The 115,343-nt window shown below is 63.5% G+C and carries 95 protein-coding genes and 4 pseudogenes (1 of these 99 running past the window's edge); 51 read left to right on the top strand and 48 right to left on the bottom strand.

Annotated elements, in window-relative coordinates:
- Positions 1 to 49, top strand: partial view of an Lrp/AsnC family transcriptional regulator gene (locus IVA87_RS17265; RefSeq protein ID WP_247334386.1) — the 3' end only. Its footprint begins 197 nt before the window's first position; the window shows 49 of its 246 coding nt (coding positions 198–246); the start codon falls outside the window, past its left edge; its stop codon occupies positions 47 to 49.
- Positions 50 to 195: 146 nt separating this feature from the next.
- Here the strand turns inward: IVA87_RS17265 and IVA87_RS17260 are convergent, their stop codons facing one another.
- Positions 196 to 1,122 (bottom strand): cytochrome c, encoded by a 927-nt coding sequence (locus IVA87_RS17260; protein WP_247334384.1) that lies wholly within the window; start codon positions 1,120 to 1,122, stop codon positions 196 to 198.
- A gap of 155 nt (positions 1,123 to 1,277) precedes the next feature.
- On the opposite strand from IVA87_RS17260, the gene IVA87_RS17255 reads away from it, so the two are divergent.
- Positions 1,278 to 1,694, top strand: coding sequence for a CHRD domain-containing protein (locus IVA87_RS17255; protein WP_247334382.1), 417 nt, complete (start codon positions 1,278 to 1,280; stop codon positions 1,692 to 1,694).
- Positions 1,695 to 1,766: 72 nt separating this feature from the next.
- On the opposite strand, the gene IVA87_RS17250 is transcribed toward IVA87_RS17255, so the two are convergent.
- The 8 genes from IVA87_RS17250 to IVA87_RS17215 all read right to left on the bottom strand — a co-directional run bounded on the left by IVA87_RS17250 (position 1,767) and on the right by IVA87_RS17215 (position 12,795).
- A complete protein-coding gene (locus IVA87_RS17250; RefSeq protein WP_247334380.1) occupies positions 1,767 to 3,050 on the bottom strand; it encodes a cystathionine gamma-synthase family protein in 1,284 nt (427 codons plus the stop codon).
- A gap of 248 nt (positions 3,051 to 3,298) precedes the next feature.
- Positions 3,299 to 3,745, bottom strand: coding sequence for a cytochrome c (locus IVA87_RS17245; RefSeq protein ID WP_247334378.1), 447 nt, complete (start codon positions 3,743 to 3,745; stop codon positions 3,299 to 3,301).
- Positions 3,746 to 3,831: 86 nt separating this feature from the next.
- Positions 3,832 to 6,141 carry a xanthine dehydrogenase family protein molybdopterin-binding subunit gene (locus IVA87_RS17240; RefSeq protein ID WP_247334376.1) on the bottom strand — a complete coding sequence of 770 codons (2,310 nt, stop codon included), beginning with the start codon at positions 6,139 to 6,141 and terminating at the stop codon, positions 3,832 to 3,834.
- A gap of 81 nt (positions 6,142 to 6,222) precedes the next feature.
- Positions 6,223 to 7,752, bottom strand: coding sequence for a murein biosynthesis integral membrane protein MurJ (gene murJ, locus IVA87_RS17235; protein WP_247334375.1), 1,530 nt, complete (start codon positions 7,750 to 7,752; stop codon positions 6,223 to 6,225).
- A 245-nt stretch (positions 7,753 to 7,997) separates the two neighbouring features.
- Positions 7,998 to 9,149: a DegT/DnrJ/EryC1/StrS family aminotransferase gene (locus IVA87_RS17230; protein WP_247334374.1), complete on the bottom strand. Its 1,152-nt coding sequence runs from the start codon at positions 9,147 to 9,149 to the stop codon at positions 7,998 to 8,000.
- A gap of 49 nt (positions 9,150 to 9,198) precedes the next feature.
- Positions 9,199 to 10,203: a Gfo/Idh/MocA family oxidoreductase gene (locus IVA87_RS17225; protein ID WP_247334373.1), complete on the bottom strand. Its 1,005-nt coding sequence runs from the start codon at positions 10,201 to 10,203 to the stop codon at positions 9,199 to 9,201.
- A gap of 182 nt (positions 10,204 to 10,385) precedes the next feature.
- On the bottom strand, positions 10,386 to 11,798 hold the full coding sequence (locus IVA87_RS17220; RefSeq protein ID WP_247334372.1) for a mannose-1-phosphate guanylyltransferase/mannose-6-phosphate isomerase: 1,413 nt from the start codon (positions 11,796 to 11,798) through the stop codon (positions 10,386 to 10,388).
- 7 nt (positions 11,799 to 11,805) lie between these two features.
- Positions 11,806 to 12,795, bottom strand: a complete 990-nt coding sequence (locus IVA87_RS17215; RefSeq protein ID WP_247334371.1) for an NAD-dependent epimerase — start codon at positions 12,793 to 12,795, stop codon at positions 11,806 to 11,808.
- A gap of 222 nt (positions 12,796 to 13,017) precedes the next feature.
- Here IVA87_RS17215 and IVA87_RS17210 point away from each other — a divergent pair, with 222 nt between their 5' ends.
- Positions 13,018 to 13,977 carry a lysylphosphatidylglycerol synthase transmembrane domain-containing protein gene (locus tag IVA87_RS17210; RefSeq protein WP_247334370.1) on the top strand — a complete coding sequence of 320 codons (960 nt, stop codon included), beginning with the start codon at positions 13,018 to 13,020 and terminating at the stop codon, positions 13,975 to 13,977.
- Positions 13,974 to 14,993 carry a glycosyltransferase family 4 protein gene (locus tag IVA87_RS17205; protein WP_247334369.1) on the top strand — a complete coding sequence of 340 codons (1,020 nt, stop codon included), beginning with the start codon at positions 13,974 to 13,976 and terminating at the stop codon, positions 14,991 to 14,993. Before IVA87_RS17210 ends, IVA87_RS17205 begins: the two co-directional genes overlap by 4 nt.
- On the opposite strand, the gene IVA87_RS17200 is transcribed toward IVA87_RS17205, so the two are convergent.
- From IVA87_RS17200 to rfaD, 5 genes are all read right to left on the bottom strand, one after another.
- Complete coding sequence (locus IVA87_RS17200) at positions 14,981 to 15,928, bottom strand: NAD-dependent epimerase/dehydratase family protein (protein WP_247334368.1); 948 nt, start codon at positions 15,926 to 15,928, stop codon at positions 14,981 to 14,983. The two genes, IVA87_RS17205 and IVA87_RS17200, sit on opposite strands and share 13 nt — an antisense overlap.
- Before the next feature lie 49 nt (positions 15,929 to 15,977).
- Positions 15,978 to 17,891, bottom strand: coding sequence for an SDR family NAD(P)-dependent oxidoreductase (locus IVA87_RS17195; RefSeq protein ID WP_247334367.1), 1,914 nt, complete (start codon positions 17,889 to 17,891; stop codon positions 15,978 to 15,980).
- Between the two features lie 100 nt (positions 17,892 to 17,991).
- Positions 17,992 to 19,278: an O-antigen ligase family protein gene (locus IVA87_RS17190; RefSeq protein ID WP_247334365.1), complete on the bottom strand. Its 1,287-nt coding sequence runs from the start codon at positions 19,276 to 19,278 to the stop codon at positions 17,992 to 17,994.
- Complete coding sequence (gene rfaE1 / locus IVA87_RS17185; RefSeq protein WP_247334363.1) at positions 19,275 to 20,759, bottom strand: D-glycero-beta-D-manno-heptose-7-phosphate kinase; 1,485 nt, start codon at positions 20,757 to 20,759, stop codon at positions 19,275 to 19,277. Before rfaE1 ends, IVA87_RS17190 begins: the two co-directional genes overlap by 4 nt.
- Before the next feature lie 28 nt (positions 20,760 to 20,787).
- Positions 20,788 to 21,768 carry an ADP-glyceromanno-heptose 6-epimerase gene (gene rfaD / locus IVA87_RS17180; RefSeq protein WP_247334361.1) on the bottom strand — a complete coding sequence of 327 codons (981 nt, stop codon included), beginning with the start codon at positions 21,766 to 21,768 and terminating at the stop codon, positions 20,788 to 20,790.
- A gap of 157 nt (positions 21,769 to 21,925) precedes the next feature.
- Here rfaD and waaF point away from each other — a divergent pair, with 157 nt between their 5' ends.
- Entirely contained in the window at positions 21,926 to 22,996 is a 1,071-nt protein-coding gene (gene waaF / locus IVA87_RS17175) for a lipopolysaccharide heptosyltransferase II (RefSeq protein WP_247334359.1), read from the top strand.
- A 179-nt stretch (positions 22,997 to 23,175) separates the two neighbouring features.
- On the opposite strand, the gene IVA87_RS17170 is transcribed toward waaF, so the two are convergent.
- Entirely contained in the window at positions 23,176 to 24,213 is a 1,038-nt protein-coding gene (locus tag IVA87_RS17170; RefSeq protein ID WP_247334357.1) for a glycosyltransferase family 4 protein, read from the bottom strand.
- A gap of 126 nt (positions 24,214 to 24,339) precedes the next feature.
- Between IVA87_RS17170 and galE the strand changes: the two genes are divergently transcribed.
- From galE to IVA87_RS17155, 3 genes are all read left to right on the top strand, one after another.
- On the top strand, positions 24,340 to 25,353 hold the full coding sequence (gene galE, locus IVA87_RS17165; RefSeq protein WP_247334355.1) for a UDP-glucose 4-epimerase GalE: 1,014 nt from the start codon (positions 24,340 to 24,342) through the stop codon (positions 25,351 to 25,353).
- Positions 25,354 to 25,471: 118 nt separating this feature from the next.
- Entirely contained in the window at positions 25,472 to 27,274 is a 1,803-nt protein-coding gene (locus IVA87_RS17160; protein ID WP_247334353.1) for an ABC transporter ATP-binding protein, read from the top strand.
- Between the two features lie 38 nt (positions 27,275 to 27,312).
- Positions 27,313 to 28,014, top strand: coding sequence for a fumarylacetoacetate hydrolase family protein (locus tag IVA87_RS17155; protein WP_247334352.1), 702 nt, complete (start codon positions 27,313 to 27,315; stop codon positions 28,012 to 28,014).
- Between the two features lie 61 nt (positions 28,015 to 28,075).
- On the opposite strand, the gene IVA87_RS17150 is transcribed toward IVA87_RS17155, so the two are convergent.
- The 9 genes and pseudogenes from IVA87_RS17150 to IVA87_RS17110 all read right to left on the bottom strand — a co-directional run bounded on the left by IVA87_RS17150 (position 28,076) and on the right by IVA87_RS17110 (position 37,688).
- Positions 28,076 to 29,416 carry an MFS transporter gene (locus IVA87_RS17150; protein ID WP_247334351.1) on the bottom strand — a complete coding sequence of 447 codons (1,341 nt, stop codon included), beginning with the start codon at positions 29,414 to 29,416 and terminating at the stop codon, positions 28,076 to 28,078.
- Positions 29,417 to 29,581: 165 nt separating this feature from the next.
- Positions 29,582 to 30,040 carry a nuclear transport factor 2 family protein gene (locus IVA87_RS17145; protein WP_247334350.1) on the bottom strand — a complete coding sequence of 153 codons (459 nt, stop codon included), beginning with the start codon at positions 30,038 to 30,040 and terminating at the stop codon, positions 29,582 to 29,584.
- A gap of 13 nt (positions 30,041 to 30,053) precedes the next feature.
- Positions 30,054 to 30,983 carry an aspartyl/asparaginyl beta-hydroxylase domain-containing protein gene (locus IVA87_RS17140; RefSeq protein WP_247334349.1) on the bottom strand — a complete coding sequence of 310 codons (930 nt, stop codon included), beginning with the start codon at positions 30,981 to 30,983 and terminating at the stop codon, positions 30,054 to 30,056.
- Positions 30,984 to 31,111: 128 nt separating this feature from the next.
- Complete coding sequence (locus IVA87_RS17135) at positions 31,112 to 31,267, bottom strand: hypothetical protein (protein ID WP_007612486.1); 156 nt, start codon at positions 31,265 to 31,267, stop codon at positions 31,112 to 31,114.
- 159 nt (positions 31,268 to 31,426) lie between these two features.
- A pseudogene (locus IVA87_RS17130) lies at positions 31,427 to 32,893 on the bottom strand (NAD(P)/FAD-dependent oxidoreductase).
- 50 nt (positions 32,894 to 32,943) lie between these two features.
- Positions 32,944 to 33,360, bottom strand: coding sequence for a nuclear transport factor 2 family protein (locus tag IVA87_RS17125; protein ID WP_247334348.1), 417 nt, complete (start codon positions 33,358 to 33,360; stop codon positions 32,944 to 32,946).
- Between the two features lie 165 nt (positions 33,361 to 33,525).
- The gene (ahcY, locus tag IVA87_RS17120; protein WP_247278753.1) at positions 33,526 to 34,947 is read right to left on the bottom strand and encodes an adenosylhomocysteinase; all 1,422 of its coding nucleotides are present in this window, start codon (positions 34,945 to 34,947) and stop codon (positions 33,526 to 33,528) included.
- Between the two features lie 128 nt (positions 34,948 to 35,075).
- Complete coding sequence (metK, locus tag IVA87_RS17115) at positions 35,076 to 36,272, bottom strand: methionine adenosyltransferase (protein ID WP_247278754.1); 1,197 nt, start codon at positions 36,270 to 36,272, stop codon at positions 35,076 to 35,078.
- 60 nt (positions 36,273 to 36,332) lie between these two features.
- Positions 36,333 to 37,688, bottom strand: coding sequence for a hypothetical protein (locus IVA87_RS17110; protein WP_247278755.1), 1,356 nt, complete (start codon positions 37,686 to 37,688; stop codon positions 36,333 to 36,335).
- A gap of 183 nt (positions 37,689 to 37,871) precedes the next feature.
- On the opposite strand from IVA87_RS17110, the pseudogene IVA87_RS17105 reads away from it, so the two are divergent.
- Positions 37,872 to 38,338: pseudogene (locus IVA87_RS17105) on the top strand (tetratricopeptide repeat protein); the annotation flags it as partial.
- Between the two features lie 230 nt (positions 38,339 to 38,568).
- Here the strand turns inward: IVA87_RS17105 and IVA87_RS17100 are convergent.
- The 6 genes from IVA87_RS17100 to IVA87_RS17075 form a co-directional block, all read right to left on the bottom strand.
- Positions 38,569 to 39,687, bottom strand: coding sequence for a cobalamin-independent methionine synthase II family protein (locus IVA87_RS17100; RefSeq protein WP_247334347.1), 1,119 nt, complete (start codon positions 39,685 to 39,687; stop codon positions 38,569 to 38,571).
- An 80-nt stretch (positions 39,688 to 39,767) separates the two neighbouring features.
- The gene (locus IVA87_RS17095) at positions 39,768 to 40,484 is read right to left on the bottom strand and encodes an ABC transporter ATP-binding protein (protein ID WP_247334346.1); all 717 of its coding nucleotides are present in this window, start codon (positions 40,482 to 40,484) and stop codon (positions 39,768 to 39,770) included.
- Positions 40,477 to 41,232 (bottom strand): ABC transporter ATP-binding protein, encoded by a 756-nt coding sequence (locus IVA87_RS17090; RefSeq protein ID WP_247334345.1) that lies wholly within the window; start codon positions 41,230 to 41,232, stop codon positions 40,477 to 40,479. Before IVA87_RS17090 ends, IVA87_RS17095 begins: the two co-directional genes overlap by 8 nt.
- Positions 41,229 to 42,257, bottom strand: a complete 1,029-nt coding sequence (locus IVA87_RS17085) for a branched-chain amino acid ABC transporter permease (protein WP_247334344.1) — start codon at positions 42,255 to 42,257, stop codon at positions 41,229 to 41,231. Before IVA87_RS17085 ends, IVA87_RS17090 begins: the two co-directional genes overlap by 4 nt.
- A gap of 8 nt (positions 42,258 to 42,265) precedes the next feature.
- Positions 42,266 to 43,135, bottom strand: coding sequence for a branched-chain amino acid ABC transporter permease (locus tag IVA87_RS17080; protein WP_247334343.1), 870 nt, complete (start codon positions 43,133 to 43,135; stop codon positions 42,266 to 42,268).
- Between the two features lie 240 nt (positions 43,136 to 43,375).
- On the bottom strand, positions 43,376 to 44,554 hold the full coding sequence (locus IVA87_RS17075; RefSeq protein ID WP_247334342.1) for an ABC transporter substrate-binding protein: 1,179 nt from the start codon (positions 44,552 to 44,554) through the stop codon (positions 43,376 to 43,378).
- Between the two features lie 516 nt (positions 44,555 to 45,070).
- Between IVA87_RS17075 and IVA87_RS17070 the strand changes: the two genes are divergently transcribed.
- On the top strand, positions 45,071 to 45,355 hold the full coding sequence (locus IVA87_RS17070) for a hypothetical protein (protein WP_247334341.1): 285 nt from the start codon (positions 45,071 to 45,073) through the stop codon (positions 45,353 to 45,355).
- 111 nt (positions 45,356 to 45,466) lie between these two features.
- Here IVA87_RS17070 and purU read toward each other — a convergent pair whose 3' ends face one another.
- Positions 45,467 to 46,330 (bottom strand): formyltetrahydrofolate deformylase, encoded by an 864-nt coding sequence (gene purU / locus IVA87_RS17065; protein ID WP_247334340.1) that lies wholly within the window; start codon positions 46,328 to 46,330, stop codon positions 45,467 to 45,469.
- Positions 46,331 to 46,475: 145 nt separating this feature from the next.
- On the opposite strand from purU, the gene IVA87_RS17060 reads away from it, so the two are divergent.
- Both IVA87_RS17060 and IVA87_RS17055 read left to right on the top strand, forming a co-directional pair.
- Positions 46,476 to 47,315, top strand: a complete 840-nt coding sequence (locus IVA87_RS17060) for a uroporphyrinogen-III synthase (RefSeq protein ID WP_247334339.1) — start codon at positions 46,476 to 46,478, stop codon at positions 47,313 to 47,315.
- A 177-nt stretch (positions 47,316 to 47,492) separates the two neighbouring features.
- On the top strand, positions 47,493 to 48,755 hold the full coding sequence (locus IVA87_RS17055) for an MFS transporter (protein ID WP_247334338.1): 1,263 nt from the start codon (positions 47,493 to 47,495) through the stop codon (positions 48,753 to 48,755).
- Here IVA87_RS17055 and IVA87_RS17050 read toward each other — a convergent pair.
- The gene (locus IVA87_RS17050; RefSeq protein WP_247334337.1) at positions 48,752 to 49,426 is read right to left on the bottom strand and encodes a Crp/Fnr family transcriptional regulator; all 675 of its coding nucleotides are present in this window, start codon (positions 49,424 to 49,426) and stop codon (positions 48,752 to 48,754) included. The two genes, IVA87_RS17055 and IVA87_RS17050, sit on opposite strands and share 4 nt — an antisense overlap.
- Positions 49,427 to 49,762: 336 nt before the next feature.
- On the opposite strand from IVA87_RS17050, the gene IVA87_RS17045 reads away from it, so the two are divergent.
- The 6 genes from IVA87_RS17045 to IVA87_RS17020 all read left to right on the top strand — a co-directional run bounded on the left by IVA87_RS17045 (position 49,763) and on the right by IVA87_RS17020 (position 56,908).
- Positions 49,763 to 50,584, top strand: coding sequence for an ABC transporter ATP-binding protein (locus tag IVA87_RS17045; RefSeq protein WP_247334335.1), 822 nt, complete (start codon positions 49,763 to 49,765; stop codon positions 50,582 to 50,584).
- On the top strand, positions 50,581 to 52,512 hold the full coding sequence (locus tag IVA87_RS17040; protein WP_247334334.1) for a long-chain fatty acid--CoA ligase: 1,932 nt from the start codon (positions 50,581 to 50,583) through the stop codon (positions 52,510 to 52,512). Before IVA87_RS17045 ends, IVA87_RS17040 begins: the two co-directional genes overlap by 4 nt.
- Positions 52,513 to 52,630: 118 nt before the next feature.
- Positions 52,631 to 53,524, top strand: a complete 894-nt coding sequence (locus IVA87_RS17035) for a branched-chain amino acid ABC transporter permease (protein WP_247278769.1) — start codon at positions 52,631 to 52,633, stop codon at positions 53,522 to 53,524.
- A gap of 3 nt (positions 53,525 to 53,527) precedes the next feature.
- Positions 53,528 to 54,601, top strand: a complete 1,074-nt coding sequence (locus tag IVA87_RS17030; RefSeq protein ID WP_247334333.1) for a branched-chain amino acid ABC transporter permease — start codon at positions 53,528 to 53,530, stop codon at positions 54,599 to 54,601.
- Between the two features lie 42 nt (positions 54,602 to 54,643).
- Entirely contained in the window at positions 54,644 to 55,927 is a 1,284-nt protein-coding gene (locus tag IVA87_RS17025; RefSeq protein WP_247334332.1) for an ABC transporter substrate-binding protein, read from the top strand.
- A gap of 141 nt (positions 55,928 to 56,068) precedes the next feature.
- Positions 56,069 to 56,908 carry an ABC transporter ATP-binding protein gene (locus IVA87_RS17020; protein WP_247334331.1) on the top strand — a complete coding sequence of 280 codons (840 nt, stop codon included), beginning with the start codon at positions 56,069 to 56,071 and terminating at the stop codon, positions 56,906 to 56,908.
- Here IVA87_RS17020 and IVA87_RS17015 read toward each other — a convergent pair.
- Positions 56,905 to 58,056 carry an AGE family epimerase/isomerase gene (locus IVA87_RS17015; protein ID WP_247334330.1) on the bottom strand — a complete coding sequence of 384 codons (1,152 nt, stop codon included), beginning with the start codon at positions 58,054 to 58,056 and terminating at the stop codon, positions 56,905 to 56,907. The two genes, IVA87_RS17020 and IVA87_RS17015, sit on opposite strands and share 4 nt — an antisense overlap.
- An 89-nt stretch (positions 58,057 to 58,145) precedes the next feature.
- On the opposite strand from IVA87_RS17015, the gene IVA87_RS17010 reads away from it, so the two are divergent.
- The 8 genes from IVA87_RS17010 to IVA87_RS16975 all read left to right on the top strand — a co-directional run bounded on the left by IVA87_RS17010 (position 58,146) and on the right by IVA87_RS16975 (position 66,972).
- Complete coding sequence (locus IVA87_RS17010) at positions 58,146 to 59,369, top strand: AMP-binding protein (protein WP_247334329.1); 1,224 nt, start codon at positions 58,146 to 58,148, stop codon at positions 59,367 to 59,369.
- 382 nt (positions 59,370 to 59,751) lie between these two features.
- Positions 59,752 to 61,128, top strand: coding sequence for a CBS domain-containing protein (locus tag IVA87_RS17005; protein ID WP_247334328.1), 1,377 nt, complete (start codon positions 59,752 to 59,754; stop codon positions 61,126 to 61,128).
- 22 nt (positions 61,129 to 61,150) lie between these two features.
- Positions 61,151 to 63,070, top strand: a complete 1,920-nt coding sequence (locus IVA87_RS17000) for an N-acetylneuraminate synthase family protein (protein ID WP_247334327.1) — start codon at positions 61,151 to 61,153, stop codon at positions 63,068 to 63,070.
- Positions 63,070 to 63,759, top strand: a complete 690-nt coding sequence (locus tag IVA87_RS16995) for an acylneuraminate cytidylyltransferase family protein (RefSeq protein WP_247334326.1) — start codon at positions 63,070 to 63,072, stop codon at positions 63,757 to 63,759. The genes IVA87_RS17000 and IVA87_RS16995 overlap by 1 nt, the downstream gene beginning before the upstream one ends.
- Positions 63,752 to 64,516, top strand: a complete 765-nt coding sequence (locus tag IVA87_RS16990; RefSeq protein WP_247334325.1) for an SDR family oxidoreductase — start codon at positions 63,752 to 63,754, stop codon at positions 64,514 to 64,516. Before IVA87_RS16995 ends, IVA87_RS16990 begins: the two co-directional genes overlap by 8 nt.
- Positions 64,513 to 65,361 carry a sugar phosphate isomerase/epimerase family protein gene (locus IVA87_RS16985; RefSeq protein WP_247334324.1) on the top strand — a complete coding sequence of 283 codons (849 nt, stop codon included), beginning with the start codon at positions 64,513 to 64,515 and terminating at the stop codon, positions 65,359 to 65,361. Before IVA87_RS16990 ends, IVA87_RS16985 begins: the two co-directional genes overlap by 4 nt.
- Positions 65,358 to 66,119: an SDR family NAD(P)-dependent oxidoreductase gene (locus IVA87_RS16980; protein WP_247334323.1), complete on the top strand. Its 762-nt coding sequence runs from the start codon at positions 65,358 to 65,360 to the stop codon at positions 66,117 to 66,119. Before IVA87_RS16985 ends, IVA87_RS16980 begins: the two co-directional genes overlap by 4 nt.
- A 13-nt stretch (positions 66,120 to 66,132) precedes the next feature.
- Positions 66,133 to 66,972 carry an SDR family oxidoreductase gene (locus IVA87_RS16975; RefSeq protein WP_247334322.1) on the top strand — a complete coding sequence of 280 codons (840 nt, stop codon included), beginning with the start codon at positions 66,133 to 66,135 and terminating at the stop codon, positions 66,970 to 66,972.
- Between the two features lie 65 nt (positions 66,973 to 67,037).
- On the opposite strand, the gene IVA87_RS16970 is transcribed toward IVA87_RS16975, so the two are convergent.
- The gene (locus tag IVA87_RS16970; RefSeq protein ID WP_247334321.1) at positions 67,038 to 67,913 is read right to left on the bottom strand and encodes a hypothetical protein; all 876 of its coding nucleotides are present in this window, start codon (positions 67,911 to 67,913) and stop codon (positions 67,038 to 67,040) included.
- Positions 67,914 to 67,969: 56 nt separating this feature from the next.
- Positions 67,970 to 68,710 (bottom strand): hypothetical protein, encoded by a 741-nt coding sequence (locus IVA87_RS16965; RefSeq protein WP_247334320.1) that lies wholly within the window; start codon positions 68,708 to 68,710, stop codon positions 67,970 to 67,972.
- A 381-nt stretch (positions 68,711 to 69,091) separates the two neighbouring features.
- On the opposite strand from IVA87_RS16965, the gene IVA87_RS16960 reads away from it, so the two are divergent.
- Complete coding sequence (locus IVA87_RS16960; RefSeq protein ID WP_247334319.1) at positions 69,092 to 69,925, top strand: class I SAM-dependent methyltransferase; 834 nt, start codon at positions 69,092 to 69,094, stop codon at positions 69,923 to 69,925.
- A gap of 31 nt (positions 69,926 to 69,956) precedes the next feature.
- On the opposite strand, the gene IVA87_RS16955 is transcribed toward IVA87_RS16960, so the two are convergent.
- Together IVA87_RS16955 and IVA87_RS16950 are read right to left on the bottom strand one after the other, a co-directional pair.
- Positions 69,957 to 71,363 (bottom strand): DUF6418 domain-containing protein, encoded by a 1,407-nt coding sequence (locus IVA87_RS16955; RefSeq protein ID WP_247334318.1) that lies wholly within the window; start codon positions 71,361 to 71,363, stop codon positions 69,957 to 69,959.
- 9 nt (positions 71,364 to 71,372) lie between these two features.
- Positions 71,373 to 72,242, bottom strand: coding sequence for a hypothetical protein (locus IVA87_RS16950; RefSeq protein WP_247334317.1), 870 nt, complete (start codon positions 72,240 to 72,242; stop codon positions 71,373 to 71,375).
- Between the two features lie 453 nt (positions 72,243 to 72,695).
- Here IVA87_RS16950 and IVA87_RS16945 point away from each other — a divergent pair, with 453 nt between their 5' ends.
- The 5 genes from IVA87_RS16945 to neuB all read left to right on the top strand — a co-directional run bounded on the left by IVA87_RS16945 (position 72,696) and on the right by neuB (position 78,482).
- Entirely contained in the window at positions 72,696 to 73,898 is a 1,203-nt protein-coding gene (locus tag IVA87_RS16945) for an HAD-IIIA family hydrolase (protein WP_247334316.1), read from the top strand.
- Between the two features lie 122 nt (positions 73,899 to 74,020).
- On the top strand, positions 74,021 to 75,040 hold the full coding sequence (locus IVA87_RS16940; protein WP_247334315.1) for an NAD-dependent 4,6-dehydratase LegB: 1,020 nt from the start codon (positions 74,021 to 74,023) through the stop codon (positions 75,038 to 75,040).
- A 19-nt stretch (positions 75,041 to 75,059) separates the two neighbouring features.
- Entirely contained in the window at positions 75,060 to 76,244 is a 1,185-nt protein-coding gene (locus IVA87_RS16935) for a LegC family aminotransferase (protein ID WP_247334314.1), read from the top strand.
- Entirely contained in the window at positions 76,237 to 77,415 is a 1,179-nt protein-coding gene (gene neuC / locus IVA87_RS16930; protein WP_247334313.1) for a UDP-N-acetylglucosamine 2-epimerase, read from the top strand. The genes IVA87_RS16935 and neuC overlap by 8 nt, the downstream gene beginning before the upstream one ends.
- Positions 77,412 to 78,482, top strand: a complete 1,071-nt coding sequence (gene neuB / locus IVA87_RS16925) for an N-acetylneuraminate synthase (RefSeq protein ID WP_247334311.1) — start codon at positions 77,412 to 77,414, stop codon at positions 78,480 to 78,482. The genes neuC and neuB overlap by 4 nt, the downstream gene beginning before the upstream one ends.
- On the opposite strand, the gene IVA87_RS16920 is transcribed toward neuB, so the two are convergent.
- Positions 78,479 to 79,090 carry an acetyltransferase gene (locus IVA87_RS16920; protein ID WP_247334309.1) on the bottom strand — a complete coding sequence of 204 codons (612 nt, stop codon included), beginning with the start codon at positions 79,088 to 79,090 and terminating at the stop codon, positions 78,479 to 78,481. The genes neuB and IVA87_RS16920 overlap by 4 nt on opposite strands.
- A gap of 199 nt (positions 79,091 to 79,289) precedes the next feature.
- Between IVA87_RS16920 and IVA87_RS16915 the strand changes: the two genes are divergently transcribed.
- The 10 genes from IVA87_RS16915 (at position 79,290) to IVA87_RS16870 (ending at position 91,476) form a co-directional block, all read left to right on the top strand.
- Positions 79,290 to 80,339, top strand: a complete 1,050-nt coding sequence (locus IVA87_RS16915) for a nucleotidyltransferase family protein (protein WP_247334307.1) — start codon at positions 79,290 to 79,292, stop codon at positions 80,337 to 80,339.
- Complete coding sequence (locus tag IVA87_RS16910) at positions 80,336 to 81,244, top strand: Gfo/Idh/MocA family oxidoreductase (protein ID WP_247334305.1); 909 nt, start codon at positions 80,336 to 80,338, stop codon at positions 81,242 to 81,244. Before IVA87_RS16915 ends, IVA87_RS16910 begins: the two co-directional genes overlap by 4 nt.
- Complete coding sequence (locus tag IVA87_RS16905) at positions 81,241 to 81,942, top strand: acylneuraminate cytidylyltransferase family protein (protein ID WP_247334302.1); 702 nt, start codon at positions 81,241 to 81,243, stop codon at positions 81,940 to 81,942. Before IVA87_RS16910 ends, IVA87_RS16905 begins: the two co-directional genes overlap by 4 nt.
- 13 nt (positions 81,943 to 81,955) lie before the next feature.
- Positions 81,956 to 82,777, top strand: a complete 822-nt coding sequence (locus IVA87_RS16900; RefSeq protein WP_247334301.1) for an SDR family oxidoreductase — start codon at positions 81,956 to 81,958, stop codon at positions 82,775 to 82,777.
- A gap of 10 nt (positions 82,778 to 82,787) precedes the next feature.
- A complete protein-coding gene (locus IVA87_RS16895) occupies positions 82,788 to 84,302 on the top strand; it encodes a hypothetical protein (RefSeq protein WP_247334300.1) in 1,515 nt (504 codons plus the stop codon).
- Between the two features lie 67 nt (positions 84,303 to 84,369).
- Positions 84,370 to 85,758, top strand: a complete 1,389-nt coding sequence (locus IVA87_RS16890) for a surface carbohydrate biosynthesis protein (RefSeq protein ID WP_247334299.1) — start codon at positions 84,370 to 84,372, stop codon at positions 85,756 to 85,758.
- 4 nt (positions 85,759 to 85,762) lie between these two features.
- A complete protein-coding gene (locus IVA87_RS16885) occupies positions 85,763 to 87,163 on the top strand; it encodes a capsule biosynthesis protein (protein ID WP_247334298.1) in 1,401 nt (466 codons plus the stop codon).
- An 11-nt stretch (positions 87,164 to 87,174) separates the two neighbouring features.
- Complete coding sequence (locus tag IVA87_RS16880) at positions 87,175 to 87,924, top strand: glycosyltransferase family 2 protein (protein ID WP_247334297.1); 750 nt, start codon at positions 87,175 to 87,177, stop codon at positions 87,922 to 87,924.
- A 196-nt stretch (positions 87,925 to 88,120) separates the two neighbouring features.
- Positions 88,121 to 89,083: a UDP-glucuronic acid decarboxylase family protein gene (locus IVA87_RS16875; RefSeq protein WP_247334296.1), complete on the top strand. Its 963-nt coding sequence runs from the start codon at positions 88,121 to 88,123 to the stop codon at positions 89,081 to 89,083.
- Positions 89,084 to 90,369: 1,286 nt separating this feature from the next.
- Complete coding sequence (locus IVA87_RS16870) at positions 90,370 to 91,476, top strand: acyltransferase (protein WP_247334295.1); 1,107 nt, start codon at positions 90,370 to 90,372, stop codon at positions 91,474 to 91,476.
- Positions 91,477 to 91,560: 84 nt separating this feature from the next.
- Here IVA87_RS16870 and IVA87_RS16865 read toward each other — a convergent pair whose 3' ends face one another.
- Entirely contained in the window at positions 91,561 to 94,302 is a 2,742-nt protein-coding gene (locus IVA87_RS16865) for a M10 family metallopeptidase C-terminal domain-containing protein (RefSeq protein ID WP_247334294.1), read from the bottom strand.
- Positions 94,303 to 94,501: 199 nt separating this feature from the next.
- Here IVA87_RS16865 and IVA87_RS16860 point away from each other — a divergent pair, with 199 nt between their 5' ends.
- Complete coding sequence (locus IVA87_RS16860; RefSeq protein ID WP_247334292.1) at positions 94,502 to 94,804, top strand: hypothetical protein; 303 nt, start codon at positions 94,502 to 94,504, stop codon at positions 94,802 to 94,804.
- A gap of 132 nt (positions 94,805 to 94,936) precedes the next feature.
- Positions 94,937 to 96,130, top strand: coding sequence for a CoA transferase (locus IVA87_RS16855; protein ID WP_247334290.1), 1,194 nt, complete (start codon positions 94,937 to 94,939; stop codon positions 96,128 to 96,130).
- Positions 96,131 to 96,215: 85 nt separating this feature from the next.
- On the opposite strand, the gene IVA87_RS16850 is transcribed toward IVA87_RS16855, so the two are convergent.
- From IVA87_RS16850 to IVA87_RS16825, 6 genes are all read right to left on the bottom strand, one after another.
- Positions 96,216 to 97,739, bottom strand: coding sequence for a tripartite tricarboxylate transporter permease (locus tag IVA87_RS16850; RefSeq protein WP_247334288.1), 1,524 nt, complete (start codon positions 97,737 to 97,739; stop codon positions 96,216 to 96,218).
- A gap of 11 nt (positions 97,740 to 97,750) precedes the next feature.
- On the bottom strand, positions 97,751 to 98,293 hold the full coding sequence (locus IVA87_RS16845; protein WP_247334286.1) for a tripartite tricarboxylate transporter TctB family protein: 543 nt from the start codon (positions 98,291 to 98,293) through the stop codon (positions 97,751 to 97,753).
- Between the two features lie 178 nt (positions 98,294 to 98,471).
- Positions 98,472 to 99,467, bottom strand: a complete 996-nt coding sequence (locus IVA87_RS16840) for a tripartite tricarboxylate transporter substrate-binding protein (protein ID WP_247334284.1) — start codon at positions 99,465 to 99,467, stop codon at positions 98,472 to 98,474.
- Between the two features lie 133 nt (positions 99,468 to 99,600).
- Positions 99,601 to 100,395 (bottom strand): enoyl-CoA hydratase/isomerase family protein, encoded by a 795-nt coding sequence (locus IVA87_RS16835; RefSeq protein WP_247334282.1) that lies wholly within the window; start codon positions 100,393 to 100,395, stop codon positions 99,601 to 99,603.
- 30 nt (positions 100,396 to 100,425) lie between these two features.
- Positions 100,426 to 101,625, bottom strand: coding sequence for an aminotransferase class V-fold PLP-dependent enzyme (locus IVA87_RS16830; protein ID WP_247334281.1), 1,200 nt, complete (start codon positions 101,623 to 101,625; stop codon positions 100,426 to 100,428).
- Positions 101,626 to 101,766: 141 nt separating this feature from the next.
- Positions 101,767 to 102,969 carry an alanine--glyoxylate aminotransferase family protein gene (locus tag IVA87_RS16825; protein WP_247334280.1) on the bottom strand — a complete coding sequence of 401 codons (1,203 nt, stop codon included), beginning with the start codon at positions 102,967 to 102,969 and terminating at the stop codon, positions 101,767 to 101,769.
- A 134-nt stretch (positions 102,970 to 103,103) separates the two neighbouring features.
- On the opposite strand from IVA87_RS16825, the gene IVA87_RS16820 reads away from it, so the two are divergent.
- The 3 genes from IVA87_RS16820 to IVA87_RS16810 all read left to right on the top strand — a co-directional run bounded on the left by IVA87_RS16820 (position 103,104) and on the right by IVA87_RS16810 (position 107,344).
- A complete protein-coding gene (locus IVA87_RS16820; RefSeq protein WP_247334279.1) occupies positions 103,104 to 103,841 on the top strand; it encodes a GntR family transcriptional regulator in 738 nt (245 codons plus the stop codon).
- Positions 103,842 to 103,947: 106 nt separating this feature from the next.
- Positions 103,948 to 106,923, top strand: a complete 2,976-nt coding sequence (locus tag IVA87_RS16815; RefSeq protein WP_247334278.1) for an FAD-binding and (Fe-S)-binding domain-containing protein — start codon at positions 103,948 to 103,950, stop codon at positions 106,921 to 106,923.
- Positions 106,916 to 107,344 (top strand): heme-binding protein, encoded by a 429-nt coding sequence (locus IVA87_RS16810; protein ID WP_247334277.1) that lies wholly within the window; start codon positions 106,916 to 106,918, stop codon positions 107,342 to 107,344. The genes IVA87_RS16815 and IVA87_RS16810 overlap by 8 nt, the downstream gene beginning before the upstream one ends.
- Before the next feature lie 763 nt (positions 107,345 to 108,107).
- Here the strand turns inward: IVA87_RS16810 and IVA87_RS16800 are convergent.
- Positions 108,108 to 109,664 (bottom strand): ISL3 family transposase, encoded by a 1,557-nt coding sequence (locus IVA87_RS16800; RefSeq protein WP_247334276.1) that lies wholly within the window; start codon positions 109,662 to 109,664, stop codon positions 108,108 to 108,110.
- A gap of 253 nt (positions 109,665 to 109,917) precedes the next feature.
- Positions 109,918 to 110,478 (bottom strand): annotated as a pseudogene (locus tag IVA87_RS16795) (LysR substrate-binding domain-containing protein); the annotation flags it as partial.
- Here IVA87_RS16795 and IVA87_RS16790 point away from each other — a divergent pair.
- A pseudogene (locus IVA87_RS16790) lies at positions 110,389 to 111,111 on the top strand (aldo/keto reductase); the annotation flags it as partial. The pseudogenes IVA87_RS16795 and IVA87_RS16790 overlap by 90 nt on opposite strands.
- A gap of 453 nt (positions 111,112 to 111,564) precedes the next feature.
- Here the strand turns inward: IVA87_RS16790 and IVA87_RS16785 are convergent.
- Complete coding sequence (locus IVA87_RS16785) at positions 111,565 to 112,482, bottom strand: LysR family transcriptional regulator (protein ID WP_247334275.1); 918 nt, start codon at positions 112,480 to 112,482, stop codon at positions 111,565 to 111,567.
- Between the two features lie 127 nt (positions 112,483 to 112,609).
- On the opposite strand from IVA87_RS16785, the gene IVA87_RS16780 reads away from it, so the two are divergent.
- The 3 genes from IVA87_RS16780 to IVA87_RS16770 all read left to right on the top strand — a co-directional run.
- A complete protein-coding gene (locus tag IVA87_RS16780; RefSeq protein ID WP_247334512.1) occupies positions 112,610 to 113,347 on the top strand; it encodes a glucose 1-dehydrogenase in 738 nt (245 codons plus the stop codon).
- Between the two features lie 22 nt (positions 113,348 to 113,369).
- The gene (locus IVA87_RS16775; RefSeq protein WP_247334274.1) at positions 113,370 to 114,530 is read left to right on the top strand and encodes a Cmx/CmrA family chloramphenicol efflux MFS transporter; all 1,161 of its coding nucleotides are present in this window, start codon (positions 113,370 to 113,372) and stop codon (positions 114,528 to 114,530) included.
- Between the two features lie 153 nt (positions 114,531 to 114,683).
- Positions 114,684 to 115,343, top strand: a 660-nt coding sequence (locus IVA87_RS16770; protein WP_247334272.1) for a glutathione S-transferase family protein, incomplete at its 3' end; no start/stop codon positions are given.

Below are 115,343 nucleotides of genomic sequence, written 5' to 3'. Positions count from 1 at the left end.
CCAGGACACCCTCACCATCATCACCTTCAAGGCGTTCGGCACCGGCTAACGGGCGTCATCGATGCGGGATGAGTTTGGTTATATCGATGCGAGCCAACGGTTCACCTCTCCCGAAGGGAGAGGTCGGATCGCATCGATAGATGCGATCCGGGTGAGGGGTTACAGTCTCACGATCGAGCTAGCCTTCATCACGCACTAGCTGCCCTGCTTGCGCTTGGGCGGGGTCGGGCCGTCCACCGGCGGCAGCGATTTGACGTAGTCCGCCATTGCCGCGAGATCCGCGTCCGGCAGTTGCGAGGTGTTCTTGATCACGCGCGTCATTGCGCCGCCGACGCTGTCGCCATCGGGCAGTTCGCCAGTCTTGAGGAAATAGGCGATGTCCTTCGCGCTCCACTCGCCAAGGCGCTTCTGGGTGATGTTGGGGACCCAGCCCTCGCCTTCCGGATTGGGCCCGCCGGCAAACCGCTCGCTCGCGATGATGCCGCCAAGCGCGTTGCGCGGGCTGTGGCATTCGGCGCAATGGCCCAAACTGTTCACGAGATAGGCGCCGCGATTCCATGCCGGCGACTTCGCGCCGTCGGCGACGAACGGCTTGCCGTCCAGAAACAAGAATTTCCAGATGCCGACATTGCGCCGGATGTTGAAGGGAAAACTGACGTCATGGTCGCGCACCTTGCCCGCAACAGGCGGTAGCGTTTTCAGATAGGCAAAGAGGTCGAGCACATCCTCACGCTTGGCGTGCCGATAGGACGTATACGGAAACGCCGGAAAATAGTGCTGCCCAGCCGGCGAGACCCCGTGCATCACCGCGTTAACGAAATCGGCGTCGGTCCATTTGCCGACGCCGTCATTGGGATCGGGCGAAATGTTCGGCGCGTGAAACGTTCCGAACGGCGACTTGATCGCGACGCCCCCACCGAGCCTGAGACGATCAGGCTGACCGGGAACGGCATGGCAGGACGCGCAGCCGCCGGCGTTGAACATCACCTCGCCATTGGCAAGATCAGGCGCGTGCGGCGGCGTGGTGCCCGCGGCTGCCACTACGGGCGCGCTGAGCCACCAATAGACGCCACCTGCGGCAAGCGCGGCAAGCAGCGCCACGAGAATTGTTCGTTGCAACATGCACGTCCATTCGTTCTTGCGGCGAACCTACGACCGATCTCCACGCGGCTCCAGCCACGAAGAATTTAGCCCCGCCCCCGCCGGAGACGGGAATAAACTGAAACGTCGGCTGTTGGAAGTTTAGCAGCCCAAACGGGTTCAGCAGGGAGAATGTCATGAACAAGACCGTCATTGCCATGTCAGTGCTCGCGGCCGCTGCTTTTGCAGGGCCGGCCAGCGCCGAAAAGCTGAAAGCAACGCTCGACGCCAAGTCCGAGGTGCCGGCAACGACCAGCAGCGGCACCGGAACGGCCGATCTGGACTACGATGCGGCCAGCAAGAAATTGTCCTGGACTGTCACCTATTCCGGGCTCTCTGGCCCTGCCACAGCCGCTCATTTTCATGGCCCCGCCGAAGCGGGCAAGAACGCCGGCGTTGCGGTCGCGATCCCGAATGCGACATCGAGCCCGGTCAAGGGCGAAGCGACGCTCACCGAGGCGCAGGCCGCCGATCTGCTCGGCGGCAAGTATTACATCAACATCCACACCGCGGCGAACCCGGGCGGCGAGATCCGCGGCCAAGTGACGAAGTAAGCCCAAACGCTGCGTCGTCGCGGAAGGGCCGGGCGCAGGAGGGGCGCCCGGCCTGTTCGATTCTCGCCACGCTCAAGCCGCGTTCAGTGCCTGCGTGAGATCTGCGATCAGGTCCGACGGATGTTCGATGCCGATCGACAGCCGGATCGTGGAATCGAGGACACCGATTTTCCGGCGGATGTCGGCGGGAACGCCGGAATGGGTCATCGTCGCGGGCAGGCTGGCAAGCGATTCCGTTCCGCCGAGGCTCACCGCGAGCTTGAAGATCTGGAGCGCGTCGAGAAATTTGACCGCCGCGTCCTTGCCGCCGACGATGTCGAACGAGAACGTGGAGCCGGCCCCCGAGCACTGCTGCGAGAACACGCGTCCAGCCGGCGATGTATCCTCGTGGTGACCGAGATAATGGACCTTCGCCACCTTGGCGTGATCGCGCAAAAAGTCGGCCACGAGGCGCGCATTCGCATCGGCCTTCTCCATGCGCAGGCTCAGCGTCTCCAGCGACCGGTTGATCATCCAGCAGGAATGCGGATCGAGCTGGGTGCCGATGGCGCCGCGCAGCGCCTTGATGCCCTTCATGATTGCTTTGGAGCCGAGCGCGGCGCCCGCGATCAGGTCGGAATGACCGCCGACATATTTCGTGAGCGAGTACAAGGAAATGTCAGCACCATGCTCGATCGGCCGCTGAAACACCGGTCCGAGCAGCGTGTTGTCGCAGGCGATGATCGGTGTGTGGCCCTGGCTTTTCCCGATGGCCTCGGCGACACGGCGCATCATCGCAATGTCGACCAGCCCGTTGGTCGGATTGGCGGGAGTTTCGATCAGAATCATCGACACCCGGCCCTTGCTCATGGCCTCCGCCGAGGCCTCGCTGACCGCAGCTTCGTCAACGCCATCGGCGAAGCCGACGGCGCCGATCGACAGACGCGCAAGCGTATTCGTCAGCAAGGTTTCCGTCCCACCATAGAGCGGCTGCGAGTGCAGAATGACGTCGCCTGGGCGGACGAAGGCAAGGATCGTCGTCGCGATCGCCGCCATGCCGGATGAGAACAGGGCGCAGCTCTCGGTGCGTTCGTAGATCGAGAGCCGGTCCTCGACGATCTCGCTGTTGGGATGATTGAAGCGCGAATAGACCAGGCCCGCGCCCATCCCTTCCGGCGGCTCGCGCCGGCCGGCGACGAAATCGAAGAAGTCCTGGCCGTCATCGGCCGTCTTGAAGACGAAGGTCGAGGTCAGGAACACCGGCGGCTTGATGGCGCCTTCCGACAGTTGCGGATCATAGCCATAGGTCAGCATCAAGGTTTCCGGATGCAGCATATGGTTGCCGATGTGCGTCTTCGACGGGAACGGTTTTGCCATGGCCTGTCTCGCTGTTGCTTCAGTTCCTCGCCGGGCGTTGGAACCCTGATGTCATGAGGCAGTCAGGCGCGAGATGCGCCAGCATGCAACAGCTCACATCAATGCCGCCGCGGCTGGAGCAAAGATAACCGCTCTCACGGCGATCCGTCAGGCCTTGCGGACGGGATTTCGCGCTGGGCCGTGCGCCAACGCAAAAAAGGCGGCTGCTTGCCAACCGCCCTTTTCCCGTACCCCGGATGATGTTGGCGTCAGCCGTTCTTCACGCGGTAGGTCTCGTGGCAGCCGCCGCATTCCTTGCCGATTGCAGGCATCGTCGCCTTGAGCGAGTCGAGGTCCTTGATCTTGGCCTTGGCCTCGCCGACGAGCTTGGCAAAGCTCGCGACCTTGGCGTCGAAGCCGGCCTTGTCCTCCCAGACCTTCGGCGAGATGCTGTAGTCTCCGTCGAGCTTCACACCCTTGGCGCTAGCCGGAAACAGGTTCGGCAGCTTCTTGGCGGTATCCCCGAACTGCGCCAGCGCGCTGTTCACCGTAGCCTGATCATAGGGCTTCTCGCCCTTGACCATCGCCGACATCGCGCCGGCGTTCTTGCCGTTGGCTTTCATGAGGGTTTGGACTTCCTTGGGGGAGTCCTGCTGCGCCCAAACCGCGCCCATACCGAACAGGAACGCGCCCCCGACAACCAACACTCGCTTCATTCGCAAAGTCCTTTTTCCATGATGCAGGATCGTGCCGACCCTCCTGAGGCCAACACCGCTCGGCAGGGTTCATTCCATCGCGTGAATCACAGGCTGTGGCGCCGGTGGTGCTCGTTAATCGCGATCCACACCCGCTCGGGCGTTGCCGGCATGTCGATATGGTCGATCTTGTATTCGCGCCAGAGCGCATCGACGATGGCGTTGACGACGGCCGGACAAGAGCCGATCGCGCCGGCCTCGCCGGCCCCCTTGACGCCCAGCGGGTTGGTCTTGCAGGGGACGTTGTTGGTCTCGAACACGAAGGCCGGCCCGTCCGCCGCGCGCGGCAGCGCGTAGTCCATGAAGGTCGCGGTGATCAGCTGACCGTCGCCCGCACCATAGACCACCTGCTCCATCAAGGCCTGGCCGATGCCCTGCATGGCGCCGCCATGCACCTGCCCCGCCAAGAGCAGCGGATTGAGCGTCTTGCCGAAATCGTCGACGATCACATAGTTGACGATTCTGATGATGCCGGTGGCCGGATCGATCTCGACCTCCGCCAGATGCGTGCCGTTGGGATAGGTGCCGTCCGCGCTGGCGAAGGTCGCGCTGCCGTTCAGCTTCGACGGATCGGCGCCGGGTCGCTTGGCGAGGTCGGCGAAGGAGATTGAGCGGTCGGTGCCGGCGATCCGGATCACGCCGTCGGTAATCTCGAGATCGCCCGCGCTCGCTTCCAGCGCCTGCGCTGCGAACTCCTTCAGCTTCTTGCCCAGCTCGCCCGCAGCACGCTCCACGCAGACGCCGCCGGTGGGTATCGAGGCTGAACCGCCGGTGCCGAGACCCGTCGCGATCTCGTCGGTGTCGCCCTGGCGGATGTGCACACGCTCCGGCGGCAGGCCGAACTGTTCGGCGACGATCTGCGCATAGGCCGTCTGATGGCCCTGCCCGCTCGATTGGGTGCCGATCAGGACGGTGACGTCGCCATTGGGATCGAGGCGAACATTGGCGGTCTCTTCGCCCATCACGCCGCAGATCTCGACATAGCTGGCAAGGCCGATGCCGCGGATCAGCCCCTGCTTCTTGGCCGCCTTGGCGCGCTTTCCGAACTCCTTCCATTCCGCGATCTCCATCGCGCGCTTGAGATGCGCGGCGAAGTCGCCGGAATCGTAGACCTTGCCGGTGGCGGTCTTGTAAGGCAGCGCTTTCGGCGGGATGAAATTCTTGCGACGGATGGCGTCCGGCGTCATGTCAAGCTTTCGCGCGCAAGCGTCGACGAGGCGTTCGATGACATAGGCCGCCTCCGGCCGCCCGGCGCCGCGATAGGCATCGACCGGCACGCTGTGGGTGAAGATGGTGCGCACCCGGCAGTGGAAGGCCTGGATGTCGTAGAGGCCAGGCAGCATGCCGGCCCCGCCATGCGGGATGTAGGGCCCGAAGGTCGACAGATACGCGCCCATGTCGCCCATCAGGTCGCAATCCATCGCAAGGAACTTGCCGTCCTCGGCCAGCGCCATCTTCGCGGTGGTGACGTTGTCGCGGCCCTGCGCGTCGCCCATGAAATGCTCGGTGCGGTCGGCCGCCCACTTCACCGCCTTCTTCAGCTGTCGCGCGGCGACTGCCATCAGGGCGTATTCCCGATAGGGAAACAGTTTTGTGCCGAAGCCGCCGCCGACGTCGGGGCAGATCACCCGCATCTTATCGGTGGGGATATTGAGCACGTTCTGGCAGAGGATGTCGCGCAGGCGATGGCTGCCCTGGCTGCCGACGGTGAGCGTCAGATGGTCGCGCTTGGCGTCGTATTCGCACACGGCCGCGCGCGTCTCCATGAAGCTCGCGACCACGCGCGGATTGACGATGGAGATTTCGGCGACTGCATGCGCCTTGGCGAAGGCGGCTTCGGTCGCTTTCTTGTCGCCGATCGAAACGTCGAACAGCACGTTGCCGGGCTTGTCCGGCCAAACCTGTGGGGCTCCGGGCTTCACGGCGTTCACGACACCGGTCACCGCCGGCAGCGGGCTCCATTTGACTTCGATCGCCTCGATCGCGTCGCGGGCCTGGTCGATGGTCTCGGCGACGACAAAGGCGACGGCATCGCCGACATGGCGCACCTCATCCTTGGCCAGGATCGGGTAAGGCGGGCCGGTGAAGGGATCGGTCTCGAGGTTGAACAGGCAGGGCAGATTGCCGAGATCTGCAACGTCATCTGCGGTCAGGATGAGCGCGACGCCCGGCAAGCCGCGGGCGCGGCTCACGTCGATCGTGTATTTGGCATGCGCATGCGGCGAGCGCAGCATCAAGCAGCGGAGCGCGGCCTGCGGCGCGTAATCGTCGGTGTAGCGGCCCTTGCCGCGGATGAGTGCGTCATCCTCCTTGCGCAGCACGCTTTGGCCAACGCCGAACTTGATGGGAGCCGCCATTTTATCTTCCCGTTCTCATGGTTGTTTTGCCGGCATATTGCCGTGGAAAAACTGGCAAGGCAAACGGCTTGGCGATAAAAACTAATTGCGCACCAGCGACACCAGCCACCTGCGGCCAAACAACGCGAGGATCGCGATCGCGTAGACGATTGCGCCCCCGACGGCCAACAGGACCAGCGTCAATTCGTCCCGGAACGCCTGCGTGGAGGGAAAAGTCGTCGCGCTGAAGCGCGCGATCAACCAAAAGGCAGCGGCCAGAATGAGGCCGGTCAGCAGGAATTTGGCGACCGACAATAGCCAGGCGCGGTCCAGCACGAGAAAGCCTCGCCGCACGGCGAAGAACAGCACCAGCAGCAAATTGGTCCAGACCCCGACGGCTGTCGCGAGCGCGAGGCCAATCTGGGCGAGCGATCCCATCAGGACGACCTTCAGGGCGACATTGACCGCGATGCCGGTCAGCGAGGCCCGGACCGGCGTTGCCGTATCCTTGCGCGCATAGAAGGTCGCGACCGCGCTGCGGATCAGCACGAAGGGGATCAGGCCGATCGCGTAGGCGGCGAGCGTTGCACCTGCCGCGGCCGCATCGGCCTTCGAGAACGCCCCGCGGGCGAACAGCGCGCGCATGATCGCGTCAGGCACGGTGATGAAGGCCGCGACGAACGGCACTGAGAACAGCAGCGTGAAGTCGAAGGCACGGCGTTGCGCCTTCATCGCACCGTCGTGGTCGTTGGCGGTGATCCGCCGCGACATCTCTGGTAACAGCACCGTGCCGATGGCGATGCCGATCACACCGATCGGCAGCTGGTTGAGGCGGTCGGCGTAATAGAGCGCCGACAGCGCGCCTGCGGGCAGGAACGTCGCGATGATGGTGTCCGCGAACAGCGCGACTTGCGTGCCCATCGAGCCCAGCGTCGCCGGGCCTAGCGCTTTGAAGAAGCCACGGACGTCTTCATCGAGCCTGAGCGGTGCGAAGCGCGGCAGGCCGCCGTGGCGGGCCAGATCGCCGGCGAGCAGGACATATTGCAGGAAGCCGGAGATCAGCACGCCCCACGCCGCCGCGTGCCCTGCGGTCGGAAACCAGGCGGCGACCGCCAACGTCATCATCATCGAGATGTTGAGAAAGATCGACGCCGCCGCGGCGCTGGCAAAGCGCTGCATCACGTTGAGCATGCCTCCATAGAGCGTCACCAGCGTGATCAGCAGGAGATAGGGAAAGGTGATTCGGGTCAGTTCGATCGCGAGCTTGCGCTGCTCGGCATCCTCGGAAAATCCCGGTGCAAGTATGCTCATGGCTTGCGGCATGAACAGCCAGGCGACGATCAGCAGCACGATTTGCGAGGCCAGCAGCAGCGTGAAGATGCGGTCGGCAAACAGTCGCGCCGCCCCCTCCCCGCGCTCGCCGTGAACGTGGGCATAGGCCGGCACCCAGGCCGCATTGAAGGCGCCCTCGGCGAAGATCGCACGGAAATGATTGGGCAGCCGCAGCGCCACGAAGAAGGCGTCGGCCACGGGGCCCGCGCCGAGAATCGCCGCGAGCATGATGTCGCGGGCAAACCCCGTCACCCGCGAGAGCAGCGTGTAACCGCCAACCGTGAAGATGCGTCCGAGCATGCGGACCGTTCTAGAGGCTTATCGGGCGGAGGTCGATTGCATCTTGCGATGTGCATCACTGCGCTCTCTCCCCTTGTGGGAGAGGGCTGCTCCGCGGGTAGACACAAGCTCATTGGGATGAGGGGTTTCTCTCCCAGGTTTCGTTGCGGAGAGAGCCCCCTCACCCGTCTCGCCGCTTACGCGGCGAGCCACCCTCTCCCACAAGGGCCCACAAGGGAAAGGGAACGAAGAGCTAAACCCAGAACTCAGCCCGCCAGCGCACCGCGCACGGCGGCGATGACCCGCTCTTGGTCCGCTTCCGTCAAATAAGCGTGCATCGGCAGGCTGATGACGGCCTGCGACAGGCTCTCGCAAGCGGGCAGGCCGCCTTCTGCGACCGGGTAGTGCCTGTAGGCGGTCTGCTGATGCATCGACTTGCCGTAATAGATCGCGGTCGGCACGCCTTGGGCCTTCAGCGCGGCGGCAAAACCGTCGCGGTTGGTGCCCTCAGGCAGGCGGACGGTGTACTGCGCCCACACCGATGTGCTGCCGGGGCTAAGGCGCGGCACGGTGACGACATTGGACAGGCCATGCGCGTAGCGTTCCGCAACCCTGTTGCGGGCAGCGATCTCGTCGTCGAAAATCTTCAGTTTCTCGATCAGGATCGCGGCCTGCATGGTGTCGAGCCGGCCGGTCAGGCCGAGGCGGACGTTGTCGTATTTGTCGACGCCCTGCCCGTGCACGCGGACGCTGCGCAGCGTCGCGGCAAGCTCGTCGTCATCGGTGAAGACCGCGCCGCCGTCGCCGAAACAGCCGAGCGGTTTGGCCGGAAAGAAGCTCGTCGCGGTGGCGAGCGCGAGCGTACCAAGCTTGCGGCCTTTGTAGCTCGCGCCGAACGCTTGCGCGGCGTCGTCGAGCACGAACAGCCCTTCGGCCTTGGCGATTTCGGCGACGGAATCGTGATCGGCAGGCTGGCCGAACAGGTCGACCGGAATGACCGCGACGGGCTTGAGCCCCGCCTTGCGCGCAGTCACGATGCCGCGCTTCAGCGATTCCGGGCTCATGTTGAAGGTCGCCTCGTCGACGTCGACATAGACCGGCGTCGCGCCTGTCCGCGCCACCGGCGACGCCGTCGCGATGAAGGTGAAGGACGGACACAACACGGCATCGCCGGGCCCGACATTCTTCGCCATCATCACCATCAGGATCGCGTCGGTCCCGCTGGCGCAGCCGATCACGTGCTTGGCGCCGCAATAGGCGGCAAGCTGCTTCTCGAGCTCGAAGACCTCAGGGCCGTTGACGAACTGGCAATGGTCGAGAACCCGCTTCACGGCGGCATCGAGCGAGGCGCCGAGCCGGCGGCGCTGCGCGCCGACATCGATGAAGGGAATGGGATCGGAACGCAGATGCTGGTTCATGGCGCTTTGCTGGTTTTCTCGCGAAGTTGAGAAGTCGAGATGGATAGAATTAGCCGGCGACGCGGCGCGGGGCCTTGCGGGCAGGCGCCGTGGCCGCGGGCCGCGATGGCGTCTCCAGGCACCGCGTCGCGATCTCGAGGCTGGCGACGCCTTCATCGCCGGTCACCGCCGGCGTCTCGCCGTTAGCCACTGCCTTCAAGAACGCGATCAACTCGGCGCGGAGCGGCTCGTCATGGCCGACCGGCAGATGCCGCATCGAATAGCTGCCGTCAGGCTTGAAGCCGAAGCATTCGGTGACCTGGCGCGTCAACAGATCACCCATCACGTATTTGCCGCGCGTCGCAACCGTGACGCTGCGCGCCTTGAACGGCGTCAGCCAGTTGGTGTTGATGTGGGCGAGCACGCCGCTCTCCGTGCGGAACTGCAACAGCGCAATGTCCTCGCGCTCGGCGACCGCGCTCGACAGCTGCGGCTGCACCTCAACGATGTCGGACTCGGTGAACCAGCGGATCAAATCGATGTCGTGCACGGCAAGGTCGATGACGACGCCGACATTGGACATGCGCGGCGGGAACGGGCCGACGCGGGTAATCGCGATCGACAGGATGTCCTCGCCCGCGATCGCCTGCTTGACCGCGGCAACCGCCGGATTGAAGCGCTCGACATGACCGATCATCAGCGTGACGCCGGCCTTTTGCGCAGCGGCGACGATCTCACGGCCCTCTTCGACCGTCGATGCGATCGGCTTCTCGACAAGCACGTGGATGTTCTTGGCGATGCAGGCGAGCGCGATCTCGTGATGCAGATGGGTCGGCGCCGCGATGGTGACGGCATCGGGGCCTTCGGCGAGGAGCTGGTCGAGCGTCTCGAAGCCCGGGCAGCTCGCAAGCTCGATGGTGCGCGTCCGGTGCACCGGCGAAGGATCGACGATGCCGACCAGACTGACGCCGGGAAGGCCGCTAAGCACGCGCGCGTGGTTACTGCCCATCACGCCTGCGCCAATGACGCCGACACGCAGGCCGGCCTTTGCCGGTGCAGATCCTTTGGAACTCATTGATAGAACCCCGATTCAACCCAAATCCCCGGCGCCGCTTCTAGCACGGGCGCCACATTTGTGGCGAACGCCGCGCTAGCCAGCCGGACACGATTTGATTCAAAAAATTACACGTTCCCCGGGTCTTGAGCCGGAGCAGATGCGCTCTTTCGACCCGGGCCGCGTGATTCGGAGCTTGCTGGTTACGACCTTTGATAGTCGTCTTCAATCCGGATGATGTCGTCTTCCCCGAGATAGCTTCCAGTCTGGACCTCGATCAGCTCCAGCATGATTTTACCGGGGTTCTCCATCCGGTGAACGGCGCCCATCGGAATGTAGATCGACTCGTTCTCGTGCACCGCTTTCACGGTGTCGTTGACCGTCACCTGTGCCGTGCCCCGCACCACGATCCAGTGCTCGGCACGATGGTGATGCTTCTGCAGCGACAGGCGGCCGCCCGGCTTCACCACGATGCGCTTGACCTGGTGGCGCGCGCCGTTGTCCACGGACTGGTAGCTGCCCCAGGGCCGGTGCACCTTGAGATGCTCCTCGGTGACCTTCGGCGCGACCGCCTTCAGCTTGGCCACGAGACGCTTCAAGCCGTTGGCGTCCTTCTGGCGCGAGACCAGCACCGCGTCCGCAGTCGCGACCACCACGAGATCGTCGACGCCTTCGAGCGCGACCAGCGCGGAATCCGTCGTGACGTTGCAGTTGCGGGAATCTTCGAACACCGCGGTGCCGTGCGCGGCGTTGCCTTGCGCGTCCTTCTCCGACAACTCCCACACCGCGAGCCAGGAGCCGACATCGGACCAGCCGCAGGACACCGGCACGACTGCTGCACGCGAGGTCTTTTCCATCACCGCATAGTCGATAGAGATCGCCTTCGCCGCGCCGAAGGCCGCGGGCTCCAGCGTCACGAAGCCGAGATCGCGGCCGGCATTGGTGACGGCGCTCGTAACCGCCTCGATGCTCGCCGCATCGACCCTGCGATATTCGTCGAGCAGCACGCCGGCCGGGAACATGAAGTTGCCGCTGTTCCAGAGATAGCCGGAATTGACGTAGTCCGATGCCTTCACCGCATCCGGCTTCTCGACGAAGCGCGCGACCGCATGCACCTCGCCCGATATCACCTCGCCCGGGTTGATATAGCCGTATTCGGTCGCCGGCCGCTCCGGCTTGACGCCGAACGTGACGATGCGCCCGGCATTCGCAGCCGCAAGGCCTTCGTGGCAGGCGGCGACGAAAGCAGCATTGTCCCGCACCACGTGGTCGGCGGCGAGCGCGAGCACGATCGCCTCGTTAGCGCGGCTCTGCGCGAACACCGCACCCGCAGCGATCGCAGGTCCAGAATCGCGCCGCATCGGCTCGAGGATCACGTCGGCCTCGATCCCGATCTCGGTGAGCTGCTCCAGCACCATGAAGCGATAGGCCGCATTGGTGATGACGATCGGCCGGTCGAACAGCGAGGGATCGGAGACGCGCAGCAGCGTGTCCTGGAAGGTCGAGCGGGCGCCAAACAGCGGCAGGAATTGCTTGGGCCGCACCTCGCGCGAAGCTGGCCACAGCCGCGTGCCGGCACCGCCGCACATGATCAGGGGGATTATGCGTTTGTCCATCGTCATCTCAAACCTTGAAATAGTCCCGATACCAGGTGACAAAGTTACGGACCCCAAGCTCGATCGGCGTTGATGGCGCAAAGCCGGTGTCGCGCATCAGATCCTCGACATCCGCGAACGTTTCCAGCACATCTCCCGGCTGCATCGGCAGCAATTCTTTGATCGCCGTCCGGCCCAGCTCCCGCTCCAGAAGACCGACGACGTGCATCAGTTCCTCCGGATGGTGATTGCCGACATTGTAGAGCTTTGACGGCGCATTTGCGGCAGCCGGATCGTCCGCAGGCACAAGATCGATCAGCCTGGATACTACACGCGTTACATCATCAATATAGGTGAAGTCGCGGCGCATCCTGCCATGGTTAAAAAGCCGGATCGGCCTGCCCGCCATAATGGCATCTACAAAGAGAAACATGGCCATGTCGGGCCGTCCCCACGGCCCGTACATGGTAAAGAAGCGCAGGCCCGTGACCGGCAGCCGGTAGAGATGGCTGTAGGACTGCGCCATCACTTCGTTCGCCTTCTTGGTCGCGGCGTAGAAGCTCACGGGATGGTCAGTGCGGTCCTGCACGGCGAATGGCATTTTTGTGTTGGCGCCATAAACGGAGGATGACGATGCGTAGACGAGGTGACGACAGCCATTGTTGCGGCAGCCCTCGAGCACATTGAGAAAGCCCTGCAGATTGGAATCGGCGTAAGCATGCGGCTGCTCGATCGAGTAGCGCACGCCGGCCTGGGCCGCGAGATGCACGACCTTGGCAAATTGATGTTGCGCAAACAGCGCCGCGATCATGTCACGATCGGCGAGGTCGGCCTCGACGAAGGAGAAACCGGGCTCCTTCTTGAGCAGTGCAAGGCGCGCTCGCTTCAGCGCCGGATCGTAATAGCTGTTGAGATTGTCGAGCCCGACGACGGACCGGCCTTCGGTCAAAAGCTGGCGGGCAACGTGAAAGCCGATGAAGCCGGCAGCGCCCGTGACCAAAATCGCCTGATCCGTCATCCTGTTCCCCAGGGATCCCTTGCCCGCAAAGCCTGTTTAGCCGCCGCATCGTGGAGGTCGCAATAGGCCTGCCGCTCCTCATGGAGGCCTTTCAAACGCCGCTGCACAGCGCGTTACACACGGCTATTGCAAGATCGGCGCCAAAACCATACCAAAGCGGCCGAATTCGGCGCCTCGCGTCGGGTTGCCTCCAATCTTCGCAAACCTGTTCATGCGGGCGAGATGCGCCGAATCCTGTTTTCTGCGGCCAAGATCCTAATTTCCGCGGCGCTGCTCTATCTGGCGCTCCGCAAGGTGGACCTGTCCGAACTGTTCTCGCGCTTCACGGTGTCCAGCCTGTTCTGGATCGGCGTGGCGATCGCGGTCACGTTCCTGCAAATCTTCGTCGGCGTGCTGCGCTGGCGCGAGATCAGCGCCGCGTGCGGCGCGCCGCTCGAGCTCGGCCGCGCCATGCGTTACAACGTGATCGGTGCCTTCTTCAACCAGACCCTGCCGTCGGCGATCGGCGGCGATGCGGTCCGGCTGTGGCTGGTCGCGCGCGCCGGCGCCGGCTGGCGCGCGGCGACCTACTCGATCTTCGTCGATCGCGCGATCGGCTTGATCGCGCTCGCGGTGCTCATCGTCGCGAGCCTGCCTTGGAGCTATACCCTCATCACCGATCCGCACGGGCGCTCGGCGCTGCTGCTCATCGATTTCGCGGCCCTGGCGGGTGGCCTCGGTTTCCTGATCTTCGGCGCGTTGAAATGGCGGTGGCTGAAGACCTGGTGGGCAACGCATCACATCCACGCCTGTGCCGTGATCGCCAATCGCGTGATCTTTAGCGGCAGCCGCGGACCGATCATCGCGGTGCTGTCGGTCCTCGTTCACGTGCTTGCCGTCGTCGTCGCCTGGTGCGTCGTGCAGGCGATCGCCGCGCCAATCAGCTTCGGCCAGATATTCCTGCTCGTCCCGCCGGTGATGCTGATCACCATGATGCCGATCTCAATCGCGGGCTGGGGCGTGCGTGAAGCCACGATGAGCCTCGCCTTCGGCTTCGCCGGACTCGCCGCAAACGAAGGTGTCAACGTCTCGCTGCTGTTCGGCGCCGTATTCTTCATCGTCGGCGCGATCGGCGGCCTGGTCTGGATCCTCAGTGCGGAGAAGGCCGCGCAAGGGTCGGTCCCGATCGGAGTGCCCGAGTGAGCTCGGCCGCCGACGCCCTCGCCGCCGTGCCGTCGCTGCTTGCCGTCGCAATCGCGGCGCTGGTGTCGGCGCTCATCACCTGGACCAGCCGTCCCCTGCTCCAGCGCTACGCGCTGGCACGGCCGAACGCGCGGTCCTCGCATCGCATTCCGACCCCGCAGGGTGCGGGCATCGCCGTGATCGCGGCGACGCTCATCGTCGCCTCGCTCTTTGCGAGCGTCGCGAACGTCGCGATCCCGCCGGCACTGGTCGGTGCGACGGTCTTGATCGCGCTGGTCGGATTCGCCGACGACATCGTGTCGCTGCCAGTGTTGTTGCGGCTCGTCCTGCAGGCCGCGGCCGTCGGTGCCGTGGTGTTCACTGCGCCCGAGACTGCGCGCATCGTTCCGGCGCTGCCGCTTGCGCTGGAGCGCGGCCTCATCCTGCTCGCAGGGGTCTGGTTCGTGAACCTCGTCAACTTCATGGACGGGCTCGACCTGATGACGGCCGCGGAAGTGGTGCCGGTCACTGCGGCGCTGCTGCTGCTGGGATGGCTGGGCGAGCTGCCATGGCCGGCCGCGCTGGTCGCGGCGACGCTGTGCGGCGGTATGCTCGGCTTTGCACCGTTCAACCGTCCGGTGGCAAAAGTCTTCCTGGGCGATGTCGGCAGCTTGCCGATCGGCCTTTTGCTTGGCTGGTGCCTGCTCGAGCTCGCTTTTCGCGGGCAGATGGCCGCGGCACTGCTGCTGCCGGCCTATTATCTCGCCGATTCCACCATCACGCTGTTTCGACGGATCGCGCGGCGTGAGCCGTTCTGGTCGGCGCACCGCACGCATTTCTACCAGCGCGCCACCGACAACGGTTTCATGGTCCCGCGGGTGATCGGCGAGGTCTTCCTGCTCAACCTCGTGCTCGCCGGGCTCGCCATCCTCACCATCCGTGCCGCCACGCTGGCGGTCACCACGAGCGCACTTGTGGCCGGCGCGCTCGCGGTCGGATTCGTGCTGTACCGCTTCTCGCGGTCTCAGGGCTCCTGATCCGACACCGCCAGACGCAAGCCCTCCTCGAGGGTGACCTGCGGCTGCCAGCCGGTTGCGATCGCCTTCGAGATGTCGAGCTCGAGCGAGCCGATCAGGCCGTCATGCATATCCTGACGGCCGGTCACGCGCAGGGCCGCGCTGAGCAGGTTTGGCGGTATGCCGAACAGCCGAGGGCGCTTGCCGGAGGCTCTCGCCAGGCACGCGATGAATTCGGGCGTCGAGACCCTTTCCCTGTCGGCCAGCAGGAAGATCTCGAAATTGCTCGTGGGGTCGGGATGGTCGAGCCGGTGCAGGATGAACGACGACAGGTTTTGCACGCATAGAAAGTTGCGGCGGTTGCGGATCCCCGCAAAGGGCAGCGGCAGCCCCAGCCTGACCGCGCGCGCCAGCAGCGGGAAATTGCCCTTGGCGTGTGCGCCGTAGATCAGCGGCGGCCTGATCACCGAGATTTTCATGTCGCTGTCCCGCGCCAGCGTCCTCAAGCCCGCCTCGGCCTCGGCCTTGGACGCGCCGTAGAGACCACGCGGCGTCGGGACATCGCGCTCGCTGAACGGGGCACGGCCCTCGTTGCTGCGGCCGTGCACCAGAACAGTGCTGATGAAGATGAAATGGCGTACGCCGGCCGTCGCTGCGCAGCGCGCCAAGTGCAGTGTGCCCTCGACATTGACCTTGCGGTAGAGCTCGACCGCGCGCTCGTCGTTCTTGTAATGCACACGCGCGGCGAGATGGATGACGGCGTCGACGCCGTCAAGCGCGGCCCGCCAGTCGGTTTCGGGGCCGATCGATTCGATCACGACCTCGTCGCCGGCCCCTTCCGGGCTGCGCACCGCGCGGCGGACCGACCAGCCCTCACGCGTCAATGCACGCACGACATGACGGCCGATGAAGCCACTCGCTCCCGTCACCAGCGCGACCGGCTTTGTCTCGCTCATCATTGCTCCGACAGAACAGCGTTGCGCAACCATCCGTCGACCGGCACGATCAGGCCGCGGTCGACCCGAATTCGGGAACCGCATCCTTCAGGATGGTCCTGATGGTGGCGCGATCGTCGCGCGCGATCGCCTGCTCTAGCGACGCAATCCATTTGCGCAGCGTCTGCATCGGCGGTTCGTTCGGCTGCGCCGCCATAATGCCGGCAACGCCAATCTCGCGGGTCGGCTCCTCGGAGGCGAATAGGATCTCGTACAGCCGCTCGCCCGGCCGCATGCCCGTGAACACGATGTCGATGTCGTAGCCGGGCTCAAGGCCCGAGAGGCGGATCATGCGCTCAGCGAGCTCGACAATCTTCACCGGCTGTCCCATGTTGAGGACGTAGACCGAGACATCCGGCCGCGTCTGTCCGAGTGCGTGCGTCGCCGCCGTGATGACGAGATCGCAAGCCTCCCGGATGGTCATGAAATAGCGGACCATGTCGGGATGGGTGACGGTGACGGGGCCGCCGGCCTCGATCTGGGCTTTGAACTTCGGCACCACCGAGCCGTTCGAAGCCAGCACATTGCCGAACCGCACCGAGATCAGCCGCATCGGCGGCCTGGCGCCGCCGCTCGCTACTGCCAGATCATGGTCGAGCGCCTGGCAATACATCTCGGCGAAGCGCTTGGTCAGGCCGAGCATCGATACCGGCTCGATCGCCTTGTCGGTCGAGATCATCACCATCGCTTCGGCGCCTGCGGCAAGCGCGGCATCGGCGACGTTGATCGAGCCGAAGATGTTGGTCTTGACTCCCTCGCTCCAGTCGCGCTCGAGGATCGGCACGTGCTTGAGGGCCGCGGCGTGAAACACGATGTCCGGCTTGAACTCGGCCATGAGGCGTATGATGCGCTCGCGGTCGCGGATGTCGGCAATCCGCCCTTCGATCGCAGCGCCGGAGCCGTGCGCGGCGAGCGTCTCCGTGACGGCGTAGAGTGCCGGCTCGGAATTCTCCAGAATCAGCACGCGTGCAGCACCGAAGGTGACCACGCGCTCGCATATCTCGGATCCGATCGAGCCGCCGCCGCCGGTGACGATCACCGCCTTGCCCTTGATCAGCGCTTCCAGGCGCGCATAGTCGATCTTCTCGCTCGGCCGCAACAAGAGATCCTCGACCGCGACCGCAGTGAGCCGTGGCGCCTCGCCGCTCTCCAGCGAGGGCATGCGGCTCACGATCACGCCTAACTTGCGTGCCCGCATCAGGACCGATTCGGGATGGGCTTCCGGCTCGAACGCCGACGACGTCATCACGATGCGGGCGATCGGCTTGTCGCGCTTGGAAAAGTCCGCGATGACGTCCTCGAAATCGTCGATGCCGCCCAGCACCGGCACGTTGCGGATGAGCTGGCCCAGATCGGCGCGCGAGGGCGACAATATGCCGACCGGCCAGATCCGCTTAATCGCCCCGCTCTCGATGCCGCGCAACAGCACCTCGGCATCCGCAGTCCGGCCGATCAGCAGCGTCGGCGCGGCGTCCTCGGTGCGCGCATGACGCCGCACCCGCGTATAGCGGAAGTAGCGGTAGGTCATGCGCAACGCGCTGAGGAAGCCGATCTCGAGAAACCAGTAGAGGACGATGGTCACCTTGCCGACGAAGAAGCTGCCGCGGACGTTGGGCGCGACGAAGATGTAGTCCAGCACCAGCAGAGCGAGCGTCAGCACGGTCGCGGCGCGGATGATGTTCAGCGCATCCGGCAGCGAGATGAAGCGCCACTTCGTCGTGGTCAGGTTGAAAAGGAAGAACACGACCACGGCCAAGCCGAGGAAGTAGGGTAGGATGTGGAACAGGAGCGGCAGGCGCGCGAAGAAGTCGTCACCACCCTCGAATCGCAGATAGAAGGCGGCAAAAAGTGCCGCCGTGGTCGCAAGCACGTCGTGCAGCGCGATCAGGAAATTGCGCGAGGTGAGATGCGAAAGACGCGTCATCCGCCGGCCGATGAAACCCAGTTAGGTGCAACCTGACGGCGCTGATAGCCCATCTCGGCAAGACATGCCAGTCAGAGCGTAGCAACCGCGCGCCGGCCGTTCAGGAACCGCAGTCCCCCGCCTTCGCATCCGCCTGTCGTGCCCGGATCACCATCCCGCCGGCAACGCCGACGCCGATGACGTACATCCAGCCCTCGTGGAAGTCGAACAGATGGGAGTTGAACAGCGAGGTGAAGACGTTCTGCACCACCACCAGCAGCCCGATCCAGTCGGCAAGCCCCTCGCCGCGAAACAACAGCAGATGCAGGATCCAGATCGCATAGAGAACGGCGATGCCGACAGCGCCCCATTGCACGGCGACGTTCAGCGTCTGGTTATGGGGATTGCCGATCACTTCGGCGGATGCCTGGTACTGACCGCGGGGCGTCGCGACCCGCTGGAACAATCCGCGCGTCGAGCCTGTGCCGTGGCCGAAGATCGGCGCCTCCGCGAAGAAGCCGAGCGATTTCCGCCAGAACTCGAGCCGCATGCCCATCGAGGTCGGCTCGCCCCTTTCCACATAGCCGGTGTAATCCCTGGCGAACCTCTCGGCGGTCTGCCGCAAATGCGGCGAAGCCTGCCAGGCCAGAACGGCGCCGGCGAGCAGAACGGCGGCAACGATCGCTATGCTGCGGCCTTTGAGGTGAAGCAGCGCGAACACGCCGAACAGAATCGGAATGGTGACGAGCGCGGTGCGCGATACCACTACGAAGACCATGTTGACGAAGAAACTGAGTGCGAGCGCGGTGAGTAGCCCGGCGAGCCAGTAGCACTTCTGGCGCAGCAGCATCACGATTGGATAGGCGAGCGCGACCGCGCATAGCGTGAATTCCTGGCTCTGGTCGATGTAGTTTTTGACGAAGATGCCGCGTTCGGGCGGGTCGGTCTTGAGCGCGAGGTTGGGATAGAAGGCGACCAGCCACGACATCACCGACAACAGCGCGCAGGACACCAGGAACGCGACGATCACCCAATGCCCGCGCCGCGAGCGCTCGAAATGGTAGAGCAGGACGGGCAGCACGAGCAGCTTGACGGTTGGGTTGACCGCATATAGGCGCGCGCCCCAGGACGCGTCCGACCACAGCGTCCCCGCCAGCGCGAGAACGACCAGCGCAATCGGCGCAACGCAGATGGGACGCTTCAGCGACTGCAGGAATGCGCGGACGTCGAGAAACGGCACCATGCACAGCAGCATGAGGGCATTGAATATCCCCGCGAGCGATGTCGACCAGGGCAGCGAAGCCGCGGTCAGCACCGCGAATATGTCGACCGTCTCGCACCAGGCCGCCGGGCTGCGCAGGCGCCTCAAGAGCATATGGCTCGTCGTCTCGCGGGCGAGCGCCGTCACTTGCTCCCTCCCCGCGCGCGATGCACCAGCGCGGTGGTGCTGAAGCCCTGGAGGATGTCGACCAGCACGACCGTCCCGCCCGTGGCCTCGACGATCTCGTGGCCGACCACCTGCTCGCGGGTATAGTCGCCGCCCTTCACCAGCACAGCCGGCTTGATCTTGGTGATCAGCTCGATCGGCGTGTCCTCCTCGAAGATGACGACGAGATCGACGGCCTCGAGCGCGGCCAGCACCTCGGCACGCGCGCGCTCGTCCTGGACCGGACGATCGGCGCCCTTCAGCCGCCGCACCGACGCGTCGCTGTTGAGACCCACGATCAGGCGGTCACAGGCGGCCCGCGCCGCGGTCAGCACCTTGACGTGGCCGGGGTGGAGGATGTCGAAACAGCCATTGGTGAAGCCGACCCGCTGGCCCTGCCTCGCCCATTCGGCGAGTTGCGCGTCCAGCGCGTCCGGCTCGAGCACGATCTTCACCTCGGCGGCGAGATAGGCGTGGGGCAGGATCTTTCGTCGCAGCTCGGCCGCGCTCACGGTGGCGGTGCCCTGCTTGCCGACGGCGACGGCGGCGGCGGCATTGGCCATGCGCAGCGCCGTGTCCCAGTCCGCGCCCGCTGCGAGCGACACCGCAAGCGCCGCGGCGACGGTGTCGCCGGCACCGGAGACGTCGCGCACCTTCACCGGGAACGCCGGAACATGGACCGCCTCGCCGCTGCGCGGCACCAGCGTCATGCCGTGCTCGCCCAGCGTGACCAGGATCGCCTCGCAATCGGCGAGCCGCATCACGTCCTCGCCGGCATCGGCGATGCTCTGCGTGCTGTCGGCGCGGCTCCGCGTCGCCTCCGAAAACTCCCTGCGGTTGGGCGTGAGCAGCGTGGCGCCACGATAAATCGCCCAGTTCAGGCTCTTGGGGTCGACGATGACGGGCTTGCCGAGCTTTCGCGCGGCGTCGATGGTGTGGCGGATCACGCGTGCGGTCAGCACGCCCTTGGCGTAGTCGGACAGCAGCACGACGTCGGCGCGCGCGATCTGCGGCAGGATCGCCTCGATCAGCTTCGTCTCGGTCGCATCGGAGGCAGGCCCCGCCTGCTCCCAATCGGCACGCAGCATGTGCGTGGAAAAATGCTCGGAAACAAAGCGGACTTTTCGCGTGGTCGGGCGCGAGGCGTCGCTCACCAGAACGCTGTCGATGCCGGCGTACTCCGCCAGCGCCGAGGCGAGCCGCCTGCCCGCATCGTCCTCGCCGATGAGCCCGACGAAGATGCAGCGCGCGCCGAGGGAGGCGACGTTGCGCGCGACATTGCCGGCGCCGCCGATATGGATCTCGCTGCGCTGTGCCGAGATCACCGGCGCGGGCGCTTCCGGCGAGATTCGCGACACCTCGCCATAGACGAACTCGTCCAGCATGATGTCGCCGATGCACAGCACCGTGCGGCCGCTGATGGCTTGTGCGAGAGCATCGAAATCGAGGATGGGTGTCGGCATGATCTTTGGGCCTCAGGTCCTTGGGGCCTCAGCGGAAGCGGTCGGGCCGGTCGAGATAATCCCCGACATAGGCCTTGACCGCGTCCTCAAGCGTCGTGAAGCCACCGTTATAGCCGGCGCGGTGGAGACGATCGACCTTGCTCTGGGTGAAGTATTGATAGCTGCCCCGGATCGCCTCGGGCATGTCGATGTATTCGATGTTGGGGCTTTTGCCGAGGGCTGCATAGGCTGCCAACATCAGGTCCTTGAAACTGCGCGCCTTGCCGGTCCCGACGTTGAAGAGGCCGGAGACCGACGGCGTCGCCAGCAGCCACATGACGACGCGCACGACGTCGTCGACATAGATGAAGTCGCGGCGCTGGTCGCCGTCGGCAATGCCTTCGCGATGCGACTTGAATAATTGCACGACGCGGCCCGCTTTCACCTCATCGAAGCGGCGCGCCAGCACGCTCATCATCGAGCCCTTGTGGTATTCGTTGGGGCCGAACACGTTGAAGAATTTCAGGCCCGCCCATTGCGGCGGGAGCCGGTCGCCCCTCGCTACGCGCTCGGCAACAGCGAGGTCGAACAGGTGCTTGCTCCAGCCGTACAGATTCATCGGCCGCAGCTTTTTCAGCGCCGGCAGCGAGGAATCGTCGTCAAAGCCATCCGCGCCATCGCCATAGGTCGCGGCCGATGAGGCATAGATGAACGGCACCGCATTGGCCGTGCACCAGTCCAACAGGCGCATCGAGAGCCGGAAATTGGTCTCGATCACGAGATCGCCGTCGGTCGCGGTGGTCTCGGAAATCGCACCAAGATGGATCATTGCGTCGAGCTTGCGGCCCTTCAGCCAGCCCTCCAGTTCGGCCGGCGGGACGATATCCACAAGCTGCCGCTTGGCGAGATTGCGCCATTTGCCGTCAGAGCCGAGGAGATCGCAGACCACGACGTCGCTGCGGCCGGCCTGGTTCAGCGCGGCGACGACGTTCGATCCGATAAAACCGGCCCCGCCGGTCACCAGCAACATTCCACCTACCTGCCCGATTTTCTGAATGCCCGGTCCTGCCGTAGCGCATGATCTGCCAAAGTGTAAGCGGTTTTGGGATCGTTCCTCAGCCGGCTTTACCTGCTGGCTGGGAGCGGCTAACCGAGCGCCCTTATCAGCTCGCCCGATTGTATTAAGAATGAATCAGAATTCGCAACTTGGTGAACTTGCAGACCGGGACGACACGCGCCCGATCCTGATCATTCCCTACATGTGGATCGGCGATTTCGTCCGGAATCACACCGTCGTGCGGGTTCTAAATCAGCGATGGCCAAACCGGCCGGTCGATCTCCTGACCACCTCGCTGTGCGCCCCGCTGGTCGATTACATGCCCGGCGTGCGTGCTGGCGTCGTTTGGGACCTGCCGCGCGGCCGGCTCGCAATTGGCCGCCAGCTCAGCCTGGCAAAACGCCTGCGCGAGCGGAACTACGGCACCGCCTTGGTGCTGCCCCGGACCTGGAAGGCGGCCATCGCGCCCGCGCTGGCGGGCATTCCCGAACGGGTCGGCTTCGTCGGCGAGTTCCGGTTCGGCCTGCTCAACCGCTGGCGCTGGGGCGAGAAGAAGCTGCCGCGCTTCATCGACAAGAACGCCGCCCTCGCCCAGCCCGATGGCGCGCGACTGCCTCCGGAATGGCCGGTGCCGCAATTGCGGGTCCCGGCCGAGGAGATCGCCCGCTGGCGGCAGGCCAATGGCCTCGGCGCCGGCGCAGCCGTAGCGCTGGCCCCCGGCTCGGTCGGTGTGTCCAAACGCTGGACCTACTATCCCGAGACCGCCCGTTTGCTGGTCGAGCGCGGCCTGGAGGTCTGGGTGGTCGGCGGCCCCGCCGAGAAAGGCCTCGCCCAGGAGATCGTCGCGGCCGGCGGCGCGGGGGTGCGAGACCTCACCGGCAACGATCTGCGCAACGGCGTGCTGGCCATGGCCGCCGCCGGCGTCGCGATCTCCAACGATTCCGGCCTGATGCACATCGCAGCCGCCCTGGGCACGCCCACCATGGGCATCTTCGGGCCAACCGACCCCTATCTCTGGGCCCCACTGAACGGCCTTGCCGCCACCGTGGTTCAGAACAAGAGCGTGCTGTCCTGTCAGCCCTGCCAGAGCACGATCTGCAAGATGAACGACCACCGCTGCATGCGCGACATCGCGGCGGGCGAGGTGGTCGCGATTGCGCAGCGGGTGCTGAGTGAAGCCGAAGCGCGGGCGACGACGTGAGCGATCCGGCCATTGCCGATGATGACATCCTGCCAGTGTTTTTGCCAGACAAGTCAAACACGATTCGAAAAATCCGCAAAACATCGCGCCGGCGGCCAACCCGTTGATTTTGCTACTCCCGGCTACTGTGCATGGGGTTGTTTTCGCGCTTTTTGTTTGGCGTCGTGAAAAAAACCGGTTCAGAGCAGCGGCCGATAGATCTCGCCGATCCGCGCCGCCTCCGCATCCAGGCTGAACTTTGCGAGCACCCGCGCCCGCCCGCGCGCGCCCATCGCGGTCGCGGCGTCCACATCTCGCATCAACGGCTCCAGCGCGGCGACCAGCGCATCGACATCGCCCGGCGGCACCAGCACGCCGGTCACGCCATCCTCGACCACGAGTTCGGCCGCGCCGGCGCGTGCGGCGACGAGGGCGCTGCCGGCCGCCATCGCTTCGATCAGCGTCAGGCCAAAACCTTCGTTGCGTGAGGTGAAGGCGTAGATCGTCAAGCGTTGATACCAGCGCTGCACCGCTTCGATCGGCAATTCGCCTGTGATGACGATGCGCGATTGCAGGCCGGCTGTCTCGATGCGCTGCTTCAGGTCGTTGGCAAAGCGCGTCTGCTCGGGCGTGACCTGGCCGACGATCACAGCGGAGAAATCCGGATGGCGCGGCAGCAGCCGGCACATCGCATCGACGAATACGTCGGTGCCCTTCTGGGCGCGCACGCGGCCGAAGCAGCCGATTGCGTAGCGGCCGGGCAGCGCGGCTTCGGCGAAGGCCGCGGCGCGATCTGTCGGCGGTGCGTAGACGTCGGTGTCGACACCATGCGGGATCACGGTTGCCTTCACTTTCAGGAAGGATGCCGAGATGTCGCTCGTTGCGATGATCGCATCCATGCGCCGGATCAGCCAGCGCGTGATCCAGCTGTGATGCCGCTGCGCCGCCGAAGTGAACACGAGCTTCAGGGGCCAGCCGAGCGCGCGCAACGCGACGCCGGCGATCATCTCGTTGTTGCGCCGCGCATGCCAGATCAGCGGCGCCTTGCGCCGCCATAGCTTCAGAAAATCCGCAGCGCTCAGGCGGCCGATCCCCGCCGGCGCATCGGAGCCGAACCAGGCCGCGCGAAATAGCCTTGCGAGCCGCGGCGCCACCATCCGATTGGTCGCGGTGACCCCGGAATAGCGCCTGTGCAGATTTGGCACGATCACTTCGAGATCGCCGGGGAAATTCGCCACGTCATGCTCCGTTTCGAAAGATCCCTATACGCAACATTAAGCATAGTGACCAGTTCAGCCGCGCCGATACCCCCTCTTCACCACGCGGGCGGTAGTTTTAGGCGTTGATCGAAGACGGGTGAGATCATGACTGTGCTAGTCACCGGCGGCGCCGGCTATATCGGAAGTCACACGGTCCTGGCGCTGGCGGAAGCCGGCGAGGACGTCGTCGTGATCGACGATCTCTCCACGGGTTTTTCCACCTATCTGCCGGAAGGCGTGCCGCTGTTCATCGGCGATGCCGGCGACGAGAACCTGCTCGAAGGCGTGATCGCGCAGCACGACATCGAGAGCATCATCCATTTCGCGGGCTCGGTCGTCGTGCCGGATTCGATGCGCGATCCGCTCGGCTATTATCGCAACAACTTCATGACCTCGCGCAATCTGCTCAACGTCGCGGTCAAGCGCGGCATCAGCCGCTTCATCTTCTCCTCGACCGCCGCCGTCTACGGCGATCCTGACCAGGTGCCGGTGCCCGAGCATGCGCCGACGCGACCGCTGTCGCCTTACGGCTCGTCGAAGCTGATGACCGAAATCATGCTGCATGACGTCGCTGCCGCCTACGGCATGCAATATGTGACCTTGCGCTACTTCAACGTCGCCGGCGCCGATCCGCAGGCGCGCATCGGCCTTGCCACCGCCGGCGCCACGCATCTGCTCAAGATCGCAGTTGAAGCCGCGACCGGCCAGCGCGCCAAGATCGACGTGTTCGGCACGGACTATCCAACCCCGGACGGCAGCTGCATCCGCGATTTCATCCACGTGACCGACCTCTCGCAGGCGCATCGCTCGGCGCTGGCCTATTTGCGCAATGGCGGCGCCTCGACGACGCTCAATTGCGGCTATGGCCGTGGCTATTCGGTGCTGGAGACCATCGACGCGGTGCGGCGGGTTTCGGGCCGCAGCTTCGCCGTGCAATACGCCGCGCGCCGGCCTGGCGACATCATGACCATGGTCGCCGACACCAGCCGCATCCGCGGCCTGCTCGACTGGCACCCACAGTATGATGACCTCGAGACCATCGCCGCGCACGCTCTGGCATGGGAGGACAAGCTGTTCCGCGAGCGCCATGGCGAGCTCCGCCACGCCGTCTCGGCCTAGAATCAACCCGAGCGCAAGCCCTTAATTGGGCTTGAAAAACTGTAGCCGAGCGGGCACAGAGGCCCATCGATCCCTGACGCACGGGCAGGCTTTGTCCCGCGCCGTCAATGGACACCGGATGGCCCAGTTCCCAAAGAAAATCACTGACGACCCCTATGCAGCAGCGGTGTTGATTCGCCGCCTGGTCTTGGAACAAGGGGTCGTTTACTGGAGGCGCTACCTCGTCGCCTTCGCGCTGATGGCGCTCGCCGCCGGCGCGACCGCAGGCGCGACCTACGTGCTCGGCCAGGTCATCAATCAGGCCTATGTCGACAAGAACATTCCAGGCATCGCGATGTTTTCGGCCATCACGGTGGTGCTGCTGTTCATCAAGGGCGTCGCGACCTACGGCCACATGGTGATCTTGACCAAGATCTCCAACGCCATCCTCGCTACCAACCAGCGTCAGCTCTTCGCCAAGCTGATGCGCGAAAGCGTCGGCTTCTTCTCCGAGCGGCATTCGTCCGAATTTCTGGCGCGGCTGACCGCCGGCGCCAAGTCCATCACCGACGTGCTCAACATGCTGGTCAACGCCGTCGGGCGTGACCTATTGATGCTGCTTGCTATGATCGGCGTGATGGTATGGCAGGACCCGATGATGTCGTTCATCGGCCTCGTCGCGGTGCCACCTGCGATGCTGGTGCTGCGCAAGCTGGTCAAGCGCATCAAGGGTCTCGCGCATAACCAGTTCACCGGCACCGCCGATATCATGGAAACCATGCAGGAATCGCTGCAGGGCATCCGCACCGTGAAGGCGTTCACGCTCGAAGACACCATGCAGAAGCGCATCGACGAGAACATCGCGATCGTCGAGCGCAATGCCAACAAGATGGCCCGCGTCGCCAACCGCTCCAATCCGCTGATGGAGATGCTAGGCGGATTCGCCGTTGCCGGCTGCCTGCTCTATGGCGGCTACAGCGTGGTCGCGCTCAATGCGACGCCCGGCGCGTTCTTCTCTTTCATGACGGCATTCCTGATGGCGACCGAGCCGGCCAAGCGGCTGGCGCGGCTCAACATCGACCTGAACAGCCAGTTGGTCGGCGCGCGCATGCTGCTCGAGGTCGTCGACAGTCCGGCGAGCGAGCAGTCCGATGACGACAAGCCGGCGCTGAAGCTGTCAGATGCCCGCATCGAGCTGCGCGACGTGAGCTTCTCCTATCGCTCAGGCGAGAGCGTGCTCAACCGCATGAGCTTCGTCGCCGAGCCGGGCAAGGTCACCGCGCTGGTCGGCCCGTCCGGCGGCGGCAAGTCGACCGTGCTGGCGCTGCTCTTGCGCTTCCACGAGGTGACGCAAGGCGAGATCGTGATCGACGGGCAGTCGATCTCGTCAGTGTCGCGAAAATCACTCCGAGCCCAGACCGCCTATGTCGGCCAGGACGTCTATCTGTTCCGCGACACCATCCGCAGCAATATCGCCTTCGGAAGGCCGGGCGCGAGCGAACAGGAAATCATCGAGGCCGCAAAAGCGGCCTGCGCACATGATTTCATCATGGGTTTCCCGCTCGGCTACGACACGCCCGTCGGCGAGCACGGCACGCAGCTGTCGGGCGGCCAGCGCCAGCGCATCGCGGTGGCGCGTGCGTTGATCAAGAACGCGCCGATCATCCTCTTGGACGAAGCCACCGCCGCGCTCGATTCGGAGTCCGAGCGGCAAGTGCAGGAGGCGATCGAGCATCTCTGCCAGAACCGCACCACCATCGTGATCGCGCACCGCCTGCACACCATCATGCACGCAGACCGCATCCTGGTGGTCGAGGGCGGCGAGATCGTCGAGCACGGCCGGCACGACGATCTGCTGCGCCGCGGCGGGCGCTATGCGTCGTTCTTCCGCCTGCAGCATCACCATTCCGGCGCTCTGGCGCCGATCAGCGCAACCGCATAGAGTTCCTTGTCAACCTCAAGAGCCGCGAGACCCGCTCCATGAACGCCGCCTCCTACGTGATTCCGCTTCCGCCCCAGGCTTCGCTTCCCGTCGTCGGTGAGAGCGGCCGCTATCCGGTGCGCCGCATCTGGTGTGTCGGTCGCAATTATCTCGAGCACATCCGCGAGATGGGCAATGACGAGCGCGCCCCGCCGTTCTTCTTCGCCAAGCACGCCGACATGCTGGTGCCTGATGGCGCCACCATTGCCTATCCGCCCCTGACCAAGGATCTGCATCACGAGGTCGAGCTGGTCGTCGCGATGAAGAGCGGTGGGCTGAACATCCCTGCCGACAAGGCGCTCGACCACGTCTACGGCTACGCAGTCGGCATCGACCTCACCCGCCGCGACCTCCAGATCGCCTCGCGCAAGAAGGAGCGGCCGTGGGAGATCGGCAAGTCGTTCGACGGCTCCGCCCCGTGCTCCGCGATTCAGCCGGCATCGAAGATCGGCCACCCCGCCAAGGGCAAGATCTGGCTCACGGTCAACGGCAAGGAAGCGCAGAAGGGCGACCTCACCGAGTTGATCTGGAACGTGCCCGAAATCATCTGGCAGCTCTCGCAGCAGGTGAAGCTCGCCGCCGGCGACATCATCATGACGGGCACGCCGGCCGGCGTGTCGCAGCTCCAGGTAGGCGACAAGCTCGAATGCGGCGTCGACGGCATCGGCACGTTGAAGGTCGCGATCGGCCAGCCAGAATAGGCTGAGCTCAAATCAAGGAAAACGCAAAGCCCCGGACGTCGCGTCCGGGGCTTTTACGCGCTCAAGTTCGCCGCTCATGCGCGCCGGCCACGTTGATGTCCTTCCCGGTGTAATCGGTCATCATCGCGGTCGCGGCCAGCGTCACGACAGCGCAAATCGCGATGTAGATTGCGATCGCGGTCGCCGAGTGGAACGTGCCGAACAGCCAGGTTGCGATCAGCGGCGCCGGGCCGCCGGCAATCACGGATGCGAGTTGATAGCCAAGCGACGAGCCGCTGTAGCGCAGGCGTCCGGTAAAGCTCTCGGCGATCAAGGCGGCTTGCGGGCCGTACTGCATGTCGTGCGGAATCAGCGACAGGATGATCGCGAGGAAGATGATGGTTGCCGATCCGGTGTTGAGCATCGCGAAATAGACGAAGCCGAAGATGCCCGTCACGGCAGCGCCGATCATGTACATGTTCTTGCGGCCGATCTGATCGGAGATATGTCCGCACAGCGGGATCGAGACGAACGACAGCACCGAGGCCGAGAGCACCGCGGTCAGCAGGAAGTCGCGCGAGACATGCAAGGTGCCGATGCCATAGGAAAAGACGAAGGCTGTGAAGATGTAGAACGGCGCCTGCTCCGACATGCGCGCAAAGGCGGACAGCAGAATCTCCTTCGGATACTCCCGGATCACGGTCAGCATCGGCGTGCGGTCCACCTGACGTTCGGCCACGAGCTTTGAGAACACCGGCGTTTCGAGGATGCCGAGCCGGATATAAAGGCCGACGCCGACCAGGATGATGCTGAGCGCGAATGGAATGCGCCAGCCCCACGCCAGGAACTGATCGCCCGCCATCTGGCTGAACGCCAGCACGGCGAGATTAGCGAGGAACAGACCGCAGGGCACGCCGAATTGCGGCCATGACGCGATCAATCCTCGGGATCGGTCGCTGCGGGCCCATTCCATCGACATCAGCACCGAGCCGCCCCACTCGCCGCCAACGCCGACGCCCTGAATGAATCGCAGCACGGTCAGGATCACGGCGCCCCAGATGCCGATGCTCGCATAGGTCGGCACCACGGCCACCGCGGCGGTCGCCAGTCCCATCAAGAGCAGCGTCGCGATCAGCGTCGACTTGCGGCCGATGCGGTCGCCATAGTGACCAAAGATTGCCGCGCCGATCGGGCGCGCGATGAAGCCGACTGCGTAGATCGCAAACGCCTCCAGCGTGCCAACCCAGGGGTCGGACTGCGGAAAGAACAGCTTTGCGAAAACCAGACCGGTGACGGTGCTGTAGAGAAAGAAATCATACCATTCGATCGCGGTCCCTACCGTGGACGCGATCACCGCGCGACGAAGCTGGCGCTGATGCTCGGATGGAGTAAGTCGGGTGGCGTCAAGGCCGAGTGTTGCCATGGGAGCGTTTCCTCCGGACAGCCCCCCGGTTGCGTATTTTTCACCGGTTGTTCCTTGAGGAACAAACGAGATCAGGTTCCAAGGGTTCCGGCCGAGGTGGAACGAGAGTGTAAAACTTTAGTCGGCCAATAAAGCCGCGGCGCACGCTGCCGGATGGCTTTGGCGCTACCAAGCCTTCACGGGCCGATTGGCGTGGCTTGCCTGCGGCACACCGCGATTGAGCGACATGTGGGAATGCACGCACAGCCACGTTTCGCCATTCCTGGCAAACACCATCGTGGCCCGGCCGGGGCGTGGAAACGGGCTGCCATCGGGATGATAGCCCGTGCTTGCCCATGGCGCGATCACAGTCGCCATCGTGCCATCGGCGGATGCCAGGATCGAGGTCTGATCGAGCACGAAATGAAAATCGGTCGTCTTGGGCCAGACGTTATTCCACTGCGTCGAGACCCACTGATCAAGACCAGGGATGACGTCGTTATGCGTGCCGAAGGCAAGCACGTCCGGATGGAAGAGCGGCCGCGCCGAAGCGTAATCAACCTCCCGGACATAGCCGGCAAAACTTTCCAGCCAGTGGCGGAAGAACTGCACGATGTCCGTATTCGCGACCGGCAAGGGGCTCATCGCGACGCCCTGATCACCGCAGAGCCGACAGCACGATGAGGCCGAGGATCAGCGCGGTCAGCGAATATTTCAGCGCGTAGTAGACGTTGCGGTTCCATTCCTTGACCTTGCGGCTGGCGAGATGGATCTCGTAGAGCTTGCCGAACACCTTGTTGAGCACGCCGACATTCTCGCCGTCGACGTTCTGGGTCGCCGACGCCTTGACGATGTGGTGGCTGACCCAGCGGTTGATGGCGGTCATGAAGCCGAACTTCATCGGCCGCTCGACGTCGCAGAACAGGATAATGCGGTTGACGTCGGTCGCATTCTCCGCGCTGTGGATGAAGGTCTCGTCGAACATGAAGGCTTCGCCGTCGCGCCAGACGCATTCGACACCGTCGACCAGGATGCGGCACTTGTTCGAGTTCGGCGTGACGAGGCCGAGGTGATAGCGCAGCGAGCCCGCGAACGGATCGCGATGGGCGCCGAGCTTGCCGCCCGGCGGCAGCATCGCGAACATCGCGCCGTGCACGCTCGGGATCGAGTTGAGCAGCTCCACCGTCTTCGGGCAGAGCGTGCGCGCCGACGGCAGGAAATCGTCGTACCATTTCAGGTAGAACCGCTTCCAGCCGCTCTTGAAGAAAGAGTAGAAGCCCCAGTCGTTGTTGTTGGCGGCCGCGCGAATAAAACCTTCGTCGAACAGGCGCACCGCCTCGTCGCGGATGATCTCCCAGTTCTCGCTCAGCAGCTTCAGCTCGGGAAACTGATCGACCGAGATCACCGGCTTGTTGGGTACGGCCGAGCCGACATACATCAACACATTGTAGGGCGCGAGATAGGTCGAGTGGTCGCCGAGCTGGCGCGCGAAGCGCAGCCGCTGCTTGCCGCGGAAGTGGACGTAAATCGTCGAGACGACCAGCACATAAAGGATAACAAGTTGCGGCGCAAAAAGCTGTTTCAGCATATCCCCGTTCCCCAGTGACCCAGCCGGCGACGTCATCTATCCCGACCCGACCGGGGCGGCAAGATATTCACCGCTGGGTTGCACTCACACTGGCGCGAGCGGGAGCATGGAACCTGACGGAGACGCAGTCACGCCCGCGATAGCGCCTGGAGCCCTTTGAAGGTCAGGCGTTTGGGGTCGGTGACGCCGGCGAGATAGAGACGGCGGATGAAGGCGATGACGGCGTCGCGGTCGCAATCGGTCAGCGCGACGACGGCGTCGACCGCAATTCTCTGGGCTTCCATTGGGCTCACCTCGGCCTTGCGAGTAACCCCGGCCGAGACAGGCTAGGACTCAATCGGTTAAGCCGGCGTTAACCGTGCGGTCTGCGCCAGGCTCAACCCGGCGGCGATCGCGCCACCGCGCTCACCTCGAAAGGGACACCCGCCGCAGCACCGGCAGGGTCAGGAATATCGCATCACGCCGTCGTCGATCCGCCCGAAGCGCAGCGAGACGATGTCGAGTGCGTAGTTCTGATACAGCCGCCACGGCCGCTTCGAGCCTTGCTTCGGCATCCTGGCGATCGAGCGCTGCACATAACCCGAACTGAAGTCGAGCGACGGCTGGGCGCTGATCGTGGCATCGTCATTGTGCGGCATGCACTGACGGAAATTGTGCCGGTCCATGTAGTTGATGAGCCGGCAGACATATTCGCAGGTGAGATCGCATTTCAGCGTCCACGACGCGTTAGTGTAACCGAACGCCGAGGCCATGTTCGGCACGTCGGCATACATCATGCCCCTGTAAGTCAGCGTGTTGGCGAAATCGACGGCGCGGCCGTCGACGCTGATCTCGAGCCCGCCGACGACCTGGAGCACCAAGCCAGTCGCCGTCACGATGATGTCGGCTGCAAGTTCGCGGCCGTCCTTCAGGCGGATGCCATCGCGCGTGAAGGTATCGATCTCATTGGTGACGACCGAGGCGCGCTGCTCGCGGATCGCCTTGAACAAGTCGCCGTTCGGCACGAGGCACAGCCGCTGGTCCCAGGGATTGTAGCGCGGCGTGAAATGGGTCGCGACATCGTAGTCGGGCCCCAGCGCGTTTCTGACGCCCTTGAGGATGAGGTCCTTCACTTTGGCCGGCCGGCGCCGGCTGAGCTGGAAGAAAAACGTCCCCCACATCACATTGCGCCAGCGGATCAGGTGATAAGCGAGCCGCGCCGGCAAATTACGACGCAGCTTGTTGGCGAAGGCATCGTGCGCGGGACGCGACACCACATAGGTCGGCGAGCGCTGCAGCATGGTGACCTGCGCCGCCCTCTTGGCGAGCTCCGGCACCAGCGTCACCGCCGTCGCGCCCGAGCCTATCACGACGACGCGCTTGCCCGAATAGTCGATGTCCTCAGTCCATTTCTGCGGATGCACGATGCGGCCCTGAAAATCCGCCGTGCCATTGAACTCCGGGGTGTAGCCCGCTTCGTATTTGTAATAGCCCGAGCACATGAACAGGAAATTGCAGGTGAAGCGCACGAACTCGGTTGCGCCCTCGCCTGTTGTGCGCTCGGCCTCGACGGTCCAGCGCGCCTCCGGCGTCGACCACGATGCGCGCTTGACGCGATGACGGAAGCGGATGTGCTTCTCGATGCCGTTCTCGGCGGCCGTCTCGCGCACATAGTTCAGGATTTGCGGCCCGTCGGCGATCGCCTTGGGATCGGTTCACGGCTTGAACGAATAGCCGAGCGTGAACATGTCGCTGTCGGATCGGATGCCGGGATAGCGGAACAGGTCCCAGGTGCCGCCGATGCAGTCGCGTCCCTCCAGGATGACGTAGCTCTTCGTCGGGCACTTGGTCTGCAAATGATAGCCCGCGCCAATGCCGGACAGGCCGGCACCGACGATCAGCACGTCGAAATGTTCTTTGGCTTCGGCCACGGCGGTTCTCCCCGCTCAGAGGATGGCAGCGCCGCGGCAAATTGCAACCGTCAGGCCGCAGCAGCGGCCACGCAGGCGGTATCGAAGAACTCGTGGTACTCGACCGCCTTGCCGTCCTTGAAGCGCCAGAAATCGACCTTCGGCGTCTGCGCGACCTTTCCGGTCTTCTTGTTCGTCCATGCGCATTCGCCGCGCGCAACGACGGCATCGCCCTGCGCAACGTATTCGTTCATCGTGTAGTACTGCATGCTCCAGTCAGCAAGCAGGCCGTCGAAATAGCCGCGCAGCTCGGTCCGGTCGTCATAACGCCTGGCGAAAGGTACCGGCTCGGCTCCCCGGGGAATCGAATCGAACTTGATCTGCGGGCCGATGACGTTGTCGAACCAATAGTCGACGCTTTGGCCCTTGCTGTCGTTCCACTGGCGATAGGCTTCCTTCAAGAGCTGAACGTTGGCTTCGCTGGACATCGCATTTCCTCCATATGCATTTTGACAATGAACATCGGAAAAAAGGCCGCCCGCTGCAAAAAGTGGCGGACTTGTTGCGGCTCTACCTGCGAGCGTATCACAGAGGCGACCACAAAAAATAGGCCCCGGATCGCTCCGGGGCCCTGGTGTCGCAATCACGTCAGATCAGTACCGGTAGTGGTCCGACTTGTACGGTCCTTCCGGCTTCACGCCGATGTAGTCGGCCTGGTCCTTGCGCAGCTCGGTGAGCTTGACGCCGATCTTGGCGAGGTGCAGGCGCGCGACCTTCTCGTCGAGCGTCTTGGGCAGCACGTAGACCTTCTTCTCGTACTTGCCGTCCTTGTTGTTGGCGAACAGCTCGATCTGCGCCAGCGTCTGGTTGGTGAACGACGCCGACATCACGAAGGACGGATGGCCCATCGCATTGCCGAGGTTCACGAGGCGGCCCTCCGACAGCAGGATGATGCGGTGCTTGTCGGGGAATTCGATCTCGTCGACCTGCGGCTTGATGTTGGTCCATTTCAGGTTACGCAGCGACGCGATCTGGATCTCGTTGTCGAAGTGGCCGATGTTGCAGACGATGGCGCGATCCTTCATCGCGCGCATATGCTCGATGGTGATGATGTCCTTGTTGCCGGTGGCGGTGACGAAGATGTCGGCGCGGGGCGCGGCGTCTTCCATGGTCACGACCTCGTAGCCTTCCATCGCGGCCTGCAGCGCGCAGATCGGATCGACTTCGGAAACCATCACGCGGCAGCCGGCCTGGCGGAGCGAAGCGGCCGAGCCCTTGCCGACGTCGCCGAAGCCCGCAACCATGGCGACCTTGCCCGACAGCATCACGTCGGTGCCGCGACGGATGCCGTCGACCAGTGATTCACGGCAGCCATACAGGTTGTCGAACTTCGACTTGGTGACGCTGTCGTTGACGTTGATCGCCGGGAACAGCAGCGTGCCCTTGTTGGCCATCTCGTAGAGGCGATGCACGCCCGTCGTCGTCTCTTCCGAGACGCCCTTGATATTCTTGGCGATCTCGCCAAAGTAGCCCTTGGGCTTTTCCTTCAGCAGGCGCTTGACCAGCGCATAGAAGATCTCCTCTTCCTCCGAAGCAGGCTTGTCGAGGAAGGCGGTGTCGCCGTTCTCGGCGCGGACGCCGGCATGCACCAGCATGGTGGCGTCGCCGCCGTCATCGAGGATCATGTTGGGCGTGCCGCCGCCATGCCAGTCGAACAATTTTGCGGTGTAGTCCCAGTACTCGGTCAGCGTCTCGCCCTTGACGGCGAAGACGGGAATGCCGGCGGCCGCGATCGCGGCGGCGGCGTGGTCCTGGGTCGAATAGATGTTGCAGGAGACCCAGCGGATGTCGGCGCCGAGCGCGGCCAGCGTCTCGATCAGCACCGCGGTCTGGATCGTCATGTGCAAGGAGCCTGCGATGCGCGCGCCCTTGAGCGGCTGCTTCGGGCCGTACTCCTCGCGGGTGGCCATCAGGCCGGGCATCTCGGTCTCGGCGAGCGAGATTTCCTTGCGGCCGAAATCGGCCAGCGAAATGTCCTTGACGATGTAATCGGTGAAGCCGGGCTTCGCGTTCATTGCGGGTGTCCTGTTTGTTGAACTCGTCCTTCCGGGTCGCCCAAAGAGGCGGACCCGGCATCTCGATGTGATGGATAAGGTTCCCGGCTTCGCTCGCGTTGCGGGCGCGCCCAGGATGAGGCGTAAAACTAGAGCGCGCGCTTGAGCGGCTCGACGAGGTCGGTCTTCTCCCAGGAGAAGCCGCCCTCATTGTCGGGCGTGCGGCCGAAATGCCCGTAGGCCGAGGTGCGCGCGTAGATCGGGCGGTTGAGGTCGAGATGGCTGCGGATGCCGCGCGGCGTGAGATCCATCGCTTTAGCGACGGCCTTCTCGAGCTGGTCCTCCGATACCTTACCGGTGCCGTGGGTGTCGATGTAGATCGACAGCGGACGTGCCACGCCGATGGCATAGGCGAGCTGGAGCGTGCAGCGGTCGGCAAGACCGGCGGCAACGACGTTCTTGGCGACATAGCGCGCGGCATAGGCCGCGGAGCGGTCGACCTTGGTCGGATCCTTGCCGGAGAACGCGCCGCCGCCATGCGGGGCCGCGCCGCCATAGGTGTCGACGATGATCTTGCGGCCGGTCAGGCCGGAGTCGCCGTCGGGGCCGCCGATGTAGAACTTGCCGGTCGGGTTGATGTGCCAGATCGTCTTCGGCGTGATCCAGTCCTTCGGCAGCGCCTCGCGCACATAGGGCTCGACGATGTCGCGCACCTGCTTGGAGGTGAGATCCTCGACCAGATGCTGGTGCGACACCACGATCTCGCGCACGCCGACCGGCTTGCCGTTCTCGTATTGCACGGTGACCTGGCTCTTGGAATCCGGGCCCAGCACCTTCTCGCGGCCGGAGTGGCGCGCTTCGGAGATGAGGCGGAGGATCTTGTGGGCGTAGAAGATCGGCGCCGGCATCAGGTCGGGCGTCTCGTTGGTGGCGTAGCCGAACATGATGCCCTGGTCGCCCGCGCCTTCTTCCTTGACCTCGCCCGGCTGCAGCGCGTCGACGCCCTGCGCGATGTCGGCCGATTGCGGATGCAAGAGGATCTCGATGTCGCAGGTCTTCCAGTGGAAGCCGTCCTGCTCGTAGCCGATGTCCTTGATCGCGCCGCGGACGACGCTCTCGATCTGCTCGTTTGTCACCGACTTCGGACCGCGGGTCTCGCCGGCGATCACCACCTTGTTGGTGGTGGCCAGCGTCTCGCAGGCGGCGCGAATCTGCCAGGGGTCGATGCCCGCCTTCGGCCCTTCACGATAGAACAGGTCGACAATCTCATCGGAGATCCGGTCGCAGACCTTGTCCGGATGACCCTCGGACACGGACTCACTGGTGAAGAGATAGGACGCGCGCATCAGTAACCCCTTGTTCCGCCATTAGCCGGCGGGCGTTTGCGATGTTTACTTTTGATGATGTCAATCACGCCGACGCGAGATGACGTAGGATTCGTCGAGAAACCAGAGCCCATTGTACTTTCGCAGCACGTCCCTGGCGGCATCCAGAGTGCGGCCGTTTTGAGTCATTTCAGTCAACCGGTCGTCCTCAATCTGAGCGACATACACCGCCGCATTCCACGCTGCAAAGGCCGTCGAGGTGCCGATGGTGCCGGTGACCTCGTTGGGCAGCGCTTCCATATCATACCTGAAGATCGAACGGTTATCCGCGTAGGCATTAAAATTTAAGTCGCGGCCCACTGATCCAAGTTCATACTTCACTGCACGCAGTAGCTCATGACGGCTGACTGAGAAAGGATTTTCTCCAGGCCAGATCGCCTGGATCATTTCCATGCCCGGATCCTGGCCGTGGGAGTGAATTCCGATCAGCCGGCCGCCAGGCCGGAGCGCCCGCGCCAGCGGTGCAATGATCCGCTTGGCCCTGAAATTGACCGAGGACAGGGCCCGGTAGGGCTGAGATGCGATGACGAGGTCGAAATTGGCCTCGGCCTGTCCCGGCCGCGGGATGGTCGAATCCAACAGGAACCTATGGTCCTCGCGATAGAGCACGAGGACGACGGGTCGCTCATAGAGCGGCATAGCCGTGCGCGGGCTAATCGCAGCGCGCCAATTCTGCTCCAAAAATGGCCTCAGCTCCGCGATCTGCTGCTCGAACTCGCCCGATGAGGCGCCGCGGAGCGGCACTTCGTGCCAGACGGTGGCCGCCGCCGCCGCAGGCGATGCCGGCGTGAGCCAGGGCGCCTCGGCGTAGAACATGTTGGTGAAGACGAACACCGACGCCGGATGCTCGAAAATGCGGTCCGGCACCTTCTCCAGCGTCAGGCGCAGGTCCTCGAGGCTGAGCTCCTTGCCCGCGACATAGAACGGCATGTGCGGAAAGCGCTGGTGCGTTGCGCGCAGCACCCGCGCCAGCACCGTGCCGTCGCCGACGCCGGCGTCGAACAGGCGCAGCGCCGGCGGGCGCGGGTGGATGGAGCTTAGCTCCAGGGCAACCCTGTCCGCGATCACCCGCTTCTCGCTGCAGGTGTGGACGAACAGCAGGTATTTCTGGCGGTTCTCGAAGAAACGGAAATTGCCGCGCGGGTCGCGTTTTTCCGGTGGCACCTGAAGTCCCCGCGGCGGCGGCACGCCGCCGGCCATCGATGCGGCCATATAGGCCTGGATCCGCTCCAGCGTGTCGATGGTGATGCGCTTGCCCTCGCGCAGGCGGTGCACCAGCTTCCCATCGTTCACCGCGCGGCGGCCGAAGGTCGATTCTGCCATATCCGCCTTGCGGCAGAACTCGGTGATCTGGCTCAGGATTTCGTCGTTCTTCATCAGTGGGAAAGCGTTGGGCAGACGGGGTGGGTCACACACCCTAGCAAATTCTGCCCACTTGGGGAATAGCAGATCGAGCCGCCTCGGTTTGCCGTGTGCGCCAGGGCAAAAGCCGTGAGCCCCTGCGCCCGGCTGGACAACAAACAAGCGCTCCCTCTCTCACGAGACCATCGCCGTGCGCCCCTGCTCGTCGCGCTCTGCCTGCTCACACTTGCGCCGTGGTCCGTGCCCGCCTTGGGGCAGGCGCGCAATCAGCTCGGTCACTCTGCACGAGCGAGACGACGCCGGCAGACCAGATGGTCGACGCCGCACCAGGATCATCGCGCTGAAAGTGTTCAGGGCGAGACTTCTGGCGTACGGCCGCGTGAACAAGAAGGGCGACTAGGTCAAGTTCGTCGCCGACGCCACGGAAGCGATCGGCTCCAGCCGCCTGGCGGTCTACAGCTTGCGGGGATCGGCCTATTACGACAAAGGCAAGTACGAGATCGCGATCACGGATTTCGGGGACGCGCTGAAGCACGGCCCGCCCAGCGGCATCATCTTTCACAATCGCGGCAGGCAATGCCTGGCGCGGCAAGCGTGACTATGCCAAGGCCATTGCCGATTACGACAGGTCAATCAGGGTCGACCCGAAGTCGGCGTTCTCGTTCGGGCCGAGGTGGTCTCGATCACGAAGAACAAGCAGGTGCCGTCGTCGAATTCCTCGTCTGCTGGTCGAGGTCGACCTGGCGGCGAAGTGACGACGCGCTATCGCCCAACTCAGCTGTCATCGCCCGGCCTTGACCGGGCGATCCAGTATTGCAGAGATAGCCAGAGATACGGAGAAGCCGCGGCGTACTGAATTCCCCGCCTTCGGGGAATGACAGCGGAGCTAATGGGGTTACTGGCCCCACACTTCCTTGGCGATCTCGACCGCAAGGCTGAGCTTGGCCCATTGCTCTTCCTCGGAGAGGATGTTGCCCTCCTCGGTCGAGGCGAAGCCGCATTGCGGCGACAGCGCGAGCTGCTCCAGCGGGGCGAACTTGGCGGCTTCTTCCAGGCGGCGCTTGATGTCGTCCTTCTTCTCGAGCTCGCCGAACTTCGAGGTGATGACACCGACCACGACGACCTTGTTGCCCTTGGGCAGGAAGCGCAGCGGCTCGAAGCCGCCGGCGCGGTCACTGTCGTATTCGAGGAAATAGCCGTCGTAATTGGTACCAGCGAGCATGGTCTCGGCAACCGGCTCGTAGCCGCCCGAAGAGATCCAGGTCGAGCGGAAATTGCCGCGGCAGACATGCGTCGTCACCACCATGTCGGCGGGCTTCTCGGCCAGCGCGTAGTTGATGATGCGAGCATAGATCTGCTGGAGGCCGTCCGGATTGTCGCCGCGCTCGCGCGCCTTCTGCAACTCGTCCTGCGAGCAGAGATAGGCCCAGACGGTATCGTCGAACTGGAGATAGCGGCAGCCGGCGTCGTAGAACGCCTTCACCGCCTTGCGGTAGGTCTTGCCGAGGTCCTCGTAGAAGGCGTCGAGATCGGGATAGACCTCCTTGGAGATCGACTTGCGGCCGCCGCGGAAATGCAGCACTGCCGGCGACGGGATCGTCATCTTGGCGGTGACGTGGGCCTGGTCGGCATACTTCTTCAGGAAGCGGAAATGATCCAGCATCGGGTGGTTGTCGGGGAAGTCGAGCCTGCCGACCACACGAACCGCATCATGGCGCGTCTCCACGCCCGCAAACTGGATGCCGGTGTCGGGGTGGAACAGTTCGCAGCCGGTGAGCTTGGCCAGGAAGTCGAAATGCCACCAGGAGCGGCGGAATTCGCCGTCGGTCGCGAGCTTGAGCCCGATCGAAGCCTGCTTGTGCACGACCTTCTCGATCTCCATGTCCTCGATCTTGCGCAGATCGTCGGCCGAGATCTCGCCCTTCTCGAGACGGCTGCGCGCTTCCTTGATCTTGGCCGGACGCAGAAGGCTGCCGACCTCGTCGGCGCGGAAGGGGGCTTTGGTTCGCTGCATTTGTTACTCCCGGGATATTTTCTATCGCGTTTTCAAGCGAAGTGGCTACCGGTTCACGTTAAGAAAACGCGTCGGACAAGTTAGTGGGCCGCCGCCCCGGCGACGCCGAGGTGACGCTCCAGGACCGAGGGGTCGGCCTTCAGCGCGGCGCTCGGGGCGTCGTGGACGATCGTTCCGCGCTCCAATATCACAACGCGGTCGGCCAGCCCCAGAATCTTTTGCGCATTCTGCTCGACGATGATCGAGCAGATGCCGCCCGCCCGGGTAATGGTCCCGATTGCTTTCAGGAGCTCCTCAACGATGATGGGGGCAAGCCCCTCAGTCGGCTCGTCCAGCAGCAGGACCTTCGGGTTGAGGGTGAGCGCGCGGCCGATCGCGAGCATCTGCTGCTCGCCGCCGGAGAGCTGGTTGCCAAAGTTCGTCCGCCGCTCCTTCAACCGCGGGAACATCTGGTAGACCTTCTCGACCGTCCAGGGGCCAGGCTGGGCCACCGCGGTCATGTTCTCCTCGACCGTGAGCGAGCGGAAGATGTTGCGCTCCTGCGGCACCCAGCCAATGCCGGCGCGCGCGCGCTGGTCCGGCCGCATGGCCGTGACGTCGACCCCGGCGAGCGCGATGGAGCCGGAGAAGCGGCGGGTGACGCCGACGATGGAATTGATCAGCGTGGTCTTGCCGGTGCCGTTGCGGCCCAGCAGCGCCAGCACCTGCCCCTCGGCGAGGCGCAAGGACATGTTGGGCAGCACCACGGCTTCGCCATAGCCGGCGCGAAGCGCGTCGATCGCGAGCAAGTCAGACATTGACCGCCTCCTCGCCGAGATAGACTGCCTTGACCTGCGGATTGCGCGCGACCTGTTCGGGCGGCCCCTCCGTGAGCAGCGCGCCCGAGACCAGCACCGAGATACGGTCGGCAAAGGAGAACACGAGGTCCATGTCGTGCTCGATCAGCAGCACGGTGACGTCGCGCGGCAGCGCGCCGACGACCGTCAGAATGTCGTGGCGCTCGCTCTCGGGCACGCCGGCGGCAGGCTCGTCCAGCAGCAGCACGCGCGGCTTGGCCGCGATTGCGACTGCAATCTCGAGCAGGCGCTGCTTGCCGTAAGGCAGCGTCACGGTCTGCTCGTTCATGACGTCAAGCAGATGGAAGCGCGTGAGCAGATCGCCTATCTCGCCATTGACGTCGCTGCGAGTGCCCATCCGCCGCCACCAGTCGCCGCCATGGCCAAGGCGCTCGGAGACGGCAAGGCCGATGGTTTCGAGCGGGGTCAGGTCGGGATAGAGCTGATTGATCTGGAAGGTGCGCGACAGGCCGCGCAGCACGCGCTTGTGCACGGGCAGATCCGTGACGTCCTGGCCTTCGAGCAGGATGCGACCCGAGTTCGGCTTGAGCACGCCGGTGAGCTGGTTGATGACGGTGGTCTTGCCCGCGCCATTGGGGCCGATCAGCGCGTGACGGGCGCCCTGCTCGACCTTGAGCGACAGGTCGCGGGTGACCCGCAGACCGCCGAACTGCTTTTCGAGATTCTTCGTTTCGAGCGCGATGGTCATGCGTCGCTCTCCGGCACAGCGACAACGACCTTGCGCCCAGCCACCTGCTTGATGATCAGGTTCGGCACATAAAGTACCCAGCGGTGCAGGCGCTGGCGGCCGATCAGCACGATCAGGACCAGCACGAGGCCGATCCAGAACTGCCAATATTGCGGGGTGATGGTCGAGAACAATTCCTGGAGCATGCGGAACACGACCGCGCCGATCAGCCCGCCATAGAGGTAGCCGGTGCCGCCGATCACGAGCACCAGCATCAGATCGGCGGAGCGCTCGAACGCAAACACGTCGAGCGAGGCGATCGCGGTGGTCTGGGTGAACAGTGCGCCTGCGATGCCGGCATAGAACGCCGCCAACGTGTAGATCGCGATCAGGCGACGGTTGACCGGAATGCCGATCGCGGCGGCCCGCAGCGGATTGTTCTTGATCGCACGTAGCGACAGGCCGAACGGCGAATGCACGACGCGGCGCGCGAACAGGAACAGGAGGAACAGCACAGCCAGTGAGTAGAAGAAGCCGGCTTTGCCGAACATGTCGAACGGGATCTCGCCGAAGATCGGCTGCATCTCGATGCCTTGCAGGCCGTCGGTGCCACCCGTGATATTGGAGAAGCGCTCCGCCACCGCTTCCAGCAGCAGGGCGATGCCGAGCGTCACCATCAGTCGGGTCAGGTCAACGCCGCGGATCACCAGGAAGCTGGTGGCAAAGCCGAGCACCATCGCGGCAAGGCCGGAGGCGACGAGCGCCAGCACGGGCTCTTTGATGATGCCGTGCAGCGCGAGGAGTCCCGCCGCATAGGCCCCGACGCCGAAGAACGCGGCATGGCCGAGCGAGACGATGCCGGCATAGCCGAGGATGAGATCGAGCGACATCGTGAACAGCGCCAGCCGCAGGATGTCTGTCATGATCAGATAGCGCGTGGGAAAGGCGAAGCCGCAGGCCAGCACGGTGAGCCAGAAGGCGATTTCGCCAAAGTGCCAGCGCGCCTGGCGCTGGGCGTGACAACCGACGTCGGAGGAGGCGCTCATCGGCAAACTCAACGCGCGGCCGTGCGGCCGAACAAGCCGTTCGGGCGCCAGATCAGGATCACGATCATCATGGTGTAGATCACGAAGGGGCCCATCTTCGGCACGTAATATTTGCCGGCGACGTCGCCGATGCCGAGCAGGAGCGAGGCCAGGAACGGCCCTGTGATCGAGGACGAGCCGCCGACGGTGACCACGATCAGGAAGTAGATCATGAACTTCAGCGGAAAGTACGGATCGAGGCCGAGGATCTCGGCGCTCAGCGCGCCGCCGAGGCCGGCGAGCCCGCAACCAAAGGCAAAGGTGAACGCGAACACTTGCGGCACGTTGATGCCGAGGCCGCTGGCGGCGCGCGGATCGTCAACGGCGGCGCGCAGGCGGCTGCCGAAGCGGGTCTTGGCCAGCACCATCTGCAAAGCGATGGTGAGCAAGCCGCAGATCACAATGATCATCAGCCGGTAGCGGCCGATGCCGACGCCGAACACGTCGAACTGGCCCTGGAGCGCGGCCGGCAAATTGATGAAGACGCGCGAGGATCCCTGGATGTAGTCGACGGCCGCGACCGACATGAAGGTCAGGCCGATGGTGAACAGAACCTGGTCGAGATGGCTGCGCGCATAGAGGTGGCGGTAGAGCGTGCGTTCGAGCGCAATGCCGATCGCGGCCGCGGAGACGAAGGCGAGCGGCAGGGCGGCGAAGAACGGCCAGCCCATCCGGTTGACCAGCACCATGCAGATATAGCCCCCGGCCATCGCGAAGGCGCCATGGGCAAGATTGACGAAGTTCATCAGGCCGAGCGTGACTGCAAGCCCGCAAGCGAGCACGAACAGCAGCATGCCGTAGGCAACGCCATCGAACAGGTTGGTGAGGATTGCGGTCATCGGGAGCAGATCGTTGTCGAAAAAGTATCAGGTCTAGCGGAGTAGGCTGCTCTGCTCCTCTCCCGCTTGCGGGAGAGGGCTGGGGAGAGGGTATCTCGGCAACGGGACAATCCCCGACTTGAAAAGAGCCCTCACCCTGCACTTCGCGATAGCCGAGGCTTCGCCTCGGCGACTCTTAAAGGACGGCCACCAAAGGTGGCCTACGCTCTCCCGCAAGCGGGAGAGGTTTAGAAGAGCGCATCACTTCTTGGTCTTACCGAGATCCTTGACGGCCTCGAAGGTCGCGAACTCGACATTGTAGAGCTCGCCGTCGACCTTCTCGACTTTACGGATGTAGATGTTCTGCACGATGTCGCGGGTCTCGGGATCGATCGAGATCGGGCCGCGCGGGCTCTCCCACTTCTGTCCCTTCATGGCTTCGATCAGCTTGTCGCCGTTGGTGTCTCCGCCCGTCTTCTTGAGCGCTTCGTAGATCAGGTGGATGCCGTCATAGCCGCTCACCGCCATGAAGCCCGGACGGTTGCCGAAGGCTTTCTTGTAAGCGGCAACAAAATCCTTGTTCATCTGCGAGGGATGCGCCGCGGAGTAGAGATGCGCGGTGACCGTGCCGAGCACGGCGTCGCCCATGTTGTTGAGCAGGTCGTCGTCAGTGACATCGCCCGGTCCGATTACTTTGATGCCGGCCTTGTCGAGACCACGCTCGGCATACTGCTTCATGAAGTTGCCGCCCTGGCCGGCCGGCACGAACACGAAGATCGCGTCAGGCTTGGCGTCTTTCATGCGCTGGAGGAACGGCGCGAAGTCGGGGTTTTGCAGCGGCACCTTGACCTCTTCGACCACCTCGCCGCCACCGGCGGTGAAATTCTGCTTGAAGAAGTTCAGCGCGTCATTACCCGGCGCGTAGTCCGAGGTCAGCGTTGCCACCTTCTTGATGCCGTTCTTGACCGCCCAATCGCCGATGATGGTCGAGGACTGCGCAAGCGTGAAGCTGGTTCGCACGATGTAGGGCGAACGCTCGGTGATGATGGAGGTGCCGGCCGCCATGACGACTTCCGGAATCTTGGCCTGCGTTGCGAGCGGCGCCGCCGCGAGCGCGGCGGGCGTCACGCCGAAGCCGGCGATGAAATTGACCTTGTCGTTGACGATCAGTTCCTGCGCGGCGGTCTTCGTCTTGTCGGGAATCGCGGCGTCATCCTTGACGATGATCTCGATCTTCTTGCCGGCGACGGTGTCGCCCTTCTGCTGCATGTAGAGCTTGATCGCGTTCTCGATCTGCTTGCCGGTCGAGGCCTGGCCGCCGGTCATCGGCAGAATCAGACCGATCTTCACGGCGTCCTGCGCCTTCGCAGGCGCGATGGCGGCGAGGCCCGCGATGGCGGCCGCTACTGCCGTCCGTGAAAACGTTTTGAGCTCGAACATCAGATGTCCCTCCCCTTCATTCCTGACCTCTTGTGCATCGAACCGAGTGCCCGGTCCTTGCCTTTACCTTAGCGCGCACGCGCCATGTCGCCGCGCCACATGGCGTCTTTCGCGCCCTTATTGTCAATCGGACGTTTGGCGACCATTCGGCGCAAGCCGCGCGCTCCGATTGTCGAAGGCGGCAAGCGGCATCGCGATTACGCCGGCGACCAGAGCGTCCAGATTGACGCCATTTGTACGATTGTACAAATAAAATGGACTTGTCAACGAAATCCGTTGCCCGCGGTCACGCTACTTCCTCGCGAGCCTCGGCCCGCAGTCTAGAAGCGCGACGGACTGCGTGGATGGAGGATTTCGCTCTCTTTTGCAGAATGTGTACCTCAGCGAGGCCTTGATCGACACTCCTCGGTAATAAAATACCCACCTCGAATAAGTCTCTTTTACCGTGTTGAAGGCTATTCTCCTCGCGCCGGCCCGGTCCGGCGTCCAACGACCGAACGCGCGCGCACCGATACAATGCCCAAGATTCTTCGTTCCGTTCTCGTCCTCGCTGCCCTTGCAGCGGGGCTGGCCGGCTGTGGCACCGTCAACGAAAGACTCTCTGCCGGCATGGGCGACTACGTCCCGCAATGGGCCGGCGGCCTGCCGGCGGATGCCCCGCCCCGGCCGGGCACCCCGCAATACGACGCCTACATGAAGGAGCGCGAACGCAAGCGGCTAATGCCCGCGGCCGATCGCGAAAAGGAAGAGCAGGCGCAGAAGGGCGCGACGGGATCTCCGTCGGGCAGCGCGGTGCGGTAGGCGGTCATTCCGGGGCGATGCGTCAGCATCGGGCTATGGCGCGCAGTTGCGCACCTGAGAATCTCGAGATTCCGGGTTCGCCTCTTTGAGGCGCCCCGGAATGACGGCGCATCAATCCACAAACACCACCGTCTTGCGGCCGTTGAGGATGACGCGGTCGTCGAGGTGGTAGCGGATCGCGCGGGCCAGCACACGGCGCTCGATGTCGCGGCCCTTGCGGACCAGGTTTTCGGGCGTATCGCGATGGCTGATGCGCTCGACGTCCTGGTCGATGATCGGACCCTCGTCGAGATCACGCGTGACGTAATGCGCGGTCGCGCCGATCAGCTTGACGCCGCGCTCGTGGGCCTGGTGATAGGGCTTTGCACCCTTGAAGCCCGGCAGGAACGAGTGGTGAATGTTGATACAGCGCCCCGACAGTTTTGCCGAGAGATCGTCCGACAGGATCTGCATGTAGCGGGCGAGCACGACGAGATCGGTGCCTGTGCTGGCGACGAGGTCGAGGATCTGCGCCTCCTGCTCGCGCTTGGTCTCCTTGGTCACCGGCAGATGGTGGAACGGAATGCCGCCGAAATCGAGCCCGGCATAGACCTCGCGCGCATGGTTGGAGACGATCGCGGTGGGAATCATCGGCAATTCGCCGGTGCGCCAGCGATAGAGGATGTCGACCAGGCAGTGGTCGGACCTCGACACCAACAGCATGACCTTGCGGTGCGCGGCGCGGTCGCGCATCTGCCATTCCATGCTGAAACGTTCGGCGATTGCCGCAAAGCCGGTCTGGAGCGCCGACAGCTCCACGGCGAGATCGGCCGCGGTGAAGACCACGCGCATGAAGAACTTTTTGGTCTCGACATCGTCGAACTGCTGGGCGTCCAGAATGTTCTGTCCATTGTGGGCGAGGAACGTCGACACAGCCGACACGATGCCCGGGCGATCCGGACAGGACAGGGTCAGGACATATTGATGATCGGGCATGTCTCTTGATGAAGGTTTGGGCAAAGGCCCGCGGAACTAGCTGCGATTTGCGGCCTCCTCTAGCACCGACGCCGCCCTTGCGCCAATCCCAAGCGCGGAGTCAGGATGAACGTACCATTGCGATTTGACTGACCGGAGCACGCCTATGGCCGATCGCTTGAACGGCACCCGCATCCTCATCCTGGAGACGCGCGAGGAGGCGCAGTTTTCGAAGCTTCTCGCCGAGCAAGGCGCCGAGGTCGTGCAGTGCCCGATGTTCACCATTCACGATGCGCCGGATCCCGCACCGGTCGAAGCCTGGGTCCGACGCGCCATCGACAGGCCATTCGACGACCTCGTGTTGATGACGGGCGAAGGCCTGCGCCGGATCATGACGCTCGCCGTCGCTCGCGGGCTCGATCAGGCTCTCGTGGCAGCGCTTGCCAAATCGCGAAAATTCACCCGCGGCCCAAAGCCCGGCAAGGCGCTGCGCGAGATCGGCCTCGAGGCGCAGCAGACCACGGAGAAGCCGACCAGCGAGGGCGTAATCGAGATGCTGGGCAGGCTCGACCTGAAGGGCCGGCGGCTTGGCCTTCAGCTCTATCCGGACAAGGACCACAGCGCGCTGACCGGCGCGCTCGCCGCGCAAGGCGCCGAGGTCGATACCGTGCTGCCGTATGTTTACGATTCCAAGGCGGCGGATGCCAACATCGTCACGGCCATCGACGACATGGCCGAGGGGCGGATCGATTGCATCGCGCTGACCAATCTCGGCCAGGTCCGCCGCCTGATCGAGGCCGCGAAAGCGCATGGCATCGAGGCGAAGTTGCGCGCAGGCCTCGAACGGACGCTGATCGCCTCGGTAGGTCCGGCGGTCTCCGGCGAACTCGTCGCGCACGGCCTGCGGACAGACATCTCACCGCCAGAGGACGCCTTTTTCATGCGTCCGCTGATCTCGGCGATGGCCGCGGCGCTGGCAGAACGGAAGCCAGTGGCGACGCGTTGATCCGCGGGGGCCGGGTCTCCGCAATCCGGTCGCGCGCTTGCGGTGGGCCGGCGCGCTGAAACGGCGGCGCATGGCGGCATGCGGCAGCTTCGATTGACACCGGCGTCACCGACGCTACCTTCTCGCGCAGAAGAAGAAACAAAGTAAAGGAATCGCCGTGACACGCGTCATCGCGTCGTGAGCGCAGCCGCGCGACGATCGGCGCTCGCGCCATTCCGCATCCGCAATTATCGCTTCCAGTGGCCGTCCGACCTGCTGACCTCCTGGGCATTCGAGGTCGAGACGCTGGTGCTCGGCTGGTACATCCTGGTCGAGACCGGCTCAGTGCTGCTGCTCACCGTGCTTGCATCGCTCCAGTTCGTCGGGACGCTAGTGGCGCCGGTATTCGGCATGATCGGCGACCGCATGGGTCATCGCGACCTGCTGGTCGCGATGCGTCTTGCCTATACGGTGCTCTCGTCGACCATCATGGCTCTGGCGTTGGCCGGTCATTTGTCGCCGCTCAGTGTCATGGTCATCGTCGCGATCATGGGCCTGATTCGGCCGTCGGATCTCGGCGTCCGGGGCGCGCTGCTTGCCGAGATCATGCCGGCCGAGCAACTGGTCGGCGCCATCAGTGTTGCGCGTACCACCCAGGACAGCGCCCGCATCGCCGGAGCATTGACGGGCGCCGGATTGTTCGCCGTTCTTGGCATTGGCCTCGTCTATGTGGCGATCGCATGCCTCTACCTCGTGGCCGCGCTGCTCATGCTCTGCCTGACCCGGCCGAAAAGGACCGTCACCACGAGCGATCTCCCGGCGAACAGTCACGCGATGTCCCGATTATTTGCCGACCTCAAGGAGGGGATCGTCTACGCCTGGAATGGCCCGGGAATGCGCGCGGCGGTATGCGTCGCCTTCCTGGCCAATCTCACCGCATTTCCTTTCACCGGCGGACTGCTGCCCTACATCGCGCGGGAGATCTTTCAGACCGACCAGACCGGCCTCGGCTATCTCTCGGCGAGCTTCGCCGTCGGCTCGCTGATCGGCTCCATCACGCTGAGCTTGGTGAACGGACTGCGCATTGCCCGGCTCCTGATCGGCGCGACGCTGGCCTGGTACGCCATGCTGCTGGTATTCGTCGAGATCAGGACCCTGCCGGTGGCGATGGCCTGCCTCGTCCTCGCCGGTATTGCGCAGAGCATGTCGATGATCTCGGCAGCCGTGATCCTGATGCGGACGGCGAGCGCACATGTGCGCGGTCGCGTCATGGGCGTCCGCATGATGGTGATCTACGGCCTGCCGCTCGGACTACTCGCGGCCGGCAGCCTGATCGATATCATCGGCTATTCCGCCACGGGTTCGCTCTATGCCGCCTCAGGGATCATCGCGATGCTGGCAATCGCGATCCGCTGGCGCGCCGACCTCTGGCCGGTGCACGCCCCCGCCAATGCGCGTTAGTCCCCGTATCCGCGCAGCCGCTCGATATCGAGGATCGTGACGCCGCCATATTCGAGCCGGAGCAGCCCCTCTTTCTCCAGCCGGTTCAACGCGCGGTTGGCGATCTGGCGGGACATGCCGGAGAGCGCGCCGATCTCCTCCTGGGTGATCTCAAGATGCGCAGTCGATTCGGGATAGAGGATGGGGTTGAACAGCGAGGCAATGCTGCGCGCGAGGCGCGCGGTGGCATCAAGCGTGCGGTTGACCTCGAGCATGCCGATGAACTGGCCGAGCCGCTCGTTGAGCTGGCGGACCAGGAAGCGGTTGAAGCCGACACTGTTTTCAAACAGCCACATGAAGGCGCTGCGTTCCATCAGTGCGACCCGGCTGTCGCGCAGCGCGACCACGTCGTAGCGTCGCGGCTCGTTCTTGAGCACGCTGCCTTCGCCGAACCAGGCCCCTGCCGTCAGCCCGGCAAGACTCGTCTCCTTGCCGTCGCGCGACACCCCGCCCATCCGGGCAAGGCCAAAGACCATGCCGGCCCAGTAGCCAAAGGTGTCGCCGCGCATGAACACGGTCTCGCCGGTGCCGTAGGACCGCTCGGTGATTCCGGCGCGTGCGACCTCGATCTCGGCCTCCGTGAGCTCGCGCGACCAGGCGGCGATGCGCTTCAGTTGATCCTCTGAAATCATGATCTCGAAGCCAGCCGCACCGTTTCGTCACTCCGCCCTTCTGCTGCACTGCAACATGATCACCTCGGCCGCCATCCGACCAAAGATGGACGCCGCGCCCGCCCGAAAAACTTTGTCACCGAATTGTCAGGCCGAAGACATTTCAAAATAGCGCTTTCCCGTATTGAGAGCCACCTTGGGCGATGCGGCCTTTGAGCCCTGATGGGAACGAAGGTCGCGCGGCTCCGGTCGAGACCAATGGCTGCATGGCCTCACCAGGACGACCGTACTAGGATCGCCCGAAAACAACGGATGAAGAGCGCAACTGAATGCGCCATCACCGGGAGGGATTTGTTGGTGGGTACTAGTCTAGAAGTGCGCGGCGTGTCCTTGCGATTCGGTGGCGTGCGTGCGCTGACCGATGTGGGCTTCGCCATCAGGCAAGGCGAGCTGTTCTCGATCATCGGGCCCAACGGCGCCGGCAAGACCTCGATCGTGAACTGTATTTCCGGTCGCTACAGGCCGACCGAAGGCCAGCTCCTCTACCAGGGCCGCGACATCACCGGATTGACGCCGAACGCCCGCGCCTCGCTCGGCATCGGCCGTACCTTCCAGAATCTAGCGCTGTTCCACCACATGAGCGTGCTCGACAACATCATGGTCGGGCGCCATCACCTCCTGAAGAACAATTTCCTCACGGGCTCGCTGTACTGGCTCACCGGCGCGCGCAAAGAAGAGCTCGAGCACCGCCGCAAGGTCGAGGAGATCATTGACTTCCTCGATCTCCAATCGGTGCGAAAAGCCACCGCCGGCACCCTCTCCTACGGCTTGCGCAAGCGCGTCGAGCTCGCCCGCGCCATGGCGCTGGAGCCGCGCCTCATCCTCCTCGACGAGCCGATGGCCGGCATGAACTTCGAGGAGAAGGAGGACATGGCGCGCTACATCGTCGATCTCAACGAGGAGTTCGGGATGACGGTGGTGATGATCGAGCACGACATGGGCGTGGTGATGGACATCTCCCATCGCGTCATGGTGCTGGACTTCGGCAAGAAGATCGCCGAGGGCGATCCCGCGGCGGTCCTTGCCGACCCTCACGTCAAGCGTGCCTATCTTGGTGAGGAAGACGAGGTGCTGGTCGATCCGGACGATGCCCCGCCGGCGCAGGAGAGCGCGGCATGATGGATTACGCAGGACGCGTTGCGCAGGCCGACACCTATCCCAAGATGCTCCGGCTCAATGCGAGGGAGCATGGCAACGAGATCGCGCTGCGCGAGAAGAATCTCGGGCTCTGGCGCATCTTCACCTGGAACGACTACCAGACGCGGGTGCGCGACTTCGCGCTCGGGCTCGTCGAGCTCGGCCTCGGCCGCGGCGACGTCGTCGGCATCATCGGCGACAACCGGCCGGACTGGGTCGCGGCGGAAGTCGCGACCCATGCCGTTGGCGGGTTGAGCCTCGGGCTCTATCGCGACGTGCTGGACGAGGAAGCCGCCTATCTCCTGACCTATGGCGAAGCGCAGCTCGTCTTCGCGGAGGACGAGGAGCAGGTCGACAAGCTGCTCACCCTCGCCGAGCGCGTGCCGAAGCTGAAGCACATCATCTATTCCGATCCGCGCGGCATGCGGAAATATGACGATCCCAGGCTGATGTCGGCCGAGAAATTCGCCGAGCTCGGCCGCGCGCGGGCCGTTCGGGATCCGAAGCTTTACGATCGGCTCGTGGATGCGACCAAGGGCGAGGACGTCGCGATCCTCTGCACGACGTCTGGTACCACCTCGCATCCAAAATTGGCGATGCTCGCGGCCGGCCGCGTGCTCGGCCATTGCGCGACTTATCTCGCCTTCGATCCGAAGGGACCTGATGACGAATACGTCTCGGTGCTGCCGCTGCCCTGGATCATGGAGCAGGTCTACGTGCTCGGCAAAGGCCTCTTGTGCCGGATGAAGATCAACTTCGTCGAAGAGCCCGATACGATGATGAACGATCTGCGCGAGATCGCGCCGACCTTCGTATTGTTCGCGCCGCGCGTCTGGGAATCGATCGCAGCCGATGTCCGCGCCAAGGTGATGGACGCCACGCCGTTGAAGCAGCGCCTGTTCGATGTCGGCATGAAATCGGGTCTGGCCGCACTCGCGCACCGTAAGCGCTCGGGTTTTGCCGACGCGATCTTGTTCCGCGCACTGCGCGACCGGCTCGGTTTCACCCGTCTGCGCTCGGCGGCGACCGGCGGCGCGGCGCTCGGTCCTGATACGTTCAAGTTCTTCCAGGCGATGGGTGTGCCGCTGCGCACGCTCTATGGCCAGACCGAGCTGTTGGGCGCCTATACGCTGCATCCCGAGGGCAAGGTCGATCCCGACACGACAGGCGTACCAATGGCCGACAATGTCGAGATCCGGATCGACAACGCCGACGTCCACGGCGTCGGCGAGATCGTGGTGCGGCATCCCAACATGTTCCTCGGCTATTACAAGAACCCCGAAGCGAGCGTCGCTGACCTCAAGGACGGCTGGCTCTGCTCGGGCGACGCTGGCTATTTCAACGCTCAGGGGCAATTGGTCGTCATCGACCGTATCAAGGATCTCGCCGAGACATCGCGCGGCGAGCGCTTCTCGCCGCAATTCATCGAGAACAAGCTGAAGTTCTCGCCCTATATCGCCGAGGCCGTGGTGCTGGGCGCCGGCCGCGACACGCTCGCCGCCATGATCTGCATCCGCTACTCCATCATCTCGAAATGGGCGGAGAAGAACCGGCTCTCGTTCACGACTTACAGCGACCTCGCCTCGCGGGCCGAGGTCTATACGCTGCTGCGCCAGGAGGTCGAGACCGTCAACGCGACGCTGCCGCCGGCGCAGCGCATCTCGCGCTTCCTGCTGCTCTACAAGGAGCTCGACGCCGACGACGGCGAACTCACCCGCACACGCAAAGTGCGCCGCAGCGTCATCAACGAGAAGTACGCAGGGATCATCGATGCGATCTACCGCGGCGATTCAGACATTCCCGTCGACACCGTGATCCGCTTCCAGGACGGCACCACGCAGCGCGTCCGCACGACCCTGCGCGTCGTGGATCTGGGTGGACATCGGCACATGGCGGAGGCCGCGGAGTGACACAAGTGATCGTCATGCGCAGGCTTGACCCGCGCATCCATCCCCTTCCGAGCAAGCTTCCTTCCACATCGATGGATTGCCGGGTCGAGCCTGGCAATGACGAACTAGGTCGACCGACATGAACACCGCTTTCCTCTTTCAGCTCCTGGTCAACGGCCTCGTGGTCGGCACGCTCTATGGCGTGGTCGCGATGTCGTTCGTGCTGATCTACAAGGCGACGCAGGTCGTCAATTTCGCGCAAGGCGAGCTGCTGCTGGTCGGCGCCTGGGTGTGCTGGGCCCTGCTGGCCAAATACCAGGTGCCGTTCTGGATCGGCATGCCGATGACGCTGGTGTTCATGTTCGTTTTCGGCATCGCGGTCCAGGTCCTGATCCTGCGGCCGATGATCGGCGAGCCCATCATCTCGGTGATCATGGTGACGATCGGCCTCTCCACCGTGCTCCAGGCGACCCTGAAATGGATGTTCGGCGTCAATCCGCAGCCGTTCCCGCGCGTGTTCGAGAGCCAGTCGGTTAGCCTGTTCGGCCTTCAGATCCAGACCGTCTATGTCATGAGCCTTGTGGTGTCGGTGGCGATGATGATCGGCATGGCCTGGTTCTTCCGCGCTTCCAAGTATGGTCTTGCGATGCGCGCCACCGCATTCAACCAGCAGGTTGCGCAGTCGCTCGGCATTTCCGTGAAAAGCGTGTTCGCGATGGCCTGGGCGATCTCCGCGACGGTGTCGGCCGTCGCCGGCGTCGTCGTTGCAGTCGTGAACGGTGTGTCCTCTGGCCTTGCGGCCTACGGCATCAAAGTGTTTCCGGCGGCGATCCTCGGCGGACTCGATTCGGTCGGCGGCGCCGTGCTCGGCGGCATCATCATTGGGCTACTGGAGAACGTCGCGCAATATGTTGACAGCGAATATCTGCACTGGGGCAACCTCTACGAGATCGCGCCCTTCTACGTCCTCATCATCGTGCTGATGATCAAGCCTTACGGCCTGTTCGGCACCCACGACATCGAGCGGATCTGACCCATGGCCGGCCCTGCCCTCATACCCGCTGGTGATTTCCGCACCACCTATGCCGCGGACACCACGATCTTTCCGACCACGACCAGCCGCAATTTTGCGATCGCCGGCGTGCTGCTGCTGTGTCTCGCGCCACAATTCTTCAGCGGCTACTGGCTCAGCATCTTGATCCAGATTGGCATCTTCTCGATTGCGGCCCTGGGGCTGAATATTCTCGTCGGCTTCACCGGCCAGATCTCGATCGGCCACGCCGCGTTCTTCCTGCTCGGCGCCTTCACCTCGGCCTACATCTCCAACAACGCGCCGATCCCGGTGTTCTTCGCAATTCCGCTCGCCGGGATCGTCACTGCGCTGGTCGGGCTGATCTTCGGCATCCCGGCGGCGCGGCTGAAGGGCCTCTATCTCGTGATCGCGACGCTGGCCGCGCAATACATCCTGCTCGACTTCTTCTCCCGCGCCGAATGGTTCTCGGGCGGATCGGTGCCTGCGAGCGCCGAGCCGTTCTCGATTCTGGGCTACACGCTGCGCGGCGACAGGCAGTATTTCTACGTCGTGCTGGCCTATGTGCTGGCGAGCTACATCCTCGTCACCAATCTGATGCGCACGCGCGACGGTCGCGCGCTGGTGGCGATCCGCGACCATTATCTCTCAGCGGAGATCATGGGCATCAATCTCACCAAGTACCGCACGCTGTCGTTCGGCCTCGCCGCCTTCTTCGCCGGGATTGCCGGTGCGCTCTATGCGCATTACCAGCTCGTGGTCTCCCAGGAAGGTTTCGGCATAGAGCGCTCGATCCTGTTCCTGGCCATGATCATCATCGGCGGCACCGGCTCGATCATGGGCACGCTGATGGGCACCGCCTTTGTGGTGCTGCTGCCTGAATCGATGGAATTCCTCAGCCTGCACTTGAAGGGAGGCGCAATCGACAAGGCGCTCTCGCTCAACAACAACATCACCTTCCTGCGCGAGATCGCGATCGGGGTGATCATCATCGCGTTCCTGATGTTCGAGCCTGATGGCCTCGCGCATCGCTGGCGGCAGATCAAGGCTTACTGGAAACTCTACCCGTTCTCGCATTGAGCGCGGAAGCTTCACTTAAACAATAACAGGAGGAACCGACCCATGACGATGAAGTCCCTTTTGAGCACCGCATCGCTCGCGCTTGCGATCGCCGCATTCTCGGCAAGCGCGCAGGCACAGATCGCGATCGGACATCTCGCCGATTATTCCGGCGGCACCTCCGACGTGGGCACGCCCTATGGACAGGCCGTCGCCGACACCTTCGCCTGGGTCAACAAGAACGGCGGCGTCGGCGGCAAGCAGCTCAACGTCGACACCAACGATTATGGCTACCAGGTGCCGCGTGCGATCGCGCTCTACAAGAAGTGGTCGGCGCCGGACTTGAAGGTCGCTGCGATCATGGGCTGGGGCACCGCGGACACCGAGGCGCTGACCGGCTTCCTCGCACAGGACAAGATTCCAGACATGTCCGGCTCCTATGCCGCCGCGCTGACCGATCCCGAAGGCGTCAGCGGCAAGGCCAAGCCTGCTCCCTACAATTTCTTCTACGGCCCGAGCTATTCCGACGCGCTACGCGCGATGCTGATGTGGGCGGCCGAGGACTGGAAGGCCAAGGGAAAGTCCGGCAAGCCGAAATTCGTCCACATGGGCGCCAACCATCCCTATCCGAACGCGCCGAAGGCCGCCGGCGAAGCCATGGCACAGGAGCTCGGCTTCGAGGTGCTGCCGCCGCTCGTGTTCGCGCTCGCACCCGGTGACTACAGCGCGCAGTGCCTCAGCCTGAAATCTTCGGGTGCCAACTACGCCTATCTCGGCAACACCGCGGCCTCCAATATCTCGGTGATGAAGGCCTGCAAGACCGCGGGCGTCGAGATCCAGTTCCTCGGCAACGTCTGGGGCATGGACGAGAACGCCGCCAAGACTGCAGGCGATGCCGCCAATGGCGTGATCTTCCCCTTGCGCACCGCGGTGAGCTGGGGCGGCGATGCGCCCGGCATGAAGACCCTGATGGAGATCTCCAAGATGTCAGATCCCACCGGCAAGGTCTATCGCCCCGTACACTACGTCGCCGCCGTCTGCTCAGCGCTGTACATGAAGGAAGCGCTCGACTGGGCTGCCAAGAACGGCGGCGCCACGGGCGAGAACGTTGCCAAAGGCTTCTACCAGAAGAAGGACTGGGTTCCGGCCGGGATGGAAGGCGTCTGCAATCCCTCGACCTGGACCGACAAGGACCACCGCGGCACGTTGAAGGTCGATCTCTATCGCACCAAGGTCTCAGGCGCGACCGATGGCGACCTCAACGACCTCATGGCCAAGGGCACGATCAAGCTCGAGAAGGTCAAGACCGTCGAACTGCCGCGCAAGGCGGAATTGCTGGGGTGGTGAGCCCCCGCTTTCGCCCCCCACACAACTGTCATCCCCCGCGAAGGCGTGGGATCCAGTACGCCGCGACCTCTCGGGAACGTTGGGCGTCTCTGGAATACTGGGTCACCCGCCTTCGCGGGTGACGACAGCGGAGAAGACTGCATGACCCAGACTGCCGAAGCAACGCGCCCCAACCCCAGCATCGTGCCTGCGTCCGCCCTCCTCAGCGTGCGCAACATCGAGGTCGTCTATGACGACGTCATCCTGGTGCTGCGCGGCCTCAGCCTCGATGTGCCCAAGGGCGCGATCGTGGCGCTGCTAGGGGCCAACGGCGCCGGCAAGTCGACGACGCTCAAGGCGATCTCGGGACTACTCAAGACCGAGGACGGCGAGGTCACGCGCGGCGAGATCCTGTTCGAGGGCGACCGCATTAACGGCATCGATCCCGACAAGATCGTGCGCCGCGGCATCTTCCAGGTGATGGAGGGCCGGCGCATCGTCGCCGACATGACCTCGCTAGAGAACCTCAGGCTCGGCGCCTTCACCCGCAGGGATCGCGAGGTCGATGCCGACCTCGACATGGTCTTCAACTACTTCCCGCGCCTGAAGGAACGCACCGGACTTGCCGGTTATCTCTCGGGCGGCGAGCAGCAGATGCTTGCGATCGGCCGCGCGCTGATGGCGCGCCCGAAAATGATCTTGATGGACGAGCCGTCCATGGGATTGTCGCCGCTGCTGGTGAAGGAGGTGTTCTCGATCATCCAGAAGATCAACCGCGACCTCGGCGTCACCATTCTGCTGGTGGAGCAGAACGCGCGCGCCGCACTCTCGGTGGCGAGCCACGGCTACATCATGGAGCAAGGCAAGGTCGTGCTCGACGGCACCGCGGGCGAACTGCGCGACAACGAGGACGTCAAGGAATTCTACCTCGGCGGCGCCGGCGACCAGCGCAAGAGCTTCAAGAACCTCAAGAGCTTCAAGCGGCGCAAGCGTTGGCTCTAACCCAACACCTGCTCCGCTTCCGTGACGGCGCACAGAACATGATAGAACGACGACGCAGGAATGGTGTCGATCAGCGATTTGCCGTCGCGGTCGAACTGATCGTACCAGCCGCCCTTCACAGGATGGCTGAGATAATGCCGTTCGAGCCGCAACAGCGCTGCGCGCGCTTCGTCCGCCGCGCCGGCCTCGCCGGACTCGGCCTGCGCGATCCACGCCTTCGCGATCTCGGTCTGGGGCCACAGCCGACGCGTGCTGCGGCGGATGTTGCCGGCGTCGTCGCCCTCGTCGATCAGGCAGCCCGTGGCCTCGTCGCGGTAGCGCAGCGAGGTCGCCAACAGTTCGGCGCGCCGCTGCCCGGTCGGGCATCCCGTGATGCGTTCGAAACGCTTCAGGAGCCAGACCCATTCCGCCTGGTGACCCGGCTCGACGCTGATCGGCTCGATCTTCGACCAGTCCTCCTCGAAATACTCGCCGAGCACGCACTTCCGCTTGTCATAGAGGTTGGCGAGGAACAGCGCAAAGAACTCACCGGCGCGGTTCTGGAACGACAGATCGTGGGTCGCCTCGAAGCAGGCGATCATCGCCTCGAACAGATGCATGTGCGGGTTCTGCCGGCGCGGCAGCGAGACCGGAAGGCCTTCGTGGACGCCACCATGCGGCGAGCGCAGATGGCCGTCGAGGAAGCCGAGCAGCGCATCCATCTCGGCGCGCACCTGTGCATCCCGGTCGAAGGCGTAGACCGTCGCGAGCGCAAACAGGATGAAGGCGTGGTCATAGGCATCGCGGCGGGCATCCAGCACCGCCCCTTCCGGCGTCAGCCGGTGCACATAGCCGGGCCGGCCGTCTGGCGCCTTCGCTCTGTCCAACAGATGCTCCAGCCCCTTCAGCGCGATCGCTCGCCCCTCGGGATACCAGCCCATCTGCGCGGCCTTGGCGTAGCAATAGATCTGGCGCGCCTGCACGAACACGCGGCGCGGCGCGGCCGCGTCCGCCGTACCGTTCGGGTGCAGCCGGTCGATGAAACCGCCCGTGGCGTGATCCCAGCCGACGATCGACCACAGCGGCAGCGCCTCGTCGATCATGCGGCGCTTCAGGCGCGCGACGACGTCCACCGCCTCGTCCGCCGCAATACTTCCTTCGTCCGCCATCGGGTCCTCTTCAAGCCTCGCCAATGGCCGTCTGATACCGATGCCGGCGGCGGCGTGCAACGGACCATGCCAACCCGGAAAGATCAGCCATGACCGCTCATTACGACGCCCTCGAAACGCGCGACCAGGGCGCGCGCGAGGCCGAGCTGTTTTTGCGGCTCCCGGAGGTCCTGCGCAGCGCGATGGCCGCTCCAGCCTATGCCGAGCGGCTGAGGGGCCTCGACCCCGCCTCAGTGAGGTCTAGAGAGGCGCTGGCGGGCCTGCCGGTGCTGCGCAAGTCGGAACTACCGGCCCTGCACAAGGCTTCCACGCCGTTCGGCGGCCTTGTGGCGGCCGCGCCAGGGTCGTTCGCCCGCCTTTTTACCTCCCCTGGGCCCATTTTCGAGCCGGAGGGGCGCCAAGCCGACCCCTGGCGCGGCGCACGGGCGCTGTTCGCAGCCGGGTTCCGCCCGGACGACATCGTGCTCAACACCTTCAGCTACCACCTCACACCGGGCGGCTTCATCTTCGACGCATCGGCACGCGCGCTTGGTTGCGCGGTGATTCCGGCGGGTCCCGGCAATGCCGAACAGCAGTTCGAGCTGATCGAGGCTTACCGGCCGGTCGGCTACAGCGGCACGCCGGATTTCCTGAAGATCCTGCTCGATGCCGCAGCAAGCGGCGGCCGCGACGTCTCCTCGATCAAGCGCGCTATGGTCTCGGGCGCGGCGTTTCCGCCCTCGCTCCAGGCAGAGATCAAGGCGCGCGGCATCGACGCCTATCAGGCCTTCGGCACCGCCGATCTCGGCCTCATTGCGTTCGAGACCGAAGCTCGCGAAGGCATGGTCGTGAACGAGGACCTGATCCTGGAGATCGTCAAGCCCGGCACGGGGGATCCGGTTGCGCCGGGCGACGTCGGCGAGATCGTCGTCACCTCGCTCGACCCGCACCATCCCTGGATCCGGCTCGCACTCGGCGACCTCACCGCGACTCTGCCGGGCGTCAGTCCGTGCGGGCGCACCAACATGCGCATCAAGGGATGGATGGGCCGCGCCGACCAGACTACAAAGGTGAAGGGCATGTTCGTCCGCCCCGAGCAGATCGCCGAAATCGGCAAGCGCCATTCCGCACTCGGACGACTGCGCCTCGTCGTCTCGCGCCCGGGCGAGACCGACGCAATGACGCTGAAAGCGGAAACGACAGCTGCGAGCGACGAGTTGCGCGAGCAGATCGCCAGCACCTTGCGTGCCGTGACGAAGCTCGGCGGTAACGTCGAGCTGGTCAGCCCCGGCGTGCTGCCGAACGACGGCAAGGTGATCGCGGACGAACGCTAACTTCAGCGACTTCGACAGCGAGGTCGCGTTCGCGAACTCACCGATCAGCCGACCGTAGAGAGGGTTGCCGTCCGCATGGACGCCTTGGATGCGCGAAGCGCGCTCCCTCGCGGCAGCGATTAACTCGCCATCGCGCAGCAGCACCGCGCACCATCGTGATACCCGCACTTGATCCCCGAGCTGATTCCAAATCGCGACCCGTTACGGATGCTTCTAGCCGCGCCCAATGTAAATCGGCCACTGCGCGGCCGAAGCGCTTGACGCGCGCCCTTTTTGGCGTAATGCGCCCGGGCGCGGGAACCTTGCATCGTCCCAGCCGCTCCCGTATTACCACCCCTGTAACGATATGGCCTGGAATTTGGCCTTTCCTGGATCCCAAAACGTGCTTGAACGAACCCTCGTCACGATCGCCGAAACAGAGACCATTGAGGAAGCTTTCCGGCGCCTGAATGCGAACATGCTCGGTATCCTGTTCGCGCAGGACGCGAGCGGGCGAATCGTCGGCGCGGTGACGGACGGTGACATCCGCAGGCGGATGCTGACGGGCACCACAATCCAGGACCGGGTTGCAACCTGCATCAATCGCAACTTCGTCTGGGCGCGGACCGGCGGACCGCGAGAGCAGATCCTCAAGCTGCTCGACCAGCGCGTGCACGTGGTGCCGATCCTCGATGGCGAGGGACGGCTGGTCGACGTGTTCAGCCGCGAGCTGTTCAACCTGTCGGAAGAGAGCGAAGTGTTCGCGCGCGCCCGCTCGCCGGTGCGGATCAGCTTCTCGGGCGGCGGCACCGATCTGACGCACTATTTCGTGGCAAATGACGGTGGCGCGGTCATCAACGCCACCATCAAGATGTACGCTCATGCGACGCTGCGGCGCCGGAACGATCCCAGCATCCGGATCTACTCGCACGACTTCCGTCGCACCGTGGAGGCTGACAATCTCGCCGAGCTCGGCACTGACGGAGATCTCGCGCTGATCAAGTCGGTCGTGCGCCTGATCAAGCCGACTTACGGATTCGAGCTCGAAGTGTCGGCGGACTTCCCGGTCGGCTCCGGCCTCGGCGGCTCGGCGGTGGTCTCGTCCGCGATCATCGGCTGCTTCAACGAATTCCGCGGGGATCAGTGGGACCGCCACGAGATCGCGGAGATGGCGTTCCAGGCCGAGCGGCTCATGCTCAACATCCCCGGCGGCTGGCAGGATCAGTACGCCACCGTGTTCGGCGGCTTCAATCACATGGAATTCTTCTCCGACCAGAACACCATCGTGCCGCTTCGGCTCGATCCCAACATCATCGCCGAGCTCGAAGAAAGCCTGGTGCTCTGCTACACCGGCTCGGGTCGCGATTCCGGCGCCATTCATCGCGACCAGAAGGCGCAGCACGAGACCAGCGACGCAGTCGCTGCGGCCGCCAAGCAGAAGGAAGTGACGCGCGATATCCGGCGGCATCTGCTGCGCGGCCAGCTCCTGGAATGCGGCCGGCTAATCGACGAGGCCTGGCACGCCAAGCGCAAACTGAGCTCGAAGATCTCGTCGGGCGCGATCGACGCGATCTACGATTTCGCCAAACAGCACGGCGCGGTCGGCGGCAAGCTGCTGGGTGCCGGCGGCGGCGGTTACTTCATGTTCTTCGTACGTCCGTTCGAGCGCTACCAGCTCATCGCCGCGCTGGAACAGGGGGGACACCGCTGTTCGCGCATCATGTTCGAGGAGAACGGGCTGCGGACGTGGAAGTCGCGCTTTCCCGCGCGGCTCGCCTGACGCATATGAGACGAGAATGTTGATGACATCGCCCAAACAGCCTGCCCCGGTCCGCATCGGCAACCGTCTTCTGAGCGATGGCCAACCCTGCTACGTCATCGCCGAGATCGGCAACAACCACAATGGCGACTTCGACCGCGCCATCGCGCTGGTCGATGCCGCGGTCGCGGCCGGCGCCGATTGCGCCAAATTCCAGATGCGCAAGCTCGAGGAGGTCTATCGCGCCTCGAGTCTGTCCGGAAAGGACGACGACCTCGCGGTCGAATATACGCTCGATCTCCTGCGCCGCTTCGAACTGCCGACCGCGAAGCAGAAGAAGATCGCCGAGTACTGCGCAGCGAAGGACATCCAATATCTCTGCACGCCCTGGGACGCAAAGAGCGTCGCCGTGCTCGAAACTTTCGGCGTGCAGGCCTACAAGGTCGCATCGGCCGATCTCACCAACCTGCCGCTGCTCGCGTGCCTCGCCGCCACCGGCAAGACATTGATCGTCTCGACCGGCATGAGCACGACGGACGAGATCAAGACCGCGGCGAAATTCCTCGACGACCGCAATGCGAGCTATGTGCTGCTGCATTGCCAGAGCACCTATCCTGCGGCGCTCCACAACATCCATCTGCGTTTCATGGAGACGCTGCGCGAGATCCACCCGGTCGTCGGCTATTCCGGCCACGAGCGCGGCATCGCCGTCTCGACCGCCGCGGTGGCGCTCGGCGCCGTCGTCATCGAACGCCACATCACGCTCGACCGCGAGATGGAAGGCCCCGATCACGCCGCGAGCCTCGAGCCCGAGGAATTCAAGGCACTCGTCTCCGGCATCCGCGAGGTCGAGGCGGCGCGCGGCGAGAAGCTCGCAGAACGCGCGCTAAGTCAGGGCGAGCTGATCAACCGGGAAAATCTCGCGAAGAGTCTGGTGGCCGCGCGCGACCTTCCGGCCGGTACGATCATCTCCGAGAGCGACATTGCGGTGAAGAGCCCGGGACAGGGCCTGTCGCCGCTGAAGATGCCGGCGCTGCTCGGTCGCAAGCTGACGCGAACGATATCGTCCGACGACTATTTCTTCCAGAGCGACCTCGACGAAGGCGCCGCAAGAGCTCGCCGCTACCGCTTCGACCGCCCGTGGGGCGTGCCGGTGCGCTATCACGACACCGAGCGCTTCCTGGAACTCTGTCAGCCCGACATCATCGAGTTCCATTTAAGCTATAGCGACATGGAGCGCGATCCGGCGGCCTATCTCTCCGGCACCTATGATCTCGGTTTCGTCGTGCACGCGCCGGAGCTGTTTGCCGGCTCCAAGCTGATGGACCTCGCAACGCCCGACGAGGCGTTGCGGCGCTATTCGCTGGAGCAAACGCAGGCGGTGATCGACATCACCCGCGGCCTGAAGAAGTTCTTCCCGAAGACCAAGCGCCCGCCGATCGTCGCCAATATCGGCGGGTTCACCATGGACGAGCCGCTGCCGCCGGAGCAAAAGGCCGAGCGTTACCGCATCTTTGCCCAGAGCCTAACGGAGCTCGACATGGCCGGTGTCGAGCTGACGCCGCAAACCATGGCGCCATTCCCCTGGCATTTCGGCGGCCAGCGCCATCAGAATATCTTCATCTTCCCGGAGGAGTCGGCTAAGTTCTGCGCCAAGCATGGCCTGCGGATGTGCGTCGACATTTCCCATACCAAGCTCGCCGCCAATCATTTCGGCTTCGACTTCGCGCAAGGCCTTGCCCAGCTCGGACCGCACACCGCGCATCTGCATTTCGGCGACGCCAAGGGCCTCGACGGCGAAGGCCTCCAGATCGGCGAAGGCGAGATCGACTTCGACGAAATCGGACAGGTGCTGCGCAAGCATGCACCGACCGCGTCGTTCATTCCCGAGATATGGCAGGGCCACAAGAACATGGGCGAAGGCTTCTGGACCGCGCTCGAGCGTCTCGAGGGGCACATCTGATGGCGCGCAAGACGCTGGCCGTGATCGCCGCACGCGGCGGCTCGAAGGGCATCCCGCACAAGAATCTGCTCGATCTCTGCGGCAAGCCGCTGATCGCCTGGACCGTCGAGCAGGCGCGCGCAGCGCGCGGCGTCGACGTGGTCGCGGTCTCCTCGGACAGCGAGCAGATTCTCGCCGCGGCCGAAGCGGCCGGCGCCGTCGGCGTGCGCCGGCCCGACGACATCTCCGGCGATCTCGCCTCCTCCGAATCCGCCTGGCTGCACGCGCTTGAGGCCATCGACGCGCGCCACGGGCGCTTCGAGCGCGTCGTCGCGCTCCAGGCGACCTCGCCGATCCGCGAATCCGCCGACATCGAACGGGCCCTGGAGACCTTCGACCGCGAGCACCTTGATAGCCTGCTCTCAGTTTGCGAGGTTGAGGATTACTTCAACTGGCGGATCGGTGCCAACGGCCCGGAACCGATCAACTACGATTTCCGCAACCGCCGCATGCGGCAGCAGATCGAAAAGCGCTACCTGGAGAACGGCTCGTTCTACGTTCTCATCCCCTCACTCCTGCGCGAGCAGAGCAATCGTCTCGGCGGCAAGATCGGATTTCACGTGATGGAGCGTCACAAGATGTTCCAGATCGACCGTCCCGAAGACGTCAAGCTGTGCGCCGCCATCATGCGCAGTTACGGCTATGCCTGATCTCAGCGCCTTCTCCCTCGCAGGCAAGGTCGCGGTCGTCACCGGCGCTTCGCGCGGCATCGGTGCGGCGATTGCGAGCGGCCTGCAAGATGCGGGGGCCACAGTGTTCGGACTCAGCCGGTCCGGGACCGCGCCACACGGCGTCGGGGCCATTGCCTGCGATCTCTCCGATGATGCGGCGATCGAAGGTGCGTTCCGCATCATTGCGGCAAGAGGCGAACGCATCGACGCACTCGTGAATGCCGCGGGCATCAGCCTTCCCGCCCAAAGCGCGGAAAGCGAGCTCACACGGTTCCGTGCGACGGTCGCAACCGACCTCACTGGCGTGTATGCCACCATCCTTGCCGCCCATCCGCTGCTGAAGAACGCGGGCTCGGCTGCGATCGTTAACGTCACCAGCATCAATTCAGCTCGCGGCTTTCCCGGCAATCCCGGCTATGTAGCCGCGAAGGCTGGTCTTGCCGGGCTGACGCGCGCGCTTGCCGCTGATTATGCGCCCGACGGCATCCGCGTCAACGCGCTCGCACCGGGTTATGTCGTGACCGAGATGACCGCGAAGAGTTTCGCCGATCCTGTCATGCATGAGGATCGGCGCCGCCACACCATGCTCGGCCGCTGGGGGCAGCCCGCCGATATGGTGGGAGCTGCCGTTTTCCTCGCATCGGAAGCCTCCGCCTATATGACCGGCCAGGAGATCTTCATCGACGGCGGCTGGATCGCCAAAGGCCTCGCCATCAGTTCGGACAGCAAATCGTGACCGCAGCGCTGCAACGCATCGGCTTCATGCAGGGACGTCTGTCGGCGCTCGTCGATGGCAAGATCCAGGCGTTTCCATGGAACGAATGGCGTGACGAATTCCCGCGCGCGAGGGCGCTCGGCCTGACGCGGATGGAGTGGACCATCGACCAGGAGCGGCTGCGCGACAATCCCCTGACGACCGAGCCAGGACAGCAGGAGATTCTGACGCTGTCGCGCGAGAACGGCGTGCGCATCCCGAGCCTGACCGGCGACTGCTTCATGCAGGCGCCGTTCTGGAAGGTTGATGCCGTCGTGCGCGATGCGCTCGTCGCCGACCTCGATCTCTTGATCGCCGCCTGTAGCCGCATCGGAATCGAATTGGTCGTGATCCCGCTGGTCGACAACGGCAAGATCGAGCGCGAGAGCGAGAGCGACACGTTGAAGCGCGTGCTGCTCGCGCGCTCGGAGACGCTTGCAAGACGGAACGTCAAGATCGTCTTCGAGTCCGATCTGCCCCCGCGCGAGCTCGCCCGGTTCATGGAGGCGTTTCCGGCCGACATGTTCGGCATCAACTACGACAGCGGCAACAGCGCCTCGCTCGGCTATGACAGCGACGAGGAGATCGGGGCCTATGCGCCGCGCATCTTCAATGTTCACGTCAAGGACCGCGTCCGTGGCGGCACCACCGTGCCGCTCGGCACCGGCAATGCGGATCTCGCCAAAACGATCCGGCTGATCGAGCGATCGGGCTACAAGGGGCAGTACATCCTGCAGACCGCGCGCGCTGTCGACGGCGACCATGCCGGCGCGCTGGCCAGATATCGCGACATGACGGTTGGCTGGATCGAGGACGCCGCGCGATGAAACTCGAGCTGAACGATCGCGTCGCGCTCGTCACCGGCGCCAGCCGCGGAATCGGGCTCGCAATCGCCGCGACGCTTGCCGCGGAGGGTGCAAAGGTCGCGCTCGCTGCGCGCGGCGCCGATGCGCTTGATGCCGCGCGGGCAGCGGTCGGCGGCAACGCCTCGATGCATGTCGCCGACGTCACGGATCCGGTCGCCGCGAAGGTGCTGGTCGAGAGCATCGGGAAACAATGGGGCCGGCTCGATATCCTGATCTGCAATGTCGGCACCGGCGCCTCCGTGCCGCCGGGCAAGGAAACCGCGGCGGAATGGTCGCGGATGATCGATCTCAATCTGTTCGCCGCGACCAACATGATCGAGGCGGCCCGGCCGCTGATGGCGCGCGGTAGCGGCGACCGGGCTATCGTCTGCATCTCGTCAATTGCGGGCATGGCGGCGCTTGGCGCGCCCGTTACCTACTACGGTGCGAAGGCGGCCCTGAACGCGACCGTGCGCGGACTGGCGCGCCCGCTGGCGCTGGAGGGTATCCGCATCAACGCGGTCGCGCCCGGGAACATCTTGAGCCCGGACGGCACCTGGGCGCGCAAGATCGCCGAAAACAAGCCGGCGGTCGACGACATGCTCCAGCGCGAGGTGGCGCTGCGCCGGCTTGGCACTCCCGAGGAGATCGCCGACGTCGTTGCCTTCCTTGCTTCGCCACGAGCCGCCTTTATCACCGGCAGCGTCGTGGTGGCCGACGGCGGCCAGCTCAGAAGCTGAACAGGAGCCTTCGATGGCAAATCCCTTCTCCCGCTACGACCTGACCGGACGCACCGCGCTCGTCACGGGCGCCGGCGGACTGCTGGGCAAACAGCATGTCGCGGCGCTCACGGAAGCCGGCGCGCGCGTAGTCGTCACCGATGTCCGCCTGACGCAGGCTGAAGCCGCCGCGGCGGCGCTGAAGCAGGTCGCACCTTCGGCCGATCTGATCCCGCTCGAGATCAACGTCGCTTCGCTCGACTCGGTGCGCGCTGCAAACGAGCAGCTTGCAGGCCGCGGCGTCACCGTCGACATCCTCGTCAACAACGCAGCGATCGACCCCAAGGTAACCTCCGCGCCCGGCGTCACGCACTCCTCGCGCTTCGAGGCGTTCCCGGTACCGCAGTGGCAGACCGAAATTTCGGTCGGCCTGACCGGCGCGATGCTGTGCGCGCAAGTGTTCGGCGGCGAGATGGCCAAACGTGGCCGCGGGGTGATCCTGAACATCGCCTCCGATCTCGGGGTGATCGCGCCGGACCAGCGACTCTATCGCCAGCCGCATGTGACAAGTGAAGAGGAGCAGCCGGTGAAGCCGGTGACCTACTCGGTAATCAAGCACGGTCTCATCGGATTGACGAAATATCTTGCAACCTACTGGGCCGATCACGGCGTGCGCGTCAACGCGATCTCTCCGGGCGGCGTCTTCAACAACCAGGATCCCGCCTTCGTCGAACGGCTGACACGCTTGATCCCGATGGGCCGCATGGCCGACGTCGACGAATATCGCGCCGCGGTCCAGTTCCTCTGCTCGGATGCGTCGAGCTACATGACCGGACAGAATCTCGTCATGGACGGCGGCAGGAGCGTATGGTAACCGCGGCACCGCCGCTCATGAGGAGGGCGAGACACCACTGCCCTGCGCTCAGATGAGCGATCTCCCTAATGCTGCAAGATGCCGGCTAGGTTCATGTGCGCAGGGCGCGAGTGCTCGATGCCCAGCAGCGTCCGCCGGTTGTCGTTCGTACGCTGTAAGTGCAGACTCGCGAGCGTAACCCCGGTGCAGGTGGTGACCGTTGTCCCTCGGCCGCCGAACGGCTTGAGGAAATCGAACACGCGGCTGCCGAACATGTCCACGACCGACATCTCGCGCGCCCCGAGCGGCGGAATCTCACCGAAATCGCCGTCGATCTGCTCGCCATCCTCGCGGATCAGCTTCGACGTCGGCCGCGCCGCATGAGCGTATTCGGGATCGGAGGAGTGATTGATCAGCATCAGGCTGCTGACGATGTCGCTGGTTGCGATGATCTTCGGATTGATTCCGGTGAACCCAACGTGCGCCTTGAGCCTACCCTCGTTCAAGGGCCGGGCAAACGCGCCGGTGCGATAGATCGCGACATTGTCCTGATCGACATAGGTCATCGAATAGCTGGCAGGCGAGGACCGAAAGCCGTCCATGCGTCCGCGTGACATCACAGCGATGACGAGATAGTCGTCCCGCGGCAGCTTGAGCGAGGCGAACAGGCGCGACAGTTCGAGCTCGACGGAAGCACCCGGCGAATAGTTTTCCGGAAATTCATAGGTCGCTCGGTAATCGCCGTCGCGCGACAGGATGTGCAGCTTGAACCTGAGCTTCTTGCTGAAGCCCGAAGCGACCAGGCTAGCGAGCTCGGGAACGAGATCCTTGACGGTCTCGCGAAAGTTCTTGCGCAGGCTGCCGGCAATGAGACTGCGGAGATACCTGATGTCGACTGGACGATACCAGGCAGGAATCGAGAAACCCATGCGCGATTCGATACCCGCAAAGGTCGGGAACATGAATCGAGGCTCGTGAGGCTTCCAAGGACTGGACGGGAAACGTGTCACGGTAGCCCCTAAAAATGATGAAGGCTGAATTTGCCGTTGGCAAACTCATAATAGCTGAACGGACTGGCGATGTTGGTGCCCTTGAACTCAAGGGCGAATCCCTCGCTCGCGCCGATCAATCTTTCAGCCTCGGGGAAAAGATCCAGCGTGCTGATGCGGACGGCGCCCATCGGCGCAATTTCCGGAAGCGCACGCTCGCCCAATGCGGTGCCATTCAGGGCCATGAGGCGGGCCGTTCCCACCGACGGCCCTTCTGACGCCATGCACGAGTTCACCAACACCACACCGGACTCTTTCAGGAAGCGCGTGAGATAGGATTGCATCCAGGCGGAGGTCGGGAACGGCGCCGCCGCGACGGGTTCGCGTTCGTGCGACAATGTCACCGCGCCATGCTGCGAGAAATATTGTGTGTAATAGCCGGTGGTCACCTTCCGTCCGGGACGAAGCTTGGTCTCGTGTTTCGGTATCAGCGCCATCGCCACCGTTCCCGAAACGTGCGGACACAGCCTAGAAGTCTGCAACTGCAACTGTCCGTTGACGCCGAGCTCCCTGTGGAAATACCCGGCCGGCTTGCCCGCTCCGTCGAAGAGCCAGACATGAGCATCCACGTCCGGATGATCCTTCAGGAAGACCGAGAAGTAGTTGAATGCGCAGACTTCCGTCGTGACGACCTCGTCGTTGCGCAGATAGAGAACGGCGGGAGGATAGCCCCTAGCGACGGCCTCTCCAATCTGCAGTTCACCGGACATTCGACAAGACTCGGCGGGAGAGTAATGGACCGGCACAGACCAAACCAACCGGCGGCATTCTAAAGGTCATACGCGATGTTCCGGCCCGCTTGCAAAACGTCGACGTAATTTGAGGGTCTGTTTACGCTCCGCCGACAGTGGAATCAACCGGGAATGGCGGCGCACCGAGCGGGTCGGAACACAACTCGCCACGAGCACGCTCAGCAGTCTGGAGGACGGAATCGGTCGAGGTGTGCGATGCCGCCCGCTCCCACAACCTTGCATTGTTCATATGGCTCCCGTATGACCGAAGCTGGCTAGTCACTCCATTCAGCCGAGGAACCACTGACATGCGCTGGCAGACAAAGGCGCGAGCGTTCTCGGTGCTGTCGAATATCCCCTTTGGCGAAGACATTCACTACGCCCCTGCAGCGCTACGTCACACGACGGCTGCCGCGGCCCGAGAAACAGGTCAAATCCGTCTACACGCTTGCGCAGCGACTGCTGGGCGTTCACGAAGCGTACAGCCTGCGGCCGCTCCGGGATTCGACCTTCTTCGAGTTCGGCGCCGGGCGCGATCTGATCATTCCGCTCGCCTTCAGCGCGCATGGCGCGCGGCGCTTCATCACCGTCGACATCGAGCGCTTGGCCAAGCTGGAGCTGATCCGCTCCAATGCCGCCATCATTTCCCGCCTCAGCGGCACCAGCCACCCCGACATCGATTCCCTGGACGACCTCGAACGGTCGTGGAGGATCGACTATCGTGCGCCAGCGGATGCCCGGACGACGGGCCTGCCGGCCGGTTCGATCGACTGCGCGGTCTCCGTCGAAACGCTCGAGCACATTCCCAAGACCGACGTCGCGGCAATCTTGAAGGAGCTGCGGCGCATTATGCGTCCAGACGGACTGGTCCTCATGCAAATCGACTATAGCGACCACTTCAAAGGCTTCGATCCGTCCATCAGCTCGTTCAACTTCCTGACTTATTCCGAGGAGGATTGGGCGCCCTTCCAGTCGCGCTTCCAATACGTCAATCGTCTGCGCCACAGCGAATATCTGGAGCAATTCAGAGAGGCCGGGTTCGAGCTGCTGAGCGACCAGCCCGACCGCCGGCCACCGGAGCGACATATCCTCGAACGATTGGCACCATGCTTCAGAGGGTTCTCCGAGGAGGATCTGTTCACGCTCGGCTCCCTGATCGTGGGTCGTCCGGCCGATCCTTCGAAAGGAAATTGAAGATTGCCAGTCCCGGCTGGGCGCACGGACATCACATGGCAGAGCGGCGAAACAAACGAGTCCTGTCGGCCAGCACCCACGGGAGAATGGGCCGGCCGAACCTCTGCACCCGCTCCTCCACAACGATTGCGGCGAACAGCGCAGCAATTTTGACCCAATATGTCGGCGTCGCGACGAAGTTCAGCATGCCACCGATGTACATGACGTAGAAGCCGTACAACACATAAAAGGATAAAGCCGCGGTGAGATATCGCTCGGCGACGATTGAGCGGATCATGACCGCGGAGATGAGCGCAGTGAGCCAACCGGCCCCCAGCAGAAAGATCCAGCCCAAATAAGGACCAAACAGCTCGAAGAAGATTTCAGGAAATCCGCCTGCGAATTGAAATCCGCCCGTGATGTGCTCCGTTGTCCGTGGCTCACCGATCGTCTCGGACATCAGAAACTGCGGTGTCGTGTTTCGTCCCGCAACGATGGGGCGCTCGAACAGGGCATCGAACGCGTGCCGCGCATCCCAATCTCCGTTGACCAGAACACGTTGATAGGATGCCCATCCAATCTCTGACGGCTGCACGAGAACGCGCTCTACAAAAGCGCCCCGCGCGGCCTCACCTTCGAATCCTCTGACCCTGGTCAGATTCCAGTAGAGCGCGAATGCGATCATCGCGGCCGTCGCCACAATGACGCCGGCGCCGGCCAGCACGATGCGGCGATCGGCAATCCGAGGCATCAAGCTGAATAAAGTTCCGCTTCCGAGTCCCCGCGCCTGAACGAGCAACACCGCCGAGAACGGTATGACAAAGAATGCACAATATCGGTAGAAGGGCGAGAAGCGGCCGCCTGCGAGAAACGTGTAGAACATGAGTGCGGCCAGCAAACTCAGAAAACGATAATCGTATCGCTGGCGCCGCAACCACTCCGCGACGAACATGGCTCCCCACCAGAAGCAGAGCATGTCGCCTCGCTCGATCACAAATCGATGGAGGAAATTGGCCTGCTCGTTAAAGGTCCAACGCTCGATCTTGGCAAATAGCGGAATGACGCCCCCTTGAATCAGGGCGCCGAAAAGCAAGACCAAGAAGAGGACGGACGCGTAGCACGTGGCGTCCGAAAGGGTCAGTTGAGAATGGCTCGCACGCGGTTCGGGAATTGGCGCCGACCGCGCCCACTCATCGAGCGTCGCCGGATTGAAGACCCAGAGGAAGGGAATTAGCGTCAGAAAGTACGCCATGGACTGGAACACCGTCATGACGCCGGGGCCAATATACATCTGAAGCTGGGACGAAAAAACCGGCCCCGAGAGATCGATATAGAGCGACGAGATCGTGCGCCACGCGAAGGTAAACAACAGAAAGGCGACGCACACGAAGATCGTCGACCTGAAGAGCGCCAGCCAGACGATGAAGAGGAGTATGGAGACTCCAGCCAGAAGGGTCATTGCCAGGCCCTACACGGCACGCGCCGACCGTCTCAGGAAGAAGGTCAACAGACCGATAAAAAGAACCATGCCCAAGCCCGCCAGAATCGCCTTTCGCACGAGATTGACTTGCCGGGGCCCTTCCGTCGCAGGTGACGCTTCATCTTGTGAAGCCGTCATCCGCCCGGTGCGCTCGAGATAGGCCAGTACAGCGATGCGCGTGTCGATGTTGAGCATCCTGTCGACCGACGCACCTGGACTAGCCACGAACACAGGTCCGGCAAAAGTTCCATCCGATCGAGCCGGCGCAAACTCCATGTCGCCTTTCTTGAGCGTATCGTTGAGCCGCGCTCTCGCATCTTGCAGGCTAGCGCGCACCGAGCGCAATAACTCCATTCTCGGCTCGAATAATTTCTGGTGCGCTGCCTGGATCGCGAGGATTGCTTGTTGAAGCAGGGTCAGCGCCTCCTCCTTCGAGGCGGAACTCGCCTCCAGACGGATCGAGGAATCGTCGACAACGATCCCGCGCAACGAGGCTCCCGCGAATGACCCCCGGGTGTCGCGAAGTGCCTTCCGAGCATCGGCCAGAACATTGTCCTGAAATTGGATCGCTCCGATCCGCGCCACCAGATCACGGGCATTCTCTACACGTTCGACCGGCACCCCGGAGAGCCCGAGAATGCCGTCAAAGCTGGGCATTGTGCCAATTGCGATCGACGTGGTCGCGGTCCAGGATTCCACCTTCCGGCCGACCGCAAGGGAACCAAGAGCAGCCAACAGGATCGCTCCGATCACGAGCGAAAGAATCCAATGTCTCCGTACCGCTTGGGCAGCGACATCTGACCACCTCGCAAGCGGCAAAAAAGCTGAAGCTTGCGGCGTACGCTCGACCATCGGCATGTAATTCTTGTTCCGGACACGATATGAATGGGAAGCTCCACAATGTGAGTGTGGATCGGCGCCCAGTCGATATCATACTGAGCCATCTATGGTTGATCAATCGGCGCATACCAGAGGGCTCTCGATGAACGATTGTGAGCCTGGCTGCCGCTTGGATCCGCCTGGACGCTGGTCTAGCGAAGGGGATCCACGACTTTTCCCTTGCTCGTTGCTTCCGGCCGCTGCTAAGTAAACACTGCATATACAACAGTTCCTGTCACGGCGAGCAGCGCGCGATTTTGCGCGCTGGTGCGGGACGCTGGTCACTCCTGTTGCTTCCTCCAAGCCTTGTTCGAGGTCGACCGCAGCTGGGAGAAGACCCGGCCACAGCTCCATCCAACGAGAAGCCAGAGCATTGAGTCAGGAATATTGCGCTGCTCACCTTCGATTGAGGTGCCCACGGGTAGATCTGTCATGCTGAGACAGGCCGTCATCCTCGTCGGTGGGCTCGGCACCCGCCTCGGCGAACGCACCAAAACCGTGCCGAAACCGATGCTCGAAATCGGCGGGCGGCCGTTTCTCGACACGCTGATCGACGAACTGGCTCGATACCACGTCTTCGATGAGATCCTGTTGCTTGCTGGCCACAGGGCCGAGATCGTCGAGACCCATTATGCTGGCGCGACCAAGGGCCGGGCAAAGATCCTGGTATCGCGCGAGAGCGAGCCGCTCGGCACCGGTGGCGCACTCGTGCATGCGCGCAACCTGCTGCATGACCGCTTCCTGCTGCTCAACGGCGACTCGCTGTTCGACTTAAACCTGCTCGATCTGATCGCGCGCGCGCAGGGCGGGCGCGTTCACATGGCATTGCGCGACGGCGTCGTCGGAGACCGCTACGGGCGCGTCGTGCTCGATGGTGACGTGGTGCGTGACTTCATCGCTCCCGGCTCGGGCGCCACAGGGCCTGTCAATGCGGGCATCTACGTCGTCGACAAATCCATTCTCGCCGACATCGCGAAGCTTCCGGCTTCGCTCGAGCAGGATGTATTCCCCGGCCTTACCGCATCCGGCGCACTGCGGGGCACGGCCTATCGCGGTTACTTCATCGACATCGGCATTCCCGACGATTTCGCACGCGCCGATCGCGAGTTGCCGGAGAAGCTGCGGCGGCCGGCCGTGTTCTTCGATCGCGACGGCGTGCTCAACCACGATTCAGGCTACACGTTCGAGACGCACAAGCTCGGATGGATCGAGGGCGCGCGTGAGGCCGTGAAAGCGGTCAACGACGCCGGCTACTTCGCCTTCGTCATCACCAATCAGTCCGGCGTCGCCCGCGGCTACTACGAAGAGCACCACGTCCTCGCTTTGCACCGCTGGATGGCCGACCAGATGGCGCTGATCGGTGCGCATATCGATGCATTTGAATATTGTCCTGATCACCCGGACGGAACCGTCGCACGCTATTGCCGCGCGAGCGACCGGCGCAAGCCGGCCCCCGGCATGATCACCGATCTCATCAAGCGCTTCCCCGTCGACATGACGCGCAGCATGGTGATCGGGGACAAGCAAAGCGACATCGAAGCAGCGCAGGCGGCGGGGGTCGCCGGGCATCTGTTCGAGGGCGGAAATCTGGAAGTATTCGTCAAGCAACGCCTGGCCTCGACCAGGAACGGCTAGAGGCGCCCAAAAAGCTGCATCCCCGGCATTTGGCGGATGTTGCTCTGTTGCACGCGACGGCCAGTATGCTATAGCCCCATCTTGTTGCGAATACTGGCTTAATCGCCTTTTTGGGGTCCGGCATGGAAGATCTGAAGGACGCCCGCGTCCTTGTCACCGGCAGCGACGGCTTCATCGGCTCGCATCTCGTCGAGGAGCTGGTCAAGGCCGGCGCCCGCGTCAAGGCGATCGTCTATTACAATTCCTTCAACTCCTGGGGCTGGCTCGACACGGTGCCGGCCGACATCATGACGTCGGTGGAGGTCGTGGCTGGCGACATACGCGATCCGCACTTTATGATCGCGGCCGCGAGCGGCTGCACCGACGTGCTGCATCTTGCGGCGCTGATCGCGATCCCGTTCTCCTATGTCGCTCCCGACTCTTATGTCGAAACTAATGTGCGCGGCACCGTGAACGTGCTCCAGGCCGCGCGCATGGCCGGCGTGCGCCGCTTCGTGCAGACCTCGACCAGTGAAGTTTACGGCACGGCTCAGACCGTTCCGATCAAGGAGAGCCATCCGCTGGTCGGACAGTCCCCCTACTCCGCCTCGAAGATCGCCTCCGATCAGATGGCCCTGTCGTTCCAGGCTTCGTTCGACATGCCGGTCGTGGTGATCCGCCCCTTCAACACCTTCGGCCCGCGGCAGTCGGCGCGTGCGGTGATCCCGACGATCATCAGCCAGATCGCGACCGGCAAGCGGAAGATCCGCCTCGGCGCCGTCAGCCCGACGCGAGATTTCTCGTTCGTCACCGACACTGCGCGCGGCTTGATCGCGGGCCTCACGGCGCCTGCAGAGCAAGTCGTCGGCCAAACCATCAATCTCGGCAGCGGTTTTGAGATCTCGGTCGGCGCGACCGCGCGGATGATCGCCGAAGTCATGGGAACGTCGATCGAAATCGAGACCGACGAGGCGCGCCTGCGTCCCGCCAACAGCGAGGTCGAGCGGCTCTGGGCCGACAATTCCAAGGCACGCCAGCAGCTCGGCTGGAGCCCTGAATTCGGCGGTGTCGACGGTATGCGCCGCGGCATGGTCAAGACGGTCAACTGGTTTACCAATCCCGCAAATCTCAGCCGCTACAAGGCTGACGTCTACAACGTCTGAGACGATCGTGGATAGTCGCGTGACCAGCACAACCTTCGAGCCAAAGACGATCGTCGATGCCGTGCGGCGCGCGGTGGGGACACCTAATGGAGTCCTCGGGCTGCACGAACCGGTGTTTGCCGGCAACGAGATCGCCTATCTCGAAGAGTGCATTAAGAGCACCTTCGTCTCCTCGGTCGGCCCGTTCGTCGATCGGTTCGAGCGCATGCTCGAGGAGGTCACCGGCGCCAAACGCGCGGTCGCCGTCGTCAATGGCACAGCCGCGCTGCATGCTTGTTTCCGGCTTGCCGGCGTGGAGCCCGGCGCCGAAGTCATCTCCCCTGCGCTGACCTTCATCGCGACGACGAATGCGATCGCCTATTGCGGGGCGACACCGCACTTCATCGACAGCTCGTTCGAAACGCTCGGCATGGACGCGAATGCGCTCGCTGTGCGACTAGACGCGGTCGCGCAGAAGACTGCAATCGGCACCATCAATCGCGAGACCGGCCGCCGCATCGCAGCGATCGCCCCCATGCACACGTTCGGGCACCCCGTCGATTTGGACGCGATCGCCGCCCTTGCGGACGCTTGGAACATCGCGCTGGTTGAGGATGCCGCGGAATCGCTGGGGTCCACCTACAAGGGCCGGGCGGTCGGGTCGCGGGCGCGCCTGGCAGCGCTTAGCTTCAACGGCAACAAGATCGTGACCACAGGCGGCGGCGGCGCCATCTTGAGCAATGATGAAGAGCTGGGGCGCCGCGCCAAGCACCTGACGACGACTGCGAAGCTGCCGCACAAATGGGCCTTCATCCACGACGAGATCGGCTTCAACTATCGCCTGCCCAATCTGAATGCGGCGCTCGGCTGCGCCCAACTCGAGCAGCTCGACGGCTTCCTGGCCAGCAAGCGCAAGTTGGCTGCGGCCTATCAGCGTGCCTTTGCGGATGTTCCCGGCGTCCGCTTCTCACGCGAGCCGAAGGGTACCACGAGCAATTACTGGCTGAATGCGATTTTGCTCGACGAAGCCCAGGCCGGCCAGCGCGACGATCTTCTCGCCGCGCTCAACGAGGCCGGTTTCGGCGCGCGTCCGGCCTGGACCTTGATGCACAAGCTGCCGATGTTCGCGCAAAGCCCGCGCGGCGACCTTTCGACCGCCGAAGCCATCGAGCGCCGGCTGATTAACCTGCCCAGCAGCGCCAGCATCAGAGCCCGCGATGAATAATGTCGCGCGAAAGATCTGCTTCGTCACCGGCAGCCGCGCTGATTTCGGGCTGCTGGTCTGGCCGATGCGCGCGATCCGGGAAACGCCCGGCCTGACGCTTCAGCTCGTGGCCACCGGCATGCATTTTGCGCCGGAGTTCGGCTACACCTTCAACGCCATCCGCGAGGAGGGCTTCGAAGTCGACGAGCGTGTCGAGTCGCTGCTCAGCAGCGACTCGGGCGCTGGTGTTGCCAAATCAGTCGGACTCGGCGTGATCGGCTTTGCCGACGCCTTCACGCGCCTGCAACCGGATCTCGTCGTTGTGCTCGGCGATCGCTTCGAGATGTTCGCGGCCGCGCAGGCTGCGATGTTCATGCGACTGCCGATGGCGCATCTGTTCGGCGGCGACGTGACCGAGGGCGCGATCGATGAATCCACCCGCCACGCCATCAGCAAGATGGCGCACCTGCATTTCACCAGCAATCGGGCTTCGACGCAGCGGCTGATCCAGCTTGGCGAGCATCCGTCCCGCATTCACACCATCGGATCGGTCGGCATCGACGCCATCAAGCATCTCGATCTGATGGACCGCGACGGCATCGGCCGCGCCCTGGGAATGCCGCTAGGCGAACGCAATGCGCTCATCACGTTCCACCCGGTCACGGTTGAATCCGGGCGGTCAGTGTCCGAACTGGACGAATTGTTCGCGGCACTATCAACGCTCGATCCCGCCTTTCGTTTCGTATTCACGCTCGCCAACGCGGATGCCGAGGGCCGTGCGTTGAACGCCAGGATCGAGGCTTTCGCGGCTCACCGCCAGAACACGATCGCGGTCGCCTCGCTCGGGCAGCTTCGCTATCTCAGCCTGATGAGCCAGGTGGATGTGGTGATCGGAAATTCCTCGAGCGGCGTGCTCGAAGCGCCCTCCTTCGGCGTTCCCACGGTCGACGTCGGCGACCGTCAGAAGGGGCGCGAGCGTGCGGCCTCGGTGTTTCATGCGGCGCCCGAGCGCAACGCGATTGCCGGCGCGATCGCTGAAGCCTTGCAACGGGGCCGGCAGGCGACCGACAGCCCTTACGGCGACGGCGCATCCAGCCGGCGCTTCGCCGAAATCGTCGCCGGCATTTCGGATTTCAGGGAGCTTCTGGCAAAAGGTTTTTACGAGATTCCGGCCAAAGGGGCGCAGCCATGACGACGCACACGCTGATCATCGCGGAAGCCGGCGTCAATCATGACGGCAGCTTGGAGAAAGCACTGGCGCTGGTCGATGCGGCCGCCGATTCCGGCGCCGACATCGTCAAGTTCCAGACGTTCAACGCCAAGGCGCTCGCCGGCGGCGCGGCGAAAAAGGCCGACTATCAGCAACGAACGACGGATGCCGCCGAGAGCCAGCTCGCCATGCTGGAACGGCTCGAATTGCCACAAGCCGCGCATCACACGCTGATCGCGCGCGCCAAGGAGCGAGGCATCGAATTCCTGTCGACGCCATTCGACGACGCCTCGCTGGCCTTCCTGTTGTCGCTGAAACTGCCGCGCATCAAGATCGGATCGGGTGATCTCACCAATGCGCCGCTGCTGCATGCTGCTGCGAAGGCCGGCGCAATGCTCATCCTCTCGACCGGCATGGCAACGCTCGGCGAGATCGAGGAGGCTCTGGGCGTTCTCGCCCATGGCTACGGCCAGCGCAACGATCGGCCCGGCATCGCCGCCTTCCGTGGGGCGTGGCGCGATCCGGCGGCACGCAGCGCGCTCGCACGGCACGTCAGCCTGCTGCATTGCACGACCGAGTATCCCTGCCCGATCGGAGACGTGAATCTCGCCGCGATGGCGACGATGCGGTCGTCGTTCCAACTTCCAGTGGGCTATTCCGATCACACCGACGGTTTTGAAGTTTCGATCGCCGCCGTTTCGCTCGGCGCCACGACGATCGAAAAACACCTGACGCTCGACCGCAGGGCGCAAGGCCCCGATCACGTGGCCTCGCTGGAGCCTGACGATTTCAAGCGCATGGTCGCGGCCATCCGCAACGTCGAACGCGCGATCGGCGACGGCGTGAAGACGGCGAAGGAATCCGAGATCAGGAACGTGCCGGTGGCGCGCAAGAGCCTCGTCGCAGCGCGCGCGCTGAAGGCCGGTGAAACCATCGGCCCGGCCGACATCACTGCCAAGCGGCCCGGCGCGGGCCGGCCGCCGATCGACTATTGGTCACTGATCGGAACGGCAGCGCCGCGTGCGCTCGAGCCGGACGATCCGCTCTAGCCTTGCGGCTTTGCCGGAACGCCGCGAAGGACGGATCCTGGCGGCCATGGGGCCGTAACCACCGATCCCATCGCAACCAGCGTGTCTTTGCCGATCGCGATGTGATCCCTGACCCGGCTGCCGAGACCGACGAAGCAGTTCTCGCCGATCTCCGCACCGCCGCCGACCACCGTCCCCGGCGACAGATGTGTGTAGTCGCCGACCCGCACGTCGTGCTCGACGATGGCGCCGGAGTTGATGATGCAGTGATCACCGATCCGGCTCCGCGCATTGACGATCGCGCCCGGCATGATGACGGCGCCTGCGCCGATCCGGGCTGACGGGGAGACGATCGCGCGCGGGTGAATCACGGACGCCCAGCGCTTGACCTGCATGCGGCCCACAATCTGCCGGCGGGCAGGCCCCGCCTGCATCAATCCGATTCCCGCCACGAAGGCGGCATCCGGATAGTTCAGCGCGGCTTCGTCGGTTCCGAGATAGCTGAGGTCGCCGAGCGTTCCGGGCTGGCGATCGAGAAAGCCGACGACCTTGAACCTGCCGGACAACAGCGCCGCCTCGTAGACCATGAAGGCATGCTCGCCGCCCCCTATGATGATGAGATCATCCATCGCGATTCCCCTGCGCGGATTGATCTTAACGGCCGGATCGCCGGTGTTCAAACTGCCGCTTCGGGCCGCGAAATGGTGAGGTTAACGGGGCGGCCCGAGGCACGTCCGCCGGGGTTGACGCCGCCTCTCGCAGCCGCGATATAGCAGGCTCAGCCCTGGGCCGCTCCCCCTATATCTGGCGTATACGAGGCAGATTGCCATGAAATCCTGGCGTAAGGCCGTCGTCGGAACGCAGGCGACCGTGGGCGAGGCCATTGCCGCCATCGAGAGCGGAAGCATCCAGATTGCACTGGTGCTAGACGACCAGAATCGGCTGCTCGGCGTTGTCACCGACGGTGACGTGAGGCGCGGGCTGCTGCGCGGCATCCCGCTGACCGGCCTTGCAACCGATATCATGAACCGAGCGCCGGTGTCGGTTCCTGCGACCCTGCCGCGCGAGGATCGCCTGCAATTGATGCGGCAGAGGTCGATCAAGCAGCTCCCGCTCGTCGACGAGGGCGGCCATTTGGTCGTGGTCGAGACGCTCGATGAGCTGCTCGAACCGCGCCATTATCCGAATCCTGTCCTGATCATGGCGGGCGGTCTCGGCGAGCGCTTGGGCGCGCTGACGCGCGAGGTACCGAAGCCGATGCTCAATGTCGGCGGCCGGCCGCTGCTCGAGACGATCGTCCGCAATGTCGTGCAGCAGGGCTTTGGCAACATCTTCATCTCGGTCAACTACAAGGCCGAGGCGATCAAGGACCATTTTGCTGATGGTAGCGCCTTCGGCGCCAATATCCAGTACGTGCACGAGACCGAGCGCCTGGGGACCGCAGGCGCGCTCGGACTGTTCCCGACGCCGCCGGCTTTGCCGACGATCGTCACCAACGGCGACATCCTCACCACGATCAACTACGGCGCTCTTCTCGACTTCCACAACGGAACACCGGCGGAAGCGACGATGGCCGTGCGCGAGCACAAGGTGCACGTGCCCTACGGCGTGGTCTCCACGTCAGACGGTTTTCTCGACGCCATCCGCGAGAAGCCGACCGAGAGCTGGTTCGTGAGTGCCGGCATCTATGTGGTCGGCAGTTCCGTCTTCAGCCATGTCGCGCCCGGCGTCAGGATCGATATGCCGACCGTGCTGGAGCGCGTTATCGCCAGCAAGGGGCGCGTCGCGGTCTATCCGATCCGTGAATATTGGCTCGACATTGGCCGCCTGGAGGATTTCGAGCAGGCGCATGCGGAGTTTCATGAGGTCTTCTCGTGACCTCGACAACCGCCGTCGTAGTTGGCCTCGGCTCGATCGGCACTAGGCATGCGCGCGTCCTGGGCGGGCTTGGGCTTCAGGTCGCGACCGTCAGCCGCCGCGAGGGCGGCGACTACGGATCAATCACGCAGGCGCTCGCGGCTGCGCATCCGGATTACGTGGTGATCGCCACCGAGACTGCGCGCCATGCAGACGACCTGCAAGAGCTCGCGCAAGCCGGCTTCCATGGCAAGGTGCTTGTCGAAAAGCCGCTATTTGCGACACCGGCATCGCCACCGAAATATCCGTTTGCCCATGTCAGCGTCGGATACAATCTGCGGTTCCATCCCGTGATGACGGCGCTCGCTGAGAGATTGCATGGGCGCGACGTGATCACGGTGGCCGCCTATGTCGGTCAAGACATCAGGGACTGGCGACCCGGCCGCGACCATCGTGCGACCGCATCCGCCACGGCTGAGGCCGGAGGCGGGGTGCTGCGGGATCTCAGCCACGAATTGGACTATCTCTTGTGGCTGTTCGGGCCGTGGCATCGCGTCGCCGCGCTGGGCGGCGCGTCCGGGGCGCGCGACCTTGACGTCGACGACCATCTCGACCTGCTGCTTGACATGCAGCGGGCGCCAGCGGTCCACGTCCATATGGACTATCTCGACCGCCAAGGCATCCGCCGCATTCGCGTCAACGTCGACGACGACACCATCGAGGCGGATTTGGTCGGCAGCCGCCTCTCGGTCAACGGCAAGACAACGGAGATCGCCTGCGAGCGCGACCAGAGCTACCGCAACATGCATATCGCCGGGATGCATGGCGCGAGCCCGGCCTGCTCGCTTGCCGAAGGGCTCGGCGTGGTGCATCTGATCGATGCTAGCGAGCGCGCGCTGCGCACCAAGACCTGGATATCGCCATGAGTCTGCTTTGCACCATGTGCGCGCGGGGCGGCTCGAAAGGGGTCGTCGGCAAGAACGCGCGCGATCTGCTGGGCAAACCCGTGCTCGCATGGAGCATCGAGCAGGCGCGCGAGACCGGCCTGTTCGACGCGATCGCCTTCAGCAGCGATTCGGACGCTCTGCTCGACGCAGCGCTGAAGGCCGGTGCAGACATCGCGGTCAGGCGCCCGGCTGAGATGGCGACGGATGCGGCGCCGAAGCTGCCGGCGATCCGCCATTGTCTCGAGCAGGCCATCGTACAAACGGGCAAGACACCGGAGATCTTCGTCGATCTCGACGTCACCTCCCCGCTCAGGCTTGCGTCGGACATTAGCGGTGCGGTGGCGCTGCTGCGCGAGAGCGGTGCCCGCAATGTCATTACCGGAGCGCCGGCGCGCCGGTCGCCCTATTTCAACCTGGTCGAGCAGCGCAGCGACGGCAGCGTCGGTCTTTCGAAATCTGCCAACCCTCCGATTACGCGTCGGCAGGATGCGCCGCGCTGCTTCGACATGAACGCGTCGATCTATGTCTGGCACGTCGCGCCATTCCTGGAGCAGCCCGCGGTGTTCTATCCGGATACGCGTCTGTTCGAAATGCCGGAAGAGCGCTCGATCGACATCGATTCCGATCTCGATTTTGCGCTGGTGGAACTGCTGCTGCGCCAACGATTGCCGGTCTGAGGAGCCTCAAACGATGACCACGAGCTTCAAGGCTCTGTTCGATCTGACCGGCCGCACGGCCGTCGTCACCGGCGGGTGCGGCATCCTCGGCCGCCGCTTCGTCGAAGGCCTCGCCGAGTTCGGCGCCAATGTCGCGATCGTCGATCTCGATCAGGTCGCGACCGATGCGGCGGCGGCCGACGTCGCCTCACGCCATGCCGTCCGCGCCAGAGGCTACGGCTGCGACATCACCAGCCCCGATGCAGTGCGCAACACGGCCGATGCGATCGAGGCCGGCCTTGGACCGGTTTCAATTCTTCTCAATAACGCCGCCAGCAAGACCCGCGACATCGATGCCTTCTTCGCCCCGGTCGAGAAATTCTCTCAGGAAACGTGGCGGGAGATCATGGCGGTCAACCTCGATGGCATGTTCAACGTCGCGCAGGTGTTCGGCGGGCGAATGGCCGAGCGCGGCTACGGTGCCATCGTGCAGACCGCCTCGATCTACGGCCTGATGGCGCCCGACCAGCGCATCTACGAAGGCTCCGAATATCTCGGCCGCGCCATCAACACGCCCGCGGTCTACACGGCGTCCAAAGCCGGTGTCATCGGCCTGACGAAGCACCTGGCGACCTACTGGGCGGCGAAAGGCGTTCGCGTCAATACGCTCACCCCGGGCGGCGTCGAGAGCGGGCAGAACGAGACCTTCAAGCAACGCTACAGCGCCCGCATTCCACTTGGCCGGATGGCCAAGCCCGACGAGATGGTCGGCGCGGTGCTGTTCCTGGTCTCCGATGCGGCTTCCTACGTCACCGGCCAGAACATCGCGGTCGACGGCGGCCTAAGCGCGTGGTGAACGGCGGAGCATGCTCAGACAATTGATCCGCAACACGCTGATATCCAGCGCAGCCTTCGGGATTGCGGCGGTGCTCGGCTTGGTCGTCATCCCCGTCATCATCCGCACTTGGGGCGTGACCGAGTTCGGCCTCATCGTGCTGGCCCGCATCCTGCTGCCGAGCGGCATGATGGGACTGCTCGATCTCGGCCTCTCCGAAGTCACGACGCAAGCGGTCGCGCGGGCGCGCGAGCATCGCAATTGGCGCGTCGCTGGCCAACAACTCGCGCTTCTCACCGTGATGGCCGCCGTCCTCGCAGGACTGCTCGCGGTCACGATCTGGATCAGCGCGCCATACCTGACCATCGCACTCCGCGTCGATACCGCTCACGCGGACAGGTTTGCGCAAATCTTGCGCTACACCGCGCTCGCCAACTTGGTGCTGATCCCCGCGCTGGTCTGGGAAGGCATCGTCAAGGGCTTTGAGCGCTACAATGTCCTGCGGCTGGCTGAGGTGAGCTCCACGATCGTCTACGTCGCCTGTACGATCTGGGCGGCCAATGCCGCAGCCTCGTTCGAACTGGTGGCCTATATCTATCTCGCCAGCACCTTGATGCGCGCAGGTCTGGTGTTCATCGCGGCCTTCGTCGCCGTCGTGCGCAAGGTCAGGCTCGCGATGTGGGACGCGCCGATCCGGCACGAGCTGTTCCACCGGTGCGCGCTGTTCGCGCAGGGCAAGCTGACGGGCGGCTTGGCGCTGCCGATTCAGCCTTTCCTGGTCGGCCTCTTATTCGGGCCCAAGGGCGTCGGCGTGTACGACACCCTTGTCCGGCTGCCGCGGGTGTCCAAGATCGTCGTCGGCCTCCTGACGTCCGCCTTGTTGCCGGTGGCAAGCCGCTTGGACGAGCGCGGCAACGCTGCGGCGTTCCAGCGGCTCGGTGAATTCGGCCTCATCATCCTGCCCATGTTCACGGTGCCGCCGCTGATGGCGGCCGCCATGCTGTCGCGCGAGATCATGCAGGTCTGGATCGGACCACAGATGGCTCCCTACGCCTTCTGGATGGGCCTGAGCTTCGTGGTGCCGATCTGCGCTCAGTACCTCGCCTTCGGCAACGTCATGTTCCTAACCCGCGCAGACGTGCAGTCCCGGCTGAACCGGCTCATGATCTATCAATTGGCGGTGTGGGCCGCGGTGGCGGTGGCGACGCTGCACTTGTTCGATGAACGAGCGCTGATCCTTGGCCAAGTGGTTGGGAACGCCGTCATTCTACCGTTGCAGATCGGGGTCGTGAGCCGCGGGTTGCAACTTGACTCCTACCGCCTCCTTAGAGCACTTCTCGCCCAGGCCGTCATTCTCGTAGTCTTGGGCCTGCTGCTACTCGAGCTTGCAGACCATTTTGCAATCGACGGCTTCTGGAGGCTCGGGCTTGCGATCGCCGCGTTCTGCGCAGTGAGCTGGGCCATACAGTATTTTCTCGTTCTGGAAGACCGCCAGCGGGCGATCTTCGTGGAACTTGGCCACCGCTTCGGCTGGGCGTCGACCTAGCTCGTCAATTTGCACCAGCATGCGGGAGATCGATGAAAGCCTTGCTCGACACGAGGAGACGCAAACGGTGCGCATAGGCCTAGTGGTCGATCACCCCAAGCGCGACCTGCCGGGAGCGGTCATGCTTGGTTATCAGCTCGCACGGCGCGGCGCCGCAGTCACGTTGGTGCCGATGTACGAGCAGGCCGTTGATGTCCCGCGGCTGGGGCTGGATGCCCTGGTCGTCAATTACGCACGTCCCGTCAATCTCGACCTGATGCGGAGCTTTGCCAAGGCCGGACTCGCGCTGTACGTCCTCGATACCGAAGGCGGCGTGCTCGCGGAAAAGGGCGGCAACTCGCCACCGGCGATGGCCGCACATATCAAGGATAGCGGTTACGCCGACATCCTGGCGGGCTATTTCTTCTGGGGCAACCGGCTGCATGACGCCTTCCTGGCGGCCGGAACCATGCCTCCGGAGCATCTTCACCTCACCGGCTGCCCGCGCTTCGATTTTGCAGCCCCGCGCTGGCGCGCGCTGCTCGACGGCGAACCGCGCGGCTACGTGCTCGTCAACGCCAACTTCCCTCTGGTCAATTCACGCTTCACCGGCAAGCCGGGCGGCGAACGCGAGGCGATGGTGCGGGCCGGCTGGGACGGCTCCTATGTCGATCGCTTCATCGCGGACCTGAAGCAGGTCTTCGCCAACTATCTCACCGAGATCGACCGCCTCGCCACAGCGCGGCCTGACCGCAGCATTCTGGTGCGTCCGCATCCCTTCGAGAGCGAGGAGGTCTATCGCAACGCGCTCGCGCGCCACGCCAACGTCCTAATCGACGGCACCGGCAGCGTGCTCGACCGCATTCGCAATGCGGCGGCAGTCGTTCATCTCAACTGCGGCACCGCCGTCGAATCGGCATTGCTCGGAAAGCTGCCGCTCCAGCTCGAGTATTTGAACACGCCGATCACCGCCGGCCATGCTGCGCTACCCGCGCGGGTGAGCCGGAAAGTCGCCTCGTTCGATGAGCTGCTCGGCGTGATCGATCACATCGAGCGTGAGACCGAGACCTTCGATTTCGCTCGCGTTCACGCCGCCGATATCGAGGCGTTCTTCCATCTCAACGACGGGCAAGCCGCCGAACGCGTCGCCGACGTCCTGACCCGCGCAACGACTTCGCGCCGGCCCTACCTCTCGCTGCTCGCAACCGTGAAGGGCACGCGCGCCAAGCCGAGCCTCGGCCAGGTCGTCAAGGGTGCCGCCAGCGCCGCGCTCGGCTCGGCCGTCACCGAGCGGCTGCGCAGCCAGTTCAATCCCTCCCGGCGCGACAAGCGGATCGAGCCGATCTTCGTCAGGACCCTGCTTCAACGCATCGCAACCCATGATCGTGCGAACCCGTCGCAATTTGCGGCAAGACGCGCGCATTGCGCGACGACGGGCCTGCCGCTCGCGAGCATTGCGATCGAACACACCAAATAGACTCATGACCACTGCAAAGACCATTCTCCTCACCACGCTTGCCGAATACCAGACCCGGTTCTGGATTCCGGTCGCGCAGCGGTTGCGCGCAGCCGGACATGACGTCGAACTGCTCGCCTTCGACGATCGCAGCGCCGAGATGTCGGTCGCCGAAGGCGTTCCGGTCACGAACATGTATCGCGAGGGTCTCAAGGCCGGCCCCTCGCCTGACGATCGCAAGGCGTTCGACGCGCGCGTGGCCTCTTACGGACTCGACGGGACCAATCTCCTGTTCAGCCATGAACGTTTCACCTTCGGCATCAACGATACCGCGGCGCTGCGCCGGCGTTTCATGATCTATGCCAATGCCATGGAGGCGCTGCTCGACCGGCTGGAGGCGCAGGAGCGACGCGCCGAACTGGTCCAAGAGCTCGGCGGCTTCCTTTCCGTCATCGCAAGCTTCTACGCCGCCAGGCGCCGGGGCATCCGCAACTGGTTCATCGAGCCGTCGTTCTTTCGCGGCCGGATGTATTTTACGCCGGACAGCTTTGCTGCGCCCGACGTGATGGCAAAGCCCGCCGATGCGGTGTCCGCCGAGGTCCGCGGCTATCTGGACGAGACGCTGACGCAGCGCGCGATCGTCATTCCCAAGAAGGATCAGCACCACTATTCGGCGGCGTTCAAGAAGGTCGTCAATTTGCGCAATGCCCATCGTCTCGCCGAGAAGCTCTGGGACCAATTCGCGCTCGGCAAGCACCAGGAATTCGGACACAATCTGCGTCATGCCCGCGTGCACGCCGCGATGGCGCTCAACGCGACGCGGCTGCGCAAGCTTTACCGGCCGCTACCCGAAAGACCCTTCGTCTACTATCCTTTCCATGTTCCGGCTGACATGGCGCTGACGCTGCGCTCGCCGGACTATCTCGACCAAGTTGCGACCGTCGACTTCCTGCTGCGCACCATCCCGGATTCGCACGTGCTCGTGGTGAAGGAACATCCAGCCCAGATCGGCGCCATCTCGGCCGCCCGCCTGCTCGAGCTCGCGCGCCGGTTCGACAATTTCGTGCTGCTGCCGCCGCAGACCAACAATTACACCGTGCTTAATCGCGCCGACGCCGTCGTCTCCGTCAACAGCAAGTCGGGTGCCGAGGCACTGCTGCTTGGCAAGCCGGTCGTGGTGATGGGCGATGCATTCTACCGCTCCTGTCCTCTGGTGCATGCGGTCGATCGACTGGCCGACGTGCCCGCGCGGCTGCGCCAAGCGCTCTCTACCGGGCCATTCGATCCCACCAAGGGTGCGCCCTATTTCGAGTCCGCCTGGCGCCGGTCTCATCCGGGCGAGCTCTATATCAGCGATCCCGAACTGCTCGACACGTTCGCGGCCTCCTTGCGCGCTGCAATGGCCGAACCGGCCCGTGTGAATTGAACGGACCCATCATGCCGCTCGTCTCGATCATCACACCGTCCTGGAACGTCGAAGGCCTGATCGAGGAGACGATCCGCTCGGTGCAGAGCCAGACATTCGCCGATTGGGAGCTCTTGATCGCCGACGACTGCTCGACCGACAACACGCCGGACATCATCGCGGCGATCGGCGCGCGCGATCCCCGCGTCAAGCTGATCCGGCAGGCCAAAAATGGCGGCCCGGCGCTCGCGCGCCAGGCATCGATCGATGCCGCGCAGGGCCGCTATCTCGCCTTCCTCGACAGCGACGATCTATGGCTCCCCGAAAAGCTCGAGCGGCAGCTCGCCTTCGCTAAGGCGAAGCAGGCCGCCCTCAGCTATACCGCCTTCCGCCGCATCAACGAGACCAACACGGTCACCGGACGGCTGATCGAGGTGCCGGCCTCGCTCAGCTATGGCCAGCTCCTGAAGAACACCGCGATCGCGACCCTGACCGCGATGGTCGACCGTGAGATCTCAGGTCCGATCACGATGAAGAACGAGGGCTACGATGATTTCTGCCTGTGGCTCTCGATCCTCAGGCGCGGCCGCACCGCATACGGTCTCAACGAGGACCTTGCCCGCTACCGCGTCAGGGGATTCTCGGTCTCCAGCCGCCCGGTGCGCTCGGCCAAATGGGTCTGGCAGATCTACCGCAACGTCGAACATCTCTCGCTGATCAGGTCGGTCTGGTGTTTTGCCCATTGGGGCGCGCGGGCCTGGCTGAAGCGGCGGGAATTCTAGCAAAGCCCCGCGCACAAGCGCCGCGTAGCCATCAGCCAGCCGGAAATGATCATTTCGGCCCGGACGGCGGCCCACTGGACTTTTGACGTATCATCACGCCAGAATGCAAGCCTATTGGCCTTTCCGCCCGTAGCCGATACCACTCTGCCGGCCTCACCGGACGAGTCCGCCCCCAAGATCCTCCTGGAACCCGATCATGCCGCTTGAAAGCTACAAGAACAGCCGCATCCTCGTGACGGGAGGCGCCGGCTTCATCGGATCGCATATCTGCGAGCGACTGCTCGAAGCGGGGGCCGAGGTGGTGTCCGCGGACAATTATTTCACCGGCAGCCGGCGCAACATCGCCCATCTTATCGCCAATCCACTGTTCGAAGCGGTCAGGCACGACGTCACCTTCCCGCTCTACATCGAGGTCGACGCGATCTTCAACCTGGCCTGTCCGGCCTCGCCAATCCACTACCAGCGTGACCCCGTGCAGACCACCAAGACCTCGGTGCACGGCGCCATCAACATGCTCGGCCTCGCCAAGCGACTGAAGGCGCGCATCTTCCAGGCCTCCACCAGCGAGGTCTATGGCGATCCGCTGATCCATCCGCAGACCGAGGACTATTGGGGTAATGTCAACCCGATCGGCATCCGCTCCTGCTACGACGAGGGCAAGCGCTGCGCCGAGACGCTGTTCTTCGACTACTGGCGTCAGCACGGCCTCCCGATCAAGGTCGCGCGCATCTTCAACACCTACGGCCCGCGCATGCAGCCCAACGACGGACGCGTGGTGTCGTCCTTCATCGTCCAGGCTCTCAAGGGCGAGCCGATCACCGTGTTCGGCGACGGCGGGCAGACCCGCTCCTTCTGCTATGTCGACGACCTCGTCGAGGCGATTACGCGGCTGATGGTGACACCGGAAGACGTCACCGGCCCAATTAACCTCGGCAACAACTCTGAGTTCACGATCCGTGAACTCGCCGAAAAGGTCATCAAACTCACGGGCTCGCGTTCCAAGCTGGTGTTCAACCCGCTGCCCCAAGACGACCCGCGGCAGCGCCAGCCCGACCTCGCCAAGGCGAAGGCGGCGCTGAACTGGGAGCCGAAGGTTGCGCTTGAGGATGGGCTGAAGGAGACGATCGCCTACTTCAAGCACTCGCTTCAACTGACCTGATTCCGCGCGCAGCTTTCATCGTCCGCAGCGCGCTTTCGCAATAAGCGCGCTGCGATCGCAAAAATCATCATTCGATGCTCGCGCTACGAAAAGCGCGAAATCAACCCAATGCACAGTAGCCGGACCCCCCATCAATGGCTTAACCACTGGCCCGAACGCGTTGCGGATTTTACGACGCAATTCGAGTCGTCGGGCAAAACAGGCGCACTATGTCAGCATGTCAATGGTGCGTCAGGCAGGAAGCTGCTGCCGTGGAGGCCGTTGAGAAGGCAGCCGGGCTGACGGGCACGTGGGCATCGTGATTCACGACCGCACACCGACGGAGGACGTGACCTCCGCACCAACCCAACCGGGCATAGGATGGTGCCTCTGTCGGGCTGGACAGTGACGAGTCATCGACATTGAACATGAGACTATCCGCAGCCACCGGCGCTGCGCCGACGACGCCATCGCCATTGAGATCCTGCTGGAGTCGGCTCCAGTGCTTTGATGGGATCGGTCCCCACCACTTCGGGAGCCGCGGCCAGCGTGTCACGAAATTGCCGTCGCTGTGCGCGCTCCAGACTGCCCTCGACGAATCCTTCCAGACCACGTCGCAGCCACCACCTGACACCTGCTCGGCGGCAATGACCGACCCTGTAGTGTAGTTGGCCGTGGTCACCACAATGCCTGCACTATTCAGCATAAGCTGGGCCGGTCGAGATGTTGTCCTGTTCACACCAAGGTCCGCAACAGATCGGGCGATCTCTTTCTGAACGTTATGCCGGCCAGCCCGCCTTCACTTCGCTACTGCACTTGCTAGTTTTCCTCCCTCAGCGTCGTAATCTTCCGCTAGCAGCCAGCAAGCGTCGACAGCGTGACACACACCGGCTCCCGCAAGCCCGTTGGCCTTCTGAGTGCGTCAATGTGCCTGCCGGTCAGGCCGCATCCTTCCAGTCAACGATCCGCCCGACACGTCTGATCGCCGCTTAGAGCTCCTCACAGACGGCAGGGATGATGATTACTAGACTGGCCGCCGCCTTGCCTTCTTGCGATCACTCTATGGACGGCTCGACGCGGATGGAACAAGTGCTCAGCTTCCAAGCTGCCGCAAACACCTGAGCCATGTGCCGGGCGCGAACCAATTCACGGTCATCATGCAGCACGTAACTTGGCGCATCATCGCTGTCGCCACGACGACGATCTCGCCGCGCCGACCGCAATCAGTCTTCATAGACTGCGAGATAGGCCTATGCTAACCACCTCAAAAATGTCCTCCCGATCTTCACTATGCTCCTGAGCTTCGCATGTTTGATCTTGATCGTTCGAAGAACGATACTGCGATAACGATTGACTTCCTTCGAGCTCTCGCTGCGCAACTGGTGTGCGTGGGCCATGCCCTGTCGTTTTTTTTGAACTGGCATCCGTCAAACCTGCCGTATATGCAGAACGTCGGTGTTCTCCTGTTCTTCCTAATTTCTGGCTTTCTGATCACACACACCTTGGCGCGCAAATCGAATAATCCGACTTATGGATTTACCCAATTTTTTATTGAGCGATTTTCGCGGATCTATTCTGGGCTTATTCCCGCCCTCTTACTTGTTGTACTTGTCGACGGAATAACGATCTATTGGGCCGGCGCTCCGGATATCGCACGCTACTATGATTTGCAGACCCTGCTCGCAAATCTCGGTATGCTGACCGGCTATCGTGGAGCTTTCGCGTCTTCGCTCGCGCACTCCGAATTTGGATCGGCCAGTCCTCTTTGGACTTTGGCGATCGAATGGCACATTTACATGTTCGTGGGCGCGACGTTTTTTGCGGCGACACGTCCGAAGTCCATTCCCTTTATGCTGCCACTGGCACTCATCTTCAGTTCAAATCCGATCCACTACGTTTTCGGATCCTATCAAGAGGATGGGGTGGGCTTTGGCTTGTTCATCCTCTGGCTCTTAGGCGCGCTGGTCTATTTCATCGGCCTAACATCTATACGCGAGCGCGCTCCCGCGGCGATCGTTGGAATCCTGGGATGCGTGGTCTTTGTCGCGATCACCCGTGGTGGCCACGAATACAATTTGATCTCATATTTTGCCCTGTTCGCAGCCTTCTTTGGGGTAACAGCTGCAACACAGTCCCTTCATCAGGTCACATCGACATCTTTGGTCAGATGCATCGGCTTTTTGGCAGATTATTCATATTCGCTGTACCTGATCCACTACACGCTGATGTATGCGCTTTGGGTCATTTTCCCGACCAGAGGCTTTGCGATGTTTGTCCTTGCAGTCACGGCGTCCAATGCAATCGCGGTTGGGCTCGCCGAAATTGGGGAAAAGCAGCACAGACGTCTGGCGAAGAGATTGATCGCGGCGACCAATTCCTCGTGGAGCAAGGTCGGCTCGCAACATGCTCGCTGACATTCGTCTAAGGGCTCTGAGGACGTCCTGACAAGCGGCTCTTCTGCGCATCGTCGGAAGTTCTCTTGCGGACCGTTCAAGCGTTCAAGCGAGCAAATGCCACTCTGCACTCGAAGAAGTCGCTCCTACTACGCCGTCGCCATTGAGATCCTGATGGAAGCTCGGTTCCAGCGATTTGAGGGTCGCGTTTGAGCCCGAGACGATGCCGCCTACTGCGTTGGAGACTACGTTGCCGTTCGCGTCGGTATTCCAGACCGTATACTGATCACTGCCTTGCAGATGCAGCGCGACTTCGTAGCCGCTGGCCGTCTGCTCCACTCCAGTAAAGTTCCAGCTGCCGAACTGACCCGCAGTTACCACCGCACCGGAGTATTTGAGCGCCGGGCCTGCCCCGCCGGGAACAGGGTTGAAGTAGAAATTATCTCCAGCCTGAACGAGACTCGTCGATCCCAACGTCTCTATCACCGCGGTGCCCGCTGAAGCCGAGCTCACTATGACGCCATCGCCATTGAGGTCCTGATGGAAACTCGGCTCGAGCGATTGGAGTGCAGAACTCGAACCCGAGACGATGCCTCCCACTGCGTTGGAGACCACGTTGCCGTTCGCGTCGGTGTTCCAGACCGTATACTGATCGCTTCCCGGCAGATGCAGCGCGACCTCGTAGCCGCTGGCCGTCTGCTCTACACCGGTAAAGGTCCAGCTGCCGAACTGGCCCGCCATTACCACAGAGCCGGAGTATTTGAGCGTCGGGCCCGTCCCGCCCGAAACAGGGTTGAAGTAGAAATTAACTCCAGCCTGAACGAGACTCGTCGACCCGAAGGATTCGATCACATTGGTGGGGACCCCAATGGTGCCATCTCCATTGAGATCCTGGTGGAAACTCGGCTCGAGCGATTGGAGTGCAGAACTCGAGCCCGATACGATGCCGCCCACCGCATTGGAGACCACGTTTCCGTTCGCGTCGGTGTTCCAGACCGTATACTGATCACCGCCCGGCAGATGTAGCGCGACTTCATAGCCGCTGCCGGTCTGTTCTGCGCCAATGAACGTCCAATTGCCGAACTGGCCGACCGTCACTACAGCACTAGAATATTTCAGCACGGGACCGGCTCCACCGGAGCTGGGGTTCAGATAGTAATTATTGCTCGTCAACACCAAGCTAGTCGCGCCGAGGGCTTCGATCACAGCGTCCGGAAGCCCAATCGTGGCATCGCCATTGAGATCCTGATGGAAGCTCGTCTCGAGCGCCTCGAAAACCTGACTGGTTCCTGCCACGATGCCACCCACGGCATTGCCAACGACGTTGCCATTCGCATCCGTGTTCCAGACCGTATATTGATCGGCCCCGGGCAGGTGAAGCGCGACTTCGAAACCGCTACCGGTCTGTTCTGCCCCAACGAAAGTCCAACTGCCGAACTGACCCACCGTCACTGCAGCACCGGAATATTTCAGCACGGGGCCAATCCCGCCGGACGCGGGATCCAGATAGTAGTTGTTGTTGGCAACGACCAAGCTGGTGGCTCCGAAGGATTCAATCACAAGGGGTGTGAGCAAGCTCAAGAGAGCGGCACTCGATATCGTCGTGTCGGCAAACTGGAAATACTCCACGCCGTTAACGGTATCGGCACCGTCGGGAGAGCCGGAACGCTGGTCGCTAATCGTAAAGATTTGCGAACTGCTGTTGTAGGCGAAGCTATAGGTGGAGTGGTTGCCCGAATACACGGCCGTATCGCTGCCCGAGCCGCCACTGATGGTGTCGTTGCCCGTACCGCCGGTGATCGTGTCGTTGCCGCCCCCGCCGTTCAGCGCGTTGGCGATGGCGTTGCCCAAGATCGTGTCATTGCCAGAGCCGCCGATGGCGTTATCGATGTAGGAGCGCGCGTCGCCGTTATAGAGATAGGCGTTGTAGACATTGCCCGATGCGTAATGGCCGTCGCCGAGATAGGCCAGTTGGACGGAGGAGAATACCGACGACGCGCCGGGGTTAAGATTGATGCTCAGGTTCGTCGTGTAGTTCGACAGGTCGTAAGTATCGACGCCGCCCCCGTCCCAGACTGTCTCATAAATGCGATTGGCCGAACCGCCGACGCCGTCGCCCGGCGCGAGCTGCCCGACGCCATTGATGAACTCCTGCCCCGTGGTCGGGCTCCAGGTGTAGACCGTGTTGCTGCTCCGGGTCGTGAAGTTCGCGCCGTACATCGTCTGCAGCGCGAGGATGTCGTTGGCCATGTAGGTCTGCGGATATCCGTAGGCCTCATTGGTGTATCCGCTCGTGGTGGAAGCGCCGACATAGCTGCGATAGCTCATGACGGTATATTCGCTGTCGTCGTGCGCGGTCGGCACTGCGACGTTGGCCGGACCACCGGTCTCCTGGCTGTGCTTGAGGCCGACGGCATGGCCAAGCTCGTGGAGCGCGGTCGTGAAATAGTAGTTGCCAAGCTTGGCGAGCGAGTAGTTGTATTGAGTCCCGAACCAGATGTCGCCGCCGGAGGCATAATTGCCGGGATAGTAGGCGTAGGAGGTCGGATTGGCCGACGGCGACTGGGCGATCATGATGTCGGCGCCGTTCGTGCCTGCGTATTGGATATTGGCGTTGGTGTAGCCGTTGATCAATCCGATGGCGTAGTTGATCGCCGCCTGCATCTGGGTCGGCGCCGAGGCGAAGCCCGACGTGGTCGGCTCGCTGCTGCCGCCGGTGTACGGATTGGCGTAGTCGCTGGACGAATCCGGGAAACTATAGGTGATCGCGCCGGACCATTTGTAGCCCGACAGCAGACCATCGATATCGGCGTTGTTGGTCTTGGTGACCGTGACTGCGGTTGCCAAAGCGAATCTCCGAAGCAGCAAGCCCCGTCCGATTCGAGGCGTTAACGCATGATTAGCGAGACAGTTGAACGTTTGGTTTAATTGGGCAAGGGCACCCGGACTTCTTTTATAATGCGCCGTTAGCCATTAAATCCCGTACTCATACGGGCACAAGCAGGAACCTCAGTTCCATGCGGCACCCATGATTTGCAGGGGTTTCATGACACGACGCTCATTTGCGGCCGGACTGTTCGGCGCCCTGGCAGCGCTCGCCACATTCGATCATGCGCCCTTCGGAGGACTGCTCGTGATGGTAGAAAAGGCCAACGCGGAAGACGGCAGCAAGGCCGGCCGCTCGCCCTCCATGCCAATGGCTCGCGATCCTGCCGTTGCGGTGGCCGAGGAATACGAAATCGCCCGCCGGGAAGGAACGCGGGAGGCGTTCGAACTCTTCATTGCGCGCCACGGCGATGACCCGTTGGCCGAGAAGGCGCGCGCCGAACTGAAGCGCCTGTCGCGCTGATCCCGTCACGCAGCGCAGCAAACCGCGCCAGCCATGGCATTTCGGCAGGCGGCATCCGCGCCGACCCAGACTTGTCGCAAGGTCTTACGACACTATGGTAGCCACCGCAATCTGTCCCGGAGCCCTTTCACGATGCCCTTTCCGCATGCCTCGGAAGCCCTGTCGCGCTTCACCGTGCTCGATCTGACCCGGGTCCGCTCCGGGCCGACCTGCGTGCGGCAGCTCGCGGATTGGGGCGCCAATGTCATCAAGATCGACGCGCTGACTGAGGATGCCGGTGGCGAGCAGCCGGGCGGACCCCGGCGGGGTTCCGACTTCCAGAATTTGCACCGTAACAAACGGGCGATGACGCTGAACCTGAAAGACGAGCGCGGGCTCGCCGTGTTCAAGCGCCTTGCCGCGAAGGCCGACGTCGTGGTCGAGAATTTCCGCCCCGACGTGAAGAAGAAGCTCGGCATCGACTATGAGAGCCTCGCCGCGATCAACCCGCGCATCGTCTATGGCAGCATTTCCGGGTTCGGCCAGGACGGCCCCTATCACAAGCGGCCGGGCTTCGATCAGATCGCGCAGGGCATGGGCGGCCTGATGTCGATCACCGGCGCGCCGGGCGGAGGACCGATGCGGGTCGGCATTCCCGTCGCCGACCTCACGGCGGGCCTGTTCTGTGCCATGGGCATTCTCACCGCGCTGCTCGAGCGCGAGGTCTCCGGCAAGGGCCAGTGGGTGCAGACCTCGCTGCTCCAGGCTCAGATCTTCATGCTCGACTTCCAAGCCGCGCGCTGGCTGATGGAGAAGGACGTGGCCAAGCAGGCCGGCAACAATCACCCGACCAGCATCCCGACCGGCGTGTTCAGGACCTCGGACGGCTACATCAACATCGCGACCACGGGCGGGCGAATCTGGGAGCGCTGCGCCCAGGCGATCGGCGCGCCGGAGCTCGTCAGCAATCCCGACTACGCGACGGCCCCTGCGCGCTCCAGGAACCGCGACGCGCTCAACGCCGAGATCGAGAAGCGGACCGTGACAAAGTCGACCGAGACCTGGGTCCGTGAGCTCAACGATGCCGGCGTGCCCTGCGGGCCGATCTATGCCATCGACCAGATGTTCGAGGACGCGCAGGTCAAGCATCTTGGCATCGCGCAGGACGTGCCGAACGACGAGGACCGCCACATCCGCCTGGTCGGCCAGCCTGTGACGCTGTCGCGCACGCCGAGCAAGATGGTGGCGCGGCCGCCGGAATTCGGCGAGCAGACTGACGAGGTGCTGAGGGAGTTCGGCTTCGGTGGCGACGAGATTGCCAAGCTCAGGGACGCCAAGGTGGTGTGAACGTCACGCGCCGTGCCCAACGACAAAGCACGGCACAAGGCCGCATTCTGCTTTACGACACAACAAAACTAATCCCCAACCTAATTCACTTTTCGTCGGGCAGCCGTTTGCCTTGCTGCCGCCAACCGACGCGGCCGAACAGACCGTCGATAACAGGCCAGAACAGCAGCACGACCGCCAGCGTCGTGATGGAGCCCACCAGGCCGTTGGACCAAAACACCTTCAAGGTCCCGCCGGAGCCGATCATGGACAGGCGGAAGGCATCCTCGGCGCGGTTGCCGAGCACGAGCGCCAGCGTGAACGGCGCCAGGGGAATGCCGATCTTTTTGAAGACGTAGCCGACGATTCCGAAGCCGAGCATCAGCCAGATGTCGAACATCGCATTCTGGATCGCATAGGCGCCGATCGCGCACGACACCACGATCATCGGCGCCACCGCGGCGAACGGCACGCGCAGGATCGAGGCGAAGATCGGCACCGTCGTCAGCACCAGCACGAGGCCGACGACGTTGCCGAGATACATCGAGGCGATCAGGCCCCAGACGAAATCCTTGTGCTCGACGAACAGCAGCGGGCCGGGATTGAGCCCCCACACCATCAACCCGCCGAGCAGGATGGCCGCGGTGCCGGATCCGGGAATGCCGAGCGCCAGCATCGGCAGCAGCGCCGAGGTGCCGGACGCGTGTGCCGCCGTCTCCGGCGCGAACACGCCCTCGATGCGACCCTTGCCGAAACCCTCGGGATTCTTGGCGAAGCGCTTGGCGAGGTTGTAGCCCATGAAGGACGCCGCGATCGCGCCGCCGGGGGTAATGCCGAGCCAGCAGCCGATGAAGGACGAGCGCAGCAGAGTCATCCAATATTTCGGCAGGTCCTTCCAGACGCTGAGCACGACGCGGAGCGAGATGCTCGCCGCATGCCCGCGCAGCGCCAGCCGTTCCTCCATCGTCAGCAGGATTTCGCTGATGCCGAACAGGCCGATGACCGCGACCAGGAAGTTGATGCCGCGCAAAAGCTCGGCCGAGCCGAAGGTCATGCGCAGATTGCCCGAGACCGTATCCATACCGACCCCGGCGAGCAGGAGACCCAGCGACATCGAGATGACGGTCTTGTGCTTGGCTTCGCGCCCGAGGCCGACGAAGGAGCAGAAGGTCAATAGATACACCGCAAAGAACTCGGGCGGGCCGAACTTCAGCGCAAAGGACGAGATCATTGGCGCGAGGAAGGTGATCAAGAGCACCGCGACCAGCGAGCCGATGAAGGAGGACGTGAACGCCGCGGTCAGCGCCTCCGCTGCCCTTCCCTGCTGCGCCATCGGATAGCCGTCGAAGGTGGTTGCGACCGACCAGGCCTCGCCGGGAATGTTGAACAGGATCGAGGTGATCGCGCCGCCGAACAGCGCGCCCCAGTAGATGCAGGACAGCATCACGATCGCCGAGGTCGGATCCATCGTGAAGGTGAGCGGCAACAGGATCGCAACGCCGTTAGGGCCGCCGAGCCCCGGCAGCACGCCGACGAAGATGCCGAGCACCAGCCCGACCAGCATCAGCACAACTGTCTTCCACGTCAGCAGGACCGCGAAGCCGTGAATCAGGAGACCAAACGCTTCCATCGCGATCCGCCCTAGCGCCCGAGGGCCGCTTCGAGCGGCCCTTTCGGCATGATGACGTCGAAGGCGATGTCGAAGGTGACGAACATGACCGCCGTGAACACGAAGGCGGTGAGCAGCGACTTCCACAGCGCGATCTTGCCGACGAAGCGCATGAAGCCGGAGATCAGGAGGAAGCTCGCGACATAGAGGCCGAGGAATTGGGTCAACAGGCAGAACAGCAGCGTCGGCACGAACACTGCCATCACGCGGCGGGCTTGCGCCCGCGTGACAAAGGTCTCGCGCGCCGCGCGGTGCGCGAGGAGCGCGACGATCAGGCCGTAGAGGCTGCCGCCGCCGAGGATCACGCAGAGATAGAACGGGAAATAGCCGGGCTCGGGCCCTGTCGCATCCCAGGCTGCACCAGTGCGCCAATTGTCGTAGCCGAGCGTGACGGCAAGGGCCAGCAGCATGAGGCAGACGACGATCTCGATCGTGCCGGAGGAAACGACGGAGGGGGAGTCGTCCTCAGGCGCGGTCGGATCCTCGACGACGATTTCAAGATCGGTTTGGGACATTACTGTCACGGACGGAGTGCGTTCAATTTCCCCTCTCGCCGCTTGCGGGCAGAGGGTCGGTGAGGGGAGTCTCCGCGGAGCCAGTGAGAGTTACTCTCGCGGAGAGTCCCCCTCACCCGGATCGCGCCTTCGATGCAAATCCGACCTCTCCCCGCAAGCGGGGCGAGGTGACAAGCAGCTACTTCGCGACGAATCCGGCTTCCGTCATCAGCGCCTTGTTGATGGCATCGTCCTCCTCGAGGAACTGCACCATGTCCTTGCCGGTGAGGAAGATCGGCTTCAGGGCCTGCTTCTCCATATAATCCTTGTACTCGGCAGTCTGTGTCACCTTGTGGAAGAGATCGACATAGAACGCCTGCTGCTCCGGGGTGACCTTTCCGGGCAGGAACATCGCGCGCAGCATCAGGTACTGGACGTCGACGCCCTCCTCCTTGCAGGTCGGGATGTCGGCCCAGGACTGCGTCTCGGTCACCTTGGTGGTGTAGGCGATGCGCTCCTTGTCGAACACGCAGAGCGGACGCACCTGGCCCGCGCGCCAGACTTCGAGATTTTCGGAGGGGTTGTTGACATTGGCTTCGGTGTGGTTGCCGACCAACTGGGTCGCCGCCTCGCCGCCGGACTTGTAAGGCAAATAGGAGAATTTCGCGCCGGTCTTCTGCTCGAGAAAAACGGTCAGCACGTGATCCTCACGCTTGGAGCCGGTGCCGCCCATCTTGAACGGCGAGCTAGCCGCCTTCGCGGCTGCGACGAACTCCTTCACAGTCTTGGGACCTGCGCTGTTGTCCCACAGCACGAATTGGTCGAGCGCGATGACTGAGACCGGGGTCAGCTCGCGCCAGTTGAAGGGGATCTTCGCCGACAGCGGCAGCATGTAGATCAGCGAATAGGCGATCAGCACCTTGTTCGGATCGCCCTCGCTGGACTTCATGTACATCAGCGCTTCCGCGCCCGATGCGCCGCCCTTGAGCGAGACGACCATCGGCTGCTTCATCAGATTGTTCTTCTGGATCGCAGCCTGCATCATCCGCGCCATTTGGTCGGAGGCGCCACCCGCGCCCGCCGCGACCACGATCTCGACTGGCTTAGCCGGTTCCCAGCCGGCGAAGGCCGGCGTGCTCAACAACAGCGCCGTCGCAGCGCCAACGGCCTTTACTGGAATTCGCACGAGTTTCATCCCCTGATGTTTTTTGTTGTAGTGCGGAAAAGTTCTATCCTTGCATTGTGCGGAGTAATACCGACGAGTTCAAGCAGGCGGGCAATTCAGCGCATATGACTTTCGACTGACCAAGCCGAAAGCTCATGAGACTTTACCTGCCCTTCCAGTTCGGCGTACGCTTGTTGAGGAAGGCGTCCATGCCCTCGCGGAAATCCTCGCTCATATAGGCCTTCAGGATAAGGTCCTCGCCCTCTTCGCGCGACAGCGTGCGGCGGATACGGCGCACCGCTTCCTTGGTCGCTTCCAGCGTCAGCGGCGCGTGGCTGGCGACGAGCTTCGCCGTCTCGTCGGCGCGGCGCTGCAACGTCTCGACGTCGGGCACGACCTCGTTGAGCAGGCCGAGCGCGAGGGCTTCCGGCGCCTCGACGAGGCGCGCCTTGAAGATCAAATCCTTGGTGCGGGCGGGACCAACCAGCGCGACGACGCGGCTGATGTTCGACATCGACAGGCAATTGCCGAGCGTGCGCGCGATCGGAAAGCCGATCCGCGTCGTCTCGGTGCCGATGCGGAGATCGCAGCAGGCCGCGATCCCGGCGCCGCCGCCGGTGCAAGCTCCCGCGATCGCAGCGATCACGGGCACGCGGCACTGCTCGAGCGTGCCGAGCACGCGGTCGATGCGGGCCTCGTAGTCGAGCGCGTCCTGCGCGGACTTGAAGGCGCGGAACTGCGAGATATCGGTACCGGAGGCAAACGCCTTGTCGCCCGCGCCGGTCAGGATCAAGGCCTTGATCGAACGATCGGCGTTGATCTTCTGGCAGATCTCCGCCATGCGGTCATACATGGCGAAGGTCATGGCGTTGCGTGCCTGCGGGCGGTTGAAGGTGATCCGCGCGATGCCGTCCTGGACGGAGTAGAGCAGGTCTTCGTTGGCAGTTGGTGCGTTCATCGCGCTCACTTCTTCTTCAGGTTGGATGGATCAAGCCACCTGGGCCTTTGCCATCGGCACCATTTCGCGTCCCTTCAGGACGTCCATGGCCGCCAGGACGCCGCCGCTCCGGTGCGGGATCTTTGCAAGATCGAGGCCCATCTCGACGCCGGCGAGCGTGCCCATCAGCATCAGATCGTTGAAATGGCCGATATGGCCGATGCGGAACACCTTGCCTTTGACCTTGTTCAGGCCGGTGCCGAGCGACATATCGAAGTTCTCCAGCACCACCTTGCGGAAGGCGTCGGCGTCGTGTCCTTCCGGCACGCGAACGCCGGTCAGCGCCGGCGAATGCGCGGCAGGGTCGGCGCACTGTGTCTCAAGGCCCCAGACCTTGACCGCGGCACGCGTCGCCGCGCTGTGACGCTTGTGGCGGCTCCAGACGTTCTCCAGCCCCTCCTCTTCCAGCATCTTGACCGCTTCGCGCAAGCCGTAGAGCAGGTTGGTTGCGGGCGTGTAGGGAAAGGTGCCGAGCTTGTTGAAGCTGATGACCTCCTGCCAGTCCCAGTAGGAGCGCATGCCGGGGTTGGCCTTCGCCACCGCGAGCGCTTTCTCCGAGACGGCGTTGAAGCCGAGCCCCGGCGGCAGCATCAGACCCTTCTGCGAGCCGGCGACGGAGACGTCGATGCCCCAGGCATCGTGCTCGTATTCCATCGAGCCGAGGCCGGAGATGGTGTCGACCATCAGCAGCGCCGGATGTTTTGTGCGGTCGAGAATCTTGCGCACGTCGAGCGGCGGCGTCGCGCAGCCGGTCGACGTCTCGTTGTGCACGACACAGACCGCCTTGATCGCGTGCTGCTTGTCAGCGGCAAGACGCTTCTCGATCTCGGCGAGATCGGCGCCATGACGCCAGTCGCTCGGAATGAAGTCGACGTCGAGCTTGAACTTGTCGGCGATGCCGCGCCACAGCACGGCGAACTGGCCGGTCTCGCACATCAAAACCTTGTCGCCGGGCGCGAACACGTTGACCATCGCCGCTTCCCAGGCGCCGGTGCCGGACGAGGGGAAGATGATCACGGGTTGCTGGGTGCGAAACACCCGCTGCATCGAGGCGAGGACCGCAAAACCGAGCTCGGCGAACTCCGGACCGCGATGGTCCAGGGTCGGCATGTCCATCGCGCGCAGCACCCGGTCGGGCACATTGGTCGGTCCTGGAATCTGTAAGAAATGCCTTCCAGTATGCACGGTCATCGGCGTCCTTCCCGGTCTAGCCTTGGTTGGTGGGCGCCGAATAGCACCATTTGACCGGCTTGTCCCCTCCTCCAAGAGGGTCCGTCCGTGCATAACGGGCCGACCTGCCCTCGGATACCATCCTCTTTCACCGCGACCACTTTACGTGCCGACGACCTTCAGATGCGGCGATGCATTGCCCTGCGGGCGCTGCTCCAAGAGCTTCATCGCGACTTCGACGCCGCCGGCGCGATGCGGCACGCCCGCAACCGACAAGCCCATCTCGACGCCGGTGAGCGCGCCGAGCAGCGTCAGGGCGTTGCATTCGCCGAGATGGCCGATGCGGAAAACCTTTCCGGCGACCTTCGACAGGCCGGAGCCCAGCGACATGTTGTAATTGTCGAGCACCACTTTCCGGAACTGGTCGGCATCATGTCCCGGCGGCATCAGCACGGCCGTGAGCACCGGCGAGTACTCGGCCGGCTCCTGGCAGAGGATCTCAAGGCCCCAGTGCTTGACGGCAGCGCGCGTCGCAGCAGCCAGCCGCTGGTGGCGAGCGAACACGTTGTCGAGACCCTCTTCGAGAAGCATCGCGATCGCCTCGCGCAGGCCGTAGAGCAGATTGGTCGCCGGCGTGTAGGGGAAGAAGCCTTTCGCGTTGGGCTTGAGCATCTCCTCCCAGTCGAAATAGGAGCGCGGCATCCTGTTGGTCTTTGACGCAGCACGGGCCTTTTCCGAGATCGCGTTGAAGCCGAGACCGGGCGGCAGCATAAATCCCTTCTGCGAGCAGCTGACGCTGACATCGACCTTCCACTCGTCGTGGCGGTAGTCGACCGAGCCGAGCGAGGAGATGGTGTCGACCATCAGAAGCGCCGGATGCGAGGCGCGATCGATCGCGGCGCGGATCTCGGCGATGCGGCTGGTCGCACCGGTCGATGTCTCGTTGTGCACGACCATGACGGCCTTGATCGCATGCGCGGTGTCATCGGTGAGCCTGGCCTCGATCACGGCGGGATCGGCGCCGCGGCGCCAGTCGCCCGGAACGAAATCGACGTCGATGCCGAAGCGCCGGGCCATCTGCCGCCACAGCGTGGCGAAATGGCCGGTCTCGACCATCAGCACCTTGTCGCCCGGCGACAGCGTGTTGACGATCGCGGCCTCCCAGGCGCCGGTCCCCGACGAGGGGAAGATCACGACGGGAGCTTTGGTCTGGAAAATCTTCTGACTGCCTTCAAGCACGCCCTGGCCGAGCTCGGCGAATTCAGCGCTGCGGTGGTCGATGACGGGCATGTCCATCGCGCGCAGCACGCGCTCGGGGACCGGGCTCGGGCCTGGAATCTGGAGGAAATGGCGTCCCTGATGCATGGAAACCTCCCGGTCGGCGGGCTCTCGACGGCCCCCGTCGGCTACTTTGCATTCATTCTTTGTCCTTTCAATCGAATTTTGGTATTCGATTGTGACCGTCGACGCGACGGAACAGGCAAACTACTGTGCTGCAAATGAAATCCACGATTCCCGACACCGGGGTTCCGATTACCCCGCCCAGCCTAAATGGCGGCGATCGCCAGGAGGCCTCGCTTCATGGCGAGATCCTGCTGCGGCTGCGCGATTACGTGGTCGAGGGCAACATTCCGGAAGGCGGTCGCGTTCCCGAGCGGCAGCTTTGCGAGATGCTCGGAATCTCCCGCACGCCCCTGCGCGAAGCCTTGAAAGTGCTCGCTGCCGAGGGGCTGATCGAACTTTTGCCCAACCGCGGCGCGCGGGTGCGCCAGCTCAGCCAGCGCGACCTCGAGGAGTTGTTCGACGTGATGGCGGGACTGGAGAGCCTCGCCGGGCGCCTCGCCTGCGAAGCCATTACCGACGCGGAGATCACCGCGATCGAGCAGCTGCATTACGAGATGTACGGAAGCTATCTGCATCGCGACATGCACGGCTATTTCCAGGCTAACCAGCGCATCCATGAGAGCATCGTCGCGGCCGCGCGCAACGAGACGCTGAAGGCGGCTTACGCCAACTTCGCCGGCCGGATCCGGCGCGTCCGCTACTCCGCCAATTTCGCCCGCAAGCGGCAGCGCTGGGCGGAGGCCATGCGCGAGCACGAGGCCATTCTCGATGCGCTGCGCCGCCGCGCCGCGAGCGAGCTCAGCGACATCCTGTTCCAGCACCTGCGCAACAAGCGGGCGGCCGCGATCGAGCACCTGACCGAGCCCCGAGAGGACGCGCCGGTCTCGTCCTGAAGACGGCCGGGTTGCTCATTTTGAATTCACAATATAATCGAACACGAAACATAATGAAGAACTCAGCAAGGCTGGGCCACCTCGCTGGATCGGTCCGGGATCAGGGATGACAAACGTTTCCTCGCTCGAACGGCGCCTGCGCGCGGAAATGACCGGCGACGTCCTGTTCGACGGTTTCAGCCGCGGCCGCTACGCGACCGATGCTTCGTTCTATCAGATCATGCCCGCCGGCGTAGTCGTGCCCAAGACCATGGACGAGGCCTTGCTGTCGCTGGCCATTGCCCGGGACGAGGGACACAAAGTCACCCCGCGCGGCGGCGGCACCTCGCAATGCGGCCAGACCGTCAATGGCGGGCTCGTGGTCGACCTCTCCAAGCATCTGAACCGGATCCTGTCGCTCGACGTCGAGGGCCGCACCTGCGTGGTCGAACCCGGCATCGTGCTGGACGATCTCAACCGCCAGCTTAGAAAGCACGGCCTGTGGTTTCCGGTGGACGTCTCCACAGCCTCGCGCGCCACCATCGGCGGCATGGCCGGCAACAATTCGTGCGGCGGCCGAAGCTTGCGCTACGGCACCATGCGCGACAACACGCTGTCGATGGAGGCCGCCCTTGCCGACGGCACGCTGAGCCGTTTCGGCGAGGTCTCGCGCGATCTCTCCGATGTCGAGGCCGGCGACAGCACACGGGCCCTGTTCCGCGACATGCTCGATCTCGGCGCCCGCGAGGCCGAGGAGATCGCCGCGCGCTTTCCCAAGGTGCAGCGCCGCGTCGGCGGCTACAATCTCGATGCGCTGGTGCCGCGCAATGCACCCAACAACATGGCGCATCTCCTGGTTGGCTCCGAGGGCACGCTGGCCTTCACCACCAAGGTTGAGCTGAAGCTGTGGCCTGTGATCCGCAACAAGGCGCTCGGCGTCTGCCATTTCGGCAGTTTCTACGAAGCGATGGATGCGGCCCAGCATCTGGTCAAGCTCAAGCCGATCGCAGTCGAGCTGGTCGATCGCACCATGATCGCGCTCGGCCGCGACATCGCGATGTTCAAGCCGATCATCTCCGCCGCGATCAAGGGCGATCCAGACGCCGTGCTGGTGGTCGAATTCGCCGAGGAAGACCAGGCGGACAATCTGGCGCGCCTCAAGCAGCTCGGCGAGCTGATGGGCGATCTCGGCTTCGGCTGGAACAACGACAAGCGCAAATGGGGCGGAGTGGTCGAGATCACGGAGCCGGCGCTCCAGAGCGGCATCGCCGATTTCCGCGCCGCCGGCCTCAACGTCATGATGTCGATGAAGCAGGAGGACAAGCCGGTCTCCTTCGTCGAGGACTGCGCCGTGCCGCTGCCACACCTCGCCGACTACACCGCACGGCTGAACGAGGTGTTTGCCAAGCATGGCACCAGCGGCACCATGTATGCGCATGCATCCGAAGGCTGCCTGCATGTGCGGCCCGTGCTGAATCTCAAGTTGGAGAAGGACGTCAAGGCGATGCGCGCCATCGCCGAAGAGGCGTTTGCGCTGGTGCGCGAATACAAGGGCTCGCATTCCGGCGAGCATGGCGACGGCCTAGTGCGCTCCGAATTCCACGAAACCATGTTCGGTGAGCGCCTCGTCGCCGACTTCAAGGAAGTGAAGCAGCGCTTCGATCCCGACGGCGTGCTCAATCCCGGCAAGATCGTCGATGCGCCCAGGATGGACGACCGCTGGCTGTTCCGCTACCCGCCCGACTATCGGATCGGCGAGCTGAAGACCAGGCTCGACTGGTCCGCCTATCCCGGCGCCGGCGGTGGTTTCCAGGGCGCGGTCGAGATGTGCAACAACAACGGCGCCTGCCGCAAGCTCGAGGGCGGCGTGATGTGCCCGTCCTACCGCACGACACGCAACGAGAAGGACGTCACGCGGGGCCGCGCCAATACGTTGCGGCTCGCGATCTCCGGCCAGCTCGGCCCCAATGCGCTCTCCTCCGACGAGATGATGGAAACGCTAAAACTCTGCGTCTCCTGCAAGGCCTGCCGCCACGAATGCCCGACCGGCGTCGACATGGCCAAGATGAAAATCGAAGTGCTGGCCGCGCGCGCGGAGTCCCATGGCCTCACGTTGCGCGACCGCTTGGTCGGCTACCTCCCGCGCTATGCCGGCCTTGCATCCCGTTTCGCGCTGCTAGCGAATTTGCGCAACAGCAGCCCGCTCTTGCGAAAACTGTTCGAGCGCTTTGCCGGCGTCAGCGCGCGCCGTGCCCTGCCCGCCTTCCGCAACGATGTGTTCGTGCCGCCGGCTGACAACGTGGGACCGGAGAGCGGCCGCGAAGTGGTTCTGCTCGCCGATACGTTCAACCGCATCTATGAGCGCGAAAATCTCGAAGCTGCCCTGCGCGTGTTTGCGGCCGGAGGCTATCGCGTGCATCTGCCGAAGCCGTCGAACGGCAGCCGTCCGCTATGCTGCGGCCGCACGTTCCTGTCAGCCGGTCTCGTCGACGAGGCCAAGGCCGAACTCGATCGTCTGGTGGCGACCTTCGCGCCCTTCGCCGCGCGCGGCGTGCCGATCATAGGTCTAGAGCCGAGCTGCCTCTTGACGCTCCGTGATGAGCTCGCCTCGTTACGCAAGGGCAACGACGCCAAGGCGGTCGGTGCCCACGCGCTGACCTTCGAGGAATTTCTGGTGCGCGAGGCCGAGGCCGGACGGCTGCAACTGCCGCTCGGTAACCTGGCCGACAAAGCCATTGTGCACGGCCATTGCCACCAAAAATCTTTCGGCGCCTTCAAGCCGGTCGAGCAGGTGCTGCGCCTCGTCCCCGGCCTTGCGGTCGAGATCATCGAATCGAGCTGCTGCGGCATGGCCGGCGCGTTCGGCTACGGTGCCGACACTTACGATGCCTCGATCGAGATGGCCGAGCTGTCACTGCTGCCGGCCGTGCGGCGCGCGGACCAAACTACACTGGTCGTCGCGGACGGCACCTCCTGCCGGCACCAGATCCACGACGGTGCGGGGCGCGAGGCCCTTCACGTCGCGCGGGTGCTGGCCATGAGCCTCGATCGCGCCGGACCCAATTCCAGTTCTCCAGCTACAAAGGAAACCAGCCATGGCTGAGCTCACCCTCGACACCGCCCGCAAAATTCTCGACGCCGCATTCGCGAAGGCCGGCGAGCTCAAGCTGAAGCCGCTGGTCGTCACCATCCTGGACGCGCGCGGCGTGCTCAAGCTCGCCGCCGCGCAAGACGGCACCAGCCTGATGCGCGGCGAGATCGCGCACGGCAAGGCCTATGGTGCGCTCGCGATGGGGATGGGTTCGCGCGCCTTATTCCAACGCGCGCAGGAGCAGGCCTTTTTTATCGACGCGGTGAACACGATCGCCAAGGGCGCATTGGTGCCGGTCCCCGGCGGCGTGCTGATCATGGATGGCACGACGCTTTTCGGCGCCGTCGGTGTCTCCGGCGACACCTCCGACAATGACGAGGCCTGCGCGGTCGCGGGCATCCAGGCGGCGGGGTTGAAGGCGAATGCAGGCTAGGACTCACCGGCCGAATGACAAAAGAAGACAGCTAATCCGGATGCTGGTCGCTGATCCCTATCGATGCGATCCGAGAGACCGGCTGTGACGTTCTCGACGAGACGGTGGGGCTTGAGCATGGCTGTTCGCCGTCGCGCCTACAAGGCAGCTTCGACTGATCATGCTCAATGCCTGCCGCCACGACCTTTCGCCAAGACCATGAAACGGGCTATCGCCTCGCGCGATCGGACTGGAACGCGTTCTCGCAGCTGGCTCTATCAACTTTCAACAAGTCCGCTGGCACGAAGTTCGACGCTAAAGTTTCAGCTCGCGACCGTCGGTGCGTTGGACGCGAAGGCCTGATCAGGCCGCGCTTGCCCGCTTGCCTCGTGGTCATGGTTTCAAGGCAGACGCAGATGCCAAGGTGAAGATCGCATGTCGCTGGACATTGAAAAAAATGGGCGGAGCGAGCGGATTTAAACCTCCGCCCCCTGCGTCCCGAACGCAGTGAACATCTTCTAAGTTGTTGATTTTTGTAAGCTGGCGGGCAACTCCGTCCTGTTTCGTTCACGGTCGTTTCTTCCAATTCGTTGCGATTTCGTTGCGGCGTTCTCCTGCCGCGGCGCCATGGACAAGAACGACCCTATTATCCCTTGCATAGGTTCCCAGCCGCACAACCCCGACGTTCGCTTCGGAAATTTTGAAGGGCCTGAAATTTTTTTCGTCATGGATTTCGCCCTGCGCGGCCAAAATTGGCTCTGACGTATTTTTGGTGCAGCTCCGATTATTCTGCGCCGATTAGTCTAGCTTGAAGCAAATCGATTTTCCCGCGACCGTACATTTGACGTTTGACGAGCTTGAGGCGCGTGATCTGACCTTCAGTCTGTCCGTTGGACCAGAGCGAAGTGATTGCGGCCCTAACCGCCGCTTCATCTTTCGCAACGCCGCTGGCGAACGAGGCGACGAGACTGGCGCGGGCGCGCTCGATCCATGGGATGAGCCCCTCCTCAGTTTTGCGCCGGATCATCAAGTGGAATTCAGCGATGATCTCGCGCGCCTCGACCAGGGCTGGTACGCCAGCTTCGATCGCCGCGACCGTGACGGTCTCCGCTTTCGTGAGTATATCCCGCCCGACTGTCATGAGGCGTGCGATCGTTCTGGCTGACGGAATCCGCTGCAGGTTTTCTACGTCGGCCTTTTCAGCCCGTCGTCTACGGGTCGCCCACTCGCTGATGACGCGGAGCGAGCCTCGGGAACCACGGGCCGCCAGGCGGCGCCAAAGTTCAGCGCCGTTTCGACAGCCGGCCGCCCACTGATCGTCGAGCCATGGCAGATGCTGATCGAGTGAGCTCTGCCGGGTCCGGAAGACATCATGGCGTTCGCCGCGGATGACCTGCCGCACCAGCTTCCTACTATGGCCAGTCCGGCGCACGATCTGCTTTATCGGTATGCCGTTCTTCGACAGAGCCAGGATGGCCGCATTGGTCTCCTCGCGGCGCAGATAGCCATCATATTGGAGGCGCTCGGCGGCTGTGAGCAGCTTGGGATCGATCGTGGTCGCGCCAATCACGGTGCGTATCGGTTGCATCGATTTGCGGACGGCGTCGAGAAAGGCTCGACTGGCGTTCTCCATCAGATGCCAACGATCTGCCACCTGCACCGCGTGCGGCAAGGCCTTTGCTGCGGCTTCGCCATATCCTCCACCACGGTCACGGGCGACGATCGCGATCGTGGGATGAGCAGCGAGCCACGCTTGGGCGGTTGCGGGCTCCCGATCCGGCAGCAGCGTGACAATCCGACGCTTTTCCAGGTTGCAGATGATGCTGGCGTATCGGTGATTGCGCCGCCAGGCCCAATCATCAATGCCAATAACCCTGAGCGGGTCGGCCGGCGGACGGCTACGGCGTCGGACCACGCGCAGGAGCGTGTCTTTGCTCACCGGCAGCATCAGCCGTTTTGCGAAGCCTGCCGCCGGTCGACCACCAAGCGCCAGACCAAGGTGATGGACAATAGAGTCCAACCTCGCCGTGCGTCGCGCTGATGGAGCCAGTATCCCCTCGGCGAAGCGCTCAGTGAAGATTTGGCGCCCGCACAGGACGGCATCGCAGCGGAAGCGGCGGGCGATTACCAGGAGCTGGACGATCCGCCCCGCGAGTGGAAGATCGGTCACGCGGCGTCGATAGCGGCTATGAACACGTCGCGAAACCGTTCCGCACGATGGGCACAGACCAACGCTTCCGGACGCCCGGACCACAACAATGGCCTTATCACCCTCGTAGTACGCACTCTCTACAACAAACCCACGCGGCACCAGACTGGAGCGGTGGAGTGCTTGCTGCATCGCGCTGATTCTCCCCAATCAAAGCGCCAGACATCCCCCAAACTGCATCAAAAGTGAGTCAGAGCCGAAGGGGTGACCCCCGGCCGCCACAGCCGAACTCATTGAACCAACACGAAGTGTTCACTGCAAATGGGGCAATGTTGCAAAGTTCGGCGCTTATTTACAGATGACTGCGGAATCCACTTCTGAGCGAGGTTTGTTGTGACTTCCGGCTGCGGTTGCACTCCCGAATGATCCAAACGAATCCCGCTAATTATATTTGCGGATGTTCGCTCAGCTTGAAGAAATCCACAAACGCCCTTAGCGCAGGCCGCACCTGGCGGCGGCTCGGATAGTACACAAAGAAGCCATCGAAGGACGGACACCAATCCTCCAGCACCCGGACCAGCCGGCCGTCGGCAAGGTGCGCGCGGACATAGTCCTCAAACACGAAAGCGAGTCCGGCGCCATCAATGGCGGCTTGCACAATCAGTTGGTCCTCATCGAGGATCAGCGGCCCTTGCGCAACGATATCGATCTCCTCCCCGTCCTTGGCGAACTCCCAGCGATAGAGGATGCCGCTGGCGAACCGGAAGCGCAGGCAGCGATGGGCGGCAAGATCGTGGGGGTGGCGCGGCGTCGGTGCGGATTTGAAGTAGGACGGCGCACCAACCACCGCGCCGCGGATGTCCGGTCCGATCCGCACCGCGATCATGTCGCGCTGGAGGCTCTCGCCGAGCCGAACGCCGGCATCGAAACCGGCTTCGACCACGTCAGTGAAGCGATCCTCGATGACGATCTCCAGCACGATGTCGGGATGGGATGCGGCAAAGGCGGACTCTACTACCAGCATCGCGTCGACCCCACCGTGCCTATCGAGGATACCGTCGGCGCCATGGCCGAACTGGTGCGCGAAGGCAAGGTGCGGGCGCTCGGCCTCTCGGAGCCAAGTGCGGCAACCATCCGCCGCGCCCACGCGGTGCACCCGATCGCCGCGGTACAGAGTGAATACTCGCTGTGGAGCCGCGAGCCGGAAGAAGACGTGTTCGCCTTCTGCCGCGAGCTCGGCATCGGCTTCGTTCCCTACAGCCCGCTCGGCCGCGGCCTGCTGACCGGCGCGATCAGCAAGCCCGACGTCCTCGGTCCCGACGACTGGCGCCACACTCTACCCCGCTTCCAGGCCGACGCCATGGCGGCCAACAATGCGCTCCTCACGATGCTGCACGAGATGGCGGCCGAGAAGGGTGTAACAGCGGCACAACTGTCGCTGGCTTGGGTCCTGCACCAGGGCGACTTAATCGTGCCGATCCCCGGCGCGCGGAAAATCCCCCATCTCGAGGAGAATACAGCAGCCGCCGGCATCAAACTGAGCGCGGCCGAGCTCTCCGCCATTGGAGACGCACTCTCACCCGACAAGGTGATGGGCAATCGTTACACTGACGAAGCATTGGCGCTAGTGAATGGGTGATCGCAAAGAGCCTTGCTACTAGCATCCCAATATGCGACGTCGCCGTCGAGCTGTTGGACGAGAATTGTCGAACTCGCAGATTGGTCACATTGACTTCGCTGCGGTTCAACCCATCCGAGGAGAGGCATTCGCCTTTTGGGAGGAGTGATTCTTTGATCGAGTCGTTGCACCGATCCAGCCGCGTTTCGCCCTGCATGGCGGGTATCCATTAAGCCTCGGCTGAGATCCCGTTGATCTCAGCCATCGCGCGGCTTCACGGTATGAAGCTGATTTAGGCCCCAGGGAAGATTCGTGGCATCGGGCGTGGGCACTATCACGTGTGTGCAGCTGCTACCTTTCGGCGATCGTGTCATGTTTCATAGTCGGGTGGCGAGCACCGGCGGTGTACCAGGCAATGTGGCTGGACAGAATATGCCGCAACCATCTCGATCTGGCGCGGAAGTGGGCCTGCGCTCAGGAGCGCGCGGCTTGCCCCGCAGCTTGCCAGCAATCCCAATCAGGCGTCGGACTGAACCACTCAATCAAGAAGTCGATGAAGCTTCGAACCTTGAGTGGCGGGTTGCGACCTGGCGAACGCACAGCAAATATGGCTGCAGGCTTGACCTCATACCCCTGCAGCAACGGCACGAGCCGCCCGGACTTGATGTCCTCGCCGACGATAAATGTTGGCGCGAGCGTAATTCCCAGGCCCTCGACTGCCGCGCTTCGCAGGAGATCACCATTCGTGGCGCGAAGGCGACCGCTAATCGAAACGGTTGAATGCTGCCCTTCGGGTCCAGCAAAGAGCCAACGGCCCGCCGGAGTCCGCAATGAATATTCGAGGCAATGGTGATCGGCCAATTCCGAGGGGCGCGAGGGCTCTCCGCATCGTTCGAGATAGCTCGGCGCCGCGCAGACGGCGAACCTGCTTGGGGCGATCTGTCGGGCAATAAGGTTCGAGTCCGTGAGCTCTCCGATCCGGATCGCTAGATCGAATCCCTCTTCGATCAGATCGACGACGCGGTCATTGAGAACCATGTCGATCTGCACCTCAGGGAAGCGTGCGAGATAGGCGGCGACGACTGGTCCGAGGTACCGGATGGCGAAGGTCGTCGGCGCTGTAAGGCGCAATAGACCTCGGGGCGCCCCCTGTAGGGCGGCGGCAGCTGCTTCCGCTTCGCTCACTTGAGACAGGATGGTCTCGCACCGGTCACGAAAGGCCTCTCCGGCCTCAGTCAGCGTCAATTGCCGGGTCGTACGATTCAGCAGACGAGTTCCGAGCCAGTCTTCTAGCGAGCGGATCTGGTTGCTTATGGCCGCTGGCGAGAGCCCAAGCTCCCTCCCGGCCGCCGAGAGGCTGCCCCTCTCAATAACCCGCAGAAAGACATTCATGCTGCTCAGTCGATCCATCGCCAACCTTTAAGTGAACCTAAAAGATGCTTTCAGACTCCACCGTATTACACACGATAGTTTCCGTCTCCATCTCCGAGACCGCTCATCGCAACCGAGGAGTTGGATCATGGAACTTACGGACAAGGTCGCTTTGGTCACTGGGGGATCGCGAGGCATCGGTGCGGCGACCGCCAAGAAGCTTGCCACGCATGGAGCTCGCGTCGCAGTCACCTATCAAGAGAATCGTTCGAGCGCAGAAGCGACAGTGGAAGCGATCCGGCGCTCGGGCGGCACGGCAACGGCGTTGCAGACTTCGGCCGAGAACCGCGCTTCTGTGGATACCATGATGGATCGCGTGGTATCCGCGTTCGGCCGCATCGACATCCTAGTCAACAATGCAGGGATCTTCACGGCGAAGCCTCTCAGCGAGGTGGGTTTTGACCTGTACACTCGGCAGTTCAATGCGAATGTCTGGGGCATGATCCAGATTACCCAGGCAGCGCTCCCGCATTTCCCGGCAAGCGGCGGTCGCATCATCAACATCGCTTCGGCCCGCATGTACGCTCCGCGGGACGGGACGGGGCTCTATGCTGCAAGCAAGGCAGCGGTCTCTGTCCTGACCCACGCACTCGCTATTGAGCTTGGCCCCCGAAGCATCACCGTCAATGCCGTCGCGCCGGCCGTCACGGAAACCGACATGACGGCGAAGATGCCGCCGGAGAAGAAGGCTTCGTTTGCGAAGGCGACACCGCTCGGTCGGATCGGCCTGCCTGAGGATATCGCGGATGTCATCGCGTTTCTGGCCTCGGATGAAGCGCGCTGGGTGAATGGACGAACCATTCGCGCGGACGGCGGCCTTAGCTGACGCATGAGCGAAAGGACCAGAGATGCCTGCTGCAGTTTACATCCTCGGCTTGAGCATTTTTTGTCTTGGCACGACCGAGTTCATGATCTCGGGGCTCCTGCCGCACCTGGCCCGCGAATTTGACGTGTCGATCGCTTCGGCGGGTCTACTGATTTCTGCATTCGCTCTCGCCGTTGCAATTGGCGCACCGCCTCTGAGTATCCTGGGGTTACGGCTGCGACGCAAGATCGCGCTCTTGGTGCTCCTTGCCGTCTTCACGGCTGGCCAAATCCTCGCTGCCAGCGCGCAGACCTACGGCTGGCTCATGAGCGCCCGCATTCTGACGGCCCTCGCCTTCGGTCCTTTCTTCGCGATTGGCGCGGTTGAGGCAGTCGATTTGGTGAACGAGGATCGGCGGGCTCGCGCCATCGCGGTGATGTTCGGCGGATTGACCATCGCCAATATCGCAGGTGTACCCGCAGGGGCATTCATTGGTGAGCAATGGGGATGGCGCGGAGCTTTCTGGGTAGTCGCGGTGCTTTCGGCGGTCGCGCTGGCCGGCGTCGCCTGGAAAGTCCCATCCAGGGCGTCGGCACTGGCGGGCTGGTCGGACCTGCGCTCGGAGTTCAAACCATTCAGCAAACTGGCCTTGTGGACTGCCATCTTGACCACCGCCCTCAGTCAGGCCGCTCTGTTCGCCGTCTTCAGCTACATCTCCCCATTGCTGACGGAGGTCGCACATCTTCCGTCTGGGGCCGTGCCTCCATTGCTGGTCGTTTTTGGCGTGGGCACCTGTATCGGCAGCTTCATCGGCGGGCGTTTGGCCGATCGCTTTCTCGAGCTCAATCTTATGCTCGGATTGGTCCTGCTTGGCGCAATGACCGGAGTACTGGCGGTGGCGACGCGAAATCCGGTGGCGATGACGATGGCGATATTTGCCTACGGAATCTCCGCATTTGCCATTAATCCAGCGCTCCAGGCGCAAGTCATGCGCGAAGCAAAGGCGGCGCCCACGCTTTCGAGCGCCGCAAATATATCGGCTTTCAACGTTGGCAATACCCTAGGGCCCTTATTGGGCGGCGCCTTAATTGCAGGTCATGGCTATATTGCGCCGATCTTCGTCGGCGTGGCGCTTGCAACAGCCGCTCTTCTCGCAAGCGTATTGACGTGGCGCATGAAGGTGAGCCAGCAGTGGTTCGCATAGCAATAGTATGATCCAGACTGTTCAGAGATCTTCGGTCGGACTGGCACCTTCAGCGTGCGATTGAGGTTCTCCGTAGCGCGAGTCATTTTTCACTTGGCGATATGGACCACGACATCTATGCGAGCAGGTCGGAAGTATCCTCTGGAGGCTGACATGATTCCCATCATCACCGCTTTTGAAAGCGCGCCAGACCGCGGCCGCGGGCTGGCGCGGGATATGGCGGTTCGCTGGGCTCTTGAGGAAGTGCGTCAGCCCTACAAAGTTCGGCTGGTATCGTTCAAGGCTATCAAGGAACCGGCCCATCTCGCCATTCACCCGTTCGGGCAAATCCCCACCTACGAGGAAAGCGGCCTTGCGCTGTTCGAATCCGGCGCGATCGTACTCCACATCGCCGAGAGGCATCCGGGTCTGCTTACTGGCGACGCGAACACCCGCGCGCGCGCCAAAGCGTGGATGTTCGCCGCGCTGACGACGGTCCAGGCACCCATTGTCGAGCGGGAGGCGTTCATCCTTACGGAGAAAGATAAGTCCTGGTATTCAGAACGCCTGCCCCTGCTCGACGAGCGCGTCCGTGTCCGGTTGGGACAACTTTCTGATTGGCTGCGCGATTACGACTGGCTGGACGGCGATTTCAGCGCTGGCGATTTGTTGATGGTCAACGTGCTGCGGAGACCAGCCGGTGCAAACTTCCTCGATCAGTATCCCAACCTCGCCTGTCAATCGGCGTTCGACTGGGACCCCCTATCGGCATCCAAAAGGGACCCCTTTGATCGGCGTGCTCTGCTGGGAGCGCTCGGGTCGTCGGAGCTGGTC

Origin of the sequence: Bradyrhizobium sp. 147 (assembly GCF_023073935.1) — a bacterium.
In the GTDB taxonomy this organism is placed as follows: Bacteria; Pseudomonadota; Alphaproteobacteria; order Rhizobiales; family Xanthobacteraceae; genus Bradyrhizobium.
This window is presented reverse-complemented; position numbering and strand designations above follow the sequence as displayed.

Excerpts from the sequence above, each read along its gene's own strand:
- IVA87_RS17260 (WP_247334384.1), bottom strand. The coding sequence starts at position 1,122 with ATGTTGCAACGAACAATTCTCGTGGCGCTGCTTGCCGCGCTTGCCGCA.
- IVA87_RS17255 (WP_247334382.1), top strand. The coding sequence starts at position 1,278 with ATGAACAAGACCGTCATTGCCATGTCAGTGCTCGCGGCCGCTGCTTTT.
- IVA87_RS17250 (WP_247334380.1), bottom strand. The coding sequence starts at position 3,050 with ATGGCAAAACCGTTCCCGTCGAAGACGCACATCGGCAACCATATGCTG.
- IVA87_RS17245 (WP_247334378.1), bottom strand. The coding sequence starts at position 3,745 with ATGAAGCGAGTGTTGGTTGTCGGGGGCGCGTTCCTGTTCGGTATGGGC.
- IVA87_RS17240 (WP_247334376.1), bottom strand. The coding sequence starts at position 6,141 with ATGGCGGCTCCCATCAAGTTCGGCGTTGGCCAAAGCGTGCTGCGCAAG.
- murJ (WP_247334375.1), bottom strand. The coding sequence starts at position 7,752 with ATGCTCGGACGCATCTTCACGGTTGGCGGTTACACGCTGCTCTCGCGG.
- IVA87_RS17230 (WP_247334374.1), bottom strand. The coding sequence starts at position 9,149 with ATGAACCAGCATCTGCGTTCCGATCCCATTCCCTTCATCGATGTCGGC.
- IVA87_RS17225 (WP_247334373.1), bottom strand. The coding sequence starts at position 10,203 with ATGAGTTCCAAAGGATCTGCACCGGCAAAGGCCGGCCTGCGTGTCGGC.
- IVA87_RS17220 (WP_247334372.1), bottom strand. The coding sequence starts at position 11,798 with ATGGACAAACGCATAATCCCCCTGATCATGTGCGGCGGTGCCGGCACG.
- IVA87_RS17215 (WP_247334371.1), bottom strand. The coding sequence starts at position 12,795 with ATGACGGATCAGGCGATTTTGGTCACGGGCGCTGCCGGCTTCATCGGC.
- IVA87_RS17210 (WP_247334370.1), top strand. The coding sequence starts at position 13,018 with ATGCGCCGAATCCTGTTTTCTGCGGCCAAGATCCTAATTTCCGCGGCG.
- IVA87_RS17200 (WP_247334368.1), bottom strand. The coding sequence starts at position 15,928 with ATGAGCGAGACAAAGCCGGTCGCGCTGGTGACGGGAGCGAGTGGCTTC.
- IVA87_RS17195 (WP_247334367.1), bottom strand. The coding sequence starts at position 17,891 with ATGACGCGTCTTTCGCATCTCACCTCGCGCAATTTCCTGATCGCGCTG.
- rfaE1 (WP_247334363.1), bottom strand. The coding sequence starts at position 20,759 with ATGCCGACACCCATCCTCGATTTCGATGCTCTCGCACAAGCCATCAGC.
- rfaD (WP_247334361.1), bottom strand. The coding sequence starts at position 21,768 with ATGTTGCTGGTGACCGGCGGGGCCGGTTTTATCGGATCGAACGTCGTC.
- waaF (WP_247334359.1), top strand. The coding sequence starts at position 21,926 with ATGAATCAGAATTCGCAACTTGGTGAACTTGCAGACCGGGACGACACG.
- galE (WP_247334355.1), top strand. The coding sequence starts at position 24,340 with ATGACTGTGCTAGTCACCGGCGGCGCCGGCTATATCGGAAGTCACACG.
- IVA87_RS17160 (WP_247334353.1), top strand. The coding sequence starts at position 25,472 with ATGGCCCAGTTCCCAAAGAAAATCACTGACGACCCCTATGCAGCAGCG.
- IVA87_RS17155 (WP_247334352.1), top strand. The coding sequence starts at position 27,313 with ATGAACGCCGCCTCCTACGTGATTCCGCTTCCGCCCCAGGCTTCGCTT.
- IVA87_RS17150 (WP_247334351.1), bottom strand. The coding sequence starts at position 29,416 with ATGGCAACACTCGGCCTTGACGCCACCCGACTTACTCCATCCGAGCAT.
- IVA87_RS17145 (WP_247334350.1), bottom strand. The coding sequence starts at position 30,040 with ATGAGCCCCTTGCCGGTCGCGAATACGGACATCGTGCAGTTCTTCCGC.
- IVA87_RS17140 (WP_247334349.1), bottom strand. The coding sequence starts at position 30,983 with ATGCTGAAACAGCTTTTTGCGCCGCAACTTGTTATCCTTTATGTGCTG.
- IVA87_RS17135 (WP_007612486.1), bottom strand. The coding sequence starts at position 31,267 with ATGGAAGCCCAGAGAATTGCGGTCGACGCCGTCGTCGCGCTGACCGAT.
- IVA87_RS17125 (WP_247334348.1), bottom strand. The coding sequence starts at position 33,360 with ATGTCCAGCGAAGCCAACGTTCAGCTCTTGAAGGAAGCCTATCGCCAG.
- ahcY (WP_247278753.1), bottom strand. The coding sequence starts at position 34,947 with ATGAACGCGAAGCCCGGCTTCACCGATTACATCGTCAAGGACATTTCG.
- metK (WP_247278754.1), bottom strand. The coding sequence starts at position 36,272 with ATGCGCGCGTCCTATCTCTTCACCAGTGAGTCCGTGTCCGAGGGTCAT.
- IVA87_RS17110 (WP_247278755.1), bottom strand. The coding sequence starts at position 37,688 with ATGAAGAACGACGAAATCCTGAGCCAGATCACCGAGTTCTGCCGCAAG.
- IVA87_RS17100 (WP_247334347.1), bottom strand. The coding sequence starts at position 39,687 with ATGCAGCGAACCAAAGCCCCCTTCCGCGCCGACGAGGTCGGCAGCCTT.
- IVA87_RS17095 (WP_247334346.1), bottom strand. The coding sequence starts at position 40,484 with ATGTCTGACTTGCTCGCGATCGACGCGCTTCGCGCCGGCTATGGCGAA.
- IVA87_RS17090 (WP_247334345.1), bottom strand. The coding sequence starts at position 41,232 with ATGACCATCGCGCTCGAAACGAAGAATCTCGAAAAGCAGTTCGGCGGT.
- IVA87_RS17085 (WP_247334344.1), bottom strand. The coding sequence starts at position 42,257 with ATGAGCGCCTCCTCCGACGTCGGTTGTCACGCCCAGCGCCAGGCGCGC.
- IVA87_RS17080 (WP_247334343.1), bottom strand. The coding sequence starts at position 43,135 with ATGACCGCAATCCTCACCAACCTGTTCGATGGCGTTGCCTACGGCATG.
- IVA87_RS17075 (WP_247334342.1), bottom strand. The coding sequence starts at position 44,554 with ATGTTCGAGCTCAAAACGTTTTCACGGACGGCAGTAGCGGCCGCCATC.
- IVA87_RS17070 (WP_247334341.1), top strand. The coding sequence starts at position 45,071 with ATGCCCAAGATTCTTCGTTCCGTTCTCGTCCTCGCTGCCCTTGCAGCG.
- purU (WP_247334340.1), bottom strand. The coding sequence starts at position 46,330 with ATGCCCGATCATCAATATGTCCTGACCCTGTCCTGTCCGGATCGCCCG.
- IVA87_RS17060 (WP_247334339.1), top strand. The coding sequence starts at position 46,476 with ATGGCCGATCGCTTGAACGGCACCCGCATCCTCATCCTGGAGACGCGC.
- IVA87_RS17050 (WP_247334337.1), bottom strand. The coding sequence starts at position 49,426 with ATGATTTCAGAGGATCAACTGAAGCGCATCGCCGCCTGGTCGCGCGAG.
- IVA87_RS17040 (WP_247334334.1), top strand. The coding sequence starts at position 50,581 with ATGATGGATTACGCAGGACGCGTTGCGCAGGCCGACACCTATCCCAAG.
- IVA87_RS17035 (WP_247278769.1), top strand. The coding sequence starts at position 52,631 with ATGAACACCGCTTTCCTCTTTCAGCTCCTGGTCAACGGCCTCGTGGTC.
- IVA87_RS17030 (WP_247334333.1), top strand. The coding sequence starts at position 53,528 with ATGGCCGGCCCTGCCCTCATACCCGCTGGTGATTTCCGCACCACCTAT.
- IVA87_RS17025 (WP_247334332.1), top strand. The coding sequence starts at position 54,644 with ATGACGATGAAGTCCCTTTTGAGCACCGCATCGCTCGCGCTTGCGATC.
- IVA87_RS17020 (WP_247334331.1), top strand. The coding sequence starts at position 56,069 with ATGACCCAGACTGCCGAAGCAACGCGCCCCAACCCCAGCATCGTGCCT.
- IVA87_RS17015 (WP_247334330.1), bottom strand. The coding sequence starts at position 58,056 with ATGGCGGACGAAGGAAGTATTGCGGCGGACGAGGCGGTGGACGTCGTC.
- IVA87_RS17010 (WP_247334329.1), top strand. The coding sequence starts at position 58,146 with ATGACCGCTCATTACGACGCCCTCGAAACGCGCGACCAGGGCGCGCGC.
- IVA87_RS17000 (WP_247334327.1), top strand. The coding sequence starts at position 61,151 with ATGACATCGCCCAAACAGCCTGCCCCGGTCCGCATCGGCAACCGTCTT.
- IVA87_RS16995 (WP_247334326.1), top strand. The coding sequence starts at position 63,070 with ATGGCGCGCAAGACGCTGGCCGTGATCGCCGCACGCGGCGGCTCGAAG.
- IVA87_RS16990 (WP_247334325.1), top strand. The coding sequence starts at position 63,752 with ATGCCTGATCTCAGCGCCTTCTCCCTCGCAGGCAAGGTCGCGGTCGTC.
- IVA87_RS16980 (WP_247334323.1), top strand. The coding sequence starts at position 65,358 with ATGAAACTCGAGCTGAACGATCGCGTCGCGCTCGTCACCGGCGCCAGC.
- IVA87_RS16975 (WP_247334322.1), top strand. The coding sequence starts at position 66,133 with ATGGCAAATCCCTTCTCCCGCTACGACCTGACCGGACGCACCGCGCTC.
- IVA87_RS16970 (WP_247334321.1), bottom strand. The coding sequence starts at position 67,913 with ATGTTCCCGACCTTTGCGGGTATCGAATCGCGCATGGGTTTCTCGATT.
- IVA87_RS16965 (WP_247334320.1), bottom strand. The coding sequence starts at position 68,710 with ATGTCCGGTGAACTGCAGATTGGAGAGGCCGTCGCTAGGGGCTATCCT.
- IVA87_RS16955 (WP_247334318.1), bottom strand. The coding sequence starts at position 71,363 with ATGACCCTTCTGGCTGGAGTCTCCATACTCCTCTTCATCGTCTGGCTG.
- IVA87_RS16950 (WP_247334317.1), bottom strand. The coding sequence starts at position 72,242 with ATGCCGATGGTCGAGCGTACGCCGCAAGCTTCAGCTTTTTTGCCGCTT.
- IVA87_RS16945 (WP_247334316.1), top strand. The coding sequence starts at position 72,696 with ATGCTGAGACAGGCCGTCATCCTCGTCGGTGGGCTCGGCACCCGCCTC.
- IVA87_RS16940 (WP_247334315.1), top strand. The coding sequence starts at position 74,021 with ATGGAAGATCTGAAGGACGCCCGCGTCCTTGTCACCGGCAGCGACGGC.
- neuC (WP_247334313.1), top strand. The coding sequence starts at position 76,237 with ATGAATAATGTCGCGCGAAAGATCTGCTTCGTCACCGGCAGCCGCGCT.
- neuB (WP_247334311.1), top strand. The coding sequence starts at position 77,412 with ATGACGACGCACACGCTGATCATCGCGGAAGCCGGCGTCAATCATGAC.
- IVA87_RS16920 (WP_247334309.1), bottom strand. The coding sequence starts at position 79,090 with ATGGATGATCTCATCATCATAGGGGGCGGCGAGCATGCCTTCATGGTC.
- IVA87_RS16915 (WP_247334307.1), top strand. The coding sequence starts at position 79,290 with ATGAAATCCTGGCGTAAGGCCGTCGTCGGAACGCAGGCGACCGTGGGC.
- IVA87_RS16905 (WP_247334302.1), top strand. The coding sequence starts at position 81,241 with ATGAGTCTGCTTTGCACCATGTGCGCGCGGGGCGGCTCGAAAGGGGTC.
- IVA87_RS16900 (WP_247334301.1), top strand. The coding sequence starts at position 81,956 with ATGACCACGAGCTTCAAGGCTCTGTTCGATCTGACCGGCCGCACGGCC.
- IVA87_RS16895 (WP_247334300.1), top strand. The coding sequence starts at position 82,788 with ATGCTCAGACAATTGATCCGCAACACGCTGATATCCAGCGCAGCCTTC.
- IVA87_RS16885 (WP_247334298.1), top strand. The coding sequence starts at position 85,763 with ATGACCACTGCAAAGACCATTCTCCTCACCACGCTTGCCGAATACCAG.
- IVA87_RS16880 (WP_247334297.1), top strand. The coding sequence starts at position 87,175 with ATGCCGCTCGTCTCGATCATCACACCGTCCTGGAACGTCGAAGGCCTG.
- IVA87_RS16875 (WP_247334296.1), top strand. The coding sequence starts at position 88,121 with ATGCCGCTTGAAAGCTACAAGAACAGCCGCATCCTCGTGACGGGAGGC.
- IVA87_RS16870 (WP_247334295.1), top strand. The coding sequence starts at position 90,370 with ATGTTTGATCTTGATCGTTCGAAGAACGATACTGCGATAACGATTGAC.
- IVA87_RS16860 (WP_247334292.1), top strand. The coding sequence starts at position 94,502 with ATGACACGACGCTCATTTGCGGCCGGACTGTTCGGCGCCCTGGCAGCG.
- IVA87_RS16855 (WP_247334290.1), top strand. The coding sequence starts at position 94,937 with ATGCCCTTTCCGCATGCCTCGGAAGCCCTGTCGCGCTTCACCGTGCTC.
- IVA87_RS16850 (WP_247334288.1), bottom strand. The coding sequence starts at position 97,739 with ATGGAAGCGTTTGGTCTCCTGATTCACGGCTTCGCGGTCCTGCTGACG.
- IVA87_RS16845 (WP_247334286.1), bottom strand. The coding sequence starts at position 98,293 with ATGTCCCAAACCGATCTTGAAATCGTCGTCGAGGATCCGACCGCGCCT.
- IVA87_RS16840 (WP_247334284.1), bottom strand. The coding sequence starts at position 99,467 with ATGAAACTCGTGCGAATTCCAGTAAAGGCCGTTGGCGCTGCGACGGCG.
- IVA87_RS16835 (WP_247334282.1), bottom strand. The coding sequence starts at position 100,395 with ATGAACGCACCAACTGCCAACGAAGACCTGCTCTACTCCGTCCAGGAC.
- IVA87_RS16830 (WP_247334281.1), bottom strand. The coding sequence starts at position 101,625 with ATGACCGTGCATACTGGAAGGCATTTCTTACAGATTCCAGGACCGACC.
- IVA87_RS16825 (WP_247334280.1), bottom strand. The coding sequence starts at position 102,969 with ATGCATCAGGGACGCCATTTCCTCCAGATTCCAGGCCCGAGCCCGGTC.
- IVA87_RS16820 (WP_247334279.1), top strand. The coding sequence starts at position 103,104 with ATGAAATCCACGATTCCCGACACCGGGGTTCCGATTACCCCGCCCAGC.
- IVA87_RS16815 (WP_247334278.1), top strand. The coding sequence starts at position 103,948 with ATGACAAACGTTTCCTCGCTCGAACGGCGCCTGCGCGCGGAAATGACC.
- IVA87_RS16810 (WP_247334277.1), top strand. The coding sequence starts at position 106,916 with ATGGCTGAGCTCACCCTCGACACCGCCCGCAAAATTCTCGACGCCGCA.
- IVA87_RS16800 (WP_247334276.1), bottom strand. The coding sequence starts at position 109,664 with ATGCAGCAAGCACTCCACCGCTCCAGTCTGGTGCCGCGTGGGTTTGTT.
- IVA87_RS16785 (WP_247334275.1), bottom strand. The coding sequence starts at position 112,482 with ATGAATGTCTTTCTGCGGGTTATTGAGAGGGGCAGCCTCTCGGCGGCC.
- IVA87_RS16780 (WP_247334512.1), top strand. The coding sequence starts at position 112,610 with ATGGAACTTACGGACAAGGTCGCTTTGGTCACTGGGGGATCGCGAGGC.
- IVA87_RS16775 (WP_247334274.1), top strand. The coding sequence starts at position 113,370 with ATGCCTGCTGCAGTTTACATCCTCGGCTTGAGCATTTTTTGTCTTGGC.